The sequence below is a fragment of the Verrucosispora sioxanthis genome (assembly GCF_010560025.1).
Taxonomy (GTDB): Bacteria; Actinomycetota; Actinomycetes; order Mycobacteriales; family Micromonosporaceae; genus Micromonospora; species Micromonospora palythoicola.
The window spans coordinates 286,838-402,180 of record NZ_SAIY01000005.1; the positions used below are offsets into that span (position 1 = coordinate 286,838).

General features: G+C 70.5%; 93 protein-coding genes, 1 tRNA gene and 9 pseudogenes (2 of these 103 running past the window's edge). 46 read left to right on the forward strand and 57 right to left on the reverse strand.

The window, feature by feature from the left end; genetic code table 11:
- From ENC19_RS17015 to ENC19_RS17025, 3 genes are all read right to left on the reverse strand, one after another.
- Positions 1 to 568, reverse strand: the 5' portion of a protein-coding gene (locus ENC19_RS17015) for a hypothetical protein (protein ID WP_235944851.1). 1,346 nt of this gene lie to the left of the window's left edge; only the first 568 of its 1,914 coding nucleotides appear in the window; the start codon lies at positions 566 to 568; its stop codon lies beyond the left edge, outside the window.
- Positions 568 to 1,008, reverse strand: coding sequence for a pilin (locus ENC19_RS17020; RefSeq protein ID WP_164448140.1), 441 nt, complete (start codon positions 1,006 to 1,008; stop codon positions 568 to 570). The genes ENC19_RS17015 and ENC19_RS17020 overlap by 1 nt, the downstream gene beginning before the upstream one ends.
- 279 nt (positions 1,009 to 1,287) lie before the next feature.
- The gene (locus ENC19_RS17025) at positions 1,288 to 2,109 is read right to left on the reverse strand and encodes a hypothetical protein (RefSeq protein ID WP_164448141.1); all 822 of its coding nucleotides are present in this window, start codon (positions 2,107 to 2,109) and stop codon (positions 1,288 to 1,290) included.
- A 778-nt stretch (positions 2,110 to 2,887) separates the two neighbouring features.
- Here ENC19_RS17025 and ENC19_RS17030 point away from each other — a divergent pair.
- The 3 genes from ENC19_RS17030 to ENC19_RS17040 all read left to right on the forward strand — a co-directional run bounded on the left by ENC19_RS17030 (position 2,888) and on the right by ENC19_RS17040 (position 5,423).
- The gene (locus ENC19_RS17030) at positions 2,888 to 3,397 is read left to right on the forward strand and encodes a hypothetical protein (RefSeq protein ID WP_164448142.1); all 510 of its coding nucleotides are present in this window, start codon (positions 2,888 to 2,890) and stop codon (positions 3,395 to 3,397) included.
- Positions 3,398 to 3,486: 89 nt separating this feature from the next.
- On the forward strand, positions 3,487 to 4,140 hold the full coding sequence (locus ENC19_RS17035; RefSeq protein ID WP_164448143.1) for a class I SAM-dependent methyltransferase: 654 nt from the start codon (positions 3,487 to 3,489) through the stop codon (positions 4,138 to 4,140).
- A 161-nt stretch (positions 4,141 to 4,301) separates the two neighbouring features.
- Complete coding sequence (locus ENC19_RS17040) at positions 4,302 to 5,423, forward strand: hypothetical protein (protein WP_164448144.1); 1,122 nt, start codon at positions 4,302 to 4,304, stop codon at positions 5,421 to 5,423.
- Positions 5,424 to 5,665: 242 nt separating this feature from the next.
- Here ENC19_RS17040 and ENC19_RS17045 read toward each other — a convergent pair whose 3' ends face one another.
- The 4 genes from ENC19_RS17045 to ENC19_RS17060 all read right to left on the reverse strand — a co-directional run bounded on the left by ENC19_RS17045 (position 5,666) and on the right by ENC19_RS17060 (position 8,960).
- Positions 5,666 to 6,610, reverse strand: coding sequence for a GIY-YIG nuclease family protein (locus ENC19_RS17045; protein ID WP_164448145.1), 945 nt, complete (start codon positions 6,608 to 6,610; stop codon positions 5,666 to 5,668).
- A gap of 162 nt (positions 6,611 to 6,772) precedes the next feature.
- On the reverse strand, positions 6,773 to 7,510 hold the full coding sequence (locus ENC19_RS17050; protein WP_164448146.1) for a hypothetical protein: 738 nt from the start codon (positions 7,508 to 7,510) through the stop codon (positions 6,773 to 6,775).
- A 449-nt stretch (positions 7,511 to 7,959) separates the two neighbouring features.
- The gene (locus tag ENC19_RS17055; RefSeq protein WP_164447948.1) at positions 7,960 to 8,388 is read right to left on the reverse strand and encodes a DUF7919 family protein; all 429 of its coding nucleotides are present in this window, start codon (positions 8,386 to 8,388) and stop codon (positions 7,960 to 7,962) included.
- A gap of 143 nt (positions 8,389 to 8,531) precedes the next feature.
- Positions 8,532 to 8,960 carry a hypothetical protein gene (locus ENC19_RS17060; RefSeq protein ID WP_235944852.1) on the reverse strand — a complete coding sequence of 143 codons (429 nt, stop codon included), beginning with the start codon at positions 8,958 to 8,960 and terminating at the stop codon, positions 8,532 to 8,534.
- Positions 8,961 to 9,098: 138 nt separating this feature from the next.
- Between ENC19_RS17060 and ENC19_RS17065 the strand changes: the two genes are divergently transcribed.
- Positions 9,099 to 10,493: a hypothetical protein gene (locus ENC19_RS17065; protein WP_164448147.1), complete on the forward strand. Its 1,395-nt coding sequence runs from the start codon at positions 9,099 to 9,101 to the stop codon at positions 10,491 to 10,493.
- Positions 10,494 to 10,668: 175 nt separating this feature from the next.
- On the opposite strand, the gene ENC19_RS17070 is transcribed toward ENC19_RS17065, so the two are convergent.
- Together ENC19_RS17070 and ENC19_RS17075 are read right to left on the reverse strand one after the other, a co-directional pair.
- Complete coding sequence (locus ENC19_RS17070; RefSeq protein WP_235944890.1) at positions 10,669 to 11,688, reverse strand: CBS domain-containing protein; 1,020 nt, start codon at positions 11,686 to 11,688, stop codon at positions 10,669 to 10,671.
- A gap of 2 nt (positions 11,689 to 11,690) precedes the next feature.
- Entirely contained in the window at positions 11,691 to 13,496 is a 1,806-nt protein-coding gene (locus ENC19_RS17075) for a GmrSD restriction endonuclease domain-containing protein (RefSeq protein WP_164448149.1), read from the reverse strand.
- A 464-nt stretch (positions 13,497 to 13,960) separates the two neighbouring features.
- Between ENC19_RS17075 and ENC19_RS17080 the strand changes: the two genes are divergently transcribed.
- From ENC19_RS17080 to ENC19_RS31440, 4 genes are all read left to right on the forward strand, one after another.
- The gene (locus tag ENC19_RS17080) at positions 13,961 to 15,127 is read left to right on the forward strand and encodes an IS110 family RNA-guided transposase (protein WP_309245972.1); all 1,167 of its coding nucleotides are present in this window, start codon (positions 13,961 to 13,963) and stop codon (positions 15,125 to 15,127) included.
- 266 nt (positions 15,128 to 15,393) lie between these two features.
- On the forward strand, positions 15,394 to 16,125 hold the full coding sequence (locus tag ENC19_RS17085; protein ID WP_164448150.1) for a class I SAM-dependent methyltransferase: 732 nt from the start codon (positions 15,394 to 15,396) through the stop codon (positions 16,123 to 16,125).
- Entirely contained in the window at positions 16,103 to 17,038 is a 936-nt protein-coding gene (locus ENC19_RS17090; protein ID WP_373688841.1) for a TRM11 family SAM-dependent methyltransferase, read from the forward strand. The genes ENC19_RS17085 and ENC19_RS17090 overlap by 23 nt, the downstream gene beginning before the upstream one ends.
- Positions 17,039 to 17,324: 286 nt before the next feature.
- Positions 17,325 to 19,067, forward strand: a complete 1,743-nt coding sequence (locus ENC19_RS31440) for a recombinase family protein (RefSeq protein WP_164448151.1) — start codon at positions 17,325 to 17,327, stop codon at positions 19,065 to 19,067.
- Here the strand turns inward: ENC19_RS31440 and ENC19_RS17100 are convergent.
- A tRNA-Leu gene (locus ENC19_RS17100) sits at positions 19,049 to 19,132 on the reverse strand. The two genes, ENC19_RS31440 and ENC19_RS17100, sit on opposite strands and share 19 nt — an antisense overlap.
- Before the next feature lie 194 nt (positions 19,133 to 19,326).
- Here ENC19_RS17100 and ENC19_RS17105 point away from each other — a divergent pair.
- Positions 19,327 to 19,845 (forward strand): annotated as a pseudogene (locus ENC19_RS17105) (tetratricopeptide repeat protein); the annotation flags it as partial.
- Between the two features lie 644 nt (positions 19,846 to 20,489).
- Here the strand turns inward: ENC19_RS17105 and ENC19_RS17110 are convergent.
- Positions 20,490 to 20,831: a hypothetical protein gene (locus tag ENC19_RS17110; protein WP_164447949.1), complete on the reverse strand. Its 342-nt coding sequence runs from the start codon at positions 20,829 to 20,831 to the stop codon at positions 20,490 to 20,492.
- A gap of 907 nt (positions 20,832 to 21,738) precedes the next feature.
- Here ENC19_RS17110 and ENC19_RS31855 point away from each other — a divergent pair.
- The 5 genes and pseudogenes from ENC19_RS31855 to ENC19_RS17135 all read left to right on the forward strand — a co-directional run.
- Positions 21,739 to 21,999, forward strand: a pseudogene (locus ENC19_RS31855) (fibronectin type III domain-containing protein); the annotation flags it as partial.
- A 217-nt stretch (positions 22,000 to 22,216) separates the two neighbouring features.
- Positions 22,217 to 24,826: a fibronectin type III domain-containing protein gene (locus ENC19_RS17120; RefSeq protein ID WP_373688847.1), complete on the forward strand. Its 2,610-nt coding sequence runs from the start codon at positions 22,217 to 22,219 to the stop codon at positions 24,824 to 24,826.
- A gap of 25 nt (positions 24,827 to 24,851) precedes the next feature.
- The gene (locus ENC19_RS17125; RefSeq protein WP_164448153.1) at positions 24,852 to 25,847 is read left to right on the forward strand and encodes an AAA family ATPase; all 996 of its coding nucleotides are present in this window, start codon (positions 24,852 to 24,854) and stop codon (positions 25,845 to 25,847) included.
- Positions 25,848 to 25,861: 14 nt separating this feature from the next.
- Positions 25,862 to 27,072, forward strand: a pseudogene (locus ENC19_RS17130) (DUF58 domain-containing protein).
- Positions 27,048 to 29,347 (forward strand): annotated as a pseudogene (locus tag ENC19_RS17135) (transglutaminaseTgpA domain-containing protein). Before ENC19_RS17130 ends, ENC19_RS17135 begins: the two co-directional pseudogenes overlap by 25 nt.
- Positions 29,348 to 29,469: 122 nt before the next feature.
- Here the strand turns inward: ENC19_RS17135 and ENC19_RS17140 are convergent.
- Both ENC19_RS17140 and ENC19_RS17145 read right to left on the reverse strand, forming a co-directional pair.
- Positions 29,470 to 30,263 (reverse strand): annotated as a pseudogene (locus ENC19_RS17140) (SDR family oxidoreductase).
- Positions 30,260 to 31,235: pseudogene (locus ENC19_RS17145) on the reverse strand (LLM class F420-dependent oxidoreductase). The pseudogenes ENC19_RS17140 and ENC19_RS17145 overlap by 4 nt, the downstream one beginning before the upstream one ends.
- A 101-nt stretch (positions 31,236 to 31,336) precedes the next feature.
- Here ENC19_RS17145 and ENC19_RS17150 point away from each other — a divergent pair.
- Positions 31,337 to 32,197 carry a DUF1028 domain-containing protein gene (locus ENC19_RS17150; protein WP_328824278.1) on the forward strand — a complete coding sequence of 287 codons (861 nt, stop codon included), beginning with the start codon at positions 31,337 to 31,339 and terminating at the stop codon, positions 32,195 to 32,197.
- Positions 32,198 to 32,319: 122 nt separating this feature from the next.
- On the opposite strand, the pseudogene ENC19_RS17155 reads toward ENC19_RS17150, so the two are convergent.
- A pseudogene (locus ENC19_RS17155) lies at positions 32,320 to 32,907 on the reverse strand (maleylpyruvate isomerase N-terminal domain-containing protein).
- Positions 32,908 to 32,911: 4 nt separating this feature from the next.
- Positions 32,912 to 33,799, reverse strand: a complete 888-nt coding sequence (locus ENC19_RS17160) for a phosphatase PAP2 family protein (protein WP_164448154.1) — start codon at positions 33,797 to 33,799, stop codon at positions 32,912 to 32,914.
- A gap of 82 nt (positions 33,800 to 33,881) precedes the next feature.
- On the opposite strand from ENC19_RS17160, the gene ENC19_RS17165 reads away from it, so the two are divergent.
- Positions 33,882 to 34,607 (forward strand): DUF3159 domain-containing protein, encoded by a 726-nt coding sequence (locus ENC19_RS17165; RefSeq protein ID WP_164448155.1) that lies wholly within the window; start codon positions 33,882 to 33,884, stop codon positions 34,605 to 34,607.
- A 279-nt stretch (positions 34,608 to 34,886) separates the two neighbouring features.
- Here the strand turns inward: ENC19_RS17165 and ENC19_RS17170 are convergent, their stop codons facing one another.
- Positions 34,887 to 37,778, reverse strand: a complete 2,892-nt coding sequence (locus tag ENC19_RS17170) for a glycoside hydrolase family 48 protein (protein WP_208020942.1) — start codon at positions 37,776 to 37,778, stop codon at positions 34,887 to 34,889.
- Between the two features lie 971 nt (positions 37,779 to 38,749).
- Here ENC19_RS17170 and ENC19_RS17175 point away from each other — a divergent pair.
- Both ENC19_RS17175 and ENC19_RS17180 read left to right on the forward strand, forming a co-directional pair.
- Positions 38,750 to 40,243, forward strand: coding sequence for a GH1 family beta-glucosidase (locus ENC19_RS17175; protein WP_166458710.1), 1,494 nt, complete (start codon positions 38,750 to 38,752; stop codon positions 40,241 to 40,243).
- Between the two features lie 61 nt (positions 40,244 to 40,304).
- Positions 40,305 to 41,540 carry an MFS transporter gene (locus ENC19_RS17180; RefSeq protein ID WP_164448157.1) on the forward strand — a complete coding sequence of 412 codons (1,236 nt, stop codon included), beginning with the start codon at positions 40,305 to 40,307 and terminating at the stop codon, positions 41,538 to 41,540.
- A gap of 26 nt (positions 41,541 to 41,566) precedes the next feature.
- On the opposite strand, the gene ENC19_RS17185 is transcribed toward ENC19_RS17180, so the two are convergent.
- From ENC19_RS17185 to ENC19_RS17195, 4 genes are all read right to left on the reverse strand, one after another.
- Positions 41,567 to 41,986, reverse strand: a complete 420-nt coding sequence (locus tag ENC19_RS17185) for a roadblock/LC7 domain-containing protein (protein WP_166458711.1) — start codon at positions 41,984 to 41,986, stop codon at positions 41,567 to 41,569.
- On the reverse strand, positions 41,986 to 42,225 hold the full coding sequence (locus ENC19_RS30345) for a hypothetical protein (RefSeq protein WP_235944855.1): 240 nt from the start codon (positions 42,223 to 42,225) through the stop codon (positions 41,986 to 41,988). The genes ENC19_RS17185 and ENC19_RS30345 overlap by 1 nt, the downstream gene beginning before the upstream one ends.
- Entirely contained in the window at positions 42,222 to 44,507 is a 2,286-nt protein-coding gene (locus tag ENC19_RS17190; RefSeq protein ID WP_328824279.1) for a sensor histidine kinase, read from the reverse strand. The genes ENC19_RS30345 and ENC19_RS17190 overlap by 4 nt, the downstream gene beginning before the upstream one ends.
- 124 nt (positions 44,508 to 44,631) lie before the next feature.
- Positions 44,632 to 46,011, reverse strand: coding sequence for an FGGY family carbohydrate kinase (locus tag ENC19_RS17195; RefSeq protein WP_235944856.1), 1,380 nt, complete (start codon positions 46,009 to 46,011; stop codon positions 44,632 to 44,634).
- Positions 46,012 to 46,269: 258 nt separating this feature from the next.
- Between ENC19_RS17195 and ENC19_RS17200 the strand changes: the two genes are divergently transcribed.
- Positions 46,270 to 48,180, forward strand: a complete 1,911-nt coding sequence (locus ENC19_RS17200; protein WP_164448159.1) for an anthranilate synthase family protein — start codon at positions 46,270 to 46,272, stop codon at positions 48,178 to 48,180.
- Positions 48,181 to 48,271: 91 nt separating this feature from the next.
- On the opposite strand, the gene wrbA is transcribed toward ENC19_RS17200, so the two are convergent.
- Positions 48,272 to 48,889, reverse strand: a complete 618-nt coding sequence (wrbA, locus tag ENC19_RS17205) for an NAD(P)H:quinone oxidoreductase (protein ID WP_164448160.1) — start codon at positions 48,887 to 48,889, stop codon at positions 48,272 to 48,274.
- A 138-nt stretch (positions 48,890 to 49,027) separates the two neighbouring features.
- Here wrbA and ENC19_RS17210 point away from each other — a divergent pair, with 138 nt between their 5' ends.
- From ENC19_RS17210 to ENC19_RS17220, 3 genes are all read left to right on the forward strand, one after another.
- Positions 49,028 to 49,516 carry a GNAT family N-acetyltransferase gene (locus tag ENC19_RS17210; protein ID WP_164448161.1) on the forward strand — a complete coding sequence of 163 codons (489 nt, stop codon included), beginning with the start codon at positions 49,028 to 49,030 and terminating at the stop codon, positions 49,514 to 49,516.
- Positions 49,517 to 49,561: 45 nt separating this feature from the next.
- Entirely contained in the window at positions 49,562 to 50,149 is a 588-nt protein-coding gene (locus ENC19_RS17215) for an HAD family hydrolase (RefSeq protein WP_166458752.1), read from the forward strand.
- A 314-nt stretch (positions 50,150 to 50,463) separates the two neighbouring features.
- Positions 50,464 to 51,531, forward strand: a complete 1,068-nt coding sequence (locus ENC19_RS17220; RefSeq protein WP_166458753.1) for a winged helix DNA-binding domain-containing protein — start codon at positions 50,464 to 50,466, stop codon at positions 51,529 to 51,531.
- On the opposite strand, the gene ENC19_RS17225 is transcribed toward ENC19_RS17220, so the two are convergent.
- The 6 genes from ENC19_RS17225 to ENC19_RS17250 all read right to left on the reverse strand — a co-directional run bounded on the left by ENC19_RS17225 (position 51,515) and on the right by ENC19_RS17250 (position 56,578).
- Positions 51,515 to 51,928, reverse strand: coding sequence for a hypothetical protein (locus ENC19_RS17225; protein ID WP_164448164.1), 414 nt, complete (start codon positions 51,926 to 51,928; stop codon positions 51,515 to 51,517). The genes ENC19_RS17220 and ENC19_RS17225 overlap by 17 nt on opposite strands.
- Positions 51,929 to 52,001: 73 nt before the next feature.
- Positions 52,002 to 52,349, reverse strand: coding sequence for an STAS domain-containing protein (locus tag ENC19_RS17230; RefSeq protein ID WP_164448165.1), 348 nt, complete (start codon positions 52,347 to 52,349; stop codon positions 52,002 to 52,004).
- A complete protein-coding gene (locus tag ENC19_RS17235) occupies positions 52,346 to 53,632 on the reverse strand; it encodes an ATP-binding SpoIIE family protein phosphatase (protein ID WP_164448166.1) in 1,287 nt (428 codons plus the stop codon). The genes ENC19_RS17230 and ENC19_RS17235 overlap by 4 nt, the downstream gene beginning before the upstream one ends.
- A 155-nt stretch (positions 53,633 to 53,787) precedes the next feature.
- Positions 53,788 to 54,795 (reverse strand): PAS domain S-box protein, encoded by a 1,008-nt coding sequence (locus ENC19_RS17240; RefSeq protein ID WP_164448167.1) that lies wholly within the window; start codon positions 54,793 to 54,795, stop codon positions 53,788 to 53,790.
- 1 nt (position 54,796) lies between these two features.
- Entirely contained in the window at positions 54,797 to 55,597 is an 801-nt protein-coding gene (locus tag ENC19_RS17245; RefSeq protein WP_281603562.1) for an alpha/beta fold hydrolase, read from the reverse strand.
- Between the two features lie 111 nt (positions 55,598 to 55,708).
- Positions 55,709 to 56,578 carry an alpha/beta fold hydrolase gene (locus ENC19_RS17250; RefSeq protein ID WP_164448169.1) on the reverse strand — a complete coding sequence of 290 codons (870 nt, stop codon included), beginning with the start codon at positions 56,576 to 56,578 and terminating at the stop codon, positions 55,709 to 55,711.
- A 100-nt stretch (positions 56,579 to 56,678) separates the two neighbouring features.
- Here ENC19_RS17250 and ENC19_RS17255 point away from each other — a divergent pair, with 100 nt between their 5' ends.
- Positions 56,679 to 57,671, forward strand: coding sequence for a Rossmann-fold NAD(P)-binding domain-containing protein (locus ENC19_RS17255; protein WP_164448170.1), 993 nt, complete (start codon positions 56,679 to 56,681; stop codon positions 57,669 to 57,671).
- Positions 57,672 to 57,780: 109 nt separating this feature from the next.
- On the opposite strand, the gene ENC19_RS17260 is transcribed toward ENC19_RS17255, so the two are convergent.
- Positions 57,781 to 58,542: an IclR family transcriptional regulator gene (locus ENC19_RS17260; RefSeq protein WP_164448171.1), complete on the reverse strand. Its 762-nt coding sequence runs from the start codon at positions 58,540 to 58,542 to the stop codon at positions 57,781 to 57,783.
- 161 nt (positions 58,543 to 58,703) lie between these two features.
- Here ENC19_RS17260 and ENC19_RS17265 point away from each other — a divergent pair, with 161 nt between their 5' ends.
- Genes ENC19_RS17265 through ENC19_RS17275 form a run of 3 tightly spaced genes read left to right on the forward strand, consistent with a single transcriptional unit; the run spans position 58,704 to position 63,138 of the window.
- Positions 58,704 to 59,888 (forward strand): fumarylacetoacetate hydrolase family protein, encoded by a 1,185-nt coding sequence (locus tag ENC19_RS17265; RefSeq protein WP_164448172.1) that lies wholly within the window; start codon positions 58,704 to 58,706, stop codon positions 59,886 to 59,888.
- Positions 59,885 to 61,417, forward strand: a complete 1,533-nt coding sequence (locus ENC19_RS17270) for an aldehyde dehydrogenase (NADP(+)) (RefSeq protein ID WP_164448173.1) — start codon at positions 59,885 to 59,887, stop codon at positions 61,415 to 61,417. The genes ENC19_RS17265 and ENC19_RS17270 overlap by 4 nt, the downstream gene beginning before the upstream one ends.
- Positions 61,417 to 63,138, forward strand: a complete 1,722-nt coding sequence (locus tag ENC19_RS17275) for an IlvD/Edd family dehydratase (protein ID WP_164448174.1) — start codon at positions 61,417 to 61,419, stop codon at positions 63,136 to 63,138. Before ENC19_RS17270 ends, ENC19_RS17275 begins: the two co-directional genes overlap by 1 nt.
- Before the next feature lie 55 nt (positions 63,139 to 63,193).
- On the opposite strand, the gene ENC19_RS17280 is transcribed toward ENC19_RS17275, so the two are convergent.
- From ENC19_RS17280 to ENC19_RS17295, 4 genes are all read right to left on the reverse strand, one after another.
- Complete coding sequence (locus ENC19_RS17280; RefSeq protein WP_164448175.1) at positions 63,194 to 64,402, reverse strand: ABC transporter ATP-binding protein; 1,209 nt, start codon at positions 64,400 to 64,402, stop codon at positions 63,194 to 63,196.
- A gap of 11 nt (positions 64,403 to 64,413) precedes the next feature.
- Complete coding sequence (locus ENC19_RS17285) at positions 64,414 to 65,247, reverse strand: carbohydrate ABC transporter permease (protein WP_164448176.1); 834 nt, start codon at positions 65,245 to 65,247, stop codon at positions 64,414 to 64,416.
- A 1-nt stretch (position 65,248) separates the two neighbouring features.
- Positions 65,249 to 66,247, reverse strand: a complete 999-nt coding sequence (locus ENC19_RS17290) for a carbohydrate ABC transporter permease (RefSeq protein ID WP_164448177.1) — start codon at positions 66,245 to 66,247, stop codon at positions 65,249 to 65,251.
- 76 nt (positions 66,248 to 66,323) lie between these two features.
- Positions 66,324 to 67,613: an ABC transporter substrate-binding protein gene (locus tag ENC19_RS17295; RefSeq protein ID WP_164448178.1), complete on the reverse strand. Its 1,290-nt coding sequence runs from the start codon at positions 67,611 to 67,613 to the stop codon at positions 66,324 to 66,326.
- Positions 67,614 to 67,907: 294 nt separating this feature from the next.
- On the opposite strand from ENC19_RS17295, the gene ENC19_RS17300 reads away from it, so the two are divergent.
- The 3 genes from ENC19_RS17300 to ENC19_RS17310 all read left to right on the forward strand — a co-directional run bounded on the left by ENC19_RS17300 (position 67,908) and on the right by ENC19_RS17310 (position 69,542).
- Entirely contained in the window at positions 67,908 to 68,603 is a 696-nt protein-coding gene (locus ENC19_RS17300; RefSeq protein WP_164448179.1) for a VOC family protein, read from the forward strand.
- Between the two features lie 190 nt (positions 68,604 to 68,793).
- Complete coding sequence (locus tag ENC19_RS17305) at positions 68,794 to 69,225, forward strand: RusA family crossover junction endodeoxyribonuclease (RefSeq protein ID WP_164448380.1); 432 nt, start codon at positions 68,794 to 68,796, stop codon at positions 69,223 to 69,225.
- 47 nt (positions 69,226 to 69,272) lie between these two features.
- Positions 69,273 to 69,542 carry a hypothetical protein gene (locus ENC19_RS17310; protein WP_093407224.1) on the forward strand — a complete coding sequence of 90 codons (270 nt, stop codon included), beginning with the start codon at positions 69,273 to 69,275 and terminating at the stop codon, positions 69,540 to 69,542.
- Between the two features lie 396 nt (positions 69,543 to 69,938).
- Here ENC19_RS17310 and ENC19_RS17315 read toward each other — a convergent pair whose 3' ends face one another.
- The 4 genes from ENC19_RS17315 to ENC19_RS17330 form a co-directional block, all read right to left on the reverse strand.
- Positions 69,939 to 70,613, reverse strand: a complete 675-nt coding sequence (locus ENC19_RS17315; RefSeq protein ID WP_164448381.1) for an HAD family hydrolase — start codon at positions 70,611 to 70,613, stop codon at positions 69,939 to 69,941.
- Between the two features lie 104 nt (positions 70,614 to 70,717).
- A complete protein-coding gene (locus tag ENC19_RS17320; RefSeq protein ID WP_164448180.1) occupies positions 70,718 to 71,659 on the reverse strand; it encodes an acetyltransferase in 942 nt (313 codons plus the stop codon).
- A 264-nt stretch (positions 71,660 to 71,923) separates the two neighbouring features.
- The gene (locus ENC19_RS31445) at positions 71,924 to 72,496 is read right to left on the reverse strand and encodes a TetR/AcrR family transcriptional regulator (RefSeq protein ID WP_164448181.1); all 573 of its coding nucleotides are present in this window, start codon (positions 72,494 to 72,496) and stop codon (positions 71,924 to 71,926) included.
- A gap of 74 nt (positions 72,497 to 72,570) precedes the next feature.
- On the reverse strand, positions 72,571 to 75,267 hold the full coding sequence (locus ENC19_RS17330) for an MGH1-like glycoside hydrolase domain-containing protein (protein WP_164448182.1): 2,697 nt from the start codon (positions 75,265 to 75,267) through the stop codon (positions 72,571 to 72,573).
- 41 nt (positions 75,268 to 75,308) lie between these two features.
- Here ENC19_RS17330 and ENC19_RS17335 point away from each other — a divergent pair, with 41 nt between their 5' ends.
- The 3 genes from ENC19_RS17335 (at position 75,309) to ENC19_RS17345 (ending at position 80,783) form a co-directional block, all read left to right on the forward strand.
- The gene (locus ENC19_RS17335) at positions 75,309 to 77,240 is read left to right on the forward strand and encodes an amylo-alpha-1,6-glucosidase (protein WP_164448183.1); all 1,932 of its coding nucleotides are present in this window, start codon (positions 75,309 to 75,311) and stop codon (positions 77,238 to 77,240) included.
- Between the two features lie 140 nt (positions 77,241 to 77,380).
- Complete coding sequence (locus tag ENC19_RS17340) at positions 77,381 to 78,712, forward strand: glycosyltransferase family 4 protein (protein WP_164448184.1); 1,332 nt, start codon at positions 77,381 to 77,383, stop codon at positions 78,710 to 78,712.
- A 133-nt stretch (positions 78,713 to 78,845) separates the two neighbouring features.
- Positions 78,846 to 80,783 (forward strand): serine/threonine-protein kinase, encoded by a 1,938-nt coding sequence (locus ENC19_RS17345; RefSeq protein ID WP_328824283.1) that lies wholly within the window; start codon positions 78,846 to 78,848, stop codon positions 80,781 to 80,783.
- Here the strand turns inward: ENC19_RS17345 and ENC19_RS17350 are convergent.
- Positions 80,773 to 81,150 (reverse strand): VOC family protein, encoded by a 378-nt coding sequence (locus ENC19_RS17350; protein ID WP_164448185.1) that lies wholly within the window; start codon positions 81,148 to 81,150, stop codon positions 80,773 to 80,775. The two genes, ENC19_RS17345 and ENC19_RS17350, sit on opposite strands and share 11 nt — an antisense overlap.
- Positions 81,151 to 81,257: 107 nt before the next feature.
- The gene (locus tag ENC19_RS17355; protein ID WP_208020935.1) at positions 81,258 to 81,497 is read right to left on the reverse strand and encodes a VOC family protein; all 240 of its coding nucleotides are present in this window, start codon (positions 81,495 to 81,497) and stop codon (positions 81,258 to 81,260) included.
- Between the two features lie 182 nt (positions 81,498 to 81,679).
- On the opposite strand from ENC19_RS17355, the gene ENC19_RS17360 reads away from it, so the two are divergent.
- Together ENC19_RS17360 and ENC19_RS17365 are read left to right on the forward strand one after the other, a co-directional pair.
- Positions 81,680 to 82,489: a metal-dependent hydrolase gene (locus ENC19_RS17360; RefSeq protein WP_164448186.1), complete on the forward strand. Its 810-nt coding sequence runs from the start codon at positions 81,680 to 81,682 to the stop codon at positions 82,487 to 82,489.
- A gap of 20 nt (positions 82,490 to 82,509) precedes the next feature.
- Complete coding sequence (locus tag ENC19_RS17365) at positions 82,510 to 83,403, forward strand: amidohydrolase family protein (RefSeq protein WP_164448382.1); 894 nt, start codon at positions 82,510 to 82,512, stop codon at positions 83,401 to 83,403.
- A gap of 103 nt (positions 83,404 to 83,506) precedes the next feature.
- On the opposite strand, the gene ENC19_RS17370 is transcribed toward ENC19_RS17365, so the two are convergent.
- The 5 genes and pseudogenes from ENC19_RS17370 to rox all read right to left on the reverse strand — a co-directional run bounded on the left by ENC19_RS17370 (position 83,507) and on the right by rox (position 89,277).
- Positions 83,507 to 84,100, reverse strand: a complete 594-nt coding sequence (locus ENC19_RS17370) for a nucleotidyltransferase family protein (RefSeq protein ID WP_164448187.1) — start codon at positions 84,098 to 84,100, stop codon at positions 83,507 to 83,509.
- A gap of 302 nt (positions 84,101 to 84,402) precedes the next feature.
- Positions 84,403 to 85,509, reverse strand: a complete 1,107-nt coding sequence (locus ENC19_RS17375) for a hypothetical protein (protein WP_164448188.1) — start codon at positions 85,507 to 85,509, stop codon at positions 84,403 to 84,405.
- A 203-nt stretch (positions 85,510 to 85,712) separates the two neighbouring features.
- Positions 85,713 to 87,416: pseudogene (locus ENC19_RS17380) on the reverse strand (bifunctional 3'-5' exonuclease/DNA polymerase).
- Positions 87,417 to 87,441: 25 nt separating this feature from the next.
- Entirely contained in the window at positions 87,442 to 87,816 is a 375-nt protein-coding gene (locus tag ENC19_RS17385) for a nitroreductase family deazaflavin-dependent oxidoreductase (RefSeq protein ID WP_164448189.1), read from the reverse strand.
- A 27-nt stretch (positions 87,817 to 87,843) separates the two neighbouring features.
- Positions 87,844 to 89,277 (reverse strand): rifampin monooxygenase, encoded by a 1,434-nt coding sequence (gene rox / locus ENC19_RS17390; protein ID WP_164448190.1) that lies wholly within the window; start codon positions 89,275 to 89,277, stop codon positions 87,844 to 87,846.
- Between the two features lie 221 nt (positions 89,278 to 89,498).
- Here rox and ENC19_RS17395 point away from each other — a divergent pair, with 221 nt between their 5' ends.
- The 3 genes from ENC19_RS17395 (at position 89,499) to ENC19_RS17405 (ending at position 91,721) form a co-directional block, all read left to right on the forward strand.
- The gene (locus tag ENC19_RS17395; RefSeq protein WP_164448191.1) at positions 89,499 to 90,140 is read left to right on the forward strand and encodes a GyrI-like domain-containing protein; all 642 of its coding nucleotides are present in this window, start codon (positions 89,499 to 89,501) and stop codon (positions 90,138 to 90,140) included.
- A 31-nt stretch (positions 90,141 to 90,171) separates the two neighbouring features.
- Positions 90,172 to 91,140 carry a GNAT family N-acetyltransferase gene (locus ENC19_RS17400; RefSeq protein ID WP_164448192.1) on the forward strand — a complete coding sequence of 323 codons (969 nt, stop codon included), beginning with the start codon at positions 90,172 to 90,174 and terminating at the stop codon, positions 91,138 to 91,140.
- Between the two features lie 215 nt (positions 91,141 to 91,355).
- Positions 91,356 to 91,721, forward strand: a complete 366-nt coding sequence (locus ENC19_RS17405) for a GntR family transcriptional regulator (protein WP_164448193.1) — start codon at positions 91,356 to 91,358, stop codon at positions 91,719 to 91,721.
- Between the two features lie 74 nt (positions 91,722 to 91,795).
- Here ENC19_RS17405 and ENC19_RS17410 read toward each other — a convergent pair whose 3' ends face one another.
- Positions 91,796 to 92,188, reverse strand: coding sequence for a nuclear transport factor 2 family protein (locus tag ENC19_RS17410; protein ID WP_164448194.1), 393 nt, complete (start codon positions 92,186 to 92,188; stop codon positions 91,796 to 91,798).
- A gap of 58 nt (positions 92,189 to 92,246) precedes the next feature.
- Entirely contained in the window at positions 92,247 to 93,149 is a 903-nt protein-coding gene (locus tag ENC19_RS17415) for a CPBP family intramembrane glutamic endopeptidase (RefSeq protein WP_208020936.1), read from the reverse strand.
- A gap of 287 nt (positions 93,150 to 93,436) precedes the next feature.
- Here ENC19_RS17415 and ENC19_RS17425 point away from each other — a divergent pair, with 287 nt between their 5' ends.
- Both ENC19_RS17425 and ENC19_RS17430 read left to right on the forward strand, forming a co-directional pair.
- Positions 93,437 to 93,985 carry a TetR/AcrR family transcriptional regulator gene (locus tag ENC19_RS17425; RefSeq protein ID WP_216592201.1) on the forward strand — a complete coding sequence of 183 codons (549 nt, stop codon included), beginning with the start codon at positions 93,437 to 93,439 and terminating at the stop codon, positions 93,983 to 93,985.
- The gene (locus ENC19_RS17430; RefSeq protein WP_164448195.1) at positions 93,982 to 94,788 is read left to right on the forward strand and encodes a class I SAM-dependent methyltransferase; all 807 of its coding nucleotides are present in this window, start codon (positions 93,982 to 93,984) and stop codon (positions 94,786 to 94,788) included. The genes ENC19_RS17425 and ENC19_RS17430 overlap by 4 nt, the downstream gene beginning before the upstream one ends.
- Here the strand turns inward: ENC19_RS17430 and ENC19_RS17435 are convergent.
- A complete protein-coding gene (locus ENC19_RS17435) occupies positions 94,745 to 95,500 on the reverse strand; it encodes an isocitrate lyase/PEP mutase family protein (RefSeq protein ID WP_164448196.1) in 756 nt (251 codons plus the stop codon). The genes ENC19_RS17430 and ENC19_RS17435 overlap by 44 nt on opposite strands.
- Positions 95,501 to 95,715: 215 nt before the next feature.
- Between ENC19_RS17435 and ENC19_RS17440 the strand changes: the two genes are divergently transcribed.
- Positions 95,716 to 96,411: an ArsR/SmtB family transcription factor gene (locus ENC19_RS17440; RefSeq protein ID WP_328824284.1), complete on the forward strand. Its 696-nt coding sequence runs from the start codon at positions 95,716 to 95,718 to the stop codon at positions 96,409 to 96,411.
- Positions 96,412 to 96,502: 91 nt separating this feature from the next.
- Here the strand turns inward: ENC19_RS17440 and ENC19_RS17445 are convergent, their stop codons facing one another.
- Genes ENC19_RS17445 through ENC19_RS17465 form a run of 5 tightly spaced genes read right to left on the reverse strand, consistent with a single transcriptional unit; the run spans position 96,503 to position 101,618 of the window.
- On the reverse strand, positions 96,503 to 97,465 hold the full coding sequence (locus tag ENC19_RS17445; protein WP_164448198.1) for a carbohydrate ABC transporter permease: 963 nt from the start codon (positions 97,463 to 97,465) through the stop codon (positions 96,503 to 96,505).
- Between the two features lie 13 nt (positions 97,466 to 97,478).
- On the reverse strand, positions 97,479 to 98,420 hold the full coding sequence (locus ENC19_RS17450) for a carbohydrate ABC transporter permease (RefSeq protein ID WP_164448199.1): 942 nt from the start codon (positions 98,418 to 98,420) through the stop codon (positions 97,479 to 97,481).
- Between the two features lie 23 nt (positions 98,421 to 98,443).
- Positions 98,444 to 99,847 (reverse strand): N-acetylglucosamine/diacetylchitobiose ABC transporter substrate-binding protein, encoded by a 1,404-nt coding sequence (gene ngcE / locus ENC19_RS17455; RefSeq protein WP_164448200.1) that lies wholly within the window; start codon positions 99,845 to 99,847, stop codon positions 98,444 to 98,446.
- A gap of 26 nt (positions 99,848 to 99,873) precedes the next feature.
- Entirely contained in the window at positions 99,874 to 100,623 is a 750-nt protein-coding gene (locus ENC19_RS17460) for a sugar isomerase domain-containing protein (protein ID WP_164448201.1), read from the reverse strand.
- Entirely contained in the window at positions 100,620 to 101,618 is a 999-nt protein-coding gene (locus ENC19_RS17465) for a MurR/RpiR family transcriptional regulator (protein ID WP_164448202.1), read from the reverse strand. Before ENC19_RS17465 ends, ENC19_RS17460 begins: the two co-directional genes overlap by 4 nt.
- A gap of 252 nt (positions 101,619 to 101,870) precedes the next feature.
- On the opposite strand from ENC19_RS17465, the pseudogene ENC19_RS17470 reads away from it, so the two are divergent.
- The 4 genes and pseudogenes from ENC19_RS17470 (at position 101,871) to ENC19_RS17485 (ending at position 107,773) form a co-directional block, all read left to right on the forward strand.
- Positions 101,871 to 103,228: pseudogene (locus ENC19_RS17470) on the forward strand (acyltransferase family protein).
- A gap of 249 nt (positions 103,229 to 103,477) precedes the next feature.
- Positions 103,478 to 104,326 carry an AAA family ATPase gene (locus ENC19_RS17475; protein WP_164448203.1) on the forward strand — a complete coding sequence of 283 codons (849 nt, stop codon included), beginning with the start codon at positions 103,478 to 103,480 and terminating at the stop codon, positions 104,324 to 104,326.
- Entirely contained in the window at positions 104,323 to 105,540 is a 1,218-nt protein-coding gene (locus ENC19_RS17480) for a VWA domain-containing protein (RefSeq protein ID WP_164448204.1), read from the forward strand. The genes ENC19_RS17475 and ENC19_RS17480 overlap by 4 nt, the downstream gene beginning before the upstream one ends.
- Entirely contained in the window at positions 105,479 to 107,773 is a 2,295-nt protein-coding gene (locus tag ENC19_RS17485) for a CHAT domain-containing protein (protein WP_164448205.1), read from the forward strand. The genes ENC19_RS17480 and ENC19_RS17485 overlap by 62 nt, the downstream gene beginning before the upstream one ends.
- Here ENC19_RS17485 and ENC19_RS17490 read toward each other — a convergent pair.
- The 6 genes from ENC19_RS17490 to ENC19_RS17515 form a co-directional block, all read right to left on the reverse strand.
- The gene (locus ENC19_RS17490; protein WP_164448206.1) at positions 107,766 to 109,133 is read right to left on the reverse strand and encodes a hypothetical protein; all 1,368 of its coding nucleotides are present in this window, start codon (positions 109,131 to 109,133) and stop codon (positions 107,766 to 107,768) included. The genes ENC19_RS17485 and ENC19_RS17490 overlap by 8 nt on opposite strands.
- Before the next feature lie 37 nt (positions 109,134 to 109,170).
- Positions 109,171 to 110,649: a CATRA conflict system CASPASE/TPR repeat-associated protein gene (locus ENC19_RS17495; protein ID WP_164448207.1), complete on the reverse strand. Its 1,479-nt coding sequence runs from the start codon at positions 110,647 to 110,649 to the stop codon at positions 109,171 to 109,173.
- A 2-nt stretch (positions 110,650 to 110,651) separates the two neighbouring features.
- Positions 110,652 to 111,002, reverse strand: coding sequence for a CATRA system-associated protein (locus tag ENC19_RS17500; protein ID WP_164448208.1), 351 nt, complete (start codon positions 111,000 to 111,002; stop codon positions 110,652 to 110,654).
- Between the two features lie 182 nt (positions 111,003 to 111,184).
- Entirely contained in the window at positions 111,185 to 112,198 is a 1,014-nt protein-coding gene (locus ENC19_RS17505) for a UDP-N-acetylmuramate dehydrogenase (protein WP_164448209.1), read from the reverse strand.
- Positions 112,199 to 112,257: 59 nt separating this feature from the next.
- On the reverse strand, positions 112,258 to 112,632 hold the full coding sequence (locus ENC19_RS17510) for a hypothetical protein (protein ID WP_164448210.1): 375 nt from the start codon (positions 112,630 to 112,632) through the stop codon (positions 112,258 to 112,260).
- Positions 112,633 to 112,843: 211 nt separating this feature from the next.
- A complete protein-coding gene (locus tag ENC19_RS17515) occupies positions 112,844 to 113,500 on the reverse strand; it encodes a hypothetical protein (RefSeq protein ID WP_328824285.1) in 657 nt (218 codons plus the stop codon).
- Positions 113,501 to 113,888: 388 nt separating this feature from the next.
- On the opposite strand from ENC19_RS17515, the gene ENC19_RS17520 reads away from it, so the two are divergent.
- Complete coding sequence (locus ENC19_RS17520) at positions 113,889 to 114,806, forward strand: hypothetical protein (protein WP_235944859.1); 918 nt, start codon at positions 113,889 to 113,891, stop codon at positions 114,804 to 114,806.
- On the forward strand, positions 114,803 to 115,343 hold the 5' portion of the coding sequence (locus ENC19_RS17525) for a hypothetical protein (RefSeq protein ID WP_164448212.1). It continues 464 nt past the right edge of the window; only the first 541 of its 1,005 coding nucleotides appear in the window; its start codon is at positions 114,803 to 114,805; the stop codon falls past the right edge of the window. The genes ENC19_RS17520 and ENC19_RS17525 overlap by 4 nt, the downstream gene beginning before the upstream one ends.

Consider the following 115,343-nt stretch of genomic DNA (forward strand, 5'->3'; position numbering starts at 1 on the left):
CGGCGATGCGGGGTAGCACCTGCTTGAGGCCGTAGGAGGTTTGCAGGGTCTCCCGGGCGGTGACCAAGAACCCTCCGGCCACGATAAACAGCACAATGACGCCGTTGGCGACGACCAAACTGGTCGTCCAGATCGCCTTCACGTGCTCGTTGACGGTGAGGTCCGGGGTAGACAGCCACGATTCGCCGAGGGCTTCCATCACCGGCTGCAGGGCCTGTTCGGCGGCCCACACCACCAGGTCCACCACGGCCTTACGGACCTGACCCCCGACGTCATACCAGGCCGGATCACCGCTGACAGAGGGCTGGCCGGGCGTCGGGGCCGGGCCGGGAGTCGGTGCCGGCGCGGAGGGAGACGGATCCACCCCCGGCGGGCGGACGCCCGGGTCAGGCACGCCGGGCGTCGGCGGCGTGCCAGGTGCGATAGCGGGCGGGCCGGGTGCCGGGCTCGGCTCTGCGTGCGCCGGCCCAACCCAGGTCAGGGCAAGGCCGGCAAGGATCACCACGCCGAGCAGCAGCAACGCCACCGGCCGGACCACAGAGCGGGATCGGATCCTATGGGCAGCCATCACGCCACCCACGAGCCGACGATGGTCACAAACAGCGGCGCGAGCAACGCGAGGGCATAGCCGATCGCGGCGGACCGCAACGCGAGCTTGGCCTTCTCGACCTCGCCGGGATCGCCGTTCGCGGCCAGATACCGCAGGCCGCCGACGGTCAGGAACAGCGTGGCGACGGCGACGAGGATGCCAACGAGCCAGGCACGGATGTTGTTGGCGACCTGCTGGATCGACTCGGCGGCCAGCACCACCGGGGCGGGCTCGGCCGCCCACGCCACGTGCGGCACGGCAACGAGCGCAGCAGTCACCGCGGCGGTGAGGAGTAGCAGCGCGGCGCGGAAAGTCCGAGGACGGTATCGGGACGGACGGCGGACGGACGGCCGCCCGCAGTTGCCGGCCCCGAGGCGGCGGTCCGCCGCCTCGGGGCGCGGGAAGGGATAGTGATTCATGGGTTGGGCACCTCCGGTGCGCACGACGACGCAGCCCGCAGCGGGGCGTGGGTGCGCGAGTGGGTGGCGAAGGCAGGACCGGACGATGCGGGGTGACCTGTGGTGCCGACCGGCGCGGCCGTCCTCCTCACCAGAAGCGGCGGGTGGGCCGGGGACCGTACGGGTGTCAGCGCCGTCAACGGGTCCGGTCAGAACAAGGTCACCTGCGCGGAAGAGTCCCGCACTAGGGGATTACAATTCCGAGCCCCGGATTGGAGAACCGCAGCTCAGGCGCGCTGCTTACGGACGCTTCCGGGCGGTGGACGCGTCGAGGACCACCGTCGCAGTGGCCTCGTTGACCACATCGGCGTACGGATCGGACAGCTCACCGGACTCGATCGCGGCCCGCAGCCGGGCGACGGCGGCGGTGCGCCGCTTGTAGAGGTTCCAGCGCGGCTGGCCGGTGCGCTCGGCGTAGGCGGTGAGGCTGACCTCTTCCAGGTACGTCGCGCCGATCAGCTCGGCCTCCTGGACGGTGATTGCCCCGGCGGTGACTGCGCGGGCGAGGACGAGATCCGGGTGGCCGTACGGGGCCGGCGGCAACACCGCGCCCGGGGCGTGGTTCGGTGCCCCGGACGAGGTGGGCTCCAGGTCACGCAGCTCGGTACGGGCCTTGGAGAACGCGGCGGACAGCAGGTTGCCGACCACGCCCGGCCTGTCCAGGTCGACCGTGCCGAGAGCGCGCAGGAATTGCTCGACGATGGCGGCCTGCACATCACCGGTGAACAGCTTGGCCAGCAGGTACGCCTTGAACCGCAGGCCCGGCAGCGCGACGCCGACCGAACCAGCGCTCCACGCTGGGTCTCCCGTGCGGGCTTGCTGCACGAGGAGTCGCCACGCCGCGTCCCGGTCGGCGTACCCGCAGGATGGGTGCATCAGGATCGCCGACAACTCGGGCAGGGCGATACGACGGCGGGGCAACCCCTGGCCGAGGGTTCGGCCGTCCACCGACAGCGGGTTCGGACCCTGCCCCATCAGGTGGAACCGGTACTCGATGTCGTTGAGCAGAGTCTCGCCACGCGGCCCGGCGGCCGGGCCACTGGCGGGGGTACGACAGTCCATGATGGTGCTCCCTCGTGATGACGGTGTGCCGTCCGACAGGAGTGCCGGTCGGCGCTGTGCCACCACGCCACCAGGGCCTTTGAACAGATCATGAACATCGGTGATCTTGTTCAAGGCGTCTCGACACGTGTTCAATCCCGGCCGCCGCCGACATTCGTTCATGCGTCTCGACCTCAGCCCGCCGGCATTCCCAACCAGGTGTGCAAGCCGTAGCGAGGCTGTTCAAGGCCCTCCGTACCGGTTACAGCCGCTTCGAGACTGCGCCCTGGAACACAGGCCCCACGACTCAGGCAACGGCGTCAAGCAGGATGGCCCAGGAGCGCCTCCTGCTGGTTGCGCTCGCACCCCAACGCGATCTTGGTTAAGGTCCAGGGCCGCTGAGATGGCTCACGTTCAAGCCGTTGACGATCCCGGTGAATCCGGCAGGGATCTTGTTCAACCTGACATGATCGTGTCGGCGTTCCACGACGTCAGGCCAGTACCTGGGCCCTCGTCGACACTCGCCTCGCCGGCAGCTATCGACAACGGCGTTGGTCCTCCCGGTGGCTGCCGCACCGCCATGATGAGGAGGTGATCATCCTCGGATACCGGGATGGTATGAACCGCCGATCCTGCGATCGCTGCTGGTCGACGGATCTGACGTGATGTCGCACGCGCTGTTCTGGCCCACTTTCCTTGCACCGTCGGCGTAGCCGCGTCGAAACCGAACGCCTTCGATATCGATCCCGCCGACCTGGAGCAGATCGTCGACGTCTTCCTCGACCCGCACAAATGGCCGGTGTTCTCCCTACCACTCGTCGAGCCCCGTCGCCTGCACGTCATCATGCGCAACGTCGAAGACGAGGGCGGCATCGACTACGTGCTCGATCCAGGCACCGGCGACGCGTCGATCCCCCTCGCCGCCATGGAGGGACACTTCCGAGGGCCGGCGTTCACATGGCCGAAAGTCGTCGCCGCAGCGCATCAGCCGGATCCAAATCACACCCCGGCCGAGCGGCTACTCCTGCTCGTTCCGGCCTGCGCCGAGAGCAGTTGCCCGCACGAGGCCGTCGACCTGGTCGCGGAAGCCCTGGCTGCTGTCGGCGCCCGGTCCGGCGTGCGTCAGATCAGCGAAGAACTGCTCAACAGCCGCAGGTACTGGACGCCGTGCCGATGGGAATACGTCGATGACGTCCTCGTCGGCCTCGGACCGCACACCTACCGCCGCCACGGATGTTACCTGTCGCCGGAACAACTTCACCTCATCGCCGCTATCCTCCAGCCCGCACCGAACGCCGCACATCGGTAGCCCCCAGGCAGGGCAACCGGTTGACCAGACGTGGCCGGGGGCAGGCGTCCCCTACGGATCTCATCGTTCGTTGCTGGTTGAATGCCGTCGTGACCAAGGACTGGCTCCAGTGGCACCAGGCTTACGACTCCCCGAACTCCTCGCTGGCGCGCAGGCTGCACGTCGTTCAGCACGACCTTCGCCGGGCATTGACCGAAGCACCCCACGATGAACACGGCCCCCGACGGTTGATCAGCATCTGCGCCGGTGACGGACGCGACGTGCTGCCGGTCCTTGCCGAACACGACGGCGGTCGCACCATCGAGGCCCTGCTCATCGAACGTGACCCGACGCTGTCACAGCGCGCCCGCACCGCAGCAATCGGTCTCGGCCTGCCCCGGATCGACGTGCGCACCGCCGACGCCGGCGCGACGGACACCTACCTGCACATCCAGCCCGCGCATCTGCTCCTGGCCTGCGGCGTGTTCGGCAACATCACGGTCAACGACGTACGCCGGACCATCGCAATGCTGCACACCCTTGTCCTCGCCGATGGCATCGTGATCTGGACCCGGGGACGCACCGACGACGGCCACGACCCCAGTCACGACGTCCGCGCCTGCTTCGCCGAGCACGGCTTCAGCGAAATGTCCTTCACCAGCCCCGCCGACGCCAAATTCCGGGTCGGGATGCACCGGCTCACCACCCGCCCCGCAACTGTCCCACCGATGCCGCCCGGCACACGAATGTTCAGCTTCATCTGACTGCCGGCGCTCCCCCTGGCCGTCCAACGACAACAACCAGCGACAGGTAAGACATCCGCTCGTCCCGGACCCGCTACCGCGCCCATGGCCAGCCGACCGACACCCGCTACCACTCAGGGTAGAAGCGGTATCTGACTGAGCACGGCCTTTACGGTTGGCGAATGCCCGAGACTGGACCTCGCCATGAGCTAGTCAAGAACCGCTGGCTGCTGTCCCTCGCCGTCGTTGTGACAGCGGGAGCGGCGGCCTGGGCCTGGCAACTCGCCGCGACCGGCTTCAGCCCCAGTCCCCGACTCACCGACCGTGGCGTGATCGCCGTTGCGCTCGACGCACGCCAGACCAACGTAACCGCTCCGGTGCAGGTTGACGTCGCCTACAGCCCTGGAACCGGCAAGGCGGACACGACCTCCCTATCGCTGGTGCTGCAGCACGAATTCGATGCCGTGCCCGAGGCGGCGCCGCCAACCGCTGTCATTGTCCTGTTCTGTGGCGAGTTGGCCACGGGTATCGACATGGTCAACAGATTCGACCAGCCGGTGAAGTGGGAACCCGTGCAGCCAAAGTCCGAGAATGGCGACTACTGGTCCATGCTCGGCGGATCGATGTCGCGGTGCGTGTACACGCATGTTTCGCTGGACAGCGGCGGTGTGGGACTGCGGCAGGAAGTCTTGTCCGGTGTCAGCCGGATCACGTGCACGCGCGCCTCCGGGCCCCGGCTGCTCTACGTACTACCAGGACTGACAACCCTACCCCCCGCATCCGCCGGAGATATCGCCTTCCGCCCGCTGCCTCCGAAATCCAGGGCGACCATCGGCCTCTACAACCAACCCGACGACTTCAATGCGCAGACCGCCAGTCCGCAGCTACCGGACGCTGGCATCCTTCGCTGGACCAGGGAACTGCCAGGCGGTGCGGGACCGCTCAGCTACCGCCTGCGTGGCGAACTGCTCGACACGGCGGCTCTACAACAGCGCGACCTGTTCATGGCCGGCGCGTTGGCCGGAGTCGCCGGCGGCGGCATCATGCTCGTGCTCGAGGCCACCGTTCAGCTACTGCTGAATCGCAGCCGAAAGCGCGCGGCAAACCCGCAAGCCATGGCCCCACCGTCTCAATCGCAGGATCGCACCGAGGCGCCTGTCCCCATCGCGCCACCGGCGGCCGCGCCCCCTCGTCGCTGCCGCGATCGATCGGTGTCCATCGCGGTGACCGCCGCGGTTGGGACCACCGCCGCCCTAATCCTGCTCCGCCGCAGGAGGAACCGGCGGTTGAGGGCGCGACCCTAGTGTTTCGGCAGCCCCGGGAAAGGAAGCTCTCGCTGTCGGCCAGGCGAGCCAGGCCGAACACGTGGACAGCCGGACCAGCCGCATTCATGACCTCCGGGGCCATGCCAGAGGCGCGGCGGGAACTTCAAGCAACGCAAACCCACTCCTACCCGGCATAAGCGCGTCCGGCGGCCGAAGTTCGGACGTCACTGGACGCGGGTCACCGTCGGCGCTTTGGTAGTGCTGGTTTGGCATTGTTCCGGTCAGATGGACAGGACGCGCTCGACGAGGTCCGGACAGTGGGTCTTCCAGTTCAGCGCCGGGCCCTTGCGCATGAGGTCCAGGTTGAGCCTGCGGGCAGCATTGATGATTCCTGGGTGGGTGAGCGCATCGTGGCCGGATCGGATCGACGTGAAGTGCAGTCCCAGTACCCCGGGGCGGATCCGGTAGCGGGCCTCGACCGTGTTCATCCACGCCAGCCCGAGGCGAGTACGAAGGTGCGATCTTGCGGCAGCCCGGTCGATATTCATGCAGAGGCGCAGATCCTGCGGGGTGTGTCTGTCGTGGTAGACGTACAGGGTCTCCAGAGCGTGCACCGAGACGGTGAGCAGGCGCGGGTAGGTGGCGGCGTTGGTAGCCGGGAGCGCGCTGATCGTCCAGTAGCTGAGCTCCGTCAGCTCCGGCACCGGTATCGTGGCGCGCAGGTAGGTGCCCACCAGGCGGGCCAGCTCGTCGGTGAACCGCGGATCGGCCGTCAGTCGAGTGAAGCGATATCGACCCCGGTGGTGTAGGACGGGATCGTGTGGCCGGCTACCGAGGCGCACTATCTGCGGCTTGTGGTCAATCAGCCAGCGTCGCTGCTCCGCTGGCGGTAGGAGAACGTCCAGTTCGCTGGCACCGAGCCGTCCCGCGGTGTGTACGACATTGCGCAGCTGCACCCCGGCTGCCTCGCGCCGGCGGATCTGATCACGCTCCGCCTCGTCGAGCTGGCTACGGTTGACGCGTTGGAAGGCGATCTCGACGATGTCGGACCACGTCCGGCGGTGTGCGCAGAACCGTGTCACCACATCTACAGCCTGCCCCACGTAGCGCTGGCCGTCGGCGAAGGTCAACTCGTACACCCCGCACCGGCCACGGGTCTTGGGCAGTAGGTGAGCGATCGAGTTCAGTCCGCCTACCTCCAGCCGAACAACTTCAACGCCGTCCACGCTGGACGACAATAAGCCATAGATGATCAGCCACGGTACAAGGCAGCCCTGCAGGCCACCGCACCCGGCTGCGCCAGCGCCTCCCCGACAGCACGCGGACGGCGGCAGATCAGGATGCCTGACGCACCTGACCGCCCTGCGCCTGCGGTCTGGCCGGCGCGTTCAGATGCTGTGTGCTGCGGCGTAGAGCACGTACCACAGCGCCGCACTCAGGGCACCGCTTGCGATGGCTGCGGTAAGCAGCGTCGGCCACACGCGCCAGAGGCGGTGCGCTGTACCCAGCCAGGCCAAGACAACGATCGGAAGCACGATCTTGACGAGTTCCCCGACCACAACGCCGCGGAAGAATTCTGCTTGGTACGGGTCGGACACTGTCAACAGCTGCCAGGGTGGTGCCAACATCACGGCCTGCCAGCCCTCGCCAGAGAGAAGGCCGCATACCGACCCCGCAGCCAGCGCCGACGTCGACACGTTGCCGACCCGCACGATATGGCCGAGCAGCCCGAGCACCGGTCCCCCGATGAGGGACCCGGTCAGCCACAGCGCCGTCATCATGGCAACCGAACGCAGCCCCAGCAGGTCGGCCGACGTGCCGTCCTCCAGGGTGCCCCCACTCCACCGACGACTGACCACCAGCACAAGCAGGTAATAGAGCAGCGTGGCCAGCACCAATAGCGCGGTAGCACTACCAACCGCTCGTTTCGCCGTGGCAGCAGAACGGCCGACCAGGAACGCCGCCAAGCCCCAAACGAAACCGCTGCTGGTCAGCGCGATCAAGACCTGCCCCACACCGCCCGCAACGGAGTCGGCCGAAAACGCGAGCAGGCCAAGCGCGACAGCGGCAGCCGCGACCACCGCCGCATGGCTACGACAGGATCCCCCAACAGCAACGTCGGTCACGCCCACCTCCTCCGAAGGGGCGCCGACGATACCAAGATCCAGCATTGCCGCGGTTTCATCCCGACACCGAAGGAAGCATCCTCATCTCGGCTACGTCCGGATGGAACCCGGGCCGGCTCAGCGGGACGCTGCGTAGCGCGCGGCTCGCGGCAGATTCGGTAACTCTGCGCGACGATAGTGTCGAGCCGAAGGTCCCGCTGAACTGACCGCGCTCGGCGGGGCAGGATGGTTGATGGCCGACGCAGCCCGAGACGCAGACGGTTACCCGGTTATTGACAGCGCTTGAGGGCCTGGCGATAGACCACTTCCACGAGTTCCGGCAGTTGCACAAGGCCGTCGCCCTTAATGCGTACGCGACGTCTACCGGCCACTCTGCGTCTACGCGGCCTTCCGGTGCGGATCCGGCTGACCTCACTTGCCAGCCGAGTGCGGCAGAAGCTGGATTCCCGCTATTCGACGCCGGGGGTGGGGACACCGGTCCGAACCGCCTCGATGAAGCCGTCAGGTGGCAGGTAGTGATGCTCTTCAACGTAGTGGCCGATCAGTGCCGGTGCAGCGAAGTTCGTCCCGTCCACTCCGGTGAGCCAGATCTCGCCGTTCCCGCAGGCAACATCGGGAGCTTTGTAGAGCCGAACGTCCGCCCGAATCACGTGCTGAGGCTCGACCGCCGCCAGGCAGAACTGGCAGTAGTGGTACCCACGCATGAGACGTACTGGTCTGACGCCGAGGCTCACCAAGCGATCTTGAACGCCTGGCGGGCAGGCTCCTGTAGTAAAGGGCATGCTCCAATCCAGCCAACCAATGGCGACGGCGTCAGGGGCTCCCGGGTGGTAGTCATAGGGTGCCAAATCCGGGATGTACGTCACGCGCTCGATCATCGCACCCGCCAGACTCTACGTATACGCGCTCATCGGCACGATCGCGCTGGATGCCGCCGCCCTTGGTCACGTTCTGTGACGCCCGGTCGGCGGCCAGATGCGGATGGCTGTGCCCGCGGCAGATCCTACTTCCGTCATTGAACTCAGATCCACGTCCAACGACGGATCGCCTTCCACACGCGTCCGCGCCAACGTGCACGTCGCGGATGGAGGAAGACTTCTATGTCCTCCAGGGCGTTGGCGGCGGTACCGCTGATGTGTGGAACCGACCGGGCTCGGTGCAGCGCGGCGACTACTCGGCGTTCGTCCAGCTGGCAATAGACCCTTGCCAGATGTCCCAGACATGTTGCGGCAAGGGCGCTGACTTGGCGGTCGTCGTGCTTAAGCAGCTGGAGATGCAGTTCCTGCAGCTCTTTCCAGTCTCCGTCGCCGTACAGTGCGGTGCCGACCATGGCATCCAGTGCGCCAGGGAGGTCGCCGCGATCGAGCGCTGCGCGTACCTCGGCCGGCGTCGCTGACGGCGGGTTGTGGAAGACATGATGCTCGTGGCGCACAGTCACATCCTTGCTCACGCACGAGTCGGTCAGTAACCCCTAGATCACGGCCAGAAGAGCACATCTATCTACTGATCTTGAGATCGCAGTGCGGTACGGCTATCCTGTTCGGCTGCCCTAGCAGCGGCCAGCAGACGACGTAAGGAGTAGCCGCCAATGAGCCAGGGTTTGCGCGACGACCCGCGCGACGAAACGCCGCTACAGCCCGTTTACCCCTTCAATCCACCGGGCGCCTCCGTCGTCCTCTACGAAGGGCCGATCGCCGGTCTCGCCGATGACGAGCGGCTCGGTCGTATCGAGCTGGACTGTGGACCGAGAGTCGGTGTGCGCTGGCGAGCCGAGCTACAACCAGAAGACCACCGCCTCGAGCTCGGCAAGGCGTCACTCACGGTGCAACGGGCTGGACGGGATTGGACCATCGACGCTCACGAGCGCAGCAGCGGCGAAGGCTGGATCAACGTCGCCGCGTTCCTGCGGCCGAACGCCCGTCTGCAGCGAGTCCTAGTCCAGTGGATGAACCTGCCGAACATCATCGGGCCGATCGGCCTGTTCGTCTCCAGCGGCGACACCAAGCGCTGGTGGCTGGGGCGTTGGCGGGCCGACATCGATGGCTGGCGCCTGACGTTGGACGCGCGACCCGACTACACCGAAGCCTTAGATCACGCACACGAGACGCATCTTTACGTGTTCACCCACGTGATGGAAATCCGCAGGACCGATGACAGCCTTTTCGACGTCGATGCCGTCATGCGGCTCCTGGACTGCCTGCGGGTGACGTTCTCGTTCGCTTTCGGCCGCTGGGTGACCCCTGTCCTACCGGTCGGGTACGACCCCACCGGGAAAGTGGCCTGGGAGATGTGGACCTCTCCGATCTGCGATCCGGCCAAGTCCATCGGGTCACCGTGCCTTTACCGGGGACGGCCAGACGACCTGACCGAACTCGTCCGGTGCGCCGTCCCCGCGTTCAACGACGCCGCCAAGCCGGGCAACACGCGCTTCCAGATGTCCCTTGCCATTCAGGCCGTAGAGGCTGGCTACGTCGAGCAACGCATCCTGGCCGCGGCGCCAGCCCTGGAACACCTCGCCTGGACCGAACTCGTCCTGAACAACCGATGGACCCGCAAGGCCTACGAAGACCGTTACGCCGAAGACCGGCTCCGGTATCTCCTGCAACTGGCCAACATCCCCACCGGCATCGACCCGACTGCGCTGCCCGCATTGGCCAAGTTCGCTCAGGCAAACCGACTCGACGGACCGACCGCCGTCACCCGCGTGCGCAACCGCTTAATCCACCCGCAGACACCCGAGGACCAGATCTACAAGCACGACGGACTCGTCGAAGACACCTGGCAGCTCTACCGCCGCTATGCCACGCTGCTGTTGCTGCATTCCATCGGCTACCACGGTGAATACATCAACCCGGTTCGAAATACCGGATGGGTGGGCAATACCGTGCCGGTTCCATGGGGCACCGATACCCCAATCCCGACACCAGCGATGCCGCCAGCGAAGAGCACCGTCCGAAGGTCAAACCGGCGGACGGCAAGGTAACCGCGATCCAAGTGCCCCTGACGAGACACCGGTCAGCGGCAGATGCGAGTACGGGATCATGCCCTCCGCGACGAGTTTCTGGTCGCCGCGTACCGCCAGCCAACAACTACTCGCTCGAGACCTCATTCCATCTTCGGACCCGCCTTGGCCAGCTTCAGCCCAGGGCGGCTGGACGTCAGAAAAGCTGTTTAAGCAGCCCGGAGAACTCACTCAGCTCGTCGATTTGCTGGGCGCTGAGCGGTTTTTCGTCGAAGTGCGCAATCTGATTTCGTATTACCCTGACCCGATTCAGTTGAGCTACGAACTGAACCCGGTCGACCCCACCCCAGCCCAGGGCATCCCAGTTGTCGTTGGCGTGTAGGCGCAGCCTCTCATTCGACTGATCGCCATCCAGCAACCTGACATACTCACCGAACATCAGTTTCGAGAAGTCGCCCGAGTGGCTCGGACCTTTTAGTATTCGAACCGGGTCTCCGGTCAGTTTCGGCCCCAGGCATAACCGTAGACGGAACTCGATCTCACCAACAAGGAAGAAGGGTAATGCGAGCTCATGGAACCGTCCAGTAATGTCGGCGCCAGTGATGATCCCGACGAACTTTCCACTATTTTCCCGCACTAGCAAATAGCCGTACTGTCGAAGCTCAGGAAGGTGAGTGAAGAGTTCCTGGTGCACCTCGGCCATGGGAATAGAGTCTCGGACCATCGAGTTGGCGAGGGTCGGCGTCTCGCCCATCTCGTACCGGGCGGCGATCGAGCTCCACGTGATGACACCCTTGAGATCGGCGAGGCCGTCGATTACTGGCAGCTGCGAGTAGTTCTTTTGGCGCATCGTGTGGGTAGCGGCACTGAGCAGGGCACTGGACGTGACGGAGGCGATTCCCGTGCGGGCCGAGGGGATATCGCCAACCTTGAAGGACTGCTGGGGCAGCGCACCGAGCTGAACCTCTTCTCCGGCTTCGTCCTCGGCCGCTGGCGCCGCGTTTTTGGTGACGACCAGCATGTCGGTCGTTAGCCCACAGGTGGTGAACGACGGGTGGGTATCGAGCCCCACCTCATGTAGCGCCTCCTGAATCATTGGCACGGTCTGGTAGTTGCGTACCCGCTCGCCGAACATCGCGAGTAGCTCACTGATCCGCAGAGTTCGCCCCTTTAGCGCGAGTAGTTCTTGGCGACTGGGGCGGCGGGCATCGGCCATGGTCACCGGTCCGACTCGTCTCGGAAGACGGTGCGCTTGCCCATAGCCTCGTTGACTAATTCGACAAGGCGGGCTGATCGATCGGCGTAGAAGCCTTCAAAGTCATCCTCGTGCAGCGTTGCTGGATTCATCACGTGGGTGGCGACCACGTCGTCGAACCATTCGGGCCGCGTACCGGTCTCCCGGGCGAGCACCTGAAGGTAAGCCGATGGTGAGCCGATCAAGCTCTTGCTCGCCCGATAGGACAGCGGTGTCTTGTTTACGATCGAGTTGCCTCGGCTGTCGTTAGGGACGTGGCGGGCGAGCCATGGCTTCGGAAACACCTGCCGGATGGCGACGGCATGCTGCAGAAGGGTGCCGGGGGTGAGAGGACCTTCGCTGTGGTACCAGTCGACCGCCCCCTGCTTGACGAGGAGCGCGTAGATTCCTTTGTAGGCCGCGCTGTTTCGGGTAGTCAGGGTATCAAGCCGGTCAGCCAGGAAGGCAGCCTCCATGATGGTGTCGGGCATAACGCGCGACACGCCCGTCGCCCTGGCGACGAGCTGCTCGACGTCGCGGGTGAAGCGGCTCTCGGTGGCCCCGCCATACATCTCCCCCAGTACGCCGCACCAGTACCAGCGGGTGATGAGGTCGCGGGTGTCGGGCTCATCCGTACGCTCGCCGAGGATCGCCCGCACCGCGGCCATGGGGACAAGTTGAGTCCGGTACGGCAGGTCGGTCTGGCGTACGATGAACTGCTCACTGAGGAACTCACCGACCCACTCGAATGCGCTCGCCACCCCCGGCGAGATTCGGATAAAATCGTCCAGCGGTAGGTTCAGCAGGTCGCGCCGCTTGCAGGAGACAGCCATGGTCAGCTTCTCCCTCTTGCGTTCCCAGGTGTTGACGAGGGTGACAGCTTGAAGAAAATCGCTTCTGCTCAGCCCGTCATCGATCCCCTGCTCTATACGACCGAACACCGGGTACGAGGTTGCCAGGCTCTTCTTGATGTCCTGCCACGCGTCCGGCAATCGGTAGTAGTCGCCGTGGTTCTGCTCGTACTCACTATCGCCTGCGTAGGTCGCGGTAAGGAGTTCGAACACGTTCAACGGGACGCCGCCAGTGTTCACCCGCTCGAACACGGAGCAAACCGCGTCCTTGGTGGTCGAAGCGGCCAGTTTGATCATGGGAACCTGGAACGACCGGATGTTGTGCAGGATTCGTTGGTCGAACTGCGCCCACAGATCCCAGTTCGCGTCGTCCATGAGGACGAATTCTCTCTGCCAGGCTGTCACCTTGTCGCTGTCGAAAACGGCACTCAGCGGAAAGTGTCTTGCTCGGCACTCCAGCGTCCGGCTGCTGAGGTCGAGATTCACCGTGCGAGCAAAGTTCGATCGGAGGACCCGATCCTTCGGCACGGACACGATGGCCTCGTCTCGGTCGGTTGATGAACCGACGGCCCTGGCTATGTCCACGTAGTACCATCGCTCAAGTTCTTTGTTGCGATCGTCGACGGTCCGTACCGGCTGGCTGAGGTGCAGGGCCTGAAACAGGGAAGTGAGCCGTTGCTGACCATCCAGCAGTAGCAAGTCGGGAATAACGAATCTACCACCCTCGGCGCCGGTGAGTGTACGCGGCCTAAACGGGTTCCTGCCGCCCGTCTCGAGCGTCATGACGACACCTAGTGGATAATCGAGAGTGACCGTCGCGATTAGCTCCCGGATACGCTGGTCGTCCCACTTCCATTCGCGCTGGAAGTCCGGTAGCTGCAATACTCCGGACTCGATATCTTTCAACAACTTCTGCAGCTTCGGACTGTCGAGAGCCATCGAGCGATCCCCCTGGGAGTTCTCAAGAGAGCGACCGGCCAGGCTATCGATTCGCCTCCTTGATTGTCAAGGAGGCGGCGTCCACAACGGATAACAGCAGAGGCGACCGAGTAGGCCCGTCGAACAGCACCTTTGCTCGCCCCTACACAGACCACGGCTGGTCAGCGAGGGCGGGGCCTAGACTGACCACACCACCGAAGCTGGTCAATCCGACGCACTCAACTCGGCTACTTGTTTTATTGACCTGCGACCGTGGCCCGGCCAGGCTTCGGTCGAGGTGCCCGGGCTGTCGCTCTCATTTCGGCTGCCCACGCTGGTCGTGTGGCTCTCATCTGGCCTGCGTAGCCCGGGCACCGCTCCAGGGCGGGGAGAGGCTCAAGAGGGGTTTGCTCGGCTCGAAGTAGCGTTGCCCTCCCGGCTCGACAACCCAGGTGGATCGAGCAACGGAGGACGCGTTGACTGTCGTGTCGGATCGTGTGGTCATCGGTATGGACCCGCACAAGCGCTCGGCAACGATCGAGGTCATGGCCCGCGACGAGACCGTCGTCGGCGGCGGCCGGTTCGACACCGGCCGCGACGGCTACACGGCGATGCGAAGGTACGCCAACCGATGGCCGAACCGGGTCTGGGCGATCGAGGGCTGCCAAGGGATAGGCCGGCACATCGCCAACCGGCTCCTGGCCGATGGCGAGCAGGTCGTCGACGTGCCACCGAAGCTGTCGGCCAGGGCGCGGGTGTTCGCCACCGGGCAGGGCCGCAAGACCGACGCCACCGACGCCCACTCCATCGCCCTGGTCGGCACCCGCATGGCCGGACTGCGCCCCGTCGTCAACGACGAACAGTTGGCCCTGCTGCGGATTCTGGTCGACCGGCGCCGCTCCCTCGGCGAGGACCACACCCGGATGGTGTCCCAGCTGCACCAGCTGCTGCTGGAACTGATCCCCGGTGGAGCGAAGAAGAGCCTGTCCGCCGCCCAAGCCAAGGCACTGCTGGCCACCGTCCGGCCCCGGGACGCGGTCGGGAAGGCCCGCCGGCGGGTCGCCGCGGAGCTGATCGCCGACCTCGAACGCATCTACCGACGCACCAAGGAAGCCGACAAGGAACTCAAGGACCTGGTCGCCTCCACCGGCACCACGCTGATGAACCTGCACGGCATCGGACCCTCCGGCGCCGCCCAGCTGCTCGTCGAGGTCGGCGACATCACCCGGTTCCCGAACCGGGCCCACTTCGCCTCCTGGAACGGCACCGCCCCCATCGACGCGTCCTCCGGCGAGCAGATGCGCCACCGGCTCTCCCGAGCCGGCAATCGGCAGATCAACCGGGTGCTGCACATCATGGCCACCGTCCAGCTGCGCAATCCCACCGAAGGACGCGCCTACTTCGACCGGAAGAAAGCCGGCGGCAAGACCTCGATGGAAGCCATGCGTGCGCTGAAACGACGCCTGTCCGACATCGTCTACCGCAGCATGACCAACGACGCGGTGGCCACGGCGGCGGGCCCGGGAGGACAACGGGGAACGGCAACTGGCTCCAGCGTGACCGACTCTCATCCCCCAGCCGGCTCTTCGGAGAAGTCACTTCCCGGACCCGCCGCCACCCAGGATAGAACTCTCCTCCCGGCGGTGTCTTGACATAGAGGGGAGCCAGATCCGGCTGCCGAGGCGCGCGTCGTTGGATGGCCGCCCGTGACGCAACGTACCCAACTGGAACCTGGGCCGGTCCTACAGGCGTCACGGCATCCGATCCGCGCAAGGTGGGTTGATCCGTTTCAGCTCGAACGTCAAGCCGTGCCTGTCGCTGCACCGGCGCCGGTAGTCCTACACCGGCTTCCAATTCAACACCCGAATTTGTAATCCCCTAGTGTCAGCGCTCGTCGGCGGACGTGGCCCATACGCCCATGCCGAAGCCCCGCTCCACCGCCCCTGGTGACCGGCCCCAGCCCGCACCGGTTGGGTTGCTCCTCCCTCTCCTTCCTCTCTCCCTCGCACCGCGCACACCCTGCCTGGCAGTGCGGGACTGGCACGGGCTGTCCGCGAGTCAGCTCGCCTACCTCATTCGCCGCTACACAGACGCGGGTGGCGTGGTGCTCGACCTCGACGCGCACCCCTCCGCCACCGCAACGACCACCTACCTGGGACGGGTACCGGCCCGGCTGGTCACCGGTCGCCACGGTCCGCACGTGCGGCTCTTGCCGTCCGAGCCCGGACACCGCAACCACCACACGACACGCCGGCCCTGCACGTGGGTCGACCTGATCCTGGCCACGCTGCCGCAGGGAACACAGGCGCATAACGCCAACAGCGCCGTCACAGCGATGCGGACCTGGCGACCTCTACTGCGCCCTGGCGGATTCCTGCTCGTCGGTCTCACCGCCCCGCCGCCTCCACCAGCCGAGGTCAGCTACCGCGCCACGGTCATCGCCGCCGCCCGCGCCGCCGGCCTCTACTACCACCAGCACATCCCCGCCGTCCTCGCCCCACTGCCCGAACACGAGCCACGCACCGCTCCCGAACACCCAGGCGAGGCCGACGACGGCCGGCGTCTGCTCGACGGCCGTCACCTTCCGACGTTCCGGGACTTGCTCGTGTTCGGCACCACCGCCACCGGTGAGGAGAACGCCCGTGCCTAATCCGACGTCCCACACCGCCGGCCCCCACGACTTCGGATCGCCCCACCCCGACCCGTCCGACCTGGCGGCCCTACTCGCCGACGGCTACCTGGGTTCGGTCTGGCTCACGGGCCAGGCCCCATCGCGGGACCTGCGGCGCGGCCGGTACACCCCCGAATCGATGAAGCACCCTGGCAAGATGCTGCCGACCATCCCCCGCTACGCCATCCGCACCTACACCAACCCCGGTGATGTGGTCCTCGACCCCATGGCCGGCATCGGCACCACAATCATCGAAGCCATGCGCCTCGGCCGCCACGGCATCGGAGTCGAGTACGAAGCCGAATGGGTCGCCAAGGCAGCCGACAACATCCGCCACACCGTCCAAGCCGGTGTACCAGGCCGGGGCGAGATCTACCACGGCGACTCCACCGCGCTGCCGTCCCTATTGCCGGCAAGCCTGCACGGGCAGGTCGCTCTGGTGATCACCTCACCGCCTTATGGATCGTCCACCCATGGCCACGTCCGCACCCCGGGACCGCGACGCGGCAAGGTCCGCAAGATCAATCACAAGTACGGCAGCGTCAGCAACCTCGCCTACCGCAGCCACGGTGAGCTGGCCGACGGCTTCACCGAAATCCTCGCTGGCTGCCGGGCGGTGCTGCGGCCCGGTGGGCACGTCGTCGTCACCGCACGGCCCTACCGCCGCCACGGCGAACTCATCGACATCCCTGGCATGGTCGTTGCCGCTGGTGTCAACGCCGGCCTGGAACTGGTCGAGGAATGCATCGCCCTCATCTGCGGCGTCCGCGACGGCGTAATCATCCCCCGCGCCTCGTTCTTTCAGCAGAAGAACATCCGCGACGCCATCGCCACCGGCGACCCCCAATGGCTCGTCCAGCACGAAGACGTGGTCATCCTGAGGGCGCTCTGATGGGCGACCGTCCGCCAGCCCAATCACCGCGGCCCTCCGCGACGAAACCCACGCCGACGGTCGAGTTCGACGCCGAACCGGAGCTGACTGAAGCCGTAGCTCGCGCGCTGCTGGCCCTGCTGCAACGCTCGCCAGTCATCCACGCTCAGGGTCCAGACGAGTCCACCAACGCTTGATCACTTCATGCCGGTATGCGTAGATCCGTGCATCAGCACGTCCGCCGGCCACCCGATCGCCGGGTGGCCGGCGGACGCGCACCCCTCAACAGCCCGGGAAGGCGTTTTCGGTGACCATCGACATAACCCGTATCGAAGACACTGCCGCCGCACTACTCGCCGACCGCGAAAACCGACGATTCGCCTTCTACGGCCGGGTCTCCACCGAGGACCAGCAAGACCCGGTGGCATCGAGGAACTGGCAGCTCAGCCGCGCAACTGGCCTCATCGAACCGGTCGGCGGCATCATCGTCACCGAGTTCTTCGACATCGGCCTGTCCCGCTCCCTGCCGTGGAAGCGTCGGCCCCAGGCCGCCAAGCTTCTCGACGCTCTCGCCAACCCGGATCGCGGTTTCGACGCGGTCGTGATCGGTGAGCCCCAACGCGCGTTCTACGGCAACCAGTACAGCCTGACCATGCCCGTCTTCTCACACTACGACGTCGACCTGTGGGTGCCGGAAGTCGGCGGCGCGATCGACCCCGAGTCCGAAGCCCACGACCTGATCATGAGTGTGTTCGGCGGCATGTCCAAAGGCGAGCGCACCCGGGTGAAGGTCCGCGTCCGCACGGCGATGACCGCGCAGGCGAAGATCGAAGGACGGTTCCTCGGCGGGCGCCCACCCTTCGGATACCGCCTCGCCGACGCCGGACCACACCCCAACCCAGGCAAGGCCGCCGATGGCCGTCGCCTGCACAAGTTGGAACCCGACCCGGCCACCGCCCCTGTTGTTCGGCGGATCTTCGCCTTGTACCTCGCCAACAACGGCTACTTCGCCATCGCCGAAGCGCTCACCCGCGACGGCATCCCGTCACCGTCAGCCGCCGACCCCGCCCGCAACCCGCACCGCACCGGCGAGGGCTGGGCCAAGAGCGCCGTCAAGAACATCCTGTCCAACCCCCGCTACACCGGCCGCCAAGTGTGGAACAAACAGCGCAAAGACGAGGTACTCCTCGACGTCAACGACGTCGCCCTCGGCTACGAAACCCGCATGCGCTGGAACGACAGGGACTCGTGGGTGTGGTCCGACACGATCGCCCACCCGCCGCTCGTTACCGTCAACGACTTCGAGCTAGTGCAGACGATCATGGCGGCCAGCGGGCGGGGCCGCACCGGCAACCGACAGCGGAGGGTACGCCGCCACTACCTTCTTCGCGGACTCATGCTCTGCGGACTGTGCGGACGCAAGATGCAAAGTCATCAGGCCCACGAGATGGCCTACTACCGGTGCCGATACCCCAACGAGTACGCCCTCGCCAACCACGTCCAGCACCCCCGCAACGTCTACGTCGCGGAACGAGACATCGTCCCCGCCCTCGACAACTGGCTGCTCACCGCGTTCGCCCCGCACCGACTGACCGACACGATCCGCCGACTCCACGCCGCCCAACCCGACACCGGCCCCAGCATCGTCTCACCGGAGATCACCGCCGCCAACAAGATCATCACGGCGTGCGACGCCAAACTCCTCCAATACCGCGCCATCGCCGACGCCGGAGGCGACCCCGCCACCGTCGCCACCTGGATGGCCGAGGTCAACGCCCAACGCGCCGCCGCCGTCACTCAACGCGACCAAGCAGCAGCACAAGCACAAGCACCCCAACGCCTCACCGAGGACGACGTCCGGCACCTCGTCGGCAGCCTCGACGACATCCGCAACACCCTGCGGAACGCCCACCACCAGGACAAGAGCAACGTCTACCGCGCGCTACGACTCGCCCTCACCTACAGCCCCGGTCAAAACAAAATCAGCGTCGAGGCTGAGCCTGACGCTGATTATTGTGGGGTAACTGTACGTGTCCGAGGGGGGACTTGAACCCCCACGCCCTATACGGGCACTAGCACCTCAAGCTAGCGCGTCTGCCATTCCGCCACCCGGACCTACCTGTCCAGCCTACCGTGTCGGCCTCGGTGATCCCATCACCGAGAGGCCGCCCGGTGGGCTGCACGGGGAGTTACTGTACACGCCCCAGATGGATCATGCACATCGGCATCGGGCGTATCTGGGCTGTCATGGCACGGGGGTCGCGGCAGGCCGTCGCCCGGGTAGCGTCGAGGTGCCCGTACCCGGCAGCATGGGCCCCGTGCCCCATGCTTCTCCCCTGGCCGTCGCTCAGCAACGGGCCCTCGCGCTGCGTGGTGCGGGTAACCTCGCCGCCGCCCGTGACCTGCTGATCGAGGCGGTCGAGTCCACTCGGCCGCCGTTCAGCAAGGATCATCCGGACGTGCTCAGCACCGCTCACCTGCTGGCCAGGCTGTATCGGGAGGCGGACGATCCGAGCGCGGCCCGGCGGGTGTTGGAGGAGGCGTTCGCCGCCGGGGAGCGTCGCTGGCCGCATGCCGATCCACTGATGCTGGCGTTGGCCTTCGAGCTGGGGTCCGTCGCGGACGAGTTGGGCAACCGCCACGAGGCGCGCCGGAACTACACCCGGGTGGCCGCCGCCGGCCCCGCCGTGCTCGGCGCCGACCACCCGGCGGTACGCATCGCACGGGAGTATCTCGGCGATGCCGCTCCCGCCCCGCAGCCCGTGGTCCTTCCTGCTCCCCATCCTGGCCCGGCTGGCCGGTCGGCTCGGGGGGCTCTGGATGAACCTACGGTGTCCCTGGCCGCACTCTCCACGCTGTGGCAGCCGCACGACGCCTCGGCTGCGGCACCGCCGCATTCGGCCTCAGCTTCGGTGTCCGCGCCGGCCATCGATCATTCTGTTTCCGGCGGCCCTGGAGTGGCGGCCGCCTCTCACTCCCCCGGCTCACCACAGGGTTCCGTCGTACCGCCGCCACCGGTCATTCCGTTGGCATCGCCGACCTCGGCCGAGCCGATCCCACCACAGATCCCGCCACCGCCCACGGTGCCACCAACTGCGCTGCCGCAGATCCCGCCACCGGCCGCGGTACCACCGGCAGTGGTACCGCAGCTCCCGCGTCAGAATCCCACAGCCACGTCGCCTGACCCTCGGATACCGCCGCCGTCCATTCCACCGCGGGTTCCGTCCCCGCCCGCGGTGCCTCCGCCGCCAGTGGTCCCGCAGGCGCGGACCTCCTTTGAAGATCAGTCAGCCCGCCCGGTCGACCAGGTCCGGTCGGCTGCGGTGCCACCCGCGCCGATGGTGCCCCCAGTCCCGTCTGTCGCCGTGGCCGGGCCCGACGGCACGGTGCCGGCCCCGTCGTCGCCCGCTGCGCCGCCCACCGGGACGGCGCTCACGACGCCGGGCCCGCCGTCAAGTGGCGCGGCTCCTCGTCAGCGGGTGGAGGACGACGAGCAGACGGGCGTGCTGCGTTCCTGGCCAGCCGCCGACGGGTCGACGTCGGCGCGGAGCGGGGCCGCCTCGACCGGGCATCCCGAGTGGGCCCGGCCCACGATCCGCGTCCAGCAGATCGGGCCACTGCTGGACGAGGAAGCGGCCCGGGCCGGCGATCCGCCCGTACCGCCGGAACCGGCAGCTGGTGTGCCCTCGCCGGTCAGCGCGTCGCCGGCCTGGTCGTCGGTGGTCACTGGACCGTCGGCCGACGGGCAGCCGGTCAGTGCTCCACCCGCCTCGGCCTGGTCGGTCAGCGCGCCACCGGTGCTGGGCCAGCCCACCGAGGCACCCCGGAGCCAGATTCATCCGGTCAGCGCACCACCCGTCAGCGCACCACCGGTCAGCGCACCACCGGTCAGCGCACCACCCGTCAGCGGACCGACGAGCGGGCCACCAGGCTGGGCACCACCCGTCAGCGGACCACCGAGCTGGGCACCACCACCGACGAGCGCACCACCCGTCAGCGGACCACCCGTCAGCGCGCCGCCGGGTCCGTCCGTGCCCGCGCACGGCGCCTTACCGGTCAGCCCGACGGCCGGCCCGCACGAGATGACCGCACCACTGCCGCAACCCGGCCCGACCAGCGGACCGCCGGGTTACCCGGCGACCACCGGGGCGGCCGGCTACCCATCGCCTACCAGCGGACCGTCCGGGTATGCACCGCCGACCAGCGGAGCACCCACCGACGGACCGGCTGACTACCCACCGACCAGCGGAGCAGCGGTCAGCGGGTCGGCCGGCCACCCGCCGACAAGCGGAGCTTCCCACCCTGCACCTGTGCCTTACCAGCCGGTCAGCGGTGCGTCGTACGGCCAGACCGGCGGACCCGGCCCGTACGGGCCGGGGGTTGGCGCGCCGCAGCACGGTCCTGGGGCCCAGCCGCACGGCCCAGCGGCCTATCCGCAGCCCGGCGGTCACGGTGCGCCGCCGCCCTATCCGGGGCCGGCCGCGCCGGCCTGGAGTCGGTCCGGTTCGCAGTTTCCGGGGGTCGCCGCGCCGTACCAGGGACCGTTGGCGATGCCGAGCGGGGAGCCGACGCCGGGTCGCAACCGGGTGGCGATCGTGGTGGCGGTGGTGGCGGTCCTGGTGGCCCTGGCCGCCGTGATCGGGGTGGGTCTGCTGGTCCTGGACCGGCGGGCCGCACCGTCGACGGAACCGGCGACGCCGTCGCTCGGCGCGGTCGGCCCGCCGCCGGGGAACCTGACGATGCGCGACGACACCACGACGATCACGTTGACCTGGACGGATCCGTCGGACGGGCTGGTGCCGTTCATGGTGGCCGGCGGGCGGACCGGGCAGTCGCTGGGGATGATGGCCACGGTGGACCCGGGTCGGACCAGCTACACGGTCAACGGGTTGAGCACCCGGGTGAACTACTGCTTCGCGGTGCTCGCCGTCTACGACACCGACCAGTTCGCCACCTCCGACCAGGTGTGCACGTCACGGTAGACCGTTCCGACCGGCTGGCCGGCGGCTGGCCGGTCCCGTTCGGACGATCGTGGCGGGACACGCCGACGACACGCCACGCTGGGTGTCCACAGGCGGACGGTGCGGGTTCCCGGCGTCCGTAGCGTGACCATATGATGGCTCCCGGCTCAGGGGAGGGGTCGCCGGACGGGGGCGCCACCTGCCGAGACGACACGGGAGGCTGCCGGCTGTGGCGAGCATCGACGAGGCCGTTGCGCCCCGGACCCCACGATCCCGGTCCCGGGTACGCGGTGGTCTGGTCACCGTGGGTACGGTGCTGGCGTTGCTGGCGGCGATGGGGCTGACCGTGCTCGGTCTGGGTTCGGCGGACAACGCGGTGGCCAACTACGACGCGAGTTCGTGGTTGTGGAGCGCCGCGCGCAGCGAGTTGGCGCGGGTCAACGGGGTCACCGCGCGGGTGGACACCCGGATGGAGGTGCCGGCGGCGCGGCGGCATCCGATGCAGGTGACGCAGACCGACCGGCTGCTGGTGCTGCGGGATCTGAACACCGGTCAGATCAGCGCGTTGGACCTGGCGACGTTGCAGATCACCGCGACCACGCCGACCACCCCGGGGCTCGGGGTGAGTGTGGCGTTGCACGAGGACGCGGCGTTCGTGGTGGACGCGGTCCAGGGTGTGGTGCGGCAGCTGGATCCGCGTTCGCTGGCCCCGGTGGGCGAGCCGGTGCGCTATCCGCCGGGGATCACCGGTGGCGCGTTCGACGGCGAGGGCCGTCTGTGGGTGGCGGTGCCGGCGGAGGGCACGGTCTCGGCGATCACCCCGGCGGTGCTGCCGTCCGAGGCGGCGGACTCGCCGGTGGGTTCGCCGCGGGTGCAGACGTACGACGTGGCGGAGGCGAGCCATGAGTTGGTGGTCTCCACGTTGGACGACGGGGTGGCGGTGCTGGACCGTACGGCCGGGGCGTTGGTGACGGTCGTGGCCGGTACGACCCGCCGCACGGCGTTGGCGTCGACGTTGACCGGGCCCGGCATCCTGCCGGTGCGTACCAGCGGGCCGGTGGTGCCGGTGACGGTGCCGGGGCAGCGGCAGGTGCACGCGATCGGCGACGGTGGCGAGGTGCGGTCGTTCACGGTGCCGGGCGACGGTGACCGGCTCGGTCCGGCGGTGGCCTGGGCTGGGCGGTTCTACTGCGCGGACGAGGCGGCGGGCACGGTGTACGCGTTCGACGCGACGGGCCAGCTGACCGACACGATCCGGGGCCGGTGGGGCGGCCCGTTGGAGTTGGAGGTGCGGGAGAACTACCTGTTCATCAACGCGCCGGAGGCGGCGACCGCGCGGGTGGTCGACGACTCGCACCAGGTGCGGGAGGTCGACAAGTACGCCAACGACGTGCTCGGTGGTGATCCGCCGCCGGAGCCCCCGCCGCCGCCTCCGCCGCCGAAGAAGCCTCAGGTGAGCAAGCCGGGAGCGCCGCGTAACGTCACGGCGGCGGCCGGCGACGCGCGGGCCAGGGTGAGTTGGCGGCCGGCGGCGGCCAACGGTGCCGAGATCATCCGGTACGTGGTGGAGGGCGCCGGGCAGCGGTTGGAGGTGGGCGCGAACCAGCGGTCGGTGGAGGTCACCGAGCTGACCAATGGTGAGACGTACCGCTTCTCGGTGCACGCGGTGAACGCGAAGGGCGCGGGTCCGGCCCGGAGCAGCAACCCGGTGACGCCGACCGCGGAGGTGCCGGACGCACCGACCGAGGTGACCGCCGAGGCGCGGGCGGACGGCACGGTGGTGGTGAGCTGGCCGGAGGCGAACGGTCAGGGCAACACGATCGCCCGGTACGCGGTGTCGGCGACCTCGGCGGGCACGAACGCGCCGGTGGGTGAGGCGACCGGCACCGAGCTGGTGGTGAAGGCCGGTGAGCTGGAGTACGGCACGCAGTACGCGTTCACCGTCGTCTCGGTCAACGACAAGGGCGCGGCGTCGCAGGCGTCGCCGGTGAGCAACACGGTGGTGCCGTTCACGGTTCCCGGTGAGCCGTTGGAGTTGCGGGCGGGCACGGTGGCCGACCAGCCGGGGACGGTGGCGGTGCAGTGGTCGCCGGCGGTGGCCAACGGGCGGCCGGTGACCGGGTACGTGGTCGAGGTGGGTGACAAGCGCAGCGAGGTCACCGACACCCGGGCGACCGTGGGTGGGCTCGGTGACGGTCAGAACGTCACGGTGCGGGTCCGCGCGGTCAACGAGGCCGGCGAAGGCGCTGAGGCGACGACGACGGCGCGTACGGTGGCCGCGCCTCGGGTGACGGTGACCGGGTCGTCGGCGACCGCGACGGCGGCGACGGTGGCGTTCACCGTCGACGCCGGTGGCGGTGAGGCCAGTTGTACGCTGTCCCGGTCGGGTCAGCCGGCGAAGAGCGGCCCGTGTTCGAGCATCACGATGAGCGGGTTGGCCCCCGGCACCGGCTACACCTTCACGGTGACGGCGACGAACGCGGCCGGCAGCGGGACCGCCACCAGAGCGCAGCAGACCGACGCCCTGTACGGCATCGCCACCTGCAACAACGGCGACTCAGGCGCTGAAGCCACCTACTGCGACCGGGACCGTGACGGCCGCAACGGCAACGAGATCTTCTCGGTCGCTCGGCAGGACAACGACCGCCAGGTCGGCTGGGCGAAGCCCGGCACCCGGTTGAAGGCGCTTTGCAAGCAGCGAGGCGAAGAGGTGTACGCGTACATCTACAACAACGAGAAGCGCAGCACCTGGTGGGTGCAGGTCGACTACAGCGGACGCAACTACATCCCGTGGGCCTGGCTCAACCTGGAGGGCGGGGACGACATCAACGTCCTGCCCACCTGCTGATTCACCCCAGGCGAGGAGCACCACCGTGAACAGCCAGGAACCGCTCACCCAGCAGGAGGTGCAGGGCTTCGCCGCCCTGGCCGCCCGGCTGGCCGAGAACGTGAACACGGTGGTGCTCGGCAAACCGCAGGTGGTGCGGCTGGCGTTCACCGCGTTGTTCGCCCAGGGGCACGTGCTGCTGGAGGACGTGCCCGGGGTGGGCAAGACGACGCTGGCCCGGGCGATCGCGGCGACGGTGAAGGGGCAATGGCGGCGGATCCAGTTCACGCCGGACCTGCTGCCCTCCGACGTGTCCGGGGTGACCATCTTCAACCAGGCCACCCGGGGCTTCGAGTTCCACCCTGGCCCGGTCTTCGCCAACATCGTCATCGCCGACGAGATCAACCGGGCGTCGCCGAAGACGCAGTCGGCGCTGCTGGAGGTGATGGAGGAGCGGACGGTCACCGTCGACGGGGTGCGGCATCCGGTGCCGCAGCCGTTCCTGGTGGTGGCCACCCAGAACCCGGTGGAGATGGACGGCACGTACCGGCTGCCCGAGGCGCAACTGGACCGGTTCCTGGTGAAGTTGTCGGTGGGGTATCCGGACGAGTCGGTGGAGGTGGAGGTGCTGCGCGGGGCGACGGTCCGCTCCCCCGAGGCGCTCGCGGCGGTGACCGACACCGCCACCGTCGGCGAGATGGTCCGGATGGCCCGGCGGGTGCACATCGCCGAGCCGCTGTACGCGTACGCGGTGCGGCTGGCGGCGGCGACCCGCACCCATCCGCAGGTCCGCGTCGGGGTCAGTCCACGTGGGGTGATCGCGTTGACCCGGGCGGCGTGCGCGTACGCGTTGATCGACGGGCGGGGCTGGATCATGCCGGAGGACTTGAAGACCCTCACCGAGCCGGTCTTCGCGCACCGGCTGCTGCTCACTCCGGACGCCCAGGTGCGCGGGGTGACCGCCGCGGACGTGTTGCGGCAGGCGGTCGCCTCGGTGCCGGTGCCGCTGCCGTCGGGCCAGCCGGCCCCGGCGCACCCCTGACCGGCGAGCCTGTCGTGGGGATCACCGCCCGGGGCATCGGTCTGCTCGTGGCGGCCGTGCTGCTGCTGGGGGCGGGTTTTCGGTTCGGGTACCCGGAGTTGACGCTGCTCGGCGCGGCAGCCGGCGTCGCCCTGGCGGTCGCTGTGGTCGCGGCGGCCCGGCGGCCCCGGCTGTTGGTGTCCCGACAGGCCGACCCGGACCGGGTGGCCCGGGGCGAGCCGGCGGCGATGACGTTGACCGTCCGGAACGCGGGGAGGGTGCCGGCGGCGAGCATGCTGGCCACCGACCGCTGCGGTGACCGGGTGGTGCCGGTGCCGGTGCTGCGGTTGCGGCCCGGCGCGGACACCACGGTCAGCTACCCGGTGCCGACGAGCCGGCGTGGGGTGGTGCCGGTCGGGCCGCTGCGGGTGGTCCGCCGCGACCCGCTCGGCCTGGTGGTGCTGGCCCGCTCCTACGGCGACGTCGTGCTGGTGTGGGTGCACCCGCGTGTCCATCCGCTGCGGGCGGTGCCGACCGGTGCGGGACGCAGTCTCGACGGGCGGGTCGACGCGGTGCCGCACGGTTCGATCACCTTCGACTCGCTGCGGGAGTACGTCGTCGGTGACGAGTTGCGTCGGGTGCACTGGCGTACCAGCGCCCGGGTGGGTGAGCTGATGGTGCGGGAGAACGTGGACACCAGCCTGCCCCGGATCGTGGTGCTGCTGGACAACCGGGCGCTCGCGCATCCGGACCGGGTCGGCGGGGTGGCGGAGTCGTTCGAGTCGGCCTGCGAGGCGGCGGCGTCGGTGGTCACCGCCGCGGTCCGCGAGGATCTGCCGGTGGTGCTGCTGTTCGTCGCCGCCGAGGACACGTCCGCCGGACCGGGCGACGGCGGTACGGGCGGCGGGTCCGGTGACGTCGTGGCCGGCGACGGGTCGGGTTCCGGTCCTACGGGACCGTTGGACCGGTTGGCGGCGGTGACGCTCACCGGCGAGGGCACGTTGGAGGCGGCGGCGGCGCGGCTGCGGCGCGACCGGCTCGGCGACACTCTGGTCGTGCTCACCGGACCGGGCGCGACCGACGATCTGGGGGCATGTGGGCGCGCGCGCGGCGCGTACCCGTCGGTGGTGGTCGGGATCTTCGGGGCGGCGGAGCCGACGCCGCCGGGTGCGGCCGGGCTGGTCGTCGTCGACGCGGCCGACGGGCGGCCTTCGCCGCCGAGTGGGACGGGGTACGCCGGTGGTGAGGCTGCTGCGGGCGGTGGCGGTGCCGGCGACGCTCGTCGTGCTGGTCACGCTGGCCGGGGTGGTGCTCGGCCGGGTGTACGCGGGGTCGCTGCTGACGATGCTGGTGGCCGGCGCGGCGGTCGGGTCGGTGCTGGTCAGCGTCGTGACCCGGCGGCTGCCGTCCTGGCTGGTCGCGCCGGTGTCGGTGCTGGCCATGCTCGGGTGGACGGCGGTCTGCCTGCGGGTGGCCGCGACCGACCGCGCAGCTGCCGGGCGGGTTCGTCGAGGTGGCCGGCGACGCCGCCGGTAACGCGATTCCCCGGCTGTTGACCGCGATGATCCCGGTGCAGGCCACGCCGGACACGGTCCTGCTGCCGGTGGTCGCCGCCTGGCTGGCCGGGCTGGCCGGCGCGGAGGTGGCGCTGCGGGCCGGGCGGGTGCTGCTGGGTTACCTGCCGCCGGTGCTGCTGCACGCCGGTGCGGTGTACGTGGTCGGACCCAACGCGGGCCGGCGATCGGCGCGACGGTGGCGGTGGTGGTGACGGCGGCGCTCGGGTTGGCCGTGTCGTCCCGGCCCCGGACGGCGACCCGGTCGACGGGCTTTCCCCGGTGGTCCGGTCCGGGCTACGGGCCCGGCTGGCGGTGGCCTCGGCCGCCGGTACGGCGGTGGTGGTGGCGCTTGCCGCGCTGCTCGGCCCGGCGGTGGCCGCCCTGGTGGAGACCCGACCGGTGGATCCACGGCGCTACGTGCAGCCGCCGCAGGTGGAGACGCTCGACGAGAACCCGCTGATCCGGATCTCCGGTTGGGCGTTGAATCCGGAGCAGGAACTGTTCCAGGTGGCGACCGACCTTCCCGGCGGCACCGGCCCGACGGACCCGGCCGAGGGTGCCGCGACGGACAGCGTCGGGGTGCGGATCCGGCTGGCCGTGCTCAGCGACTACGACGGGGTCACCTGGCGGGTGGGCGCGACCTACCGCAACGCCGGCCGGATCCTGCCCACCACCGAACCGGCGCCGTACGCCACGGTCGAGACCGTACGGCAGGAGATCACCGTCGGTGACCTCAGTGGACGGCTGCTGCCCGCGGTGCCCACCCCGCGGGAGGTCAGTGGTGCCCGGGTCGCCTACGACCTGGGCACCGGCACGCTGATCCGCCCCGACGGTCTCACCCCGGGTCTGCGTTACACGGTCACCTCGGCCCGGGAGCGCCCGGACAACAATCTGCTGGCCACCGCGAACACCCCGGCCGGTGACGCGGTGGCCCGGGTGCTGCACGTCCCCGACGGGGCACCCGAGCAGTTGCGGCGGCTGGCCACCCAGTTGGCTGAGGAGAACGGCGCTCCGTACGCGCGGGCGGCGGCGATCGAGCAGTGGCTGGCCGAGCATTACCGGCTGGTCGCCGACGCGCCGAGCGGCCACGCCTACCCGAATCTGGCGTTCTTCCTGTTCGGGCCGCGCAACGGCGGCGGGCAGCGCGGCACGTCCGAACAGTTCGCGGCGTCGTTCGCGGTGCTGGGTCGGCTGGCCGGGCTACCGACCCGGGTGGTGGTCGGGTTCGCCGCCCCCGGGTCGGGTCCGGTGCGGGCCGCCGACGCGTACGCCTGGCCGGAGGTGCTCTTCGACGGTCTCGGCTGGGTGTCGTTCGACCCGCTGCCCCGGCCGGATGAGGAGCCCCGGCCGGTGGAGGAGGACTTCCGCCCGCAGCCGGAGGACCCGCCACCGTCGGAGCAGCCGGAGCCCACCCTGGAGCCGACCGCGTCGCCACCGGCGCAGGCCGCGCCCGGCGGACCCGCCGACGACAGCGGCGTGCCGACGCCGGTGCTTGTCGGTGGCACCGGCGGTGGTCTGCTGCTCGTCGTGGTGGCGTTGCTGGTGACGCTGGCCGGGCTGCGCCGGGCACAGACCCGGGCCCGACTGCGCCGGGGCGACCCCGGCCACCGCATCGCCGGCGCCTGGCGGGAGCTGACCGACACGCTGCGACTGGCCGGTCGGCCGGTCGCCGCGGACCTGTCCGCCACCGAGGTCGCCACCGTGGCCCGCGCCACCTTGACCGAAGCGATCCGTCGGGACGCCACCACCTCGGGTGCGCCCGATCCCGGTGCCACTGCCGCTGTCGACGACCTGGCCAGGTTGATCAACCAGGTCGGTTTCGCACCCGGCGCGGCCTCATCGGAGCAGGCCGGGACGGCAGCCGAGGCGGCCACCACCTACAGCCGCGCGCTGCGCGCCACTCTCCCCCGCTGGCGTCGCTTGCTCTGGTCCGTGCACCCCGGCCCACTCCGTTGGCCCCGCTGACCCACCACCCGCCACCGACCTACCCCGCCGCGATCATGCAGTTGTGGCACCTGACAATTCGGCCTGTTGGGGACCTTTCCGGTGACCCAACTGCATGATCGACGCGAGTGGGGGTGGGGGTGTTAGGGGGTGGTTAGGCGGCGGACGAGTTTGCGGAGGCCGGACTGCCAGCCGTCGGGGTCCTCGGCGCGGCGGCGGGCGTAGTCGGCCACCTCCGGGTGCGGCAGGATCAGGAAGCGTTCCTCCGCCATTCCCGCGACCGCTGCCGCGGCCACGGCGTCCGGGCTGAGCACCGCGCCGGAGGACGCGATGACTCGGGCACCCAGGTGCCCGGCGGCCAGTCCGTCGGCCAGCATCGGGGTGTCGACTCCCTGCGGGCACAACGCGCTGACCCGGATGCCCCGGTCGCGGTAGGTCACCGACAGCCATTCGGCGAATCCCACGGCGGCGTGCTTAGTGGTGGTGTACGCGGCGTCGCCGACGGCGGTCAGCACGCCCGCCGCCGAGCAGGTGTGCAGCAGGTAACCACTACCCCGGGCGAGCATCGCCGGCAGCACCGCCCGGGCGGCGTACACGTGGGCGAGCACGTTGACCCGCCAGGACCGTTCCCAGCCGGTGTCGTCGACCTCCACTCCCCCGCCGGTGCTGACTCCGGCGTTGGCGCAGAACACGTCGATCCGGCCGTGGCGACGTTCGGTGTCGGCGACCAGGGCGCGTACCTGTTCCTCGTCGGTGACGTCGACCGCGACCCCACGGGCCAGCGGGCCCACGGCGGCGGCGACCGCCTCGGCGGCGGCACCGTCCAGGTCGGCCAGGACCAGCGCGGCGGCACCTTCGGCGGCGAACCGCCGGGCCAGTGCCGCACCGATCCCCCGGCCCCGCCGGTGATCACCGCTACCCGGTCGGTGAGGTTCACGCCGCCTCCTTCGCGTCGCGGCCGAGCCGGGCGAACAGCGTGGTCAGGGCCGCCGGGTCGGCGGCGGTGGCCTCCGGGGTGGGCAGCAACGCCAGCACCGGTACGTCCACCCCGGCGTCGACGTACCGGTTCACCTGTGCCCGGCACTGCTCGGGTGAGCCGTGCAGGATCAACGCGTCGACCACCTCGTCCGGGATCGCGGCCAGGGCGACGCGGCGGTCGCCGGCCGCCCACGCCGCCCACATGCCGGCGAGGGCCTCCTGCCGGCCGAGCCAGCGGTGGAACTCCGCGTACGCGGGTACGGTCAGGTAGCTGGTGATCATCCGCCGGCCGAGGGTGCGGGCGTACCCGGCGTCCTCCGTGGGACAGACGAAGATCCGGGCGACCACCTCGAACTGCGTCCGTCGTCGCCCCAGCTCGGCCACCGCCCGGGGCACGTCGGTGGCGGCGAGCCAGTTGAGGATCACTCCGTCGGCCTCGGCGGCGGCCAGCCGCAGCATGCCGGGACGCAGCGCGGCCAGCAGCAGCGGCGGCGGCACCGCCGGCGGCCGTTCCAGGTGAACCGGCGGACGGCGAAGGTGAAGGCACCGTCGACGGTCCCCCGCGCAGCGCCGCCCGCAGAAAACGCAGCACGTCCCGGGTGCGCCGGAACGGTTCGGTGAACTCCACGGCGTTCCAGTCGGAGACCACCACCGGTGACGACGCGCCGATGCCGAGGGCGAACCGGCCGGGGGCGGCGTCGGCGAGCGCGGCGGCGCTCATCGCCAGCAGGCCGGGTCCGCGGGTGAACGCCGGGGTGATCGTGGTGCCCAGCCGCAGCCCGGGTTGCCAGGCGGCGGCCAGCGTCAGCGGGGTGAACGCGTCGGCCCCGTTGACCTCGGAGGACCAGACGTCGGTGAAGCCGGCGTCGGCGAGGGCCGCGTACACCGCGGCGTGGTCAGCGAGCGGGATCCCGCCCATCGGCACCGTCATTGCCCATCGCGTCGTCATCGGTCGATGGTGCCCGGCCCGGCCTCGTCGGGCAAGGTCATGGCGACGGTCGCAGGACCGTCACCAGCGCTAACCTGTCCAGCGTGACCTTCTCCCTGGTGGCCCGTTCCGACGACGGCCGACTGCACGGCGTCGTCGTGGCGAGCCGGTTCCTGGCCGCCGGCGCCCTGGTGCCGGGTGCCGCGGCCGAGGTCGGCGCGATCGCCACCCAGGCGCACGTGAACCTCGCCTACCGGCCGCAGGGGTTGGCGCTGCTGCGGACCGGCGTGGCCGCCGCCGGGGTGGTCGCCGGCCTGGTCGCCGCCGACCCGGAACGCGATCACCGGCAGGTCGGTGTGGTCGCCGCCACCGGGCCGGGTGCCACCTGGACCGGTCCACTGCCGTGGGTGGGCCGGTGGGCAGGCCGGCGACGGCTGGGCGGCGCAGGGCAACATCCTCACCGGCCCGCAGGTCGTCGACGGCTGCGCGACGCCTGGCTGACCGGTACCGACCTGCCGTTCGCGCAGCGGCTGCTCGCGGCGCTGCGGGCCGGCGAGGCCGCCGGAGGTGACCGGCGTGGCCGGCAGAGCGCGGGGCCGCTGGTGGTGCGCCGTGGCGGCGGATACGGCGGTACCGGCGACACCATGATCGACCTGCGGGTCGACGACCATCCCGACCCGATCACCGAACTCGACCGGCTGCTCGCGGTGCACACCCTGCTGTTCAGCCGGCCCGATCCGGCGACCCTGCTGGAGCTGACCGGTGCGTTGGCCACCGAGGTCGCCGGCCTGCTGACCGCGCTCGGGTATCCGGCCGACCCGGCGGAGCCCGAGGACGCGTTGGTCGCCTGGGCCGGGTTGGAGAACCTGGAGGAGCGGCTGGCGCCCGGTCGGATCGACCCGGTGGTCCTGGCCCACCTGCGGGCCGCCGTTCCGCACGTGCCGGCGCCGCGCACCGCCGCCTGACAGTGAGGCCGTGGTCGGCTCCGGTCAGCCGCCGAAGGCGAGCAGCTGGATGCCGGCGGCGTCGAGGGCCTGCTGCTCGGCGCGGTTGCGCGGGCTGCGGCCGGTGGCCTTGCCGATCAGAGTCAGCTGGTCCAGCCGAGGTCCGGCGGTAGGGCGTGCCCGCCGGTGAGCAGGTCGGCGATCACCCGGGCGGCGGTCGGGGTCAGCCACGGTGGCCGGTCCAGCGCCTCGGCCAGGTCGAGGCCGTGCACGCCGACCTCCACCACCCGGGTACGCAGGAACTCGGTGACCGTCATCGCGTCGCCGTGCCGGGTGCGGACCACCCGGTCGGCGGGGTGGGCGTCGACGGCAGTGGTGGCCCGCCAGGCCCGGTCGAGTCCGTGGCGAGCACCCGCCGGCCCGGCCCGGCGCCGGTCCGGCGTCGTCCGCGGCGGCCTGGCCCTGGGCGGCGGCGATCCGGGCGGCGTTCACCGCCGGGAGGAACTTCGCCGCACCGAAGTAGCCGGCGGCGTCGACCTGGGCGGGACCGGCGCCGGGGCGGCCAGCATGTCGGCCAGCCGGCCGGCTCCGGTGCGCACGTGGGCCAGCAGGTCGGCCACCGTCCACGGCACACAGCGGGTCGGGCGGTCGAGGTCCGACCGGTCGAGGGTGCGTAGTACCGCGCCGAGCCGGTCGCACTCGTCGTGGAAGGCCGACCGTACGACGCCCATCCGCTCAGCCCTTGTAGCGGGGGACCAGACGGTGCACGGCGGTGAGTACCAGCGCCATCACCACCGCCATGGAGCCGGCGATGCCGGCGGCGCCGCCCGCGTAGCCGACGAACAGCGGACGGCGGGACAGCTCCGCCGCCGGGGTGGACCGCAGCCCAATCAGCCACCACAGAGCCAACGCACAGCCGGCGATGGCCAGCAACCCGCCCACGCCCAGCAGCAGGGCGGTGAGCCGGTGCGCGTCACCGGCCGCGACCTCCGCCCGTTCCCGTTGGGTGATCAGCAGCAGCAGACCGGCCAGGGCCGCCCAGACGCCGACCACCAGGAACGCGGCGACCGCGTCGCTGGGCCGGTGCCAACCCGCCGACAGGGTGGCCACCCCGGCGGTCGCGGCGTAGCCGGCACCGATCACGGCGCCGACGGCCCGCACCTTCGGCGGCAGTACGAGGACCAGGGCCACCGCCACCGACCCGGCGACCGTGGTGTGCCCGCTGGGCAGGCTGTTGCCGACGTAGACCCGTTCCAGGTCGATGCCGTAGTCGGGGCGGCTCAGCCCGTACTTGAGCAGTTGGGTGGTGACGTTGGCGCCCGCGATCAGCAGGGTCGCGGCGACGGCGAGGGCGACCCGACCTCGGATCAGCGCGATGAATCCGATCATCACGGTGACCGCCAGCAGCGACACCACGGACATGGCGTTGAGGATCCGGTCGACCGGTTCCTCGATGTGGTCGCGGCCGATGCGGTTACCGGTGAGGGCCACCGTGTCGATCCACTGGCCGATCTCCGTGTGCAGGGCGAATCGCCACACGGCGATGAAGGCCGCCGTCTGGATGAGGGCCAGCACGACCAGCCAGACCGCTGTACCCCCCCGGGGCGTCACGCGCACCCGCACAACTTAGCGGCACGCCCGCGACGTCCGGCCGGTGGCCCGCCCGTGGCGTGGCGATAGGTTGGCCGCAGGTGAAGGAGGGCACGTGACCGGTACCTCGGAGCGGGACGCCACCACTGTCGGGCGGGGCGAGTCACTGGCCGATCTGCTCGGTGGGCGTCGGGGAGCCGTGGACGCCACCGTGCCGCCGGTAGCGTTCACGGTGGGTTGGCTGGTGGCCGGTCGGTCGGTCCTGGTCGGGGTGGTGGCGGCCCTGGTCGCCGGAGCAGTGGTGGCCGGCTGGCGGTTGCGTCGCGGTGACCGGCCCCGGTCGGTGCTGGTCGGGCTGCTGGCGGTCTGTGTGGCCGCGCTGGTGGCGGTGCGCACCGGTCGGGCCGAGGACTTCTTCCTCGTGCAGGTGTTGGCCAATGCCGCCAGCGCGCTGGCCTGGGCGGTGAGCATCATGGTCCGGTGGCCGCTGCTGGGGGTCGTCGTCGGCACCACGTTGGGCCAGCGCGGACGCTGGCGGCGTGACCCGGCGCTGCTGCGGGCGTACGGGCGGGCCAGCTGGGTGTGGACGGGCACCTACCTGCTGCGGGTGGCGGTCTTCGTGCCGCTGTATCTCGGCGGCCACGTGCTCGCCCTGACCGCCGCCCGGGTGGGGCTGACCTGGCCGCTGGTCGCGGCGGCGTTGGCGGTGAGTTGGGCCGTGCTGCGCCGGTCGCTGCCGGCCGGTCATCCGGGGCTGCGGCATCCGGTGCTGCCGCCGGCCGGGCCGGCCGCGGGCGGGCCGGACACCGGCGAGCCCGACGCGCCGGGGCTGGGACAATAAGGGAGAGGCCGCCACGGGGGGAGCGGCCTCTCCGGTGATGTACGTTACTCCGTCCCGGGCCGGGTTGTGATCCCGGGGCGGTCACTTTTTTTCGCTATGTGCGCGCCGTGCCCGGCGGCTCTCCGACGGTGGGGTGGGCCGACCGCTCCGCTGCGTCGGCCAGAGGGCCGACCCACCCCGGCCTGACCGTGGGTGTCAGGCCGTCAACCGGACCTGCCTCTACCCCCGAGGCCCGGCCGGCGCCTCCGGGTGGGTCATCGCCCACCCGGAGGAGTTCGTTCAGCCGTTGGGGAACAACTTCCCGTAGTCGGCGTAGGCCATGGCGACGTCCGCCTGGGCCCAGAAGCGGTGGTAACGGAACTCGGGCTCCGGACCACCGTCGAGGTACGCCTGCACCTTCGGCCACGCCGGGTCGTTCTTGTAGAACGACCGGATGTCGACGAAGCTCTTGCCCGGGGCGATCTGGTCACCGTTCGGCATCTCACCGGTCCAGCCCGGCGGGATGTACAGGCCCTGCCCGGTGGAGGCGTTGTAGACGTCGTCGAAGCGCCGGTAGTCGCCACGCTTCTCCACCGTCGAGACACCCTGGGCGTCGCTGTGCGCGTGCAGCGCGTCCAGCAGGCCCTTGGCGGTGGTCTTCGCCGCCGTGTTGCCCGACTTCGCCGCGTAGGCGATGAGGGTGCGGGCGTAGGCGGCGGCGACGCCGACGTCCTGGCCCTTGACCGTCACCTCGACGTGCAGGTTGGTGTTCGGCTGCGGGTTGCTCGGGTTCCAGTTGTTGGGCTGGCCGGTCCACTTCATGTCCGACGGGATGGACCAGTTGGCGCCCAGCGTGGTGTTGGCGATCGCCCACGGCACCCACTTGTCCAGCAGCGCCTTGGCCTTGGCGTTGCCGCTGACCAGGTACAGCTCGGCGATGCGCTGCATGGACCACGCCTGCATGCCGAACCACTGGTTCGACGGCGGGTCGTTGTAGACCGGGTCCTCGTCGTAGAACATGCCGTAGAAGGTGGCCGTGCCGGCCGGCGGCGTGCCGTAGTGCCCGCCCCAGCTGTTGGTCGCGCCACCGGCGATGCCGCCCTCGGCCGACTGGAGCCAGGTGTAGAACTCCAGCTGCCGGTTGAGGCTGTTGGTCCAGTCCGCCGCCGCGGTCGGCGAGCGCGGCTTGAGCTCGTTGACGTTGGTCAACGCCCAGGCCGCGAACGGGTTTTGGTAGCCGAAGTGGCTGTGGCTGGAGCCGATCCGCCAGGACCAGTTCTGGCTGGTCTCGTACGCCCCGCCCCAGGCGTAGTACCAGGAGAGCAGGTAGTGGGCGGAGGTGCGGCCGGAGCCGGCCGGGCAGGTGCTGGCCCCGACGCAGTTGCCGACCCGCTTGAAGTACTTGTCGAACAGGGCGTACCGCAGGTAGTCACCCATCTTGGCGGCCTTGGCCACGGTGGCCGACACGTCGGCCGCCTTGTTCTGCTCCTTGGCCCAGGTCAGTGCCCAGTACGCGGCCTGCACGGCGCGGGCGTCGGCGTCCGGGGCGTTGGTGTACTTCCACTGCTTGGCCGGGGTACCCGACTCCTTGATGAACAGGTCCAGGTAGCCGTACTGGCCGCCGTGGGCGAAGGTGTCGCAGGACGGCTGCGGCACGGTCTCCCACACCGACTCCTGGGTCCCCCGCTGGAAGGTGTTGATGTACGCCGGGCGGGTGGTGCCGTCGCCGCAGCGGCCGTAGCCGTAGACGTTGTCGACGTCGAGCAGCCAGTGCATGCCGTAGATGTCACCGGTGCCGTAGGTGGAGCGCAGTTCGGAGCGCAGCGGGTCGGCACCCACCGGTACCGATGGTTGCAGCTGCGACGGGTACTGGTTGGGCAGGTCGTGCTCGGCGGCGTACTGGGCGTCGCCGGCGGCGCCGGCGGTCGGCTGGTCGGCCGAGGAGGGGATGATGTACTTCTCCATCACCGTCCAGGCGCTGTTGAACGGTGCCCAGTTCTGGGTCACCCGACCGTAGTAGGCCTCCAGCCACAGCCAGAAGCTGAACGCCTCGGAGGTGGTCTCGTGGCCGTGGTCGGGTGCCTCGACGATGAGCGTCTCGATCGAGTGGTACGGCACACCCTCCGGGCTGAAGTAGCCCGAGTTCTTGATCTTGTTGTACTGGGTGAGGAAGCGCTGCACGTACTCGCCGTCGCCGCCGGGCACATCGTTGTCGATCTCGGTGACGGTGACCGTCGCCGGGGTGTGGCCGGTGGCCGAGGCGGTGACGGTGGCGGTGCCACCGACGGTGTCGGAGTCCTCAGCCGCCCGGACGGTCACGGTGACGCCGGTGTTCCAGTTCGACGTGGTAAGCGTCGCCGAGGTCGGGGTGACGGTGACATCCGCGTCACCGGTGCGGGCCAGGCCCACCGCCACGCTCGAGGTGGGTGCCCGGTTCAGCTTGAGGTTGAACGTCGAGCTGCCACCCTCGGGCACGGTCAGCGCGGTCGGCGTGGCGACGAGCGCCGGCGAGGTGGAGCCGGCGACGGTGAACGACCGCTCGGCGACCGCCGACAGGCCGCTGTTGTCGTACGCCCTGGCCTGCACCGTGTAGTCACCGGCGGGCAGGCTCTCCAGGGTGTACGCGTACGGCGCGCTGGTGTCGGTGTTGACCAGCAGCCCGTTGCGGTAGAACTCGACCCGGGCGACGGTGCCGTCCGGGTCGCTGGCGGTGGCGGTCAGCGGCACGGTCGCCGGGGCCGTGAACGGGCCGGCGGGCACCGACAGGCTGACCGTCGGGGGCTGCTGCGCCGTGCCACCGCAGGTGACCCCGTTGACCGAGAACGAGGTCGGCTTCCCGTTGGTGCCCGAATAGGAGCCGTTGAAGCCGATGCTGGTGCTGCCGCCGGCCGGGATGTTGCCGTTCCAGGACTCGTTGACGGCGGTGACCTCGCTGCCGCTCTGACTCCACCGGGCCGACCAGCCCTGGGTGACCCGTTGGTTGCCGGGGAAGGCGAACTTCAGGGTCCATCCGTTGATCGCGTCACCGGTGTTTCTGATGGTGACGTTGGCGGTGAAGCCGTTGCTCCAGTCATTCGTCGTATAAACCACGTCGCAGGCCGGTGCGGCCTGTGCGGCGGCGGCGGGGACTGTCGCCCCACCGATCGCCAGCGCCGCGGCGGCGAGCCACGCCAGGCGCCGACGTCTAGCCAGGTTTCTCATCTGCGCGGTGTCTCCTCGGACCAGGCCGGTGGCGGTGGCGCACCGGCGGTGGCGCCTCGGGGACGACGGGTCCGCCGAGGTGCCAGTGGATGGTGGTCGCTGCGGCCCGGGTCGGGCCAGCGCGGCGGGGCACCGTATGGGACGGCAGCTGCTCCCGCTGCTAGCAGGACGCCGTACCGGACGAGCCGGAAGCCCTCGGCGACCCGCGCACGCGTAACTTGGCTCCGCGCGGTCGATCGACAGTGTGCCATGGAAGCGCTCCCAGCACCAGCAAGGGAACTTCCGGAAACACCGACTTGTTTCGATCTCATTTTGGGGCTTTCACAAAGCCGTGACGGGCGTTACAGTCGCAACAACGTCGATGGGAGCGCTTCCATCGACAGAGTTCCACCCGGAATATCGCTCGGGGTCGTGCCCACGGCTCCGGGGAACAAACCACAGGCCGACGGCGGGCCAGCCCGGACACCGCCGTCAGCCGTCACCCCACCACAGTGGAGGGAGGTGGATCCTCAGCCACTCGCGTGGCCCGGCTCCCGCGCGACACGCACAACTGGGACGCCAATCCGAACGTGCGTGTACCGCAACACGGTGGGGACGGGGGTTGCCCTCCCCCGTCCCCACACTAAACCCCCGTTCACGATGGGAAAAGAGGCCGACGGGTCAGACGCGCACCACCCGCGCGCCCCGCACGGCAGTCGACCCGCCCGCCGACCGCCATCCGCGACGCCCCGCCGACCGCCCGGGCGCGCACAACGGTCCGCCCGCGGTACTCGGCGCACCCGGTCCCGCCGCATCAGCTGCCCGACCGACACAGCGCCCTTCCCCACCCCACGTCACCCGCCACCGAGGCAGTCCGCCCCACCCCTCGCGACGACTCGGCCCAGCGGGCACCGCCTACCCTCTACCCTTTGTTGGGAGCGCTCCCGGGCTCAGGCGGTCGTCCCCATCCACGAGGAGAACCCATGTCGATACTCACCAGGCGGCACCTGCTGCGCCGCGCGGCGCTCTCGGCCACCGCCGCCACCCCGGTCAACGCCGTCCTCGGCAGCACCGCCGCAGCCACCACGGCCACCGGTCTCGCCGGCTGCCAGCCCGGCGACCCGGCCGACGACACGGCCACCGCGTCGAAGCCGACCACCCGGCGGTCCTTCCCACCCGACTTCGGTTGGGGCGCCGCGACCTCCGCGTACCAGATCGAGGGCGCCGCCAAGGAGGACGGCCGCGGCGAATCGATCTGGGACACGTTCAGCCACGCGCCGGGACGCACCCGCAACGGCGACACCGGCGACGTCGCCGCCGACCACTACCAACGCTATGCCGAAGACCTCGATCTGATGCGCGACCTGGGGCTGCGCAGCTACCGGTTCTCCATCTCCTGGCCGCGCATCCAGCCCGACGGAACCGGCGCCGCCAATCAACGCGGCCTCGACTTCTACCGTCGCCTCGTCGACGGCCTGCACGAACGCGGGATCGCCCCGATGGCCACGCTGTTCCACTGGGACCTGCCGCAGAGCCTGCAGGACACCGGTGGCTGGGAGTCCCGCGACGTCGCCCAGCGCTTCGCCGACTACGCCGCCATCGTCTTCGACACCCTCGGCGACCGGGTGCCGGTCTGGCTGACCATCAACGAGCCGAAGACCGTGGTGCAGAACGGCTACCTCTTCGGCCACCACGCCCCCGGGCGGCAGGACCCCGACGCGGCGTACCTGGTCGCCCACCACCTCCAACTCGCCCACGGCCTCGCCGTCCGCGCCCTGCGCGCCACCGGCGGAAAGAGCCGCATCGGCCCCGCCTTCAACCTGCACCCCTGCTACCCCGCCGACGACTCGACCGCCGCCGCGGAGGCCGCCCGCCTCTACGACGGCTACGAGAACCGCCTCTACCTCGACTCCGCGTTGACCGGCAGCTACCCGGCCGACGTCCTGGCCGACCTCGGACCCGACAGCCGGATGGTCCGCGCCATCCGCGACGGCGACCTGGAGATCATCTCCAGCCCGATCGACCTGCTCGCGGTGCAGTACTACACCCCGATCTACGTCACCGCGTCCGGCGGCACGGTACGCCGCTGGCCCACCTCCGAGGCGGAGTGGCAGCAGATCTACCCCGAGGGGATGTACGACGTCCTGACCCGGGTCACCCGCGACTACGGGCCGATCCCCCTCACCGTCACCGAGAACGGCCTGCCCACCCCCGACGAGCTCAGCGCCGACGGCACCGTCGATGACGACGGCCGCGTCACGTTCCTCCGCGACCACCTGACCGCCGCCCACCGGGCCGTCGCCGAGGGCGTGCCGCTGGAGAGCTTCCACGTCTGGTCCCTGCTCGACAACTTCGAGTGGGCCGAGGGCTACGAGCAGCGTTGGGGACTGATCTACGTCGACTACCCCACCCAGCGTCGGGTGTTCAAGCGCAGCGCCCACTGGTACCGCCAGGTCATCGCGGACAACGCGGTCTGACCCCGTCAGCCTCGGCGGCGGCCCGGCTCCGGGCCGCCGCCGAGGCACGTACGATCCCCGCATGCGTGACCGAAGCCGGTTGGGCCGGCCGTTCTGGACCTTCTGGAGCGCCGCCGCGCTGGCCAACCTCGGCGACGGCATCCGGGTCGCCGCCTTCCCGCTGCTGGCCGCCGCCCTCACCGACGACCCACTGGCCGTCGGTGCCGTCGCCGCGGCCCAGTTCCTGCCGTGGCTCGTCTCCGGTCTGCTCGCCGGCGCCCTCGCCGACCGCCGAGGGGCCCGCACGCTGCTGGCCGCCGCCGACACCGGCCGCGTCGTCGTGCTGGCCGCGCTGGCCACGACGGTCGCCCTGGGCTGGGCCACCATCGCCCACGTCGTCGCCGCCGCGTTCCTGCTCGGCGTCGGCGAGACCATCCGGGACACCGCCGCCCAGACCGCCGTACCCAGACTCGTGCCCGACGCGCAGCTGGAGAAGGCCAACGGGCGCCTGGTCGCCGGGGAGATCGTCGGCAACGAGTTCGTCGGTCCACCGGTGGGTGCCCTGCTGTTCGTGCTGGGTGCCGCCATCCCGTTCGCCGTCAACGGGGCCACCCTGGCGCTGGCGGTGATGCTCGTCCTCTCCCTGCCGCTGACCCTGGCGCACCGAGCCACCCCGGACCCCGCCGACGCCCCGCCGGCCGCCGACGGTGACGGCGTCCTGGCCGGCCTGCGCTGGCTCCTCCGCCAGCCGATGATGCGCACTCTGGTGCTCGTCACCGCCGCCGTGGCCGCCGCGGACACCGCCTGGTTCGCGATCTTCGTGCTCTACGCCCGCGACGCTCTCGGCCTCGGCGCGTTCGGTTTCGGTCTGCTGCTGGCCACCGGCGCGGCCGGTGGCCTGCTGGGCTCGTTCGCCGCCGACCGGGTCCTCGCCCGCTTCCACCACCGGTCGGTGCTGACCTGGTCGATGGCCGTCACCGCCGGCGTGCCGGTCCTGTTGGCCGTCGTCGGGCACCGCGCCGTCGCGGTGGTCGTGGTGGTCACCACCAGCGCCGCGTTCGCCGTGCTCAACGTCGCCGCGCTGTCGGTACGCCAACGGCTGGTGCCGGGCGGGCTGCTCGGGCGGGTCATCGCCGCCTCCCGCCTGGTCACCTACAGCTGCACCGCGCTGGGGGCGCTGGCCGGTGGTGCGCTGGCCGCCCGGGCCGGCATCGAGGCGCCGTTCCTGTTCAGCGGCGTCGTCGCCGTGGCCGCGACGGTCGCCTGGTGGCTCGCCTCCCGCCCCACCACTCCCGGTGCCGGGCTCGGCCTACGGTAACGGCCGGCAGCCGCCGCCCCGCCGGCTCAGCGAGGCAGCGCCTGCTGAAGTTCGGCGCGCAGGGCCGGGGTCAGCATCTCGCCGGCCTGCTTGGCCAGCCGGGCCATCTCGTAGCCCACCACGCCGATGTCCGCGTCCGCCGCCGCCAGGGTGGCCAGGATCGAGCCGTCGCGTACCTGCATGACCAGGAAGTAGCCCCGCCCCATCTCCACCACGGTCTGCTTGACCACGTCCCCGTCGAACATCTGGGCGGCGCCGGCGGTGATGCTCATCAGCCCCGAGGTCACCGCGGCGAGCTTGTCGGCGTGGTCCCGTGGCAGGTGGTCGGATATCGCGACCAGCAGCCCGTCGGAGGAGACCACCACCGCGTGCGCCACCCCGGGCACCCGCTCCGCGAACGCGCTGACCAGCCAGCTCAGGTCGCGAGCCTCCTGCGACAACGTCATCACTTCCGTCCTCCTTCGCCCCACGCCCCGAGCGGTGGCACGGGTATCTCGGTGGTCTCCTCGGCCTCGGCCCGCCGCACACCGCTGTACAGCCTGGACAACATCCCGCCGACGGCTTCCGGATCCGGATCGTCGCGGGTCGGCTGCTGCTGCTCCGGGCGGGCCGGCTGGGTCACCGCACTGAGCTGCGCCATCGGCACCCGCATCGGCAGGCCCCGTTCGTTCGTCCCGGCGGTCACCGGCACGGTCGGCGGTGCCGGCGCGCCGGCACCGGCCGTGGAGACCGCCGACGACGGTCCCTCCCGCGACCACCAGCCGCTACCGCCGCTCGCCGGTGCCACCGCCGGGGCGAGTACGTCCTCCGCGCGTACCGGCACCGGATGGGCCTGGCGGGGTACCGTGGTCGGACGGCGTCCGGCCACCGGCAGATCCGCCGGCCCCGGGTCGGCGGGGGCGACCGCGACCGGGCGAGGTGTCGCGACGGGCAGCCCGCGCGGTGACGGCACCGGGTCCAGGCTCGGCGGTGGTGCCGCCGCGAGCAGCGGACGCGGCAGCCGTACCCGGCCACCAGCCCACCGGCGCCGCCGTGCAGCCGCACCTCGATGCCGTGCCGGGCGGCGAGGTGACTGACCACGAACAGACCCATCCGCTCGACCGTGGCCACGTCCGCCGCCGGCGGGGCGGCCAGCACCGCGTTCGCTTCGGCCAGCGCCGTCGCGCTCATCCCGAGGCCCTGGTCGGCGATCTCGATCACCGCACCGGGCCCCTCCACCCGGGCCATCACCTGCACGATGGTGTCCGGCCGGGAGAAGGCGGTGGCGTTCTCCAGCAACTCGGCCAGCAGGTGCACCAGCTCACCGACCGCGTGCCCGACCACGTGCAGGTCCGCCACCGCCTCGTGCCGCACCCGCTGGTACTGCTCGATCTCGGCGCTGGCCGCCAGCAGCACCGCGCTCAGCCCGATCGGCCGGTTCCACCGGCGGGTCGACTCGGTGCCGGCCAGCACGAGCAGGCTCTCGTCGTTACGGCGCATCCGGGCGGCCAGGTGATCGAGCTTGAACAGGTTCTCCAGCTGCTCGGGGTCGCCCTCCTCGCGCTCCAGGTCGTCGAGCAGCTCCAACTGCCGCTCCACCAGCACCTGACTGCGTCGGGCGAGGTTGACGAACATCGCGTTGACGTTTCGACGCATGTTCGCCTGGTCGACCGCCACCCCGACGGCGCTGCGGTGCACCGCGACGAACGCCTCGGCCAGCTCACCGATCTCGTCGAGGGACCGCACGACCGCCGGTGAGACGTCGATCGGCGGTACGCCCCCGGAGACCGACCGCAACCGGGCCAGCGCCTCGGGCAGCTCGATCTGCGCGATCCGCAGCGCCTGGGAGCGCAGCAGCCGGATCGACCGGGCCAACGACCGACCGATCAGTACCGAGATCAGCACCGCCACCAGCAGGACCGTGATGATCACGCCGACGACCAGCAGCGTCTCCCGCAGCTGGGTGTCGCTCGCGTCGTCGGCCTGCCGGGCCGAGGCCGCCAGCACGCTTGCCTCGAAGCGCTGCAACAGCTCGTGGCGGGCCTCGCTGGCCGTCCACCACTGCTCCGCGTCCAGCACCGCCGACCCCGACACGCCCTGCGCCAGCGCCTGCTCCTCCATCCGGGAGGCGGCGACGAAGGCCGGATCCAGGCTCATCTCGTCATAGCGGGTCACCTGTGCGTTCGTCGCCGCGATGCGGAACGCGCCGAGCGCGGTCAGCTGGCGCGCCCGCAGCTCCGGCAGTTGGGCCGCGTCCTCGGCGTCGTAGCTGCCGGCCCGGGCCGCCGAGTACAGCTCCGCCCGAACCCGCGAGGAGAGTTCCTTCGCCCGGGCGAACTGCACGTAGCGCAGCACCGCGTCGGCCAGTTCCGGCCGGTCCGCGCCGGGTGTCGGCTGGGCGAGCAGGTTCAGCAACGCGTCGATCGCCCGGTGGTAGTTACCGATGATGGTGTCGTCGCTGAGCACCACCGTGGTCATCGTGTTCCGGATGTAGTCGACCTGCTGGTACGCCTGGGAGGCCACCACGTAGACGTCCCGCCACGAGGCGTCCGCCTCGGCCAACGGCTCGGCGGCCGCGCGCAGCTCCGCGGCCGCCTGGTCGGCGGCGTCACGGTAGGGCTCCAACACGGCCAGCCGCTCCTCGCCGGCCTCCTCGTCGGCGGCGTCACGCAGGGCGGGCAGTTCCCCGGCCGTGCGGTCACGCTCCAGCTGCAACCGGTGGGTCAGCACGGTGATCTCGCGTCCGATGCCGACCTGCGCGGCGAAGTCACCCAGCACGTTGGCCCGGCTGACCAGGCTCTGGGTCTGTACGCCCGCCAGCACCAGGAAGGCGACCGACGGGATGACCAGCACCGTGGCCAGCTTGGTGCGCATCCGCCAGTCCTGCAGGCGCAGAGCGGAGCGACGCCGGTGGGGTACCACCCGGACGTCGAACCGACGCCGGCGGTGCTGCGACACCCCGGGCGCCTGCTCCGGTCCTACACCCACCCGCTCCTCCTCCCCCACGCGTCCGCCGCGGTCCGGGGAGCGCGGTCCATCCAACCAGGCCCGAGAGCAGTGTCAACGCCCTGCCCTTTTGAAGGGTTAAGGAAGGGTACTGCCGGTCGCCACCCTATGCCGAGGTCGCCGAGTCTTGATCATCCGTCCGGCCGATGTCGGCCACCACCACGGCATCGGCGATCCGGCCGGTGGCCACCAGCGCCGCGCCGGTGGCCCCGATCTCCGGGTGCCGGGCGAAACGGACCGGCCGGGGAGCCAGCACCGCGGCGAATGCCTCCCGCCACCATGTCGAGGCGGCTATCGCGCCGCCACCGAGGACCACCTCCACCGGCCGGCCCACCGTGGACTCCAGCACCACCAGGTCCTCGACGACCTGCTCGCACACCCCGTACATGAGCCCGGCCAGCATCTCCACCGCGGTGGTGCCGAAGCCCAGTCCTCGCAGCTCGCCCAACCCGGCCGGGCGGATGCCCGGCGGGCGGTCGCCGCCGAACCGCACGTTGGCCGGCCGACCGCCGTCGGGCGGCAGCAGCGCCAGCGCCTCCTCCAGCGCCCGGCCGGTGGGCAGCCGTAACTCCCGGTCCGCCCAGGCGAACAGGTTCCCACCCGAGGAGTACGCGACCCCGGTCACCACATGGTCGTGGTCGACGCGGTAGCGCCACAGGCGGTGGGGCAGGACGGTCGACCCGGCAGACGTCGGCATCCGCTGCAACAGCCGGACCGCGGAGGACGTGCCCACGGTCACCGCCGCCCGGGTGGGATCCACGCAGCCCGAGCCGACGTTGGAGGCGGCACCGTCACCAGTGGCGGCGCCCAGCGGGCCGGGCCAGCGCCGGCCACCGCCGGCCGTACTCCGCGCGCAACCCGCCGTGCCAGTCGCGGGGGCCAGTTCGGGCAGATCGGCACCGTCGCTGCCAGCCAGGGCGCGGGCCTCCGGGTCCCAGTCCAGGGTGTGCAGGTCCAGCAGACCGGTGCCGGACGCCTGTGACATCGACATCGGCGCCTCGGCGAGCAGCCGGCCGAGCACGTACTCGACCAGGCCGGTGAAGCGGGCGATCCGCGTCCCGGTGCGGGCGCGCAGCCAGGGCAGCCGCACCGACCAGTAGCAGCGGTGCCACCAGGTGCCGGTGCGCTGGTGGAAGGCATCCGGGTCGGCCGGACCGACCGCCGTCGCCGGCGGCTCGGGCCGGGTGTCCAGCCAGGTCAGCACCGGCCCGAGCGGCTCGTCGGTGGCGCTCAGCGGCACCACCGAGTGCCACTGGCCGCTGACCGCCACCAACTGCACCCCGTCCAACCAACCCTGGCCGTGCAACTCGTCGAGGCACTCGATCAGGCCGGCCAGGTACGCACGGACGTCCAGGGTGCCGGCACCTTCGTCGTCGACGGTGAGCACCATGCGGCGACGGGCCAGCGCCCCCGGCAACGGTTGCGCGTCGTCCAGCACGAGCCCACGCACCGACGAGGTGCCCAGGTCCAGCGCGAGAATCTTCATCGCGGGTCAACGTACCCGGTGATCGTGACGCGACAACGCTGCCCGGCACCGGGTCCGCCGATCGGCTTCCGCGCCGGCCGTCCGACGCGTAGGGTGTTCGCATGCTCGCGCGACTGACCTGCTGGTGGCCCGCCGACCCGGCGGCCCTCCCCCGCGCGTAGCTTCATCCCACGCGGCCGCCCGACGAGGCGGCCGCCGGTCATGTCCCGGTCCCCGGGGCCGCCCCCCGGAGAGCGGTCGCCCGGCCCGAGGAGACCGATGCACCAGCTGACCGATCTGCTCACCACGCTCGCCGCCGGCCTCGACCCCGGCCCGTTCGCCCTGTTACGCCGCGACGGCGCCGAGCATCTCGACCTGTTCACCGGCACCGTGACGACCGTCGACCGGCTCGCCGACATCCCCCTGCCCGCCGCCACCGCCGGCCCGGCGACACTGGCCCTGGTGCCGTACCGGCAGATCGCCGAGCGGGGCTTCGCCTGTGTCGACGACGGGGTGCCGCTGGAATGCCTCCGCATCGACCAGCACCACCGGCTGCCGCTGGCCGGTGTCCTCGACGCCCTGCCGACCGCGCCCGTCCGCACCACCGGCGCCGCCTTCGACATCAGCGACGACGAGTACGCCGCCATCGTGGCCCGGGTGCTGGCCGACGAGATCGGCCACGGCGAGGGCGCCAACTTCGTCATCCACCGCACCCTGCGCGCCCAGGTGCAGGGCGCCCCGCTGACCGCCGCGCTGGCCGCGCTGCGTTCGCTGCTGACCCGCGAGCGCGGGGCGTACTGGACGTTCGTGGTGCACACCGGGGCGCGCACCCTGGTCGGCGCCAGCCCGGAACGGCACGTCAGCGTCGACGACGGTCTGGTCATGATGAACCCGATCAGCGGCACCTTCCGGCACACCGGCGCCGCCGCCGACCGGGCCGCGCTGCTGCGCTTCCTCGCCGACACCAAGGAGACCGAGGAGCTGTACATGGTCCTCGACGAGGAGTTGAAGATGATGGCCACCGTCGCCGAACGGGGCGGGCAGGTCGTCGGGCCGTACCTGAAGGAGATGTCACACCTGGCGCACACCGAGTACCTGCTGGCCGGACGGGGCACGAAGGACGTCCGCGAGGTGCTGCGGGAGACGATGTTCGCGCCGACGGTGACCGGCAGCCCGATGGAGAACGCCTGTCGGGTGATCGCCCGGCATGAACGCAACGGGCGCCGCTACTACTCCGGGGTGCTGGCCCTGCTCGGCCACGACGAGTCGGGCCGGCAGAGCCTCGACGCGCCCATCCTGATCCGTACCGCCGAGATCTCCCCCACCGGTGAGCTGCGGGTACCGGTCGGTGCGACGCTGGTGCGCCACTCCACCGCTGCCGCCGAGGTCGCGGAGACCCACGCCAAGGCCGCCGGCGTGCTGGCCGCCCTCGGTCTCGGCCCGCAGGCGCCGGCCGGGCCGCACCCCACGCTCCGGCTCGCCGACGACCCGCAGGTACGCGCCGCCCTCGCCGCCCGCAACGCCCCGCTGGCCCGGTTCTGGCTGGACCAGCGGCCACCGGGAGCGCTGGCCCTGCCCGCCCTGGCCGGCCGCCGCGCCCTGATCGTCGACGGGGAGGACACCTTCACCGGGATGCTGGCCCATCAGCTCGGCGCGCTCGGTCTGTCGGTGACCGTCCGGCCGTGGCACGACGAGCAGCCGGTCCGCGCGTACGACCTGGTGGTGGTCGGTCCGGGCCCGGGTGACCCGAGCGGTGACACGGAGAAGATGACCAGGCTGCGCGCCCTGCTCACCGAGCTGCTGGAGGCCGGGCACCCGACGCTCGCGGTCTGTCTCGGTCACCAGCTCCTCGCCGGTCTGCTCGGGCTGCCGGTGCACCGCCGCGACGCGCCCTACCAGGGGCTGCAACGCACGGTCACCCTCTTCGGCACGCCCCGCCGGGTCGGCTTCTACGCCACCTTCACCGCCCGCGCCGCCACCGACCACCACGACGGCCCGTACGGACCGGTGGAACTGGCCCGTGACGAGGGCGACGGTGCGGTGCACGCCCTGCGCGGGCGCGGCTTCGCCGGGGTGCAGTTCCATCCCGAGTCGGTGCTCAGTCCGGACGGGCTGGCGGTCCTGACCGACCTGCTGCGCGATCTGCTGCCGGCGCCGGCCGGTGAGTTGTCCCCCGCGGCGCAGGCATAGCCGGCCGGATCGGGGGTAGCGCTTGTGGACGGCCGACGGTCCGGGCGGGTCTGAGAGCCCCCGCCCGGACCGCCGGTCCTGCTGTGGGGACCTAGCCGGCGAGGCCCTGCTTGAGCGCGGCACCGATGCGCACCGCCCGCTTCGCGGTCAGCGCGGTCGCCCCCAGCGCGATGTGGTCGGGCGCGGTCTCGCCGTTGTTGCTGGTGTGCGAGGCACCGTACGGGTTGCCGGCGGTGAACTGGCTCGGCTCGGTGTACCCGGGGGTGACCACGATCCCGCCCCAGTGGTAGAAGACGTGGAACAGCGACAGCAGCGTCGACTCCTGCCCGCCGTGCTCGGTGGCGGTGGAGGTGAAGGCCGAATAGACCTTGTCGGCCAACGCCCCCTGGGCCCACAGCGGGCCGGTGGTGTCGATGAACTGCTTGAGCTGGGCGGCGACCAGGCCGTAGCGGGTCGGCGAACCGAAGATCACCACGTCCGCCCAGCTGAGGTCGTCCGGCTGTGCCTCCTCCACGTCCTGGGTCTCCATCCGGTGTGCCTGCCATCCCGAGTTGGAGCGGATCGCCTCGTCCGGTGCCAGCTCGCGTACCTTGCGCAGCCGCACCTCCGCACCCGCCTCACCGGCCGCCTCCGCCGCCGCCTGCGCCATCTGGTAGGTGATGCCGGTCGCGCTGTAGTAGATCACCGCCACCTTGACCTGTGCCGCCATCGCTCGTCCTTCCTCATCGGGATCAGCTCCGGCGACTACCCGATGCTTGCGGCGACAAACATCGGACGGCGTCGACCGGTCCCGGCGGGCGGATTTCCGGTGGCCGGCACGGGTGGCGCGGTGGCAGGCTGTCCGGCGATGGAGATCAGGATCGCGACCGCCGACGACTGGCCCGGCATCTGGCCCTTCCTGCGCGAGATCGTCGCCGCGGGTGAGACGTACACCTGGCCCCGGGACGTCGACGAGGCGCGGGCCCGGCAGATGTGGCTGGTCCCTACGCCCGGACGCACCGTGGTCGCCGTCGGCCCCGACGGCACGGTGCTCGGCTCGGCGAAGCTGACCCCCAACCAGCTCGGTCCCGGGGCGCACGTCGCCAACGCCAGTTTCATGGTCGCCCCGGCGGCGGCCGGGCGCGGCGTCGGGCGGGCCCTCGGCGAGTACGTGCTGGACCTGGCTCGCGCCGACGGCTACCGGGCGATGCAGTTCAACGCGGTGGTGGCGGTCAACACCCGCGCGGTGGCGCTGTGGCGGTCGCTCGGCTTCGAGGTGGTGGGGCGGATCCCGGAGGGCTTCCGACACTCCGTCGAGGGCTACGTCGACCTGCTGGTGATGTATCGGCGGCTCTGACCGGCGCGCCGGCCGTCGGGTGCCGCCGGATAGCCTGGCCCGGTGATGCTGCCCCTGCCGACCGGCGAGTTCCAGGCGTACCTGTTCGACTGCGACGGCACGATCGTCGACTCGATGCCCCAGCACTACACCGCGTGGCGGGACACCCTCGACCGGTGGGGCTGCGCCTTCCCCGAGGACCTCTTCTACGCCTGGGCCGGGCGACCGACCGCGGACATCGTCGTCGCCCTGAACGAGCAGCACGGCCTGGACATGCCGGTGGAGACGGTCGTCGCCCACCGGGAGACGCGGTTCCAGCAGCTGCTGCCCACCGCCACCGGTATCCCCGGGGTGCTGCGGCACATCGACGACGCGCACGGCCGCATCCCGTTCGCCGTGGTCTCCGGCAGCACCCGGGAGGCGGTCACCGCCTCGCTCGACGCGCTGGGCATTCTCGACCGATTCGACGTGCTGGTCTGCGCGGGCGACTACGCCCGTCCCAAGCCCGACCCGGAGCCGTTCCTGCGCGCCGCCGAACTGCTCGGCGTACCGCCGAGGTCCTGCCTGGTCTTCGAGGACGCGGACCTGGGCATCGAGGCGGCGACCGCGGCGGGCATGGCCGCCGTCCGGGTGCCGCCGCCGCGCCGGGGCTGACCGGGCGGCTTGCTCAAGATATCCGCAAGTTGCGTGGTTCACAGTTCTCGGACAGGTAGGAAAACGTCATCCTGATGACACCGGTGCCGGCGATCCTCGTCGCCGCCCCGCACCGGTCGACCTGAACGGGGGATCGCGCTCCGCCACCAACGGTGTTGGCGTAGCGCGATCAGGGGAGCCGCTCGGCAACCGGGCAGGTCGTGTTGTCGGTGCCCACACCTATGCTGCCGTCGACCACCGAATGGAAGGCGGCCGACGTCGTGGCACCTCCCGGCACGATCGCGCTGAGCGGCTCAGAGGCCCTCGCGCTGCGGATGACCAGCCTGCTGCTGCGTCCCCATCCCACCGCCGCGCCGACGACGGTGGCCGACGTGGTGGAGTGGTTCGGCGCCATGCAGGCACAGGACCTGGCCAGCGGCATGTGGTCGCTCGGCGTACGGCTGCCCGGGTTCACCCAGGCCGAGGTGCACGCCGCGTTGGAGCGCCGCGAGGCCCTGCGGACCTGGCCGATGCGCGGCACCATCCACCTGGTGCCGGCCCGCGACGCCCGCTGGCAGTTGGAGCTGACCGGCGTACGCGCGCTCGCCGGTGCGGCGAAGCGGCGTGAGTTCCTCGGCCTGTCGGAGGCGGAGGCGGACCGCGCGGCCGACGTGCTGGGCGAGACCCTAGCCGGCGGCGGCCGGCTGACCCGCGCCGAGTGCGTGGCCGCGCTTGTCGCGGCCGGCATCGACGGTGCTGGCCAGCGCGGCTACCACCTGCTGTGGTACGCGGCCCAGCGCGGGGTCACCTGCATCGCCCCCAACATCGGCACCGAGCAGACCTTCGCGCTGCTCGACGAGTGGGCGCCCGGCCAGCGCCAGCTCGACCGCGACGAGGCGCTGGCCACTCTGGCGCTGCGCTACTTCCGCGGCCACGGCCCCACCACCCGGCAGGACTTCGCCGGCTGGACCGGCCTGACCGCCGCCGACGCCAGACGCGGCATCGCCGCCGCCGGTGCCGACCTGACCACCGTGCTTGTCGACGGCGTCGAGGCAGTGCTGCACACGCCGCTGCTCGACGCGCCCCGCACCACGGTGGACGACGTGCTGACCCTGCCCGGCTTCGACGAGTACCTGCTCGGCTACAAGGACCGCGCGCTGATGCTCGACCCGGAGCACAAGCAGGCCATCATTCCCGGCGGCAACGGGGTCTTCCAGGCCACCGTCGTGGTCGGCGGCCGGGTGGTCGGCACCTGGAAGCGCAGCCTGGCCAAGACCCGCGTCACCCTGACCGTGCACCCGCTGGTCGACCTCGCCCCGGCCCGCCGCGAGCAGGTCGAGCAGGCGCTGCACCGGTACGCCGACTTCCTCGCTCTGCCGCCCCGGGTCACCTGGAACGACTGAACCGCAGGGATCGCGCTGCGGCGACAGCGGCCAGGCTGACGAGCGCGGCCAGCACCGCGACCGGCCCGCCCGGCCCGAGCGACGGACGGACCGCGGGGACGAGCGGGCCGAGGAACACCTCGGCGTAGTCGGCCATGACGACGACGGCGGCCACGACCGTGACGACACCAACTCCGCCGGCCACCAGCGGCAGCCATCCTCGACGGCGCGGCTCGGCGACCGCCCATCCGGTGAGCACGTGGAACAGCACGGCCGCGCCGGCGTACCCGGCCCATCCCGGGAACTCGGTCAGCCGTACGGCCATGTCGCCGTACCAGACCCACGGCAGACCGAACGCCGCGACAACGGTGCCGACCGCACCGCCGACGGCGGTTACCCGAACGAGAACCACGGACATCGCGCCTCCCACCAGTTGCGGACCATGCCACGGGCGCGGCGCCGGCCCGGGTCGGCGACCCGCGCGGACGGGCTCAGTGACCCAACCCGCGCAACGCCTCGTCCAAGGTCGAGGCCAGCGTCTCGGGCAGGAAACCGATCAGATCAAGGGTGAAGCGGACCACCCCGTCCTCCGGGGCGACCACCCGCACCTGCGCCTGCCGCTTGGTGAAGGCGGCCACCAGCCGGTCCAGGCAACGCAGCCCGGCGCTGTCGAGGAAGGTCACCGCGGACAGGTCGACCACCACGCTGGCGGCCGCGCGGGTGGCGGTGAGAACCTCCCGCTCGACCTGATCGGCATTCACATGATCGACGTCGCCGTGGAGCCGCACGACCTCGCTGCCGCGTTCCACGGTCACGGTAATCCGGTTCGCCGCGGTCACCTCGCCGACCTCCCCAGTCTGCGGCGCATCAAGACCGTGGTCCCCTCGCCGCAGTCCACCACGAGGTCGTCCATCAGCCGTCCCATCAGGGCCATCCCCCGTCCCCGGTCAGCGCTGGGCCGCGGCGCCCGCCACTGGCCCGAGTCGCTCACCCGCAGCTCCACGATGTTGCCGTCAATCGTCACGCCCACCCGGACGCGGCCGACGGGATTCCCCAGGTAACCATGCTCGATCGCGTTGGCCACCGCCTCGGAACAGGCCAGCACGATGGCGTACCGCTCGGTCTCCGGCACCTTGTATCTCATCAGCCAGTCATCGAGCTCGCCGCGCAGCGGCCGCAGCGCGGCGACCTCGGCCGGCACCTCGCAGTGGTACCGGGGTGCACCGTCAAAGGCCAGGGCCAGCAGGCACGTGTCGTCGTGCCCGCCCTCGCCTGCCAACATCGCGTCGCTGACCTGTTCGACAAGCGACGCCAGCGGCGTCTCCCGCCGGCTGGTCACCACCTCCGCCAGGCGGTTGAACCCCTGGTCGATCCGCTCACCGCGCCGCTCGACAAGGCCGTCGGTGTAGAGCAGCAGTCGGGAGCCGCGCGGCAGGGTCAGCTCGGCCTCCCGCCGCCCCCGGCTGGCCGCTCGGGTACCGAGCGGACCGGAGCGGCCCTCCCACAGGTAGCGCGGCGAGGTGTCCGGCGGCAGCAGCAGCGGTGGTGGATGCCCGGCGCAGGCGTAGCGGAGCCGGCCGGTGTCCAGCGCCAACTCAGCGTAGGCGAGGGTGGTCATCTGACCGGCCTCCAGGGTCGCGACGAAATCGTCCATGTACTGCAACACCGTGGCCGGGCCGCACTGCGCCTTGGCCAGCGCCCGTACGGCGCTGCGGAGCTGACCCATCGCGCTGGCTGCCCGGATGCCGCGGCCGACCACGTCGCCGACGACCAACCCGACGCTGCCGGAGGCGGTGAGGAAGGTGTCGTACCAGTCGCCACCGACCTCCAGCGTCTTCACCGCCGGGCGGTAGACGGTGGCGACGTGGAAACGGGCGTCGATGGGCCGCTCGCTGGCCAGCAGGCTGCGTTGCAGCGTGCGCGCCACCTCCCGGTCCTGCTCGGCGAGACGGGCGTTGTCCAGCGCGAGCCCGGCCCGGTCGGCGAGGTCGAGCAGGAACTCCGGATCGGTCCGGCCCGGCACCGCCGGATCGCCGGCGAGCAACAGTGTGCCGATCACCGCGCCACGGGCCCGCAATGGCAGTCCGACGGCCGGACGGCCGTCCGGCGCGGCCAGCGGCACCGGACGGGCCTCACCCGAGCCGCGTACCGTCCGCAGGGTTTCCCGGACCAGGTCGGTCAGAGGCCAGGGTCCGCCGGGCCCGGCGGCGCTGACCGGATCGACGGCGGCGGCGTCCGGCGCGGCACCGGCCCGCCAACCTGACTCCTCGTCGTGGGTCAGGTCGACCTGGGCGTACTCCGCCAGCTCGGGCGCAGCGTGACCAGGCGGCGGGCCCGGTCGGCGGCGCCCACCGGCTCGTCGAGGTCCCGGCCGAGGCGGGCAAGGAACGCCGACTGCCAGGCCCGCCGGGCGCTCTCCTCGTACAACCGCGCCCGTTCCAGCGCCTGCCCGGCCTGCCGGCCGAGCGTCCGCATCAGCTCGACCTCGTCGGCATCGAACCGGCGGGCCACAGCGAAGTCGAAGGACACCACGCCGAGCACCTGGTCGTCGGCGATCAGCGGGGTGGACACCTGCTCGGCGGCCTCGTCCGCCGGGGGCACGACCACGTCGCCGGTGCGGGCAGCCCGGGCCTGGGGCGCCGAACCGTCGAGGGCGAGCGACGCGTCGTGGTGGTCGGCCCCGGTGACGATCAGCGCGGAGCTTTCCGCGTCCACCAGCCAGACGGTGGTCGTGACGGCCTCGAACGCCGCCGTACCCGCCGCGACGATCGGGGCGACGAGTTCGTCGGCCCGCTCGATGGTGGCGTACCGGGCGATCATCTCCTGGAGCACCCTGATCCGCGCGGTGGTGCGCTCGGCACGTCGACGTTCGGCGAGCAGTTCCCGCTCGTAGGCACGCCGATCGGTGGCGTTGAGAACGGTCATCCTCAGCACCGTGGAGCCGGTCTCCGGGTTGCGCCGCAGCACGGCGTTGACGAGCGTGTCGAACCGGGTGCCGTCGGCCCGCCGGAACTCCATGGCCAGCTCGCGCACCTCACCCTGCATGTGCAGCAGTGGTCGCAGGTGGGTCTCGTGGAAGATTCGGCTACCGACGGCGTACAGCTCCTGGATGCGGCGACCGAGCAGCTCCTCACGACGGTGGCCGGTCCAGTCGAGGAAGGTCTGGTTCACCCGGGCCAACGCCCCGTCGGGCAGTACGGAGAGGTAGCCGCAGGGCGCGTTCTCGTAGAGGTCCTCGGCGCTCTCCGCGAGCAGTGGGCCGAACGGCTCGGCCGGTTGATCCACGCTAACCCTTGTCCAGGAACGCCTGAATTGCCTGGACCGTCTCCTCAGGCGCGCTCAGGTTGGGGCAGTGCCCGGTGGCCTTCAGCAGCATGAACGTGCTGTTCGGAAGCTGACGGTGGACGTACTCGCCGACCTCGTACGGCGCGATGACGTCCTCGCTGCACTGCAACACCAGGCTGGGCACCGGGACCCTCGACAGATCCGCGCGGTTGTCGGACAGGAAGGTGGCCCGGGCGAACTGCCGGGCGATCGCCGGGTCGGTCCGGCAGAAACTGTTGGTCAGCTCCGCGCCGAGCTGCGGGCGCTCCGGGTTGCCCATGATGACCGGGGCCATCGCGGCCGACCAGCCGAGGTAGTTGCTGTCCAGCGACTCCAGCAACTCGTCGATGTCGGCCCGGCTGAAGCCGCCCCGGTAGCCGTCGTCGTCGACGTAGCGGGGCGACGGGCCGACCAGCACCAGACCGGAGAAGCGGTCGGGCTCGGCCGCCACGGCGAGCACCCCGATCATCGCGCTCACCGAATGGCCGACGAAAACGACGTCGGACACTTCCAGCTCGGTCAGGATCTCCAGGACGTCGTCGGCGTAGCCGTGCAGCGACGCGTACCGCTGCGGTCGGTAGGCCGACAGGTCGGAGCCGCCGGCACCGACGTGGTCGAAGAGCACCACCCGGTGTTCGGCGGCGAACTGCGGCGCGACGAACCGCCACATGTTCTGATCACAGCCGAAACCGTGGGCGAAGACCAGCGTACGGCCCCCGCGGGCCCCGGTCACCGTGACGTTGTTCCGGGTCAAGGCGTTCACGATCGGTGACATTACCTGCGGGACGCAGTTGCGGCCATGCGAGCAGAACTCGCCTGGCTCGCGATGGCGGGATCCCGGCGTACCGCGTCCGGCGAGCGACCGCGACGGCGTTCAGGGCCTCGGATCAGTGGTCAGGAAGGTGCGCAGCGTGTCTGTGATGGTCGGCCAGTCGGGGGCGAACTCGTAGAAATGGTGATCGGCCTGGCTCTCGATCAGCTCGGCTCGGGGTATCCCGGCGACCAGGGCCTCGGCGTGCGCGAACGGCACCGCACCGTCGCGCCGGCTGGCGATCACCAGGGCCGGTTGGGTGACCTGCGCGGTGAGGTCATCCCGGGGGCGCAGGTCGTTGCGGAAGCCGGCGCCGGAGCGCATCGGGGAGAAGAGCCAGACCAGTTGCGTACGCTGCGCCGGGGTCAGCCCGGCCAGCACCTGGTCCGCCGGGAGGGTGGCCAGGCCGGCGAGCAGTTGCCGCAAACCCCGGCCCGGCGCGCGGCGCAGCAGTGACCGCATGCCGCCCCACGTCACGCCCTCGGTGCGAGGCGAGAACATCAGCCCCGCCAATAGGCGGGTACGGCGGTCCGGACAGGGCAACGGACCCAACGCGCCCTGCAGAATCAGCCGCTCCACCAGGTCCGGATGACGGGCCGCGAAGGCCACCGCGGTCGGCCCGCCCGCGGAGATGCCGACCGCCGCCGTGACCCGCTGGAAGCCCAGGTGCCGGCACAGGTCGGCGGTCACGTCGGCGAAGCCGGGCACGGTTGTCCCGGTGGTGACACGAGTGCGGCCGTACCCCGGTCGCGACGGCGCCAGCACTGAGATGTCCGCCTCGGCGTAGACCCGCTCGTCCAAGGCCAGACCGGCGCGCATGTGACCACCGTGAAACACCACGACGACCGCGTCCCCGCGCTGGTCCAGCCGATACTCCACCGGGCCGGCGGACAGGGTCATCGTGTTCGTCGGCGGCTCCATCATGGAGGTCATCAGCCGAGGGTAGAACTGCCGGGCCGCGCCGTCGGCCCCGTGTTCTGCCTACGGCAGAGTCCGTTGGCTGCGTCGCGCCACCGCTGCTTGGCTGGGCACCATGCAGACACTGGTGCTGGGCGGGACGGCGTGGCTGGGGCGGGAGGTGGCCCGGCAGGCCGTCGACCGGGGACATGCCGTCACCTGCCTGGCCCGTGGAGACAGTGGAGCGGTGCCGGACGGCGCGGTTCTCGTCCGCGCGGACCGCAGCGACCCGACAGCGTACGACGTGCTGCGCGACCGTGACTGGGACGCCGTCATCGAGGTGTCGTGGCAGCCCGGCTTCGTCCGGCAGGCCCTGCGCGCGCTGGGCGACCGGGCCCGGCACTGGTGCTACGTCTCGTCGGTCAGCGCCTACGCCAGCCACGACACACCCGGTGCCGACGAGTCGGCGGCCACCCTCCCGGCGACGGTTCGGGAGGTGGTCGACCGTGCCGAGTACGGCGAGGCGAAGGTGGCCTGCGAGCAGTTCTCCACGACCGAGGTGGGAGACCGGTTGCTGGTGGCCCGCGCCGGTCTGATCGGCGGCCCCGGCGACCACACCGATCGCTCCGGCTACTGGGTGGCGCGGGCCGCCCGCGACCCCGATGCGCCGATGCTGGTACCCCGTACCCCCGATCTGCCCACGCAGGTGGTGGACGTGCGCGATCTGGCCGCCTGGCTGCTGGACAGCGCCGCAGCCCGCACGGTCGGCACGTTCAACGCGGTCGGGCCGGTGGTGCCCTTCGGTGACTGGATCGCCCGGTGCCGCGCCGTCGGCGGGCACACCGGACCGGTGGTCGACGTCGACGCCGACTGGCTGGTGGCCCGCGGCGTGGCCCAGTACATGGGCCCGGAGTCGCTGCCGATGTGGCTGGTCGAGCCGGGTCACTCCGGCTGGTCGGCGCGCAACGGTGCGGCGGCGGCCGCCGCCGGGCTGCGCCACCGGCCGCGCCCGGACCTGCTGGCGGACACCCTGGCCTGGGAACGGGCGACCGGACTGCACCGCGACCGGCGCGCCGGCCTGAGCGCCGGCCGAGAAGCCGAGCTGCTCGACGCCCTGGTCCGGGGCTAAGTGCCCCGTCTCCAGGAGGCGACAACTTCGGGGATGTTGCTGCCTCGCCGCAGCCTGAGGCAGCAACATCCCCGAAGTTGTAGGCGGGGCGGGCGCCGCCCGCGTCACGTCAATCGCCCTCGGAGGTGTCGTAGCCGAGTTCTCCGGAGATCTGGATCGCGGTGTCGAGCAGCAGGGGAAGGCTCTCCTTGAGCTGGTCGAGGCTGGCGATGACCTCGATCGCGGTCATCGAGGCGGCGGCGATGACCCGCCCACGGGAGTCCCTGATCGGCGCGGCCACACACATGACGTACGTGTCGTGTTCGCCGTTGTCGACGGCCCAGCCCTGTTCGCGGATGCGGACGAGTTCGGCGTCGAGCGATTCGCGGTCGGCGCACGTGGTGGGCGTGAACCGTTCGAAGACGACGTGGGACAGGAGGCGGTCGCGTTCCGCCGTCGGCAGGTACGCCAGAATGGTCTTGCCGACGGCGCTCGCGTAGATCGAGACTGCGCGCCCGATCCGCGACGGTAGCTTGACCGCGTCGAAGGCCGGGCTGTCGACCTTGTCGATATAGATGATCTCGTCGCCGGTCAACTGCGCCAGGTGCACGGTGTGGCCGGTCTTGCGCTGGAGCGTACGCAGGGGCGCGGCGGCGAACTGGCGCAGGTCCATCGAGCCCAGCGCGAGTTCCGACAGTTCGATGATGCCGCTGCCGAGCACGTAGGTCCCGGCACCGGTCCGGCGGACGAAGCGCGCCGATTCGAGCGTCTGGAGGATCCGCAGGGCGGTGGACTTGTGGACCCCCAGGACCTCCGCCGCCTCGGTGAGGGACAGCGGATGTTCCGCGGCGCGACGGATCAGGTCGACCGCACGGCGAACCGACTGCGACACGGTGGCGCTCCCTCCACGTGGCGACCCGAACGACCGCCCGTTGCATCATACGCAACGGGTTGCGCTCCACTCGCAATCGGCCGTTGACACCGTTGCATATAGCGCTACGATCGTTGCAGATTCCAGCTCGGCGACACCGGACCTGTACCAGGGGAGTGACGATGAGCGAGGAGCCCTGGTTCGGCAGTGCCGCCGAGGCGTTGCCGGACGATGCCGAGGACAGCGTCCTCGTCGGTCGGATCTGGGACCCGTCCGTCGACGGCCCCTCCCCGGTGACCGTCCGCGACGGCGACGTCATCGACCTCAGTCACCGGTTTCCGACCGTGCGGGACATCTGCGAGCTGCCCGAACCCGCCAAGACCGTGGCCGGGTCGGACGGGCCACGGGTCGGCGGCTTCGACGAACTGCTGGCCAACACCGCTGCCACGAACCGGGACCGGAGCCGGCCCTGGCTGCTTGCCCCGGTCGACCTGCAAGCGCTCAAGGCCGCCGGCGTGACCTTTCCCGTCTCGATGATCGAACGCGTCATCGAGGAGCGGGCCCGGGGAGACCTGACCCGCGCGGCGGACATCCGTGGCCGGATACTCGCCGACATCGGTGCCGACCTGGACAGCCTGGTCCCCGGCTCGGTCGAGGCGGAGCGGCTCAAGGCCGCGCTGGTCGCCGAGGGCGTCTGGAGTCAGTACCTGGAGGTGGGGATCGGGCCGGACGCCGAGATCTTCACCAAGGGTCAGCCCCTCTCCGCCGTCGGCACCGCCGTCCCGGTCGGCGTGCTCGCGGCCTCGACCTGGAACAACCCGGAGCCCGAGGTCACGCTCGTCGTCCAGTCCAGCGGTCGGATCGTCGGCGCCACCCTGGGCAACGACGTGAACCTGCGGGACGTCGAGGGACGCTCGGCGCTGCTGCTCCCCCGGGCCAAGGACAACAACGCCTCGTGCGCCCTCGGACCGTTGATCCGGCTGTTCGACGAGCGGTTTCCACTCGGTCGGGTACGCGAGCTGAGGGTGGGTCTCCAGGTCCACGGGTTGGACGACTTCCACCTGACGGCGACCTCGGAGATGGCGCGGATGGCACGCGACCCGGAGTCGCTGGTACGGCAGTTGATCGGCCCGCACCACCAGTATCCCGACGGCGCCGTCCTGATGCTCGGCACCATGTTCGCCCCCACCCAGGACCGCGAACGCCCCGGCGAGGGCTTCACCCACAAGGTCGACGACGTGGTGCGGATCGACTGCCCGGCGCTCGGCACCCTGGTCAACCGGGTGTGGCACGCGGAGCGGTGCGAGCCGTGGCAGTTCGGCGTCCGCGATCTCATGAGCAACCTGGCAAGGAGAGGACTGCTGTGAAAGTCACCACCACCGATCCGCGCGGCGGCCGGCAGCACCCGACGGATCTCGTCGAGACGGACGAGTCCGGCGTGGCGGCGGTCGTCGGTCGGGCGTCCCGGGCGGCACAGTGGCTGTCCGACCTGGGCAGGACCGGCAGGACGCGGCTACTGGACGCGGTCGCGGCCGCCCTGGAGTCCCGGCGGGCGGATCTGGTCGCGACGGCGGAGGCGGAGACCGCTCTGGGCCAGGCGCGACTCGACTCGGAGCTGACCCGGGCGGCGGTCCAGTTCCGGATGTTCGCGGCGGTGCTGCGCGACGGCGGGTACCTGGAAGCGGCCATCGACCACGCCGCCGACACGCCCCTCGGGCCCGGCCCGGACGTGCGACGGATGCTCGTACCCCTCGGGCCGGTGGCCGTCTTCGGCGCCAGCAACTTCCCATTCGCCTTCTCCGTCGCCGGCGGCGACACCGCCTCGGCGCTGGCCGCCGGCTGTCCCACGGTGGCGAAGGCGCACCCGTCCCATCCGCTGACGTCGCGTGCCTCCGCCGACGCGATCGAGTCGGCCGTACGGGACCTGGGCGGACCCGACGGTGTGCTCACGGCCGTGTACGGGGAGCGGGCCGGCCGTTGGCTGGTGCGCCAGCCGGCGATCCGGGCCGCCGCCCTGACCGGCTCCGTCGGCGCGGCCCGCGCCATCCAGGCGGCCATCGACGAGCGCGCCGACCCCATTCCGCTGTACGCCGAACTGAGCAGCGTGAACCCGATCGTCGTGCTGCCCGACGCGGCGGCCAGCCGGGGGGACCAGATCGCCGACGGGCTGTTCGCCTCCTTCACCGCCTCGGGTGGTCAGCTCTGCACCAAGCCGGGGTTGGCGTTCCTCCCGGCGGACCCGGCTGGTGACCGCCTGGTCGACACGCTCCGGGGAAAGGTCGCCTCCGCCGGCGGATCGGTCCTGCTGAACCAGCGCATCCGGGACGCGTACAACAGCGGAGCCGCCGCGTTGGAGAAGGCAGGCGCCCGCCTCGTCGCCCAACCCCGCATCGACGCCGAGGCGGGGTTCACGGTGGCACCGACGCTGCTGGAGGTCGACCTGCCGGGCCTGACCGCCGAGATCGCCGACGAGTGCTTCGGCCCGCTGATGGTCGTGGTCCGCTACCACGACGTCGCCGACCTCGACGCCGCGCTGGTGACCGTGCCGCCGTCGCTCACCGGCTCCGTGCACCGCGGTCAGGGCGACGACACCGACGCCGTACGCGGGCTGGTCCACGTCTTCGTCGCCCGCGCCGGTCGGATCGTCTTCGACGGCTACCCCACCGGTGTCCGGGTGTCGTGGGCCCAGCACCACGGTGGTCCCTGGCCGTCGACGAACGCCGTGCACACCTCGGTGGGCGCCACCTCGATCCGACGTTTCCTGCGCCCGCTGGCCTGGCAGAACGCCCCGGAGTGGATCCTCCCCGAGGAACTGCGGGACGAGTACACCGCCATTCCCCGCCGAGTCGATGGGCGACTCGTGCCAGGGGTCGAATCGCGCCGGGAGGGGTGCTGATGTCGAGTCGACCGCTGCGCAGCGGCCAGTGGTTCGGTGCCGACGGCCGCAACGGGTTCATCCATCGCTCCTGGATGCGCAACCAGGGGTTCGCCGACGACGTCTTCGACGGTCGCCCGGTGATCGGCATCGCCACCACCTGGTCGGAGCTGACCCCGTGCAACGCCCACCTGCGCGAGCTGGCCGAATCGGTGAAGCGCGGCATCTGGGAGAGCGGCGGTCTGCCGCTGGAGTTTCCCGCGATGAGCCTCGGCGAACCCCTCATGCGGCCCACCACCATGCTCTACCGCAACCTGCTGGCGATGGAGGCGGAGGAACTGATCCGGGCCAACCCGCTCGACGGCGTGGTGCTGCTCTCCGGCTGCGACAAGACCACTCCCGGCCTGTTGATGGGTGCGGCAAGTGTCGACCTGCCGACCCTGTTGATCACCGGCGGACCGATGCTCAACGGCAAGTTCCGTGGCCAGGACATCGGGTCCGGCACCGCCGTCTGGCGCTTCACCGAGGACCTGCGCGCCGGCCTGGTGACCGCGGCCGACTGCGCCGAGGCGGAGGTCTGCATGTCCCGCAGCCGGGGCCACTGCATGACCATGGGCACTGCCTCCACGATGGCCTGCGTGACCGAGGCGTTGGGCGTCCAACTGCCGGGCGCCGCCGCGGTTCCGGCGGTGGACTCGCGACGGTACGCGCTCGCGCACGCCGCCGGACGCCGGATCGTGGCCATGGTCGAGCAGGACCAGCGCCTGTCCACGGTGCTCACCCGTCAGGCGTTCGAGAACGCCATCCGGGTCAACGCCGCGATCGGTGGCTCCACCAACGCCGTGGTGCATCTGCTGGCCATCGCCGGCCGCGTCGGCGTGCCCCTGTCGCTTGAGGACTTCGACGCCCTCACCGGCGACGTGCCCATGCTGGTCAACCTGATGCCGTCCGGGACGTACCTGATGGAGGACTTCGCGTACGCGGGCGGCGTCCCGGCGGTGATGCAGGAAATCGCCCCGCTGCTGCACCTGGATCAGATCACGGTCAGCGGGAAGAGCGTGGCCGACAACATCGACGGCGTCCGGTGCTGGAACCGGCAGGTCATCGGCACCCTCGCCGAACCCTTCCAGCCCGCCGGATCGGGCACCGTCGTACTGCGCGGGTCGCTCGCGCCGTCCGGGGCGGTGCTGAAGGTCTCGGCCGCCTCGGCGCACCTGCTCACCCACACCGGGCCGGCGCTGGTCTTCGACCGGATCGAGGAGTACGCCGTCGCCGCCGACGACCCGGATCTCGACGTCACGCCCGACACCGTCATCGTGGTGCGCAACGCCGGGCCACGCGGCTACCCGGGGTTCCCCGAGGTGGGCAACGTGCCGATGCCACACCGGTTGCTCGCCGCCGGTGTCACGGACATGGTGCGGATCTCCGACGCACGGATGAGCGGCACCGGCTACGGCACCTGCGTCCTGCACACGGCGCCGGAGGCGTCGGTGGGCGGCCCGCTGGCGCTGGTCCGCACCGGCGACCTGGTCCGCCTCGACGTCCCGACGCGCCGCCTCGACCTGCTGGTCGACGAGACCGAGCTCGCCGAACGCCGCGCCGCCTGGCAGCCGCCGAAGCCGGCGTTCGAGCGCGGCTGGGTACGCCTGTACAGCGAGCACGTCCAGCAGGCCGACCAGGGCGCCGACCTGGACTTCCTGGTCGGTGGCAGCGGCAGCGCGGTGCCTCGCCACTCACACTGACCCCGCACCTCCTGCCGGGTGCATCCGGTGTGGCAGATGCACCCGGCAGGGGCGGTCAGTCGGCGAGGGTGCCGGCGGCGCGACCCTCGTGCAGGGTCAGGTTGCGGCCGTCGGAGGGGTCGAACAGGTGGATCTTCTCCAGGTTGAACCAGACCCGCCGGTCCTCCCCCTCGGTGACGGTCGACTCCGCCGACAGCCGGGTGACCAGGTTCGACCCGGCACCGCTGAAGTCGGCCGCGCCCGCGTCGGCGGCCAACTCCTCCAGCTCGGCGGAGGTGGCCCGTTCCCCCTCGACGCTCAGGTAGACGTACTTGTCCGAGCCCATCGACTCGACGATGTCCACCGGGGCGGTGAACTCCATGCCCCGACGGCGGGTCTCCTCGTCGACCAGCTCGGCGTCCTCGAAGTGTTCCGGACGGATGCCGAGGATCAGCTCCCGAGGGGCGTCGGCCCCTTCCAGCTCGCGGCGGATCCGGTCGCCGATCGGCACGTCACCCAGGGCGGTACGCAGCGTGCCCTCCTCCACCGTGGCGGTGAGGAAGTTCATCGACGGTGAGCCGATGAACCCGGCCACGAAAAGGTTGTTCGGGTGGTCGTACAGCTCCTGCGGCGGGCCGACCTGCTGCACCGCGCCACCGCGCATGATCACCACGCGGTCGCCGAGGGTCATCGCCTCGGTCTGGTCGTGGGTGACGTACACGGTGGTGGTGCCGAGCTGCTTCTGCAGGCGGGACACCACGGTCCGCATCTGTACCCGCAGCTTTGCGTCCAGGTTGGACAGCGGCTCGTCCATCAGGAACGCCTTGGGCTGCCGGACGATCGCCCGGCCCATCGCCACCCGCTGCCGCTGCCCGCCGGAGAGGTTGGCCGGCTTGCGGTCCAGCAGCGGGGTCAGCTCCAGGACCTTCGCCGCCTCCTCCACCTTCTGCGCGATCGTCTCCTTGTCCAGCTTCGCCAGCCGCAGCGGGAAGGCCATGTTCTCCCGGACGGTCATGTTCGGGTAGAGCGCGTACGACTGGAACACCATGGCGATGTCCCGGTCGCGGGGGGCCTTGTCGTTGACCCGCTGCCCGCCGATGCGCAGCTCACCGGAGCTGATGTCCTCCAGCCCGGCGATCATGTTGAGAGTGGTGGACTTGCCGCAGCCGGAGGGGCCGACCAGGATGACGAACTCGCCGTCGGCGATCTCCAGGTCGACGTCGCGCACCGCCGTGGTGCCGTCCGGGAACTTCTTGCTCACCTTGTCCAGCACGATGTCAGCCACGAGTTTCTCACCTATCCCTTGACGGCGCCGGAGGTCAGGCCGGAGACGATGCGGCGCTGGAAGAAGAGGACGAACAGGATGATCGGCACCGTGATCACCACGGCGGCGGCGCAGATCGCGCCGGTCGGGTCCTCGAACTGCGAGGCACCGGTGAAGAACGACAGCGCCACCGGCACCGTGCGCGAACGCTCGGTGGAGGTCAGCGAGATGGCGAACAGGAAGTCGTTCCAGCAGAAGATGAAGACCAGGATGGCGGTGGTGAACAGTCCCGGCGCGGCCAGCGGGGCGATCACCCGCCGGAACGCCTGCCCCTGGGTGGCGCCGTCCATCTTGGCGGCCTTCTCCAGGTCCCACGGGATCTGCTTGAAGAACGCCGACAATGTGTAGATCGCCAACGGCAGCGCGAAGGTGATGTACGGCAGGATCAGGCCCGGCCAGGTGTCGAACAGGCCCAGCTGCCGCTCGATCTCGAACAGCGGCGAGACCAGCGACACCTGCGGGAACATCGCGATCAGCAACGAGACGCCGATCAGCAGTCGCTTGCCGGGGAAGTCCAACCGCGAGATCGCGTACGCGGCCATCGCGCCGAGCACCACGGCGATCGTGGTGGCGATCAACGCGATGCCGATGGAGTTGACCAACGCTCGGACGAACTGGTCGGTGGCGAAGATCGTCCGGTAGTTCTCCAGCGTCCACTCCCGTGGAATGAACTTCCCGTCGGTGAGCGTCGCCGGCGTCTTGAACGACAGCGACATGATCCACAGCACCGGGGTCAGCGCGAACACGACCACGGCGACGTCCAGCAGGCCCCAGCGCACCTTGGCCCGGGTGGTGGTGTCAGCCATGTCAGCGCCTCTCTCCGTCGTCGCTGCCCGGGGCAGCGGTACCGAACAGCTTCACGAAGACGAACGCGATGATCGCCACGGTGATGAAGATCAGCACCGACATGGTCGAGCCGATGCCGAGGTTCAGCCCTCGGATCAGGTTGTTGTAGGCGATCATCGACACCGACGAGGTCTCGTTGGCCCCCGACGTCAGCACGTAGATGTTGTCGAAGACCCGGAACGCGTCCAGGGTGCGGAACAGCAGCGCCACCAGGATCGCCGGCTTCATCACCGGCAGCATCACCTTGGTGAACCGCTGCCAGGCGGTCGCGCCGTCGGTGGAGGCGGCCTTGAGCAGATCCTCCGGCACCAGCGCCAGGCCGGCCATCAGCAGCAGCGCCATGAACGGCGTGGTCTTCCAGATCTCCGCCAGCATGATGATCGCCAGCGAGCTGGCCCGCTCGGTCAGCGGCGCACCGTCGGAGAACAGGTTGGCCAGGTACCCGGTGCCCGGCGTCCACGCGTACCGCCAGGAGAAGGCGGCCACGACCGTGACGATGCCGTACGGGATCAGCGCCGAGGTCCGGACGATCCCCCGCCCGACCAGCGTACGGTGCATGATCAGCGCGAGGCCCATGCCGAGCACCAGCTCCACGGCCACGGTGACCACCGTGATCAGCATGGTCACCCCGAACGCCGTCCACCAGAACTCGTTGGTGAGCACGGTGGCGTAGTTCTGCAGACCGATGAACTCCCGCTCAGCGGGGAACCGCAGGTCGTAGCGCTGCAACGACAGCCACACCGAGTACAGGATCGGATAGGCGGTCACCGCCAGCATGACGAATGCCGCCGGGGCGCACAGCAGCCAGCCCAGCCGCCGCTCGGCCCGCTTGTTCTCGCTCAGCGGTGCCCGGCCGCGTCGGTTGTCGCGTTGGGCGGGCACCGCGGCGTGCCCCCCGCTGCGGGTGTCGGTGCCTTCGGCGGCCACGTCCGCGCCGGCCGGGGTGGAGTTGATGCTCATGCCGTGCCTCCGCTTCGCTCCGGCCCGGCCTGAGGCACCGGCGCACTGAGCCCGATGGTTCGCTCGGGGTGCTCGCTCACGGCAGGACTCCCCTCGACTCCAGGGCGGCGGCGACCGCCTCACGCAGCTCGTCGGCGGTCGCCTGCGGGTCGATCGCCGACGGCGGCGACAGGATCGCCGAGGTCACGGTGGAGATGCTCTGGTACGCGGGGGTCAGCGGTCGCACCGCCGAGTTCCGCAACTGTTCGAGGATGGTCTCCTTCATCGGGTACGCCTCGTCCATCTCGGGGTCGTCGTAGACGCTCTCGATCGTCGGCGGCACCCCGTCGTTGATCGCGGAGAACTTCTGGTTCTCCGCGTTGCGCAGGCACCTGGCCGCCTCGAAGGATTCCTGCGGGTGCTCCGAGTACCGGCTGACGGCCAGGTTGATGCCGCCGATGGTGACCCGCCCCGGAGTGCCCTCCTCGACCCCGGGCACCCGGGCCCAGGCGACCTGCTCCGCCAGCTCCGGGTTCGCTTCCTGCATCGCCGGATAGACGAACGGCCAGTTCACCTGGAACGCGCCGTTACCGCTCTGGAACTCCAGCCGCACCGGATCCTCGGTCGCGTTGCTGAACGACGGCGAGGTCACCCCGGAGGTGGCGAAGTCGCGCAGCACCTCAAGGGCCCGCACGGCGCCGTCGTCCACCACGGCCTCGGTGCCGTCGTCGTTGAGGATGTTGCCGCCCGCGCTGGCCACCAGGGTGTTGTAGAGCACCACCAGTCCCTCGTACTGGGCGCCCATGGTGAGCACCTGATGCGGCCGACCCTGATCCCGCAGCCGCTGCGCCATCGAGATCATCTCGTCCCAGGTGGTCGGCGGCTCGGGCACCAGGTCCTTGCGGTACCACAGCAACTGGACGTTCGTGTTCTTCGGCGCGGCGTAGAGCTTGTCCTCGTACCGGGCGGTCTCCAACGGCCCTTCGAGGGTGCCTTCCTCCACCTCGGCGCGGTCCTGCCCGGTCCATTCCCGGATCCAGTCGGCGCTGGCGAACTCCTGGGTCCAGGTCACGTCGAGGCCGAGCACGTCCATGCCGTCGTCCTCGGCCGCGAGCCGGCGCACCATCTGCACCCGCTGCTCGTCGGCCTCCCGCGGCAGAACCCGGTTGACGATGCGGTACCGCCCACCCGCCTCGGTGTTGCACCGGTCGACCACCTGCTGGAGGTTCTGCTCCGGCGGGTAGTACAGGTTGATCGTGGGCACCCCGCCGTCACCGCCGGAGGCACACGCCGCCATCGGTGCCACAAACGTCAGTGCCGCGGCCGCCGCCGCCATCCGCACGCGGGGCCGGCGTCGAACGCCGACCGGATCACTCCGCTCGCTCATGACCCTCCCCTCGATCTCCGCCAACAGCCGGGGAGGACTCCGTGCCCCGGCGCACGGCGAGACGGCCAGGGCGTGTGACCTGCGGATTCGCACCCCTGCGTTTCGTGGCTGGAACACTGCCCGACCGGTGGAGCCGCGAAACCTGCCCGAGCCGAGACGCGCTAAACACCGAAGCGTGTGGCCCACGTCATGCTTCCGGACCGCCCTGCCGTCGGCCGCCACCACATGTCGATTCGCGGCCGGGACAGCGGCCTTTCGAAGGCGGATGTCGGTGCCGGCCGGCATGATCGGCGGATGATCGCACGCTTCAAGGACCTCTGTCTCGACGCCGCCGACGCGCACGCCCTCGGCGGGTTCTGGGCCCGGATTCTGCACGGTGAGCTGGTCGACGTCGGTGACGGCGACACCCGGGTCGACCTGCCCACCGGTGCCAGCGCGGAATCGATCTGGGTCAACCGGGTGCCCGAACCGCGTACCGCCAAGACTCGCGTACACCTGGACCTGCGGTTGGCCGAGGCGAGCCCGGCGGCGCTGCTGGAAGCCGGCGCGCGGCTGGTCCGCGAGCCGGACTCGGAGATCAGCTGGTGGGTGCTGGCCGACCCCGACGGCAACCTGTTCTGCGCGTTCGCTCCCGGAGACGAGTCCCGCCCGGGGCCGTTCGAGCTGGTGGTGGATTCCGCCGACCCGAGCGCCCAGGCCACCTGGTGGGCCGGCATCGTCGGCGGCGAGGTCGAGGTCAGCGAGCAGGGGTACGCCTCGGTCAACGGCGCGGCCGGCTTCCCCTGGGACCACTGGGTCTTCGACCCGGTGCCGGAGCGCAAGAGCGTCAAGAACCGGATGCACTGGGACGTCGACCTGACCGACCCCGAGCCGTCCGCACTGATCCGGGCCGGAGCCACCCTGCTGCGGGAGCCGGACGACGCGGTGTCCTGGTGGGTGTTGGCCGACCCGGAGGGCAACGAATTCTGCGCTTTCCCACCGGGGGACTGACCGGCCGGTGCTACCGGGCGACCGTCAGGTGGACTAGCGTTTAACAAGCTTCGCCGCCAGCGCGTACGCCGTCGCCGTCGATACGCCACCGGCCGACCCCGACCCGCCCGATCGGTTGGTTCTCGCGGGAACAGCCCCTCACCGGTTACCGGTTGGGCAGGATCGTCCCCAACGAGGAGGTGCCGCCGTGGTGCAGGACACCCGCGCTCTCACCCTGACGTTCGAGGTGAGCGGCCTGCCACCGGTCAAGACCGAAGCGCTTTCCATCTTCGCCGCCGGGCACCGGCAGGCGACGAGGGTACGCGCCCTGTTGCAGGCCGCCTGCGCGGCCGCGCAGGAGACCGGCTGGACGCCACTGTCCGGCCCGATCGAGATCGACCTGACCCTGCGCTGCCCTCCCGGGCACCGCACCTCCGACGCCAGCACCCTGCTGGGTGGGGTGTGCGCGGTGCTCCAGGACAAGAAGCGGGTCGCCAGCATCGGGCTGGCGCACCTCGGCGTGCTTGTCGACGTCGCGCTCTACGACGACGACAAGCAGATCCGCCGGCTGTCCTACCTGGAACAGCCAGCCGAGGAGTTCTCGTACCAGGTGCGCGTCGCCGCCGTGCCGGACGGGGTTTGACCGACGGCAGCGGTGGGGTACCGCAGCCGCCGACGAAGGGAGCACCAATGTCGGAGCCACACGTCACGCTGGATCCCCACGACCCGGTGCAGGAGAAGCTGCGCGGGCCGCTGGAGGAGCAGCTGACCTCTGCCCTGCAGGTGGCCGCCGACCGGGTGCGCGACAGCTACGCCGGCGAGCCGGTCGAGCAGGTCTGCCAGCGGCTGCTCGACGAGACCCGGGCCGGCCTGCACCCCGACATCGCGGCCGGCTTCGAACCGGACATGGACGAGTTGTGCCGGGTGGCGGTCGCCATCGTGCGCGGCGAGATCACCTGACGGACGCGACTCCGTTCGCCCCGACCTGGTCCGGGTCAGGACCGGGCCCACCGGCTCCGGTCCTGACCCCGCCCGGATGTGGACGGCGGGCCTGCTGAGCGCCGTACGGCGGACCGGCCAGCCCCAGCACGGCAACCGACCCGCCCGCACTCAGCTCCACGGTGCCCCACATCCGGACAACGGCGCCCGGCCCACCCCGGGGGAACCGCGACGCCGCAGCCGAGGCTAGGCACCGCCGCCGGCAGCGAACAAGGTCCGGCGAGTCCCAGCCCGCACTATTCCCACCAGGGCACAATCCCGGCAGTTCGGCGTAACGCCGCACCCATCTCCGACGCTGATCGGCGTCGTACCCGCGACGTGCGCTGGTGGCGTCGCTGCTTGCGCCGCCGGCGGTGGTCAGAAGTGACGCAGCAGGTCCGGGAAGGCGTCCAGGTGCAGCACACCGGCGTCCGCCGGATCCAGCTCGTCGTGCTCCAGCACCCAGGTGTTCGCGTTCGGGATGAACACCGCGTTCCAGCCGGCGGCCCGGGCGGGCAGGATGTCCGAGCGTGGCGAGTTGCCGATCATCCAGGCGCGGCCCGGATCCAGGGCATGCCGCCCGGCCAGCCACCGGTAGGTCTCGACGTTCTTCTCCGTCACGATGTGCGCGGCGGAGAAGTGGTGCAACAGCCCGCAGGCATCCAGCTTGCGCTGCTGCTCCGCACGCTCGCCCTTGGTCAGCAACAGCAGCTCGTGCCGGCCGGCCAACTCGTCCAAGGCGTCGGCCACTCCCGGCATCAGCTCGACCTGGTGGGTTACCAGCGCCACCGCCAGCTCGTCGATCTCCCGGCGCTCCGCCTCGGTGGCCGGACGCTGGCGCAGCCGTTCCAGGCAGTCCCGCAGACTGCGCAGGAAGACCTTGCTGCCGTACCCGTGGGTGACGGCGTTGGCCCGCTCGATGTCGTCCAGCACGGCCCGCAGCTGCACCCGGTTCAGCGTGGGATGGTCCAACCACTCCAGGAAGTCGTCGATCACCCGCTCGAACACGACGTTGTTCTCCCAGAGGGTGTCGTCGGCGTCGAAGACCAGCACCCGTCCCGGCTCGATGGCTACCCCACGCGTCACCACGCGGACACTAGACGACCACCCACCCGCCCGACGACCCGATAACGGCGGCCCCGTCCTTGATCGTCGGCTCAGGCCGGTGTGAAGACCACCCGGGAGCGGATCCGCCGGAAGCCGGTCCGCTCCAGCTCCGCCACCACCGCCACCCGGTGCGCGTCCACGTCGGCGACCACCTCGTACGCCCCGCCGCCGGCCAACGCCGCGACCGCGTCGGCCAGCAGTTCACCCAACACCGACTCGTCCAGCAGACCGAGGTAGGCGATCATCGGGAAACAGGCGTCGGCCGTCGGCCCCGCCAGCCCCACCGGCTCGTCGCCGTGCAGTGCGACACGCCAGTTGCCGAGCGGCGTACCGGTCAACCAGGCCAGCGGATCGCGGGCCAGGTCCACTCCGGCCACCACCCGGGCGGTCTCGGCACCGGTCAGCACGACCGGCTCGCCGATCCGGGCCACCAGCGCCCCGATCTCCGCAGCGTCCTGGGCGGAGCGGAAGGAGAACCGGCCGGACGGAGCCGGCAACGGCCCACCCGCCCAACTGAATCTGATCCGCTCTCCCCGCTCGACCAGTCCCGCGAGCCGGGCCGCAGCCATCGTCGCCTCGGCGACCGCCCGCGCCTCGGGCTGCCGACGCCAGTACGCCGGCAGCGCCGCGTGGTACACCTTCGGGCCACCCAGCGCGTCGTGTGCGGCGCGCAGCAACACCGCACCGATCTCCGACGCCGTGTCGACCGACCCGGCTGCGTCGGCCGGCCGCGCGGCACCGGCGAACGGCTTGAGATCCAGGTCGAAGCGTTCCAGCCACGGTTCACCGACGGAACCGGGCAGCAGCAGCCACGCGGCGCGCCCCACCACCCGGTCGCCGCGCAGCGCGACGAAGGTGTGCTCCGGCCGGTAGCCGCCACCGGCGATCCCGTCGGCGTAGCTGATCTGTCGCAGTTGCGGCAACGGGTCGGGCATCGAGTCGAACAGCTTTTCCTCGCCCGCGACGAGCGGGCGGACGACCAGATCGGTCATGGCAGATCCTCCGGGACAGCGACGCCCCGGGTCAGATCCGCGTGGACGCCGGGCCGCGGACGGGGCGCAGAACATCGGACATTGTTCTGACCTCCTCTCCACTCGATCGGCGTGCCCGCCAACCTACGCCCCCACCCCACCCCCCACAACCCACCCCCACCCACCCTCTCCCGGTTGATCAAGAGGTTTGCGTCGTTCCCGCCGACGAAATCCGACCCAAACTTCTTGATCACCGGGCCGAGGGGGGCCGGGCGGGTGGGGTGGTCAGTGGGGGTTGAAGAGGTTGGTGCTGAGGAGGTGTTCGCGGTGGTCCTGGGTCTCGGGGCGTAGGCGGCCGCCGCGGGTGAGCATCACCATGCCGTGCAGCAGGCTCCAGCCCAGCTCGGCGAGGATGTCGGGGTCGCGGCCGGCGGCCAGTGCCGTCAGCGCGGTGCGCAGTTCACCGAAGGTGGCCGCGACCGTCTCGGGGACCTGCTCCGCACCGAGGGTCAGCTCCGGGGTATGGGCGAACATCGCGTCGTAGACCTCGGGATTGGCGTACGCGAAGTCCAGGTAGGCCGCCGTCACCGCCGGCCAGATCTCCGTCGGGCGGTCGACCGCTTCGCGCGCGCCGGTCAGCGCGGCGGCCAGGTCGGCGAAGCCCCGCACCGCGACGGCGGCCACCACCGCGTCCCGATCGGCGAAACGCTGGTAGAGGGCACCGAGGTCGACGTCGGCACGTTCGGCGAGCCGGCGGGTGGTCACCGCGGCCAGGCCCTCGGCCTCGGCCAGCTGCCAGGCGGTGGTGACGATGGCGTCGCCGTCCCGCCCGGTGCCTGGTTCGTCTGCTCCGGACACGCCGCCGATGCTAGCCCCACGTCACGCAGGGTCATCGCGTCACGACGGATTGGCGACTGAAGGCGGCGACCCGGTCAGCGGCGCAGGGTGAGGATGAGGTCGGCGACCAGGGCGGTCCAGCCCGTCTGGTGCCAGGCGCCCAGGCCAGCGCCGTTGTCGCCGTGGAAGTACTCCGGGAACGCGATCAGGTCACGCCAGTCCGGGTGGGTCTGGAACAACTGCGCCGCACCGTAGATCGGCCGGCGGCCCCAGCCGTCGCGGGTGAACAACGCGATCAGTCGGGCCGACAGGTCGTCGGCGATCTCGTCGAGGGTCTTCTTCACCCCGGAGCGGGTCGGGTACTCCACCTGGAGGTCGTCGCCGAAGAACGCGGCGTAGTCCCGCAACGCGCTGATGAGCAAGAAGTTGGTCGGCATCCAGATCGGACCGCGCCAGTTGGAGTTGCCGCCGAACAGGCCGCTCGTCGACTCGGCGGGCTCGTAGCCGACGCAGAACTCCTGCCCGCCCAGGGTCACCGCGAACGGCTTGTCCAGGTGGGCGCGGGACAGCGTCCGCAGCCCGTACTCGGAGAGGAACTCGTCGGTGTCCAGCATCCGGGCGAGCAACCGCACCACCTGCTCCGGGCCGCACATGGACAGCAGCCGCTGCTGCCGCCCGTCCGGGCCGAGCCGCCGCGCGCCGACCACCGAGGCGTACTCGGGCCGGTTGGTGAGGAACCACCGCAGCCGGGCACCCAGTTCGGGCAGCCGGTGCAGGGTCCGCGCGGTCAGTCGGGTCACCGCGGCCAGCGGCAGCAGACCCACCACCGAGCGCACCTTCAACGGCACCTTCGTGCCGTCGGCCAGCCGCAGCACGTCGTAGAAGAACGCGTCCTCGTCGTCCCACAACCCCTGGTCGTACGCGGCCGCCGCGATGTACGCGAAGTGTTCGAAGAACTTCGTCGCGGTGTCTACCCAGGTGCGGTCGTGTTCGGCCAGCACGATGGCGATGTCCAGCAGGTTGAGCGCGTACATCGCCATCCAGCCGGTGCCGTCGGACTGCTCCAGCACCCCGGCCACCGGCAGCGCCGCCGAGCGGTCGAACGGGCCGACGTTGTCCAGCCCGAGGAACCCGCCCTCGAAGACGTTGTTGCCGCCGGTGTCCTTGCGGTTGACCCACCAGGTGAAGTTCATCAGCAGCTTATGCATCATCCGGGCCAGGAAGTCGTGGTCCCGGCTGCCGTCGATCTCGAACACCTTCAACGCCGCCCAGGCGTGCACCGGCGGGTTGACGTCGCCGAAGGCCCACTCGTACGCCGGAATCTGCCCGTTGGGGTGCAGGTACCACTCCCGAAGCAGGAGCAGCAGCTGTTCCTTGGCGAAGCCGGGGTCGACCCGGGCGATGCTCACGCAGTGGAAGGCCAGATCCCAGGCGGCGTACCACGGGTACTCCCACGGGTCCGGCATGGAGATCACGTCGAAGCTGGTCATGTGCCACCAGTGGCTGTTGCGCCCGTACCGGCGACCGCCCGGCGGGGTCGAGCCGGGGTCGCCCTCCAGCCACCGTTTGACGTCGAAGTGGTAGAACTGCTTGCCCCACATCAGCCCGGCGATTGCCTGCCGCGCGATCAGCGCCTCATCGGCGCTGGCCGCGGCCGGGATGACCGCGTCGAAGAACCGGTTCGCCTCGGCGCGACGGGCCCACACCACCGCGTCGAAGCCGTCGCCGAGGTCGGCCGGCGGCGGTTGGCCGCCGCCCGGCGGTGGGGCGGTACGGGTCAGCCGCAGCCGGATCCGCCGCTGCTCGCCGGCCGGCACGTCCAGCACGTAGTGCAGCGCCCCCTTGGTGCCCTCCAGCCGCGGGTTCACCGTCTCCGCCCCGTCGACCACGTGGTCGTTGATGCCGTCCTTCGGGTACGGGGTACGGCTCGGCAGCCCCCACAGCCGCTCGGCGTTCGTGTCGTTGTCGCAGAGCAGCGGCGTCGGGTCGCCGTCGCCTTCGAGCATGATCTGACCGAGCACCCAGTGCTCGCCGACGAGCCGCCGTCCCGAGCCGACGATCCGGGGCACCCGGTCACCGCCGGGCAGCCCCCACGCCCAGGTGTTGCGGAACCACAGGTGCGGCAGCACGTGCAGCCGGTCGGCCTCCTCGCCCCGGTTGGCCACGGTCACCACGACGCACATGTCGGTCGGGCCGGCCTTGGCGTAGTCGACGGTCACCGCCCAGTACCGGTCCTCGTCGAAGATGCCGGTGTCGACCAGCTCGTACTCGGTGTCGTCCCGGCCGCGCAGGCCGTTGACCGCGACCAGCTCGTCGTAAGGGAAGGCGGCCTGCGGATAGTGGTAGCGCCACCGCATCCAGGAGTGGGTGGGGGTGGAGTCCTCGTACCACCAGTACTCCTTGGCGTCCTCGCCGTGGTTGCCGCCGTCGCCACCGAGGCCGAACATCCGCTCCTTGATGATCGGATCCCGTCCGTTCCACAGCGCGAGGGCGAAACAGAACGTCTGCCGGTCGTCGCACACGCCCGCCATGCCGTCCTCGGACCACCGGTAGGCTCGGGACCGCGCATGGTCGTGGGGAAAGTAGTCCCAGGCGGTGCCGTGCTCGCTGTAGTCCTCCCGTACCGTCCCCCACGCCCGCTCGGACAGATAGGGACCCCATGCGCGCCAGTCCTGCTCCCCGGCATCGGCCTGGGCGAGCCGGATCCGCTCGAGGTCGGGGGCGGAGGGCGAACCGTCATTGATCACCTGAACATCTTCGACGCCGCCGGGGTACTTCACCACAGCGGCCATTGTCGTCGTGTCGTGTTACACCTCGCCGCCACGGAGGAAAGTTGATCGAGATTCGCTACGGTTCGCAGGTCTGCGGCGAGCTGACCAGCGCCGCCAGCCGTGAATGGCTGGTGCCGGACGGCCTGGGCGGATTCGCGATGGGCACCGTCGGTGGATTGCGCACCCGCCGCTACCACGGGCTGCTGGTGGTCCCGGGGGAAACGCCAGCCTCCCGCAGGGTGGGACTGGTGAGCCTCGATCCGGCGGTGCTGCTGCCGTCCGGTGCCCGGGTGCGCCTCGGCGCGCACGAGTGGGTCTCCGGTGACGTGGACCCGCGCGGCTTCGAACTGCTGGAACGCTTCGACCTGGCCGACGGGCTGCCGCGCTGGCGGTGGCGGGTCGGTGACGTGGTGATCGAGCGGGAGCTGGCCATGTTGCCCGGCCGTTCCTGTGTCGCGGTGGTGCATCGGCTGGTCAGCGGTGGGCCGGTCGAGCTGGAACTGGCCGCCGCCTGCACCTGGCGGGACGCGCACGGCGAGCGGCGCGGCGACGGGCCAGCCCTGCGGATGGACCCGGTCGACGGCGGTGCCGTGATCGAGGAGGCGTACCGGCTGTCCGGGCCCGGCTGGTCGCCGCAGGGCCACTGGTGGCGGGGCGTCTACCACCGCGAGGAGGCGGCCCGGGGCCTGCACCCGGAGGAGGACCTGTGGTACGCGGGCCAGTTCCGCGACACCCTGCACCGCCCCGGGGACACGCTGTCGGTGCTGGCCTGGGCGACAAACCTGGAGCAGGAACCGCCGCCGGGGCCGCAGGTGGTGGCGGCGGCGCGGCACCGCAACCGGCAGGTGGTCGCGGCGGCCAGGCCGGCCGACGCGGTCAGGGCGACCCTGGCGCTCGCCGCCGACGCGTTCGTGGTGCGTACCGCCGCCGGGCCGGACGTGGTGGCCGGCTACCCGTGGTTCGGCGCCTGGTCCCGGGACACGATGATCTCGTACGAGGGGCTGTTCCTGCGTACCGGCCGGGCCGACCTCGGCCGCGAGCTGCTGCGCTCGTACGCGGCGACGCTGTCGGAGGGGATGCTCGCCAACACCGCCGACACCGGGCGGGTCGAGTACAACACCGTCGACGGCACGTTGTGGTTCCTGCACGCGGTCAGCCGGCACGTCACCGTCACCGGCGATACCGACCTCGGCGACGAGCTGTTGCCGGCGCTGCGCGCGGTGGTCGATGCGCACGTGGCCGGCACCCGGTACGGCATCGCCGTCGACCCGGCCGACGGACTGCTCACCTGCGGTGCCCCCGGGGCCGCGCTGACCTGGATGGACGCCCGGGTGTACGGAGTGCCGGTCACGCCGCGGCACGGCAAGCCGGTCGAGGTCAACGCCCTGTGGATCAACGGGGTGGCCGGGATCGCCGAACTGGCCGAGCTGGCCGGACAGGACGCCGACGGACTGCACCGGCTGCACGAGCGGGCGGTGAAGGCGTTCCGGGACCGCTTCCCCACCCCGGCCGGCTGGCTGCACGACGTGGTCGACGCGCCCGCACCGGCGTACCCGCTCGGTGGCGCGGCCCACCACGACGACGACCTGCTCCGTCCCAACCAGCTGCTGGCCTGGTCGCTGCCGTTCGCGCCGATGGAGCCGGACGTCGAGGCGCTGGGTCACCTCGGCGCGGGCCTGCTCACCCCGCTCGGCCCGCGCAGCCTGTCCCCGGACTGTCCCGGCTTCCTCAGCCGGCACCGGGGCGGACCGGCCGAGCGGGACACCGCGTACCACCAGGGCACGGTCTGGCCGTGGCTGATCGGCCCGTACGCCGACGCCGTCCGGCGGGCCGGGCTACCGATCGACGACCTGTTCATCGGTCTGGAGGCGCACCTGAGCGAGTACGGCCTCGGTTCGGTCAGCGAGACCGCCGACGGCACGGCCCCGCACACCGCCACCGGGTGCCCCTTCCAGGCGTGGTCGGTCGCGGAGTTGCTGCGCGTCCGCCGGTAGCGCTTTACACCCCCGCAACGGTTACGTCTCCGCTGGTTAGCCAGCTACGACCAGGATTGGTCCCGATCCGGCCGCAACGCGAACGCCACCCGTCAGGGGGCTTCCCAGGGGTGCGCGGAGACAACTCAAAGGGGGCGCGCATGTCACCGAACGCCGACGTGATCGACATCAACCCCGCACGCTCGCAGCGGGTGCTGATGCTGTCGTGGGAGTACCCGCCGGTGCTCGTGGGTGGGCTGGGTCGGCACGTGCACGCCCTGTCGGTGGCCCTGGCCGCCGCCGGTCACCAGGTCACCGTCGTCACCCGCCACACCGACGGCGCCCCCCTGGAGGAATACGTCGACGGCGTCCGGGTCATCCGCGCCGCCGAGGACCCCGTCACCTTTCCCCTCGCCACCAACTCACTCCTGGCCTGGACCATGGCCTTCAACCACACCCTCACCCGCGCCGCCCTGCGAGCAGTCGCCACCGAAACCTACGACGTCATCCACGCCCACGACTGGCTCGTCGCCCACACCGCCATCACCCTGCGCGACCACCTCGACCTCCCCCTCGTCACGACCATCCACGCCACCGAAGCCGGCCGACACCAAGGCTGGCTCCCCGAGGAGATGAACCGCACCATCCACGGCGTGGAGCACTGGCTGAGCAACGCCTCGAACCGGGTCATCGCCTGCTCCGGCTACATGCGCGATCAGGTCACCACGCTGTTCGACACCCCCGGGCACCGCGTCGACGTGGTGCCCAACGGCGTCGACGACCGGGCCTGGCGGGCCCGGCCCCGCGCGGTCGCCTCGGCCCGCGCCCGCTTCGCCGGGGACGGTCCGCTGGTCGGGTACGCCGGCCGGCTGGTCTACGAGAAGGGCGTACAGCACCTGGTCGACGCGGTGCCGAAGCTGCGCGCGCGGCATCCCGGGCTGCGGGTGCTGATCGCCGGAGACGGCCCCTACCGGGGCGAGTTGGAGGACCGGACCCGTCAGCTCGGGCTCGGCGGCACCGTCCGCTTCACCGGTTTCCTCGACAACACCCAACTGCCGGCGGTGCTCGGCGCCACCGACGCGACGGTGGTGCCCAGCCTCTACGAACCCTTCGGCATGGTGGCGTTGGAGGCGGCGGCGGCCGGCGCACCGCTGGCCGTGGCCCGCACCGGCGGGCTGGCCGAGATCGTCGAGCCGGGCGTCACCGGCGTCACCTTCCCGCACAGCGACCCGTCGGCGCTGGCCGGTGCCGTGGGGCAGCTGCTCGGCGACGAGGTCTTCGCCCGCCGGGTCGCCCGCCAGGCACGCAGCATGGTCGGCCGACGGTACGGCTGGGCCACCATCGCCGCCCGCACCGCCGACACGTACGCCGCGGCCCGCCGCGAGCACGTCGCGCCGCAGCCCCGGCGCGTCGCCGCCGAGCTGCCCGCGCGCCGGCAGACGATCGCCATTCCGGACGGCAACCTCCTCTCGGTGGGCGGGGCCGCCTCCTGAATGGACCGGCCGGATAGGTGAATTCCGATCCGCTGGCTAGGGTCGGTGTCGACGTCCACGGTTTGACCGAAGGCGTCGACCAGACCCTGGGGGTGTACGCCGAATCGCGGCGGATGGGAGCGATGTGCGAGCGGTGATCGCCGGCCGGTACCGGCTGCTCGATCAGGTCGGGCGCGGCGGGATGGGGACGGTGTGGCGGGCCGAGGACGAGCTGCTGCACCGCCAGGTGGCGATCAAGCAGGTGGTGCTGCCGGCCTGGCTCGGCGGGGACGAGCTGGACCAGTTGCGGGCCCGCACCCTGCGTGAGGCGCGCACCGCGGCGCGGCTCAACCACCCCAATGTGGTCCGCGTCTACGACGTGGTCTCCGAGGCCGACGTGCCGTGGATCGTGATGGAGTACGTGCCGTCGCGCACCCTCCAGGACCTCCTCGACGCCGACGGGCCGCTGCCGCCGCAGCGGGCCGCTCGGATCGGTCTGGCGCTGCTGGACGCGTTGCGGGCGGCGCACGACGCCGGGGTGCTGCACCGCGACGTCAAGCCGGCGAACGTCCTCGTCGCCGACGACGGCCGGGTGCTGCTCACCGATTTCGGGCTGGCCGTGTTCGACGGCGGCGATCAGACGATGACCGGGCCCGGCACCATCCTGGGCTCGCCGCAGTACGTCGCGCCGGAACGGGCCGCCGAGGGGGTGTCCAGCGAGCACGCCGACCTATGGTCGCTCGGCGCCACCCTGCACGCCGCGGTCGAGGGCCGCGCCCCGTACGCCCGCAGCACGGCCATGGCGACGCTGAGCGCGCTGGCCGCCGCACCACCGGACCCGGCGCCGCACGCCGGGCCGCTGTCGGCGGCGCTGGCCAGGCTGCTGCGTCGCGACCCCGCGCACCGCACCGACCACGCCGAGACGCGCCGCCGGCTGCTGGCCGCGGCCGGGCCCGCCGGCGAGCCCGCCCGGCCGGGTGAGCAGACCACTTCGCTGCCCTCGGCCGGCTCGTCGCCCGCCGGCACCGCCGCGTCGCTCGGGGCCGCAGCCGCTCCGGCGACGGCAGCCGCCTCGCCCCGTCGTGAGCCGGCCGGGCACCCGACTGCCGACGAGGCGACCCGGCCGCCGGTCGGGCAGAAGAACCAGACCCCGCACGATCCGGACCAGACCCACCGGGAGGAGCCGGACCGGGCCCACCGGCACGACGCGGACCGGAGTCACCGGGACGAGCCGGACCAGACCAGCGGGCACGACTCGGACCGGATCGGCGGCTCCCCGTCACCCACGTCGTCCGCCGGCAACTCGACGGGCATGCCGCGCCGGGATGCCGGGGCCCGGCCCTGGGCCCTGGCGGCGGTCGCGGTGCTGGTCGCCATGGCGGCCGGGATCGGCACCGCCCTCACGGTGGTCGGCACGGGCGCGGACCAGTCCTCGGAGCCGGGCAGCCCTCAGTCGTACGACGTGGGCGCGCCCGGACCCGACAACCCGTTCCCGCGCGACGGGCGACGCCCGCCCGGCCCGCCACCCGGCGGCTTCGTCCCTCCACCGCTACCCTGCGTCCGGCCATGGGTGGACGGTGCCTCGCTACGCTCCGCCCCACCCCGGCCGGTCGACGGATTCCGGCCGCCCGCCGGGTGGGTGTGGCATGCCGACGCCGACGGATTCCGGGTGGCGTTGCCGGCCGACTGGCGGCACTCCCGTGAGGACGACGTGGCCTGCTTCCAGGATCCGGCCACCGGTCGCGCGTTCACCGTGGCGGACAGCGCGGACGCCACCACCGAGCCGACGGCTCGACTGCGGGCGGTGCGGGATCGGGAGCTGGCCGGCGGCACCCTGCCGGGCTACCAGGAGTTCCGGCTCGGTCGGGTCGGCGACGCGATCGAGTGGGAGTTCAGTTGGCTGACACCGCACGGTGACCGGCTGCGCGCCACGCAGATCGTGCCGGACGGTTCGGCACGGGACCGATCCTGGACGTTGGGCTGGATCACGCACGAGCGGGATTGGCCGACTGCGGCGAGCCAGCTGGCCACCGTCCGGCTCGGCTTCCGGCCAGCCGCTAGCTGGAGCACGGCAACCGGTGTCAGCCGGTGAGCGCCACGACGCCGCTGATGGTCCAGCGGTTACCCTCCGCGTCTTCGGTGGTGAACGCACAGTCGCCGAAGATTGCGTCGGTGAGAACGTCCATGACCGGGGCACCGGCCGCTCGCACCCGTTCCAGGAGGGTCTCCACCTCCCAGCAATTGTTACCGATAGTGAATCTGTGGTGCGCCCCACCGGAGGCAGCCGGTCCGTTCGGACCGGCGCCGGCCTGACCGATCGTGATCCGGTCGTAGTAGCCCAGCGAGAGGTCGACCCGATGGACGACACCGGTCTCGTCGGTCTCGACCGCCTTCTCCTCGAAGCCGAGGACGTCGACGAGGAACCGCCGACCGATCTCGATGTCCCGGTAGAGAACCATGAGACCTCCTGGCGCCGGAGAGCCGAACGGCATGGGTCAACTCAGCGTAGCGACAGGCGGCAACACCGCCACCAATGTCAACCGCCTGACACCGCAGGGGCGATCGGTTAGCCCACCCGGTGCAGCGTGCCGTCGGGATCGACGAAAGCGAACTCGCGCAGGTCGTACGGGGTGTTGCGGGGACCGGTCAGCCGACCCTCGCCACCTGACGCGGCCCACTCGGCGTGCAGCGCGTCGACGTCGGAGACATAGAGGTAGGCGGTCGCCTCCCGCCACGACTGCGTCGGCCAGGACGGTAACCCGCCCCACCGACACCCACGCGGGCCTCGGGCGACACCGCGTCCCATGGCCGACAGATCGTGCCGACCGACCGCTACGCGCTGCCATACTCCCTGGTGGTCGGCGCGGCCCACCGACCGACTCCGATAAATGTCCGAAGTGGACGACGAGGATGGTCCCCCTGCGGCGCCGCCGCGAACTACAGTGGCGTAGTTTTGGCGCTCAAGATCCCTGGGGAGGGCGAGCCGAGATGATGGGACCGTCGCACGCGCTGTCTGGCGCGGCGGTATGGCTGAGCGGGTCCTGGGCGCTACAGCACTTCTACGACTACGAGCAGTCGCCGTTGGCGTTGGCCGTCGGCACCGCCGTCTGCGCCGGTGGGGCGCTGCTGCCCGATCTCGACCTGTCCGGCAAGGTCACCCGCAACCAGGGTGGCGCCACCGTGGCCCGCACGTTCGGCGTCTTCTCGCTGTTCATCGCCGAGGTGGTGGAGAAGGTCTCGCTCGGCGTCTACTACGCCACCAAGCTCAGCCGCGATCCCAAGCGCAGCAACGGTCACCGGACGCTCACCCACACCATCCCGTTCACGGTGCTGGTGGGTTGGGGCACCACCACACTGTGCGCGCGGTACGGCAAGTGGGCGGTCATCGGCATCCTGTTCTTCATGATCGGTCTCGCCCTGCGGGGCCTGTTCGACGAGTGGGCCGAGCGCGCGGGCTGGGTCATCGTCACCCTGGTCTCGGCCGGCGCGGCCTCGTTCACCGCCGCGAACCTGCCCGGCGACCGGGGTTATCCGATGATCGGGTTGGCCGTCGGCGTGGGCTGTTTCGTGCATATCATCGGTGACATGATCACCCGGGCCGGCGTACCGATCCTGTGGCCGATTCCGATCAAACGCCGGATGTGGACACCGATCAGCCTGCCCGACAGCATCGCGCTGCGGGCCGGCGGCAAGACCGAGATCGTCGTGGTCCGCACCGCGCTGACCGTCGTGTCGGTGCTGGCCGCGGTCGGGCTGGTCGCTCCCTCGGTGCTGCAGAAGTTCAACCTCGACCTGTGAGCGTCGAGGCCGTCGACCCGGTGATCGTGGCCGCCGACGAGGTGGTGCCACGGTTCTGGCAACGGCTCGGCCTGCCCGGTCTGGCCGACGTGCACGTGCACTTCCTGCCGCCGAGGCTGCGCCGCCAGGTGTGGGAGTACTTCGACTCGGCCGGCCCGCTGGTGGGGCTGGAGTGGCCGATCCGCTACCGGTGGAGCGACGCCGAACGGGTCGACCACCTCCGTCGGCTGGGGGTACGGGCGTTCAGCGCGCTCGCGTACGCCCACCGGCCCGGCATGGCGGAGCAACTGAACCGGTGGACGCTCAACTTCGCCCGCGACACCCCTGGATGCCTGCCCTCGGCCACCTTCTTCCCCGAGCCGACGGCGCCGCGCTACGTCGCCGAGGCGATCGACGCCGGTGCCCGGGTGTTCAAGGTGCACGTCCAGGTCGGCGGTTTCGCCCCCACCGACGCGGCGTTGGCGCCGGTGTGGGACCTGCTCACCGAGGCCGGCGTGCCGGTGGTCGTGCACGCCGGGCACGCGCCGGTGGGCACCGCGCACACCGGGCCGGAGCCGTTCGCCGCACTGCTCGCCCGGCACCCCCGGCTGCCCGCGATCGTCGCCCACCTGGGTGCTCCGGACTATTCCGCCTTCCTGGATCTCGCCGACCGGCACGAGCGGGTACGCCTGGACACCACGATGGCGTTCACGCCCTTCTTCGACCGGTTCGTGCCCTTCCCCGCCGACGAACTGCCCCGACTGCGTGCGCTGGGGCTGGCCGGCAAGGTGCTACTGGGCAGCGACTTCCCCAACATCCCCTACCCGTACGCCGACCAGTTGACCGGCCTGGCCCGGCTCGACCTGGGCGACGACTGGCTGCGGACGGTCTGCTGGCAGGCCGCCGCCGACCTGTTCGACCTGCCCACACCCTGACCGGTCGCCCCCCACCCAGCCCTGTTGATCATGAGGTTGGCGGCACTCTCTGATCTTCAACCTGCCGCCAACCTCATGATCAACCACCGGAAAGGGTGGGTGGTCAGACGCCGACGCGTTGTTCGGGGACGGTTAGGCCGTAGAGGGCCATCAGCTCGGGGGTGTCGACGCGGCTGCCGTCGGCGACCGCGTCGCAGGCGATGTCGACGATCTGGTCCTTGTGCGCCAACAGGTACGGGCGGGCGCCGACATCGGCACTGGCCAGGGTGGCGATGCCCGGCCAGTGTCGGCGGCCGAACAGCATCGGGTAACCGCGTAGGCCGTTGTAGGTGGCACAGACCAGCACGTCGGGGAAGGGCAACGCGGCTACCCGACGGACCGCCGCGGCGGTGAGCCCCGGCATGTCCACCGGCACCACCACCGCCGCCTCGACCCGGTCGTCGTCGATGCCGGCCAGGCCGGCCCGGATGGACGAACCCACGCCGGTACCCCAGGCGCGGTTGACCACCACCGTGGCGCGACTCAGGTCGGCGGTCTCGCGGACCTGGTCGGCCGCGGCACCGAGGACGACCACGATCTGCCCGCAGCCCGCCTCCGTCAGCGTGTCGATCATCTGGTCGACCAGCGGCTTGCCGCCCTGGTGCAGCAGGGCCTCCGGCCCGCCGATCCGACGGCCACCCCCCGCAGCGATGATCATTCCTGCGATCCGGTTCAGAGCTGCGCTCCCTCCAGCGTGGGAGCGGTCGGGGCCACGTGACCCCGACCCTCCCGTCCTACGCACACCGTTTGCAACGACAGCGGTCGGAGGAGAGTGGCGGGGCATTTGGTGTAAATTGGGTATCTATCCGGACTGCACGGACATCTCTCGGCCCACGTCCGCACACGCGACCAGCACGGAGATCCTCGGCTGTCCGCTCAGCTCTACCTGGCTGGGACACACAATGGGTGACACCGCCCGTCGCGTGGCGCGGGCCGGACAGATGCCGAGAGCACGCCGGGTCACGGCTCGCGACGGGTGGCCAGCCGCAGCCGGCGCTTGACGCCACCGGCCGCGCGGGTCCGCAGCCGGGCGAGGACGTTCACGTTGTCGGGCTGGTCCTCCAGCCGCTGACTGAGGGTGTCGGCGTTGTCCAGCATGCCGACGATGGTCTCGACGGCGACCTGGAGCAACTGGTCCTCGCTCAGTTCGTCGGGGCTGAGGCTCTCCCGCATCGCGATGGGCCGCAGCTCGTCGAGGTCACCGACGATCCGACACGGATAGTCCTGAAGCTCCTTGATCTGTTGCTCGGCCAGCTCCCGCACCCAGTCGGCCCGGTCCAGACCGACGCCGAACGACACCCCCTCGCGCCGCTTGAGCACGGCGTCGACCAGGTGCCGGTGGACCACCTTCTGGTACGGCGTCCGCAGCGGATACCTGTCGCCCAACGCCAGGTTGACCCGGCGGAGCAGTTCGATCTCGGCCGCGCCGAGCGACGGGTTCGAGGTGGGTTCGGCCAGCTCGCACAGCCCGTCGGGAATGCCCAGGATGCCGGCGAACCGTTGCCACAACAGGTCCCTCGGTGCGCCGGGCGGCGGAACCGTCACCAGGTACCGGTGCTGCGCGGGGACCAGGTCGCCCCAGCGGCGCAGCATGGCCGGTGCGGTGTGGTTGTGCCAGAAGGCGTTGGCCCTGCCCTCCTCGACGGCGCGCAGGAAGGCCCCGAACCGCCAGCCGCTGCGCGCCCGGACGCTCTGCTGCCAGAAGGACGGGAACGTCCGCCACAGGTCACGGCCGGCCGCGATGACGTGGACCTCGGCGGCCTCCAGGCTCTGCACCGCCCGGGCGGCCTGGGCATCGGTCGCCGCGCCCAGCCCTTCGTTGCTGATGATCGCGTCACCGGGCCAATCGCGTACCTTCTCGGCCAGCCGGTCCCACGTCCAGTAGGCGTCACTGTCCCGCCAGGGCGCCGCGCGCAGATCCGCCATCGCGTGGTCGTGCGCCGCCGCACTGGCCGGCAACAGAATGCCGGCGTCCGCCAGGGCGGCACTGTTGTTCCAGAGCACGTTCTGCACATAGGTGCTTCCCGTTTTCGGCGCACCGATGTGCAGATAGACGCGTCTGGCCATGCCGCCTCCCTGGCATCGACATCACGTCGATCGACGTGGTCACGTTTTGCGGAGCCAGGGTGACATACCGCGGGCGTACGCCAAAACAGCGGGTGACGCCTTTTCGAGTGGGCTAATTCCCGGTTGTTCGAAGATGCACGGACCACGAAATCAAGGTGAACTTTTCTTGCCGGCGTACGCGGTCGGCGGTTGGTCCAGGACGATCACGCCGCGTCGGCGTAACACTCGACGATGGACAAATCCAACGGAAAGCGGACCGGTGTGTCCCCGAACAGCAGCGTGGTGGCGCGCCGACCGGCCCGGTCGACCGCCTCGGCGACCTGCGCGGCCTGCTCCGCCGGGCAGTGCACGATCACCTCGTCGTGTTGAAAGAAGACCAGCTCGGCCGGGCTGCCGGCCAACTCGCCGCGGAGCACCGCGAGCAGGGTGGACGCCCACTCGGCCGCGGTCGCCTGGATGACGAAGTTGCGGGTGAACCGGCCCCGGGACCGGGCCGCCCGGGCGCGCGGCGACTGGACGCCACCGGCATCGTCCGGGTCCACCGGGGCGTCGTCGGCACCGAATCCCCCCGTACCCGGCGGGCAGGTCCGCCCCAGCCAGGAGCGCACCAACCCGCCGGCCTCCCCGGTCCGTGCCGCCGTCTCGACGTGGTCGAACGCGGTCGGGTAGCTGTGTCGCAGCACCGCCAGGGCCGGGACCGCCGCCCCGCCGGTCTGCCCGTACATGGCGCCGAGCAGCGCCAGCTTGGCCCGGGCCCGGTCGCCGTCGAACGCGTCCCGGGCCAGCGCGGCGTAGAGATCACCGGTTGCCCCGGCGGCGGCGAGCCGGACGTCACCGGAGACGGCCGCCAGGACCCGTGGCTCCAGTTGCCCGGCGTCGGCCACCACGAACCGCCAGCCCGGGTCGGCCACCACCGCCCGGCGGATCACCTTCGGGATCTGCAACGCGCCGCCACCCCGGGTGGCCCACCGCCCGGACACCACGCCGCCCGGAACGTACTCCGGTCGGAACCGCCCGTCGCGGACCCAGGCGTCCCGCCAGGCCCGGCCGTGTGCCGTCCAGATCCGGTACAGCTCCTTGTACTCCAGGACCAGCGGCACCGCCGGGTGATCGACCCCGCGCAGCACCCAGGCGCGGGTGTTCGGCAGCTCCACGCCGACCCGGGCGAACGCCTTCAGCAGCTCGGCCGGGCTGTCCGCGTGCACCTGCCGGACCCCGAACGCGTCGGCGATCCGCGCGGCCAGCTCCGCCAGCCGGCGGCGGCCCACCCATCGGAGAGGGCTCGCCCAGCAACTCGGCGAGCACCGCGTCGTGCACGTCGGCCCGCCAGGGCAGCCCGGCCGCACCCATCTCAGACGCGATCAGCGCACTGGCGGACTCGGCTGCCACCAGCAGCCGGAACCGCCCCGGATCACCGGTCGCGGCGACCCGGGTGAGCTGGTCGGCGTACACCCGGGTCAGCGCGGTGATGCCGGGACCCGGCGGACCCGGACGGCGTCGAAGAGCGCGGTCTGCCCCGCGCCGGGCGGGATGGCGGCGCGCGGCGGCGGATCAGCCGGCACCGGCGCACCGGTCAGCCGCGCCCAGGCCGCCGCCAGCGCCCGCGGCTCACCCCACCGGCCGGCGTACCCGAGCAGCAGCGCCTCGGTCAGCTCCACGTCGTGGCACCGTTGCACCGCGACCCCGGCGCGTAGCAGCGTCGGGTAGAGCGCGGCCCCGGACGCCCACACCCAGCGCGGCCGATCGGTGCGCTCGCGGGCGGCCACCGCGGCGGCGAGGTCGACGACCGGTTCGGGCGCGCCCAGCGGCGCTCCGGCCGGGTCGAGAGGGTGCAGCACTCCTCCACCCCGCTCGTCAGAGACCACCGCCACCAGCACGGACGTGATTCTGCCCGGCCCGTGCGACAGACCGGCGCCGACCTCCGTCCGCTCGTCAGCCCGGCCGGACGTTCATCCGCAGCAGTTCGGACTCGTCGGAGACACCCGGTGGCGCCTTGGTGCCCGCCGGGAGCAGCGACCAGACCTCCTGCTTGCGCACCAACCGGGGATCAGCCAACTGCACCTGTTCGCCGCCGACGGACAGCCGCGCCGTGCCCGCCGCCAGGACGTTTCGCACCCAGTCGGTACGCGGCCCGTACAGGGGCACGAAGAGGTATCCGTCGGGCAGCGGATGGGCGTCGAGCGGAGTCTGGTACGTCCTGCCGGACGACCTGCCGACATGGGTCAGGACCGGTCGGACCCCCCGACGGATCTCCCGGGGGTTGACGACCCGCTTGTTGAACCGGGCGAGCCAGCGCGGTAACGGCATGCAGACCTCCTCGTTCCTCAGTGCGCGTCAGTGAGCACCACCGAACCACCTGGCCAGCGCCACCTCAAGGGTCTGCTGGTCCTCGCCGACCCACGCGACGTGTCCGTCGGGCCGAAGCAGGACCGCCGGCGCGTCCAGTTCCTCGCTGGCGTCGACGACGTGGTCCACCCGGTCACGCCAGGCCTCCACCGAGAGCCGCCCGGTCTGGTCGAGCAGTAGCCCGGCGCCGGAGCGCAGCAGCTCGAACAGTCGCCCGCGGGTGAGCTGGACGTCACGCAGCCGCCGCCCGAGCAGGGCATGGTCCTCGCCGAGGTCGTACCGGACGCTGATCGCCGTAATCTTCTCGATCAGGTACCGGTTGACGTCGTCGAAGTCCATCAGCCGCGTCAGCAACCGTCGGACGGCCTGCGGCCCCGGTTCGTTGGTGGTCAACTCCATCTGGGCACGCGTGTTGTCGAGCACGTCCGCCGCCACCGGATGCCGCTCGGACTCGTAGGTGTCCAACAGGTCGTCCGGCGCCCAGCCGTTGATCGCCGCCGCCAACTTCCAGCCCAGGTTGAACGCGTCCTGGATCCCGAGGTTCAGCCCCTGCCCGCCGAGCGGCGGGTGCACGTGCGCCGCGTCGCCGGCCAGGAACACCCGTCCGACCCGGTAACGCTCGGCCTGGCGGGTGGCGTCGCCGAAGCGCGACAGCCAGCGGGGCGAATGCACCCCGAAGTCGGTGCCCGCGTACGCCCGTAGCTGTTGCGTGAACTCGGCAAGCGTCGGCGGCGTCGACCGGTCCTCGACCACGCCCTGCGCCGGCACGACCACCCGGAACACCCCCGGCGTGCCAGACGGCCCGACGCCGAACCGCTTCTCGGTCCTGCGCACCTCGGTCACCACCTCGGTGATCTCCTCCGGAGACGCCGTGGCCGCCATCTCGCCCAGCAGCGTGTCCACCCGCGACGGCTCGCCGGGAAACCCGACCCCGAGCAGCTTGCGAACGGTGCTGCGTCCGCCGTCACAGCCGACCACGAACCGCGCGCGCACCGACGACGCGCTGCCGTCACCGAGCTGGACGGTCACCCCGTCGTCGTCCTGCGCCAACCCGACCGCCGCGCAGCCCCGCCGGATCTCAGCTCCCATCTCGGCCGCATGCACGGCGAGCAGCCGGTCGGTGAGTGGCTGCGGAATGCCGAGCACATATCCGTGGGCGGTGTCCAGCCCGTCGGGGGCTGGTTTGTCGATCCCCGCGAAGAATCCCCGGATCGGAAACTGCTTACCGTTCTCCAGGAACCGCTCCAACAGCCCGCGCTGATCCATCACCTCGATACTGCGCACGTGCAGCCCGAGCGACCGTACGAACGGTGGCGGCTCGGCCTCCTTGTCCAGCACGAGCACGCTGGCGTGCCGTAGCCGCAATTCGCTCGCCAGCATCATGCCGGTCGGCCCACCACCGACGATTATCACATCGAACATGAATCCCCCAGGTATGCCAATTCCTTCGCTCGGCGGACGATTGTGCGCCACGACCGGGGTCTTGCCGCAATCCCCGGGGTGCGGTATATGTTGACAGTGGCAAGGAGTTCTTCTCCTTGCCACTGTGCTTTTCGGGTCCACACGCCAATCCGTCGCCCGGGTCGTTAGCCTGGGCGCGTGACGGTCGACCTCTTCGCCGGGCGCACAGGTCCAGGCACGCGATGACAGACAAGATCGACTTCAGGAAGACCATCGACGCCTACCGGGCACCACCGGGACGGTTCCGGATCGTCGACGTACCCGACCTGCGGTACCTCATGATCGACGGCCACGGCGATCCGAACACCTCACCCGCGTTCACCACCGCCGTCGAGGCGCTCTATCCGGTGGCGTACAAGCTGAAGTTCGCCAGCAAGCGCTACCTCGGCCGCGACTACGTCGTTCCGCCACTTGAGGGCCTGTGGTGGGCCGACGACATGGCCGCCTTCACCACGTCCCGGGACAAGTCACTGTGGAACTGGACCCTGCTGCTCATGGTTCCGGACTGGATCGACCGGGCCATGTTCGACGCCGCCATCGGGCAGGCGGGAGCGAAGAACAAGCCGGTACGCCTCGACGACATCCGCCTGGAACCGTTGTCCGAGGGGCGATGCGTACAGACACTGCACGTGGGCTCCTTCGACGACGAAGCCGCCGTGCTCGCCGACCTGCATGACGAGTTCATCCCGGCCCAGGGGCTGCGCATGACCGGACGGCATCACGAGATCTATCTCAGTGACTTCCGCAGGGTCGCACCCGACAGACGGCGCACCATCCTGCGGCAGCCGGTCACCGCCGAGGCCGCGCCGTCGAAACCAGGATGACCGCGACACCGGCGGCGCGTAGGGTCCGGCCATGCCCCGCACCGAGCTGCGGCCGTTCACGGCCGCCGACCTGGCTGCCTGCGCCACATTGCTCGCCGAACGACACCGCCGGCACCGCGTCGCCCAGCCGCTGCTGTCCGCCCGGTTCGAGGACGCCGCGGCGACGCTGGCCGAGCTGACCACCGGGTACGAGACGCCGGACGCCTCGGGGGCGGTCGCCTACCGCGGCGGCGTACCGGTGGGTTTCGTCCTCGGTGCGCCGAAGCCGTCCCAGCTGTGGGGGCCGAACATCTGGGTGGAGGCCGCCGGGCTGGCGGCCACCGATCCCGAGGTGCTGCGCGACCTGTACGCGCTCGCCGCAACCCGCTGGGTCGACGAGGGCCGCACGGCACACTACGTCGTCGTGCCGGCGCACGACCCGGAGCTGGTGCAAGCCTGGTTCCGGCTGGGCTTCGGCCAGCAGCACGCGCACGCCATCCGACCCGCCGCCCCACCGGCGGCGGTCACGCCGGCCGGGCTGTCGGTGCGTCGGGCGACCCGGGCCGACATCCCGGCACTCGCCCAGCTCGATCTCGAGTTGCCGCGGCACCAGGGACGGTCGCCGACGTTCTCGGCCGGCCCGATGGGCACGCTCGAGGAAGCCGCCGCCGAATGGGCGGCGGACATCGACAACCCCGCGTACGCCACCTTCGTGGCCGAAGCGGACGGCCAGGTCATCGGCTCCGCCATCGGCTGCGCACTGGAGAGGTCGAGCTCGCACCTGAGCCTGGCCCGCCCCGAACACGCCGGGTTCCTCGGGTTCGCGGCGGTCGTGCCGCACGCCCGGGGCGTCGGCGCCGGACGGGCCCTCGGCACCGCGGTCGTCGACTGGGCGGTGTCCGCCGGCTTCGACAGCGTGGTCACCGACTGGCGAGTCACCAACCTGCTCTCCTCGCGAGCGTGGCCGAAGCTGGGCTTCACCGAGACGTTCCTGCGGCTGCACCGGCTGATCCGCTACTGACCACCGCATCCGGCCGCCGTGGGACGGCATACCCGGCCGGATCACCCGACGGGTTCGATCCGCAGGACTGCGCCGGTGTCGCTGATCTCGACGACCACCAGGCTCCCGGCGTCGAGGTTGATACTGCCGCATTCTTTGACTCATTATGAGAAAACAGAACTTGCGACATTCGGGGGTCGGGACATGCGACAGACAGATCTCACGGAAGCCGCCCGATGATCGTCATCGACACGGCCTCGCCGACGCCGCCGTACGAGCAGCTCCGGGCTCAGCTAGCGAGGCAGATCCAGGACCGCTCGCTCGCCGTCGGCACCAGACTGCCGACGATCCGCCGCCTCGCGGGCGACCTCGGTCTCGCCATCAACACCGTCGCACGGGCATATCGGGAGCTGGAGGAGGCCGGGCTGATCGAGACCCGCGGTCGGGCCGGCTCGTTCGTCTCGGCCGCCGGTGAGCAGGCCCGTGAGCGGGCCCGCCGCGCCGCTCGCGACTACGCGGAGGTCGTCACCAGCGTCGGCATCGACCCCACCGAGGCCATCCGGATCGTCAAGGCGGCACTGGGCCACGCTCCGGCACCGTGACGGCCGCCGCCAGACACCCCTGCACGGCCGTTGAGCTTCGTCGCAGCGGTCGTGCAGGGCGAGAGTTTTCTCGGTCACGATCCGTCCGGCGGGTCGGCCGGCTGCTGTCCCGGCCAGAACGGCCACTCCTCGAACGACCGGCAACGTCCGTCGTCAGCGAAGCGGATGATCCAGAGGTCGCGGTACTCCTGGTCGACCGGGTCGCCGTAGCGGACCTCCTGGCGCGACACCGCGGTGTCGCCGTCGACCGCGACGATGTCCGTGGTCATCTCGAACACCTCGTCGGGGCCCTTGCGCTGCTGCTCCCACATCCGGGCGATGGCCGGCAGGCCGACCACGGGCGTCCAGTACGGTCCCTGCTGGTAGCTCGCGTCCTCGGTGAAGAGCGTGTCCAGTTCCTGCGTGCCCGGCGTCCGCCAGAGCCGCTCGTAGACGGCGATCCAGTCGGCGACCTGCTTCCTGTCCATGGACAACACCCTGCCATCCGACGGGCGGCCGGCGGCGGGATCGTGGACACCTCCGACGCTATTTGCCGGTCCGAGTGCACCGCTCGCGCAGCCACACGAGCAGAACCATGGCGATGTTGACGACGGCGAGGATCAGCAGGGACGCGTCGCCGGTGTCGGTGGACCTGTCGATCGCGAAGCCCTCACCGCCGGCCATCACCGTGTTGACGGTCGTGAACAGGACGTTGTTGGCGACGTGGAACGCAACCGGGGCCTCGATGCCGCGGCTGATGATCGCCATCAGCCCGGTGGAGACGCCGAACGCGGCGTAGTAGCCGAACAGCCAGGGGTCGGTCGACCCGTGAACCACGGCGAAGCCCAGGCTGGAGATCACCAGCCCGAGGGCCAGGGCCGGCCGGACCTTACGCACCCAGGACGCGGCGGCGGGCAGCACAGCGCTTCGGAACATCAACTCCTCGCCGGTGGCCTGGATCGGGGTGCTCAGCAGAACGATCACCAGCATGGCGATCGTCGTGCCCGTGATGCCGAAGCCGGTCCAGCCCGGCGCGTCGGGTGCGACAAGCGCCACCACACCGATCCCGGCGCCCACCAGCAGCGCCGCGCCGAGCAGGTACCGCACCAGGCGGCCTGCGTCGAACGTTCGCGGGAAGCTGATCAGGCTGCGCCACGGCACCCTGGCGGTCCACGCCAGGAGCAGGATCGCCAGCACGCCCGCCACGCCCACGCTGATGTTGACAGCCAGGAACTTCAGCGGAGTGAAGGTGGGTGCCATCGGATCGTCGCTACCCTCGACGACACCGACCACCAGATAGAGCAGAACCTGCAGGACCAGCATCACCAGCGGCGGCACGACGATGACCAGGAGCGGCTTCCACCAGTTCATCCGCAGGTGGGCGCCGAAGGGTCGGCAGCTGTCGACCGCTGGTCGGGACCGCGCGGGGGTCAGCCGGGTACTGGGCATGTCATCCATTGCAGCGCGCGCCGCTCGCACCGGACAGGGCCGCGATGTCACCACCTGACCATGACATTCCCGCAGCCAGACAGGTGACGCGATGTCACTGGCGCCCACGAGGCCGACACCGACAGTGCGACACAACCCATCGCCCGGCACACCAGCGCCGCCCCCGCCTCCGCCGACGTGGTGCGCGGTTCGCTACGGCTGCTGCTGTCCGGGCCGACCAGCTCACGGATCCGAGGGCGGAGGGTGCGGTCTTGTTTGTAAGTGGTTACTAGTGTCAGGCTCCGGCTGTGGTGGAACAACGGAGCACGGCCCGACGACGGCGTGCGGACGCGATCGACATCGGCATGCGGGTCTTCGCCGACCACGGGCTGACAACAGCGTCGATACAGAAGGTGGCCGACCGGATGGGCGTGTCACAGCCGTACGTCTTCCGGCTCTTCGGCAGTAAGCGCAACCTGTTCCTGGCCTGTCTAGACGAGTTGGAGGCCCGGATCGGGCAGGTGCTCCAGCAGGAGGCCGGCGTGCATCCGGCCGAGCCGTTGCCGGCGATGCGCGCCGGCTTCCGGACGCTCATCGCGGACGGCGTCGTGACCGGCCTATGGTTGCAGGCCTGCGCTGCGGCCCGCTCCGACGAGGTGGTCGCGGCGCACTGCCGGGCCCTGGTCGGCCGGGTTCTGCAGCACGCCGGGCGGTTGTCCAGCGCCGGGCCGCAGGAGCTGCGGGGCACCCTCGCGCTCGGCGCGTTGGTGGTGATGCTCCAGGCGTTGGGCATGGACCTGAGCGAGGGCAGCCAGGCCGCGGTCGACTCGCTACGCGAGGCGGAGGCGACGTCATGACCGGAGGGAGTGAGGTGGTGGACGTGTTCGGGTCGACAGCCGAGCTGTACCAGAGCGTCCGGCCGGGCTATCCGCCCGAGATCGCCGACCAGATCGTCGCCTACCACGGCGGCACGCCGACGTCGGTTGTCGAGATCGGTGCCGGCACCGGCAAAGGGACCGACGTGCTCGCCCGCGTCGGCGCACCCCTGATCTGCCTCGAACCCGACCCACGAATGGCGGCACTGCTGGCCACCCGGCATCCGCATGTTCGCATCCACGGCGACATCTTCGAACGGTGGACGCCGCCCGCCGGCGGGGTCGACGTGCTGGCCTGCGCCATGGCCTGGCACTGGCTGGACCCGGCCACCCGCAACACGCGCGCTCGCCAGGCACTCGCGCCCGGCGGCACCTTGGCGATCTTCGGGCACCGCTACGACTACGCCGAACCCGATCAACGGGCGGCGGTCCGGGCCGCGCTGCACGGGATCGACCCGACCGTACGGGAACGGCCGGCGGACTGGTTCCATCAGGACGTCGTCGACCACGGGCAGTTTCTCGACGTCCGCAAGGAGGTCTTCGGTCACGAACTGCCGCTGGCCAAGGAACGCTACCTCGACCTGGTACGGACCTTCGGACCGTTCCTGACCCGGTCGCCGGAGCAGCAGCAACGCGGGCTGGCCGCGCTCGGCCGACTGGTCGACGAGTTCGGTGGCGCCGTGACGCTCAACCTGCGTACCACCCTGGTGCTGGGCCGGGCCGGACGGCGCACCGATGCCGTCAGGGAACGTCCCCCGCGACGCGCTCACCGGACCCGACGTTGACCCGGGCGTACGACGGGAGGTCGGGGCGTACGGTGCGCCCGTCGCGTACCGCTGTCGCGGTGTCCACGACGGCGGCCAGGGCCGCCCGGAACAGCAGCGAGCCGGTGCTGATCCGCCGCACACCCAGCTCGGCCAGGGCGGCCACCGTGTGCCGGTCCGGCAGGAACAGGATGTTGACCGGTACGTCGACGGCGGCGACCACCGCCGCGATGTCGGCGGGCTCGGCCAGGCCGGGGACGAAGACGCCGTCCGCACCGGCGTCCGCGTAGCGTCGGATTCGACTCACCGCCTCTGCCAGGTCGCCGTTTCGCTGCCAGTGCGTGTCGGTACGGGCATTGACGAACAGTCCCGGCGCTTCCCGCTTCACCGACCGGATCAGTGCCGCGTGCTCGGCCGCCGGGCCCATCGCGTCCTCAACGTTGACGCCCACCGCGCCGGCCTCGGCCACCGCGACCGCCGTGGCGACCGATCCGGTCTCGATGTCGACGGTGAGGTGAGCCGGCAGTGCCGCCAGCCGGCGCACGAGCGCCAGGGTCTCGGCCCCGGTGGCCCTCGCGCCGTCGGGCAGGCCGTTGGTGGCCGCGACGCCGAGGCTGGTGGTGCCGAGTGCGGCGAACCCGACCTCGACCAGGAACCGGGCCGACGCGACGTCCCACACGTTCGGTAGCACCAGCGGCTCGCCGGTGCGGTGCAGCGCCGCGAAACCGCTCATCCGCGCCGCCGCTCGCACCCGCTGCCCATGCTGAACCGGCCCACCGTGGCGCGCAGCCAGGCGACGCCGGTGGAAGCGGGTGGGACGGGTGGCACGACGAACGTCGGGTCGGCACCGCGAGGGCGGCCGCGCCGCCGTGGATCTCCTGCATGCGGCGAAGGCTACGGCCACGATCCTTCGGCCAGCGCCGAACCGTCGTACCCGACAATGGGCGGGTGACCTCCGCTGCTGACCTCGCGGCGCTCGCGGCGCTGCTGGCCGACGAGACCCGCGCGGGAATCTGCCTCGCCCTGCTCGACGGCCGGGCGTGGACCGCGAGCGAACTCGCCGCACACGCGGGTGTCGCGCCCTCCACCGCCACCGGGCACCTGCACCGTCTCGTCGAGGGCGGCCTGCTCGTCCAGCGGCGCCAAGGCCGGCACCGGTACGTGCGGCTCGCCGACCCGTCAGTGGCGCAACTGCTGGAGGACCTGTCGGCCCGGTTCGAACCGGGTCCCGTCCGAACCGGTGGTCTGCGGGCGGCCACCGCCAGCGCGGCCCTGCGCCGGGGCCGTACCTGCTACGACCCCCTGGCCGGACGGCTCGGCGTGGCGGTGACCGAGGCGATGGCCGGGCGAGGGCTGCTGGACTGCGGCGGCGGCTTCGCGCTCACCCCGGCCGGCCGGTCCTGGCTGATCGACCTGATCGGCTGGGATCCGGCGCAGCCCCGGCCAGGCCGCCGGCCGCTGGTACGGGGTTGCCTCGACTGGACGGAACGACGGGAGCACCTCGGCGGGTTGGTCGGCGCGAAGCTGTGCGAGCTGTTCCTCGGCAACGGGTGGGTGGTACGCATCGGGTCCGGCCGCGCCGTACGCCTCACCGCTACCGGGACGGCGGCCCTGCGCGACCGGTTGGGGATCACCCTCGACTGATGTGTCGCGCGCTCGGTCCGGGTCGGTCGGACTCGGGTGCAGGCCGTTGGTTCCCGGACCGAGCACGTCCTGTGCGGCGGTGTGCCGGCGGTTACTTGCTGACGCCGGCGGTGAGGCCGGACTGCACCTGGCGTTGGAAGACGATGTAGACGATGAGCACCGGCAGCATCGCCATGGTGACCCCGGCGAACAGGCCGGACCAGTCGGAACGGTAGCCCTGGTTGACCGACAGCTCGATCAGGCCCTGGGAGATGACCTGGTTCTTCGGCTCCCCGGCCACCGACTGCATGAGCAGGGTCGGCAGGTACCACTGATTCCACTGGCCGAGGACGTTGAAGATGCCGATGCTGATCAGGCCCGGCTTGGCCATCGGCAGCATCACGCTGAAGAACAACCGGCTGTGCGAGGCACCGTCGACCATGCCCGCCTCGGCGATCGCGTTCGGCAGGGTACGGAAAAACGAGTGCATGAAGAAGACGGTGAACGACAGCGACCAGGCCACGTAGACCAAGATCAGCATGAAGTGGCTGTTCGGCCCGAGGAACGGCAGCACCACGCCGGTGTTGTAGACGCCCTTGAACAGCGGCACCGCGGCCAGGTAGATCGGCAGGGTCAGCCCGGACAGGAACATGTAGTAGATCAGCCGGTTGCCCCGGAACTCGTAGCGGGCGAGCACGTAGGCGGCCATCGAGCCGAGCAGCATGGTGAGGAAGACGCTGCCGGTCAGCACCAGGACGGTGTTGAGGAAGAACGAGCCGATGTGCCCCTCGGTCCAGGCCCGGGCGAAGTTGCCCCACTGCAACCGCTCGGGGATCAGCGACAGCGGCTTGCGGATGACCTCCGAGTCGGTCTTGAGCGCCGACATCACCACCCACAGCAGCGGGTAGACCACCATGATCGCCCAGACGGCGAGGAACAGATGCGAGAAGCCGTTGAAGAACCGGGCCCCGGCGCGGCCGCCGCCGACGGCGGCGCGCGGTTCCGGCGTACGGCCGGGTGGTGGAGTCTGGTCGGGGCCGGCCAGGCCACCCGGGGTGTGGGTCACCGTGCTCATCGTCCAGGTCTCCTCAGTACTCGATCCGCTCACGACGGGTGATCCTCAGCTGGAGAGCGGCCAGCAGGATCGTGAAGATTGCCAGTGCCACGCCCATCGCACAGGCGTAGCCGAACTGGCCCTTCTGGAAGGCGGTGAAGTTCAGCACCGACGCGAAGATCTCACTGGCATGGTTCGGGCCCCCCTGGCTGGGCGTCATGACGAACACCAGGGCGTACATGTCCAGGGCGATGAAGCCCAGGTAGACCCACGCCACCGAGACGGTGTCCCGCAGCAGCGGCAGGGTGATCCGGAAGAAGGTGTGGAACCGGCCGGCGCCGTCGAGGATGGCCGCCTCGTAGACGTCCTTCGGGATGGACTGCATGGCCGCGGAGAAGAGCACCATGTAGAAGCCGGCGCCGCTCCAGACCGCGATCAGCAGCAGCCACCACAGCACCGCCGGTACGCCGAGGAAGGGCTCCGGGTCGTACATGAAGGTGATCGGCTCGTCCTCGCTGACCAGCCCGATCTTCATCAGCATGCCGTTGATGAGGCCCTGGCCGTCGGCGCGGTAGATCTGCTGCCACATCACCGCGATGACGACCAGGGACAGCACCTGCGGGAAGAAGAAGATGACCTTGTAGAGCCCGGAGCCGAACACTCCCCGGATGCCGGCCTTGTCCTCGCGTCCGCCCACGTTGAGCAGGAACGCGAGGAACAGGGCCAGCGCGATGGTGAACAGCGGCACGGTGATCAGGAAGAACACGTTGTGCCAGAACGCCTTCCTGATCAGCTCGTCGGAGAAGAGCCGGAGGTAGTTGTCCAGCCCGACGAACTGCTGCCTGTCGGAGTAACCTCCCCAGTCGGTCAGCGAGTACCCGGCGGCCTGCAGGAAGGGCCACACCACGTAGAAGAGGTACAGCCCGACCGGCAGGGCCAGGAAACCCGTGACGAAACGCGCAACACCGTGCCGCATGGGACTCACTCTTTCCGTTCGGATCAGGCGTCGCGGGTCTGCTTGGTGATCGACGAGTCCTTGGCGACCTTGTCGGCGGCGGCCTGCATCTTGTCGACGAACTGCGCGGCGGTCAGCCGGCCGGCCATCAGCTCGGCGGACAGGTTCTGGCTCTCCTTGTCCAGGTCGGCGTAGAAGTTCCAGAGCTTGATCGAGATCAGGTCCGAGCTGGCGTTCTTCATCAGCTCGTTGGCACTGGCCAGGGCGGCGTCCTGGACGTTGTCGCCGGAGCCCTTGGTGGAGGCCAGCGACTTGGTTAGCTCGGCGAACTTCGCCGAACCGGCCTTGGAGAGCACCGCGCGCAGGAACTCCTTGGCGGCGGCCTTGTTCGGCGCCTTGGCCGGGACGACGATGCCCTCGCCGGCACCGGCGTAGACGTCGTTGGGCGCCTTGTCGGTGGCGCCCAGGCCCCAGTAGTCGGAGATCTTCATCTCGAAGCCCGGCGGGATGGTCGCCGCCATCTCGTTCTTCAGCCAGGTACCGACCTGGATGAACGCGGCCTTGCCGTCGAGCCACGCCTGCTGCGACTGGGTGTGGTCGAGCTTGCCGGGCAGCAGCAGCTTGTCCTTGACCAGCTTCTCCCACGCCTCGAGCGCCGGCAGGACGCCCTCGGCCCGCCAGGCGTTCTCCTTGAGGTTGTCGATGTCGATGACGGCCTGCTTGCCGGCGGACTTCCAGACCGTCGCCATCAGCGCCCAGCGCGGGTAGTAGCCGTGCACGGCGTCGTACACGTACGGTGCCATGCCCTTGGCCTTGATCTTCGGGGCGAGGGCGAAGAACTCGTCGAAGGTCTTCGGCGGGGTCCAGCCCTCCTTGTCGAACAGCACCGAGTTGTACCAGTTGCCCCAGACCGTGTAGGCCACGTTCACCACGAAGAACTTGCCCTGGTAGGTGCCGTCGCCGACGGTGCCCGGCAGCAGCGTGTCGGCCACGGTGCCCTCGCTGTCCCAGGCGGGCGCGGCGAGCAGGTCGTCCAGCGGCTCGATGGCCCCCTCGTTGACCAGGGTGCTGATGTCCATCATGTCGGCGCCGGAGTTCATGACGACGTCGCTGGGCTGCGTCGCCATCTTCGGCTGCTCTTCGGTCTTGATCTTCTGGGTGGAGCTCATGTTCACGGTGACGTTCGGGTACTTGGCGTTGAAGATCGCCTGGTCCTCCTTGGCCCAGGCGTCACCCAACCCACCGTTGAAGATGACCACCTTGACGGCGCTGCCGTCCTGCACGCCGAAGGGGTTGTCGTTGCTCTTCTCCCCGGCGCTGTCGTCGTTCTGGCTCGGCGTGCTGCCGGCGCAGGCGCTGAGCAGACCGGCGGCCGGGGTCACCAGGAGGCCCGCGGCCGCCGCGCGGCGCAGCAGGGTCCGGCGGTCGAGATCGGGGGTAACGGACATCGTGTGACTCTCCTTGTGATGTCGGGTCAGGCGGTGCGCCGGAGACGCCCGGCGTACCGCGACTCGAGGGCGAGGTTGTGCTCGTCCCCACCGGGGACGTTGGCGGAGAGGTAGATAGGGGGTACCTCTCCGGCCTGGTGGAACCGTCGTACGACCTCCGCGGTCAGCAGCTGCGCCAGCAGCGCCGAGGTGACCGAGGAGACCGCACAGACCGCGCCGCCGCCCTCGAGCGGCAGCAGTGCGTCGCCGTACGGCGCGCCGTTGTCCAGCACGACGTCGGCGAGATCGACGAGCCGGCGGCCGGAGGGGTGCCGCGGGGCCACCCGTCCGGTGTGCTCGACCGAGGTGACCGCGATCAACGGGTGACCGCGTCCGGTGGCCAGCAGGGCCAGTTCGACCACCGAACCGTTGATGCCGGACTGGGACGCCACCACGAACACGTCCTGCGGCTGAGGTGCGGCGAGCGCGTAGAGCTGATGTGCGACGGCCGGGTCGCGCTCCAGCTTGGGGTCGGCGAGCACCTGGCGTGCGGCGTCGCCGTGCAGCACCAGGTCGTGCAGGGAGATCCGGTTGGTGGGTACCAGCCCACCGGCCCGGGCGACGAGTTCGGCGGCGAAGACCTCCGAGTGCCCCGCGCCGAACGCCTGCAGCACCCCACCGGCGCGCAGGCTGGTGGCGATCAGGTCGGCGGCCCGACCCAGCGCCTCGGACCCCCGCTCGACCAGCCGGTCGAGGACCGGCCGGACCGCCTCGGCGTACCCCTGGGCGCTGATCATGCGGTGGCCTCCCTCGCGGCCTTGTGCCCGTCGACGGCCTGGGCGGTACGCCGGAAGGCCGCGTGGGCGCGGTCGTGAGTACGTTGGGCGACGGCGATGTAGAGCAGGTCGAGCACGACCAGTTGCGGGTGCCGGGCCGACAGCGCGTCCGGCCGGAACGTGGTGGCCTGGCTGGCGGTGAGCAGCACGATGTCGGCCAGCTCGGCCAGCGGCGACCGGCGGAACCCGGTGAGCGCGATGGTGGTCGCGCCCCGGCTGCCACCCTCGGCGAGCATCTCGATGGCCTCGCGGGTCTGGCCGCTGTGCGAGATGCCCAACGCGACGTCACCGGGGCGCAACAACGCGGCGGCGGCCAGCCCGGAGTGCACGTCGTTCCACGCCCACGCGGCCACGCCGATGCGGTGCAGGCTGAACTGCATCTCCTCGCCGACGAGGGCGCTGCCGCTGGCGCCGAAGATGTTCACCCGCTCGGCGCCGGCGATGGCGACGGCGGCCCGCTCCACCTCGCTCAGGTCGAGCAGCGCGGCGGTGTCGTGCATGGCCCGGGTGTCGGCGGCCATGATCTGCTCCAGCACCCGCTCCAGCGGATCACCGGGTTGGATCTCGCGGCCGATGTCGACGGTCCAGCCGGCCGAGCGGGCCCGGCCGGTCTCGGCGGCGATGCCCAGTCGCAGGTCGGCGTAGCCGTCGAAGCCCATCGCCCGACAGAACCGGGTGACCGTGGCCGGCGACGTGCCGCTGCGTTCGGCCAGTTCGACGATGGTGGCCCGGGCCGCCGCCTCCGGGTCGCTGAGCACGTGCTCGGCGACCCGGCGCAGCGCGCCGGTCAGTTCGGCGGCACCGGTGCGGACCCGAGCCAGTGTCCCGTCGGAGGTGACGAGGGCAGCGCGCCGGTCGATCCCGTCGGGGACGACACCGAGGGCACCCCGTCGATCGATCTCGTCGGCGTCGGCCACCGCGGTGCCCGCGGAGGTGTCCGACTCGTGATCAACCATGGGATGCCTTTCGGAAAAGACTGTTAACTGTTAGTGGTAAAAGTTCTTACTGAAGGCCCCTCCGTGTCAAGACCATGGGCGAAGTTTTCAAACTGTTACCTGGCGCACAGCCCGTCACCGAGCCCGCCCGCCGCCCCGCGCCGATGCCGCGACCAGCATGAACGTAAGCCGGTCCAGGAGATGACGCGGGTGTGCCCCGGGCCGGCGCCACAACCACCCCGGCCGCTGCCGGGACTGGCCTACGCTCGAAGGATGCGCCGCCTGGCCCGCCTCGCCGCCCATACGCCGCCGGACCGGGAGCGCTACCTCGACCTGCTCCGCGCGGTGGCGATCATCCTGGTGGTCCTCGGCCACTGGGCGATATCCGCGGTCGAGTACGACGAGAGCGGCCGACCCGACGGGCACTCGGCCCTGACCACGATGCCCTGGGCCTATCCGCTGACCTGGGCGGTCCAGGTCATGCCGGTGTTCTTCCTGGTCGGCGGGTACGCCAACGCCGCCTCGCTGGCCGCCCACCGCAGCCGTGGCGGCGACGCGATCGGATGGCTGTCGGCTGCAGCGCCTGCCTGCTGCGCCCGACCAGCGCCCTGGTCCTGGTGCTCGCCGGTGGCGCGCTGGTCGCCCGGCTCGGCGGCGCCCAGCCGACGAGGGGTCCGCTCCGGTCGTCTGGTTCGCCACCATCCCGCTGTGGTTCCTCGCCGCCTACCTGGCCGTGGTGCCGCTGACCCTGGTCATACGCGCTGCACCGCCGCCTCGGACTGCTGGTGCCGCTGGCGTTGGTGCTGCTGGTCGCCGCCGGGGACGCCGGCCGGGCCTGTACGGGCCGGCTTGGCCCTGCCCGGCTACCTGTTCGGCTGGCTCGTCCACCAGCTGGATTCGCCTGGTACGACGCCCGCCAGGGACACTGCCGCCCGGGCGGCCCACGCTCCCGCTGCCTGCCGATGTCCCGCCGGGCCGCGGTTGCCATGCTCCTCGGCGGTCTCGGCGTGGCGATCCTGCTCACCGGCCCTGGCCCGTACCCGATCAGCATGATCAACCTGCCCGGTCAGCGGTTGGCCAACGCCGCCCCGCCCAGCGTGGCGCTGCTCGCGGTCGCCACCGCCCAACTCGGGCTGATCCTGCTGCTGCGGCAGCGGACGGAACGGTGGCTGCACCGCGACCGCCCGTGGCAGGCGGTGATCGCGGTCAACTCGGTCGTGCTGACGGTCTTCCTGTGGCACCTGAGCGCGGCCGTGCTGCTCGTCGGCGCGCTGCACGGGCTCGGCCTGCTCCCCACCCCGGAAGCCGGCACGGCGGCCTGGCTGGCCTGGCGGCTGCCGTGGGTGCTGATGCTGGCGGTGGTGCTGGCCGTCCTGGTCGCCATCTTCGGTCCGATCGAGGCGTCAACGGGTCGTCCCCGGCACCTGCGGGCGCCGGCGAGGTGGGCGGGCGCCCGCGCCGCTCTCACCGTCGCCGCATTCGCCGCCGTCGTCTACGCCCTGGCGGCCAACGGCGCGGCGGCCAAGACCGCGCCGGAGCCGCTCGGGTGGCCGGTGGAGGCGCTGGTGGCCTACCTGGCCGGCGCGGGCACGCTGCGCCTGCTCAGGTCCGGGTGGGGCAGCCGAGATTGACCCCCGCCGTGGCGCGGGTCCAGCCAGCGGCTGGTGACCACCTTGCCCCGGATACGCACTGCTCGCATCCAGCGCCGGAGGCAGCTGCAATTACTGTCGGCTTTCCGACCCATTTCTCGCCAGGCCGCCTCATCAGGGGTTGACTACCGCACACCGAACTGTTCGTAGCACTCACAGATCTCGATCATCACGCGTTACTGGCTACTCATACGATCGACACAGATTACCGCCCTACGGGAATCTCGAACGATGCCGAATGCGCTCTTCGCTAGCCCGGAACGGGTCGCAGCAATCCTGGCGTCGCAACACTATCTGACAGACCCCGGCCTCGCGGCAGCGGTCTATCTCGCCGATCAGCTTGCCATGCCGTTGTTTCTGGAAGGCGCTCCCGGAGTGGGAAAGACGATGCTGGCGCAGAAAGTCAGCGAGGTTCTGGGTGCGCACCTGATCCGGCTACAGTGCTATGCCGGCATCGATCGCTCGCAGGCTCTATACGAGTGGGACTTCGCTCGACAACTGCTGCACGTGCGCGCCGGGCATGACGGCCGTTCGATCTACCACCGCGACTTCCTGATCGCACGGCCGATTCTGCGCGCGGTCGAAGAGCGACCGTCCGTGCTGCTCATTGACGAGATCGACCGGGCGGACGACGAGTTCGAGGCATTCCTGCTTGAGGTCTTGGAGGGCAAGACGCTGAGCATTCCTGATTACGGGACGATCCAGATCGACGAGCCGCCCTTCGTGGTACTCACCTCGAACGGCACCCGGGAGGTGCACGGCGCCCTCAAGCGGCGGTGTCTCTACCACTGGATAGACCACCCCGATGAACAGCGCGAGGCAGAGATAATTCGACGCAACGTTCCAGAGGTGGCCGGAACTCCGCTCGCTGAGCAGATAGCGGTGGCGATGAACCGGTTGCGGACGTTGCCGCTGGTCCGACCACCCGGTGTGGCGGAGTCGATCGGTTTCGCTCGCGCTGCGGTAAGCCTCGGACGGCAGACCGTGGCAGACGCGGCAGACGAGGCGCTCGGCGTCCTTGTCAAACACCACGAAGACCAGGAGACCGTACGCGGCATCCTCAAGTCAGGCCGGACATGAGGATCCGCGACGACGCGGTTGGCGAGCTGGTCGGCTTCGCCCGCCGGCTACGCGCGGACGGCCTCGCCGTCGACCTCGGGCGGGTAGCCGCCACGCTGCGGGCGCTGGCCTCGTACGGCGTTCTCGGCAGCGATGACCTTTACTGGTCCACCCGACTGACCCTGTGCTCTCGGCGTGAGGACGTACCGACGTTCGACACGGCGTACCGGGCCTGGTTCGGTCTGACACCGCCCACCGTCGGCGTCGCACCGCTACGGCGCGACGCCGACCGAGCCGGTGCATCAGCAGTTGACACCGTAGCGGCCGATGATGCCGCAGATTCACCGATGCCAGGCAGCGCCGGCTTCGTCGAGCAGTTGCGGATGCCGCCACGCTTGTCGTTGAGCCCCACCGACATCGCCGAGACGTCCGGCTTCATCGCCGACTTGACCAGGGCGTACTCCCAGCGTAGAACGAGCCGACGGGTACCCGGTGGCCGCGGGTCGCTCGACGTCCCGAGAGTCGCCCGGACAATGATGCGCCACGGCTGCGAGCCGCTTCGTCTCTCCTACCGGCGCCCCGCGCGCCAGCGTCGTCGTCTGGTGCTGCTGATCGACGTCAGCAAGTCGATGGAGGATCACCGCAGTCTCCTACTGCGGTTCGCCTACGCGGCCGTGACCGCCGCGCCGGCCACGACCGAGGTCTTCACGGTAGGCACCCGACTCGACCGGATCACCGCCCTGCTGCGACGGCCTGATCCGCAGGCGGCTATGGACGCGCTGGCCGATCGACGCGCCGACTGGGACGCCGGAACCAGACTCGGCGCTGCGGTCACCACGTTCACCCAGACGTGGGGCGAACACCGGATGGTACGCGCGGCAAACCTCGTCCTCTTCTCCGACGGCTGGGAGCCGGCCGGGCCTGCCCCACTGGTGGCACAGATCGCGCGGCTGGCCCGATTGGCCCACCGCGTGATCTGGGCCTGCCCGGACACCGCCGAGCCGAACTTCACCCCCGTGGCGCCGGCCCTGGTGGAAAGCCTTCGCTACGTGCACCTGGTAGCCGCCCACGACCCTGCTGCGTTGCGCACACTTACCGCATTACTGGCCTGTACCACATGTGGACCGCGCTGTCCGCGCCACCGCCAGCCAGCGAACTGGAGAGTATCGCCCCATGACCGTGACATCCCGTTCGCTCGCCCGCGACACGATGCTGGCCCTGGCGCAGCACGCTGAGGACGCGATGGTCGCGTTCCGCAACCGGGACAAGTTGGCGGTGGCGGTCGGCAGCGAGCGGGCCATGTTCCAACACGCTGTCCAGGCCTACCTGAAACAGGCCGCCAGCGGTTCAGACGAGACACGTGCCGACCTGGACTGGTCCAACCGCAGCATCGCACTGCGCAATGCCGCCGACATCCTGGGCTTCTGTGCCTTCATGGGCACCGAGTTACCCGACCAGCACGACGTCGAGGAGCTGTATCGGGCGGCGCTCGCGCAACTGCGGCCGCTCGGCACGGGAAAACCGGCGCTCGACCGGCTCTCCGAGGTCACCACCACCTATCGGTTGGTGAGGAGTTTGCGGGTGGGGGGCCGACACACCGAGGCGCTCCGCGAGGCACGCCTTGATCCGCCGTTCTACAAGGCCAGTGGTGCCGAGCCACGGATCGCGGATGTCCAGTTCGAGACCGGTGCCTGCCTGTTGGCGATGGGTCGGCCCCGCCAGGTGTTCAAGGCCCTCGGCGAGTCAGGAGAGACCTACTGGGAGGCCACCGAGGCCGCCGCATACTCCACCCGACATCGGTACGGGTTCGTCCTCGCGCTCGCCGAGCAGTCCGTCGGCGAATGGGACCGCGCCATCCAGCGGATGGAGGTGGCACTGGAACATCTGGTCCGCCACCGCGTTCCCGACACTCGTCACCTCACGTACGAGTTGTCGTTGACCCTGACACTCGCCGAGACGCTGGCCGCCGCGTTCTCCCGGTCGGAACGGGCGGTCACCCTCGCCCAGCAGGCGCTCGACGTCGCCGAACAGATTCGTGAGCGATGGGGGGTGATCGCCCGTGCCCGGACGCCCCTGTCGCGTGCCATCCGGCGGGTCTATGGGGATCTCGCCCTGTTGGCGGCACAGCTGCGCGACAGCACCATGGCCGCCCAGCTCGGTCTGCGGGTCTGCCTCTCGGCCAAGCAGACCGGATTCGCCAGCCACCTGCGCGCCGCCGAGCCACTGTTGCCGCCCCGGATCCGTGGTCTGGTCACCCAGGCACTGGCCGCCGAACGCCTCACGGTGGCACCGGAGAGCAGCCAGGACGTGTTGCGCGACCACCGTCAGCAGCAGGACCGTACGCTCGCGGTGTTGCGTGACACGATTCAGCGAAGAATCAACCCGATGTTGGCCGACATGATCGTGCCGACCGCCACGGACGTCAGCGACCTGCTGCGGGCCCTCGGTGCTCGACACGCGCTGGACCTCGCCGGGCTGCCGGACAGCCTGGCCGAGGGGACCAACTGGTTCCGAACGCTTATCACTCCCACCGGCGATGTGCTGTTCGACAACTTCGTTCCTGGCGATCACTTCGACGCGTACTTCGCCGGGAGGGGAGGGCAGCAGCCATTCAAGGACCGTCTTCACCACGACGACGCCCAGCCGAACTGGCACGCCCTGGCGGTCGAGATCCTGCCCGACGAACTGCTTCATCGACTGCGAGAGTCCGCCACTGAGGAGAACCCGCTGGAACTGCTGATCTCCGCACACCAGGAGCTGAGCCTCCTGCCCTGGGCCGCCCTCAAGGTCGACGAAACTGGCACTCGGCTGGTACATCGCGCCGTACTGACCCATACTCCGGCGTTGACCTGCGTGTCGAGGCCGCACCCGCCGGCCGTGTCCGGCCCGGCGCTCGTCCAACTGATCGCCGAGAACGATCTGTGGGTCGAGGGCGAACGCCAGGCATGGAACCTCCCGGTGACGGACGGTCCGATTCCGCTCAGCCGTTGTGCGCTGGACGGTGAGCCGCCGCTACCCACGACCCGTACCCGGCTCAGCGACGAGCTGTTGGACCCCGAGGAGGGATGGCGATTCGTGCACATCGCCGCCCATGGCGACGGCACCGGTCTTGATCAGTACCTCGCCCTGCCGGCTGAGGCCGGTGGGCAGCTCTCGGCCGCGCAGGCGCTCGCGCTGCGCTGGCCGGAGTCGACGCTCATGGCCTCCTGCCACATCGGGCGTGTGGTAAATGTGGCAGAGGCCGAGCCGGTGGGATTCGTGATGGCGGTGCTCACCGGCGGCAGCCAGTGCGTCGTGGCAGCGATCGACAAGGTGCCGGACGTGCCTGCGGGACGGATGTCCCGGCATCTGGTCCAGATCATCCGTGGCGGCGGGGTACGGTTGGACCACGCACTGCGAAGGGCCCAACTGAACCGTGCCCGCGAGCACGAACTGTCCTGGGCCCTCTTCAACGCCTACGTCAGATAGGTCGCTGCCGGGTCAGTGGAATACCAAGTACCGCGGACACCCGCTCAGCCCGTCCATTCTCGTGCGCGTACGCGTCGAGCATGTACCAACGGGCCCGCCAGTCGCGAAAGCCGGCGCTGCCGCCCATCGCCACCCGGCAGGCCTCGACGCTGTCGATGAAGCTCGGCATGACGGCGCTACCGATACCCCGGTGCACGCTCCGCTGCTTGCGACGACCACGGGCATCGGTCACCCGCTCGGTCATCCAGGCACACATCGCCTCGACCGCCTCGTCGTCGAGCAGCTCGTGAGCGAGAAAGGGCGCGAACGTCCACGAGCTGGGCAGCCGCAGACCGGGCATGAGCAGCGCCGCGCTGAGTCGGGTCTGGACGATCGCGAGCTTGAGGGTGTCCCGAGGCTCGATCCGTTCGCCCTTGGAGTTGACGATCGGACGCTCGACGTAGTCGTAGGCATTTTTGAAGCGCTCACACAACCGGCGGCGGGTGTCGTCCCAGCTCTCGTCGTTTCCGAGCGGCAGCCGACCGAGTTCGTCCATGTTCGCGGAAAGCGCCAGCATCAGCAGCACCGCACGGGCCGTCATGATGCCCGGATTGATGAAACTGGTGGGTAGCGCGAGGCGGGTCTCGGACACCTCGTCGGCGAATCCAGGCCCGTTGGCGATCCGGTCAGCAGCGGCCAGTGCCTGCTCACCGACGTCCACCCCGTTCGTCAGCTGGTCGAACATCCGCTGCGCGTACTCGGTCTGGTCGGCCGACCCGTACTCCTCCGCCCAGTGGCCGATCACCCGCTCGGCTACTCGACAAGCCGTACCTGCCTCGGCGAGGTTGAGTTGCAGCAGGATCTCGTCCAGTGCCAGCGAAAACTCAGTCCGGTCCACGGCATCGGGTGAGCGACGGGGGTACGTCATGTACTCGCCGTGCCGGTTACGGGCTTGCTGGTGCTCCATCTGCGCCCGCAGGTAACCATCTTCGGTATCACGCTTGGACTCCGCCAACGCCTGGGCGCGCAGGGCACCGAGGGCCCTGGAAGCATGTTCCGGCCAGGGCAGCATCAGCGCCGCGTTCTTGGTCCTGGCGATGAGCTCGTACCTTGCCTTGATCGCGGCCAGCACCTCGGCGTCGTCCTCTCGACGGCCGTCGCTGATCTGGGTGAGAGCGCTCCAGGTCGCCTCGTAGATCAACCAGCCCATCAGCGGCAGTCGCGCCGCGAGATGGCGAGGAGGCAGTTGCGTCCGTTCCTCCCGTCCATACTCCTCGACGTCGGCTTCGATGCTCCTCACCAGGTCGTCGTCACAATCGATCTCGCCCGCGCGCAGGGCGTGACACAGTGTCCGCAGCCGCTCAGCGCTCATCATGGTCAACAGGTCTCCACATCGATCGGACCGGGGATTGTTCGGTTCACCAGGATGTATGGCGCGAGCGCGTGGCTCGCCTCATCGCGATGAACCCCACCGACACGGCCGCAGCGGTGATCGCTACGGCAGTCCTGCTCAGCTGCACTGTCGCCGGATGCCCGGTGCGCCAGCGGATCAGCGCGGTCGTCGCGAGCCAGACAAGGGCGGACGCGACCGAGATGCCCGCAAGCCCGGCCCACAGCCAGCGCCATCTGGATTCAGGTCTCGATCGCAAGGCGACGGCGAGCGGGATGAGCAACGCGACACAGGCGATGGTGACCACGGAGGGCATCTTCAGCGATGCGTACATCGGGATGGAGTAGTCGAAGGTCTGCGCGGCGGCGAGCAGCAACCCGATCGCCGCGATGACCGAGGTCTGCAGCACGGAGCGGAACTCCGCGCGTTCGCCCTGCTCGCGCAGCCGTTGCTCGATCTCGGCTGTGCCGATCCGAGCCATCGGCTCGGCGTAGCTCACCGCGTCTCGAACGGTATCCGCCTCGTCCAGAATTTCTACCAGCAGCCATTTCGCGTACCGCAGATCCTGACCGACCGGGTCAGACACATGCGGGGCCACCACGTCGCCACCCACGTCAGGTGAGACCGGCTTCACCCACCCGGCTTCCAGCCAGACCCTAGCGTTGGCGGTCGCCGCCTCCACGGTGCGATGCATCGTACGCAGCACCGCCTCATGGGCGGCGACAAGCGCCACCTCGCGCCGAAGCGTCGACAGCATCGCCTCCCGCACTGCCGCCCCCCGTGGATGCTTCACCTCCGCACGCTCGAACCGTCCGGCGCGTTCGAGCAATGCCTCGGGCTGGTACACCATGCGCCGCTCGGCCAGTCGTCGTGCCTGGTGCCGCACGTTGGCCATCTCCCACAGGTAGGCGGGCAACGGACGCAGGACGGAGTGTCCGTGCGGCCAGACCAACCGGTCGCTGTCGCACTCACGGTCGGCCGGCGCCAGGAGTACCATCACCCGCTCCAGCCGATGCGGCTCCGCGGCGCCGCCGACCTCCCAGAGATAACAGCCTTCGAAAAGGACGGTCGGCGCAGCCTGAAGCGAGCCGAGCCCGTCGGGCAGTGCCGCCGCGACAATCCCGGCAAGTCGATCTGGGTCGCCGTCGCCGTCGTACAAACCGTAGAAGAGCCGGACCCGACCGGAGTATCCGCTGTCCTGCGGCCGACCGAAGGCGTTGCGCCAGTCGCGGTCGAACTCGCGCCAGGTGCCGCTGTCGTCGTCCGCCGCAAGGCAGACGAGAAACGCTGCGACACGCGCGGTGACGTACTCAAGAGCCTCGAAGATCAGACCTGGGGTGGGTGAGGAGAACAACCTACGCGCCGACTGGCGGCTGGGGCGGGCCTCTGCCACTTCGGACAGGTTGGCGATGCCGAGTGTGCGGCATGCGGCAACAAGCGAGGCGAGTACGTCGCGATGCGGCCCAGTGTCCAGATAGTTGTACACATGCAACGCCTGACGACGCACCCTCATCGCTGTAGCTCGCCCGTGTCGTGCGGAATTCGCTGCCTAACGAGCCTGATCCGCCCAGTCAGGTTGTCGCTGCTCGTCCGCATCGGGGGAGGCATCGGCACCGACTCGTCCGGCGGTTTCAGCTCGGACCTTGCGCCATGCCGGAAGAACCGCAGATCGATGTGCTCTCGGGCGCTGCGCACGCCTCCGAGGTCCGCACGGTCCAGGGCTTCCCCCATGCGCTTTACCGCGTCGTCGACCGCTTCCCATTCGACGAGCGGCAGCTTGCCTTTCTTCCGGACGAACTCGAGCGTCTGTACCGCCTCGTCGAGGATCTGAACAGCTTCAACATCGCCAATGTCAGCCATCGACATGGATGGTAGGCGAGGCGGCCCCGTGGGATAAGTCGGCCGTTGGAATACTTCGCCTATCGTTAGGGCAGCCTGCCCGCGACACGGGTAGCGCCCATTATGGACGTTCGGCCGACGAGTTTAATTCGTACGCCTCACGAATGTCAGTGACGCCGCCGGATTCCCGGGGGACTTCATGATCAGAAAGAGCAGTTGACGAGATCACATTCGGGGCCGAGCCGAATGCCGAAGCGAGCCTCCACCCCGTCCCGGATGTGCGCCGCGAACTTCATCACGTCAGAAGCGGTGGCTCCGCCGCGATTGGTCACCGAGAGCGCATGGCGGGTGGACAGCGACACGGTGCCGTTGCCCCACTCACGGCCGTAGCCACGCGGGAAGCCGGACCGCTCGATCAACCACGCCGCCGGCAGCTTCGTACCCTTGACGTCGAAGTAGCGCGGACATTCGGCCGCGCGTTCCGGTACGTCGGCCAAGACCGGGTTGACGAAGAACGAACCGACGCTCCATGTGTCATGGTCCCGTGGATCGAGCACCATGCCCCGGCTACGTCGCAGTTCGAGCACCGCCTGTCGGACGTCCGCGGGGGCCGCGGTGCCACCGACCTCGATGCCCAGTCGGTTGGCCAGATCGGCGTACTCGATGGCTCGCGACTGCTCGCTGCGGCGCAGCCGGAACGTCACCTCCACCACCACCCAGCGATCACTACGTTTGAACACCGACTGCCGGTGTGAGCCGAACCCGCAGCGGTCCGCCGGCCACCGCTCCAGGTCGCCAGTCGTGCGATCGAACACCAACAGTGATTCGAGGACGTCCGAGGTCACCGTGCCGAACGCGCCGACGTTCTGCACGGGCGTGCCGCCGGCTGCGCCGGGAATGCCGGACAGCGCCTCAAGACCGGCAAGCCCCTGGTCAAGACTCACCCGCACGACGTGGTCCCAATCGACTCCGGCGGCGGCAGTCACCCGCTCGCCGTCGACGTCGAGCTCCGAGGAGCCGACCTTGATCACCGTGCCGTGCCAGCCGATATCGCCGACCACGAGGTTGGATCCGCCACCCATCACCAACAGCGGATCATCCGACCCGGCCGACTCGTGCAGCGCATCGACCAGTTGCGACATGGATTCGGGCACGAGCAGGCGGCCGACGGGCCCGCCCACCCGCATAGTCGTGAGGTCGGCGAACGTGATGGTCACGCCGCTCAGCCTACTGTTCGGTCGCCGGGCGGTCGGCTGCGTCTCCCCACGCGCGGGGCTCAGGACGACGAGTGCAGGCGACGCGCAGCGACCTCGACCGCGCTGTCGCAGATCGAGCGGTACTCAACCGTCGGGATCCTTCGCAGTCGGAGGCCGGCCAGGATGTTCACCGACCAGGCCACCATCTCCTCCGGCTGGCGACCGTTCACCTCAAGAAACAGCTCGACATCGTGATCGTTGGAGGTCCGCTCAAGGTATTCCTGCACCACTGCGAGGAGTGCGGTCCCGAGCGCCAGGGCGCAACCATGCCGACTCTCTTCGTCAGCGCCCGTGTCCGTCGCCGCCATTATCCGGTCCAGCAACCTCAATGCGTCGACGGCTGCCAGGCGATACCCGTCCTCCAGGGAAACCCGGTTGCCAATGTCCTCGATCACGGCACGTCCCGTCGAGCCCGGCCCGACACCGCTGCGATAACGACAGTTCATGCTAGCGATCGATGTGCGGGGTGACTTGTGATTGTGGTCTTCCTGGAAGGAAGTCGACTCACAGTAGTCAAGCCGCGTCACCGTCCTCGTGCAACCGGACTGTCGGACTCCGGTCAGAGGATTCATCGCGTCTTGAGCCGAAGGCGAGTCTCCGGATGGCTCAGTAGCTCAGGAGGGCAAGGGTCGCGTCGTCGTGCCGCTTGAGCGGACGGCGACCCGGCTTGACGAGCAGTTCGGGATGGCTCATCTCGTACGCGCGCACGGTGTCGATGATGGCGCGAGGTCCGGACCGCTCGGCCAGCTCGAAGACATCGGCCCAGCCGAGTCGAAAGAACTCGGTGAGCCGCGAGGCACCATCGGTGCACAGCAACATCCGGCGTAGACCCGCCCGGCGGACACTGCCGGTCACCGCCTCGGCTGCCGCCGCCGGATCGGTCGATGCCACCCAGAAACCGCCCGGCCGGTTGCGCAGCTGCGCGACGGCGTGCCGATCGTAGGCTGGCAGATGATCCGTGCGGTCGTCATGCACGGCGGTGATGCCTTCTGCGTTCTCGTAGACCACCGACGAGTCGCACAACACGAGGTAATCCACCCGGTCTCCCCGATCGCGCACCATGGCGACCGTCGACGACGGACTGTGCGGGTTCGTCAGGTCGCACCGGCCGCCGTGGTGGTGACGCAACCGGTCGATCGCCGCTGCCAGGATGCCGTCCAGGCCGCTGCTCTGGTTGTCTGTCAAGGCCTCGGTCAGGAAACAACCGAGCGCCCGTACCAACCACACGGGGTCATGCACACAGCCGGTGTCCAGCCCGGGCAACTGCGTGACGCCGTCAAGAACGATCACGAAATCCGCAGTGGCCACGACGTGATCCTCGTTGGGTCGGTCCGAGCCCGGCGCGCTGGCGAGAGCGATGTGCATCCTTCGCCCTCTCGATCCTTGCCACGATGGACGACGACGGACGCCACTCGGCCGCGGGCACCATCCGCCTGGCGGATCTTACCGACCTTTTCGGTGTGACTGTCGTATCGGGGCGTCGCCTGTCGATCAATACTTGACGGCCCTAGTATCGATGCCACGCCGTCGCTGAAACTGCGAGAGGAACGTCGTGGTCGCATACGAGCCGGTGATGCTGCCGAGGTGCCCATCGCAACCGTCGCCGCAGACGATCGTCGCGGACGTACATCACTGGGCCACCTCTGCGCCCATGCGCGATCTGGTCGACGCCTTCGGCGGCGCGTTTCCCGCGACTTCGGATGATCTGACGGCTACCGGAGTGCTGCTGAAATGGCTCGATGACTTCTCCGCCGGCTGTTGGAACTTCCGGGCCGGCGCCGAACGTCCGGCGGCACCCGAGCCCGAATTGGATGGTGACACAAGGGCGTTGGTGTTGTCGGCTGCGGTGGCGCTCGGTCTGGTCGAGGCCACCAAGCCGCTGCACGAGCAGTACACCCACCTGATCGTGCTCGGCGGCATGGCGCGTGCCTGTCTGCAACGGACTTCCTACGCCGCCGCCCTGATCAACGGTGGATTCGTCGGCCGTCCGGAGGTGGCGGCCCTGGGCAGCTTCCGGCCCCTCGCCACGGAGGAGCAGGCACTGCTCGCAGCACACGGGGCGGCCGGCGGTGCGACCGAGATGGACGCAATGGACGCCGGTGTGCAGCGATACCTCGGTCTTCGGTCGCCGATCGATGACGAGTCCGTCCTGGACGGGAGCAATCAGAACCTCTCCTGGCGGGTACGCACATACCAGCGCGACGACACGCCGACCGTGCGGGTGCTCGCCGCACCCTCCAGCGACCCGGCACGGCGGGCCAACACCGGCGACACCCAGCGGTACTGGGCGCAGCGATTGCAACTAACCGCAGAGGATCGCGTTCTGGTGGTCACCTCGGCGATCTACGTACCGTTCCAGCACGCCGACGCGATCCGGACCCTCGGTGTCCCCTTCGGAGTCGACGTGGACACCGTGGGAGTGGAAGCCGACTGGTCCCACGAGCCGACTCTGCACCAACCGGTGACTCCGGGGAAGTACCTACAGGAGATCCGCTCGGGCATCCGGTCGATGCGCTGGCTGGTCACGGCGGCGCAGCAGGCGACGGCGCCGACGACCGCGCCAGCGTGACCGGCTTCCCGGCCGTCGAACTGCCCGGCACTCGTTCCCCCGCTGATCCGGCGAGGCTGATCGAGGCGATCGACGGCTGGACCGGCGCTGCTGCCCTGCGCACCCTCATCTCGACGTTCGGCGGGGCGATGCCAAAGGGTAAGCTCGGTGACCGGTTGGACTGGCTCGACAGCTTCTCAAGGGTCTGGGACAGCCGAGACGGCGGCGAGCGTCACGAGTCCCGGCAGATCGACTACGACCGGAGCATCCGTGACCTGGTCGATCGAGCGGCCATGTCGCTGGGTTTGCGCGGTCGGCACCGCCCTCGGCACATTCACTACCGGCACGTGCTGGTAGCCGGTGGTGGCGTGCGGACCTGTGTCGCCCGGTCGGCTTTCGCCGTCACCCTGATCACCGGCGGCCTTGAGGCCGATCAGGTCGCGGGACTCGGCAGTCTACGACCGGTCACCGATCAGGAACGCGGCCACGCCCGCAGTCTGGGCCTACCCTGCATCGAGATCGAGTTCGACGGCATGGACGCCGGGCTGCGGCGTGCGT

Coding starts and splice junctions, on each gene's coding strand:
- ENC19_RS17020 (WP_164448140.1), bottom strand. CDS start 1,008: ATGAATCACTATCCCTTCCCGCGCCCCGAGGCGGCGGACCGCCGCCTC.
- ENC19_RS17025 (WP_164448141.1), bottom strand. CDS start 2,109: ATGGACTGTCGTACCCCCGCCAGTGGCCCGGCCGCCGGGCCGCGTGGC.
- ENC19_RS17040 (WP_164448144.1), top strand. CDS start 4,302: ATGCCCGAGACTGGACCTCGCCATGAGCTAGTCAAGAACCGCTGGCTG.
- ENC19_RS17055 (WP_164447948.1), bottom strand. CDS start 8,388: ATGATCGAGCGCGTGACGTACATCCCGGATTTGGCACCCTATGACTAC.
- ENC19_RS17065 (WP_164448147.1), top strand. CDS start 9,099: ATGAGCCAGGGTTTGCGCGACGACCCGCGCGACGAAACGCCGCTACAG.
- ENC19_RS17070 (WP_235944890.1), bottom strand. CDS start 11,688: ATGGCCGATGCCCGCCGCCCCAGTCGCCAAGAACTACTCGCGCTAAAG.
- ENC19_RS17075 (WP_164448149.1), bottom strand. CDS start 13,496: ATGGCTCTCGACAGTCCGAAGCTGCAGAAGTTGTTGAAAGATATCGAG.
- ENC19_RS17085 (WP_164448150.1), top strand. CDS start 15,394: ATGCCGAAGCCCCGCTCCACCGCCCCTGGTGACCGGCCCCAGCCCGCA.
- ENC19_RS17175 (WP_166458710.1), top strand. CDS start 38,750: ATGTCGATACTCACCAGGCGGCACCTGCTGCGCCGCGCGGCGCTCTCG.
- ENC19_RS17180 (WP_164448157.1), top strand. CDS start 40,305: ATGCGTGACCGAAGCCGGTTGGGCCGGCCGTTCTGGACCTTCTGGAGC.
- ENC19_RS17185 (WP_166458711.1), bottom strand. CDS start 41,986: ATGACGTTGTCGCAGGAGGCTCGCGACCTGAGCTGGCTGGTCAGCGCG.
- ENC19_RS17195 (WP_235944856.1), bottom strand. CDS start 46,011: ATGAAGATTCTCGCGCTGGACCTGGGCACCTCGTCGGTGCGTGGGCTC.
- ENC19_RS17200 (WP_164448159.1), top strand. CDS start 46,270: ATGCACCAGCTGACCGATCTGCTCACCACGCTCGCCGCCGGCCTCGAC.
- wrbA (WP_164448160.1), bottom strand. CDS start 48,889: ATGGCGGCACAGGTCAAGGTGGCGGTGATCTACTACAGCGCGACCGGC.
- ENC19_RS17210 (WP_164448161.1), top strand. CDS start 49,028: ATGGAGATCAGGATCGCGACCGCCGACGACTGGCCCGGCATCTGGCCC.
- ENC19_RS17215 (WP_166458752.1), top strand. CDS start 49,562: ATGCTGCCCCTGCCGACCGGCGAGTTCCAGGCGTACCTGTTCGACTGC.
- ENC19_RS17220 (WP_166458753.1), top strand. CDS start 50,464: ATGACCAGCCTGCTGCTGCGTCCCCATCCCACCGCCGCGCCGACGACG.
- ENC19_RS17225 (WP_164448164.1), bottom strand. CDS start 51,928: ATGTCCGTGGTTCTCGTTCGGGTAACCGCCGTCGGCGGTGCGGTCGGC.
- ENC19_RS17250 (WP_164448169.1), bottom strand. CDS start 56,578: ATGACCTCCATGATGGAGCCGCCGACGAACACGATGACCCTGTCCGCC.
- ENC19_RS17255 (WP_164448170.1), top strand. CDS start 56,679: ATGCAGACACTGGTGCTGGGCGGGACGGCGTGGCTGGGGCGGGAGGTG.
- ENC19_RS17265 (WP_164448172.1), top strand. CDS start 58,704: ATGAGCGAGGAGCCCTGGTTCGGCAGTGCCGCCGAGGCGTTGCCGGAC.
- ENC19_RS17275 (WP_164448174.1), top strand. CDS start 61,417: ATGTCGAGTCGACCGCTGCGCAGCGGCCAGTGGTTCGGTGCCGACGGC.
- ENC19_RS17285 (WP_164448176.1), bottom strand. CDS start 65,247: ATGGCTGACACCACCACCCGGGCCAAGGTGCGCTGGGGCCTGCTGGAC.
- ENC19_RS17290 (WP_164448177.1), bottom strand. CDS start 66,247: ATGAGCATCAACTCCACCCCGGCCGGCGCGGACGTGGCCGCCGAAGGC.
- ENC19_RS17295 (WP_164448178.1), bottom strand. CDS start 67,613: ATGAGCGAGCGGAGTGATCCGGTCGGCGTTCGACGCCGGCCCCGCGTG.
- ENC19_RS17300 (WP_164448179.1), top strand. CDS start 67,908: ATGATCGCACGCTTCAAGGACCTCTGTCTCGACGCCGCCGACGCGCAC.
- ENC19_RS17310 (WP_093407224.1), top strand. CDS start 69,273: ATGTCGGAGCCACACGTCACGCTGGATCCCCACGACCCGGTGCAGGAG.
- ENC19_RS17320 (WP_164448180.1), bottom strand. CDS start 71,659: ATGACCGATCTGGTCGTCCGCCCGCTCGTCGCGGGCGAGGAAAAGCTG.
- ENC19_RS17330 (WP_164448182.1), bottom strand. CDS start 75,267: ATGGCCGCTGTGGTGAAGTACCCCGGCGGCGTCGAAGATGTTCAGGTG.
- ENC19_RS17340 (WP_164448184.1), top strand. CDS start 77,381: ATGTCACCGAACGCCGACGTGATCGACATCAACCCCGCACGCTCGCAG.
- ENC19_RS17350 (WP_164448185.1), bottom strand. CDS start 81,150: ATGGTTCTCTACCGGGACATCGAGATCGGTCGGCGGTTCCTCGTCGAC.
- ENC19_RS17355 (WP_208020935.1), bottom strand. CDS start 81,497: ATGGGACGCGGTGTCGCCCGAGGCCCGCGTGGGTGTCGGTGGGGCGGG.
- ENC19_RS17360 (WP_164448186.1), top strand. CDS start 81,680: ATGATGGGACCGTCGCACGCGCTGTCTGGCGCGGCGGTATGGCTGAGC.
- ENC19_RS17370 (WP_164448187.1), bottom strand. CDS start 84,100: ATGATCATCGCTGCGGGGGGTGGCCGTCGGATCGGCGGGCCGGAGGCC.
- ENC19_RS17375 (WP_164448188.1), bottom strand. CDS start 85,509: ATGGCCAGACGCGTCTATCTGCACATCGGTGCGCCGAAAACGGGAAGC.
- ENC19_RS17385 (WP_164448189.1), bottom strand. CDS start 87,816: ATGCCGTTACCGCGCTGGCTCGCCCGGTTCAACAAGCGGGTCGTCAAC.
- rox (WP_164448190.1), bottom strand. CDS start 89,277: ATGTTCGATGTGATAATCGTCGGTGGTGGGCCGACCGGCATGATGCTG.
- ENC19_RS17395 (WP_164448191.1), top strand. CDS start 89,499: ATGACAGACAAGATCGACTTCAGGAAGACCATCGACGCCTACCGGGCA.
- ENC19_RS17400 (WP_164448192.1), top strand. CDS start 90,172: ATGCCCCGCACCGAGCTGCGGCCGTTCACGGCCGCCGACCTGGCTGCC.
- ENC19_RS17405 (WP_164448193.1), top strand. CDS start 91,356: ATGATCGTCATCGACACGGCCTCGCCGACGCCGCCGTACGAGCAGCTC.
- ENC19_RS17410 (WP_164448194.1), bottom strand. CDS start 92,188: ATGGACAGGAAGCAGGTCGCCGACTGGATCGCCGTCTACGAGCGGCTC.
- ENC19_RS17415 (WP_208020936.1), bottom strand. CDS start 93,149: ATGCCCAGTACCCGGCTGACCCCCGCGCGGTCCCGACCAGCGGTCGAC.
- ENC19_RS17430 (WP_164448195.1), top strand. CDS start 93,982: ATGACCGGAGGGAGTGAGGTGGTGGACGTGTTCGGGTCGACAGCCGAG.
- ENC19_RS17435 (WP_164448196.1), bottom strand. CDS start 95,500: ATGAGCGGTTTCGCGGCGCTGCACCGCACCGGCGAGCCGCTGGTGCTA.
- ENC19_RS17445 (WP_164448198.1), bottom strand. CDS start 97,465: ATGAGCACGGTGACCCACACCCCGGGTGGCCTGGCCGGCCCCGACCAG.
- ENC19_RS17450 (WP_164448199.1), bottom strand. CDS start 98,420: ATGCGGCACGGTGTTGCGCGTTTCGTCACGGGTTTCCTGGCCCTGCCG.
- ngcE (WP_164448200.1), bottom strand. CDS start 99,847: ATGTCCGTTACCCCCGATCTCGACCGCCGGACCCTGCTGCGCCGCGCG.
- ENC19_RS17460 (WP_164448201.1), bottom strand. CDS start 100,623: ATGATCAGCGCCCAGGGGTACGCCGAGGCGGTCCGGCCGGTCCTCGAC.
- ENC19_RS17465 (WP_164448202.1), bottom strand. CDS start 101,618: ATGGTTGATCACGAGTCGGACACCTCCGCGGGCACCGCGGTGGCCGAC.
- ENC19_RS17475 (WP_164448203.1), top strand. CDS start 103,478: ATGCCGAATGCGCTCTTCGCTAGCCCGGAACGGGTCGCAGCAATCCTG.
- ENC19_RS17480 (WP_164448204.1), top strand. CDS start 104,323: ATGAGGATCCGCGACGACGCGGTTGGCGAGCTGGTCGGCTTCGCCCGC.
- ENC19_RS17485 (WP_164448205.1), top strand. CDS start 105,479: ATGACCGTGACATCCCGTTCGCTCGCCCGCGACACGATGCTGGCCCTG.
- ENC19_RS17500 (WP_164448208.1), bottom strand. CDS start 111,002: ATGGCTGACATTGGCGATGTTGAAGCTGTTCAGATCCTCGACGAGGCG.
- ENC19_RS17520 (WP_235944859.1), top strand. CDS start 113,889: ATGCGCGATCTGGTCGACGCCTTCGGCGGCGCGTTTCCCGCGACTTCG.